This is a genomic window from Thermovirga sp. (assembly GCF_017656375.1).
GTDB lineage: Bacteria > Synergistota > Synergistia > Synergistales > Thermovirgaceae > Thermovirga.
Genome location: NZ_JACDOB010000001.1, coordinates 173,015 through 271,765 on the forward strand (window position 1 = coordinate 173,015; position 98,751 = coordinate 271,765).

The window sequence follows — 98,751 nt, forward strand, 5'->3', positions numbered from 1 at the left end:
GTTTTAGGCATGAACAAAAAAGGCAGGCTGCTTCTACGAAAAATGCGCAACACTGCCAAGCTTCCTATAGTTTTCAGGCCCAGATATTTCGAAGACGATTACTCTAGGTCGATAGCCAACTTTGAGTTTAGTGCCTCAGAATTATGGGAGACTCTTATACCTAATCAAGGCAACCTTAAAGAAAAAAACACTCCTCCGGTCAGGATCCTTGAATAATGTCCTTTGGAGGGAACCTCTCTCTCAATCTCCTAAAGACACCAGGAGGCACCATATCTTTTATAGAGCCGCCAAAATGGAATACTTCTTTAACAACCCGACTGGATAAATAAGAGTACTTAGCATCCGTCACTATAAAAAAGGTTTCTATTTCCGGAGCTAGCTGCCTATTCATCAATGCTAATTGAAATTCATATTCAAAATCCGACAAAGCCCTCAAACCTCTTATAATTACTCTACTTCTCTCTGCCCTCATGAAATCCACAAGCAAACCGTCAAAAGACTTTACCTTAACGTTCGGCAAATGACTCAATGCCTCTCTTGTCATTGATTCTCTTTCTTCAATGCTAAAGGTATACTTCTTGTTTTTATTTATCAAAACTCCAACAACTAACTCATCGAAAATTGATGCAGCCCTTTCTGCAATATAGATATGGCCGTTTGTTATAGGATCAAAAGATCCTGGATACATTGCCTTTATAGCCATTAATCCAACACCTCGTTCTTTTTAAAAAAAGATATGCACGTTTCCCCGTACCGCCTGGTGCTCTCTAAAACCAAGCCACCACTCATTGCAGGGACAAGTTCTCTTGAAGAATGCTCTACAACCAAATACCCATCCTTTCTCAATAATTTATCCAAAGAAGCAGACAAATCAACAAGCAAGACTCTCAACCACCCTTTATTATACGGCGGATCTGCAAAAATGATGTCAAATGCATATCCCTCTCTAGCTAGCCTTGGCAGTGCTCTTCTCACGTCCATGCCTATAATTTCGACTTCGTCTTGGTTGATATCACACAAATCATCTCTTAGTTTTCTAAGGGCTGATTTGTGATTCTCGACCAGAAAAACTTTATTTGCTCCTCGTTTAAGTGCTTCTTTGGATACTTTACCAGTCCCAGCGAATAAATCTAGAAAATCAGCGTCCACGATAAAGGGCCCAAGTATATTAAACATACCCTGCATGACTTTATCAGATGTTGGCCTTACATTCATGTTTTTTCCCATATGCAACTAAAACCCTATTTCGCAATTTTTATATAGCATGTTACAGTACCCACTGCATAATAATTTATTCAAAAGCTCAAAATTTACTTCAAAGTACTATTACTTTTCAAGAAACCACATAAATCCTCCAAAGCTCCTTTAACAGATGGAGTCGCAAAAGCCTTGACAGCCGGGTCGACCTTGACCAGTAAATCATCTTTCCTAGGTATAAGCCTAAAGTAAATTTGCTGATAGAAATCTCCATCACTTACGGCAACCTCCAAAAGCAATATTCTATCACTACTCTCGAAACAATCACCGAAGCGCCATCGTGATGGCCCATTTGCCCCACAAATGCCTTTTATTTTAGATAAAACATCACGAGTAAGCCCATTTATTTTGATTACAGCATGCACCTCGTTGCCCTCCTCTATCATTCTATATGTTGTACTCTTTTGCGTTTTTATAAACCTTAACGTATGTATGGTCTTACCTTCTTTTTTCCACTTTCTCTCGTATTTAGTAGATATCTTTCTTGGTTCGTTCAGATTGTGGCACAAGCAATCAAAAATTTTATGGCTCGAAAAAATTTCTTTTATTTCTATAGCATAATTCTCATCGTCTGTTACAACCTCAAAAATTCCCCCAATCTTTAACACAGAAGCTAAAACGTCAGGGAAATCCCCAGAAGTAACTCTTCTTTTCTCATGCTTCGTCTTGGGCCAAGGACACGGAAAATTCATGTAAATATGATCTATAGTTTCATCTAAAAAACACTCTCTTAACAAAAACTTTGCGTCTCCTAGCATCAAATAAACTTTTTCCCCTTTATTTTTCAACTTCTTTGAAGCTTTTTGGATACACTTCTTGGAAACTTCTATACCAAAACACACAAAATCCATATGCTCATCTGCAAGAAAAGCTAAAAATTCTCCATTGCCAAAACCTATCTCCACCATTATTTTTTTGTCTTCATTTTCCCTTAATACCATAGAAACATCGCTATATGGATCAAGAAGCACATGATCTGCAAGCATCATAAAATACTTCCTCCTCTTATGTACCCTATAAGCTACAGTAAGTATAAATAACTTGACTAATATAGGTTTGTCCATACAATATACAGTGTGACACATCAGAAGTTTCGTACTTATATACATCATTGCATGCACATGGTACGCCATACGTTAAGTAAAAAATTAGAGATTCTCATCACGCTATGTTTTTACCATATTTGTACTATGCTTGGAAGTTTCCTAGAGAAAGAGAAAAATTCTGGGTGTCTACAGAAAAACCCAAGGAGGCGATATGCGGATGTCGAAAGTTATAGAAATAAGATGGCACGGCCGAGGTGGCCAAGGCGCAAAAACTGGTTCAGCCCTCCTGTCAGAAGTTCTATTCGAATCTGGGAAATATACGCAAGCATTCCCTGAATATGGAGCGGAAAGACAAGGAGCACCTATGAAGGCCTACAACCGAATATCTGACAGTAAAATACGCATTAGGTCCGGAGTCCTTAACCCAGATATAGTAGTGGTCATTGATCCTACCTTGCTTGATGTCTCGAATCCAACCGAAGGAGCCAAAGAAGATACGGTTTTCGTTATAAACACCCCCGACAAACCGGAAGAAATGAAGGAAAAGCTTAATCTGCCTGAAACGACAAAGGTTTTAACGGTGGACGCAACAAAAATAACTTTGGAAGAATTTGGCCAAAACAGACCCAATACGCCAATACTTGGAGCTTTGGCTAGACTTTTTGAAGAAGTGCCCATTGAAATGTTCCTGGAACATTTCAAGACTAAAATGGCAAAACTACCTGAAAACGTACTAAGCGCAAACTTAAAAGCCATCAAAAGAGGTTATGAGGAGGTGCAAATAGGATGAAACTCAAAGGATGGAAGGACCTACCTCCGGCAACAGTTGTTCCAGCTTCTACAGCTGAAGAAGTAGAAACGGGACAGTGGAGAAGCATGCGTCCTGTATGGGATGAAAGCAAGTGCATCCACTGTCTTCAGTGCTGGATCCAGTGCCCAGACAGATCAATAAAAACAGACGAAGAAGGTAAAGTCACGGGAATAGATTATTTCTATTGTAAGGGCTGTGGAATTTGTGCAAAAGTTTGCCCAAAAGACGCTATCGAAATGCGTCCTGAAGCCGATTTTATCTAACTGCGGCGCAGAAAAGGAGTGAGTATAAGATGGCACGAAGAGATATAACTAGCGGCAATTGGGCTGCAGCAGAGGCAATGAGGCAAATAAACCCCGATGTGGTTGCTGCTTATCCCATTACCCCATCTACAGATATCCCTATGAAATTCTCCGAATTTGTCGCTGATGGTTTAGTGGACACCAATTTAGTAACCGTCGAAAGTGAGCATTCCGCCATAAGTGCATGTTTGGCTGCTTCAATCTCGGGAGCAAGAGTTATGACAGCATCAAGTGCTAATGGCGTAGCTTTGATGCATGAAATATTTCCCATTGCAGCGGCTTATAGGGCCCCTATAGTTTTTGCTTTGGTAAACCGAAGCATTGGAGCCCCTATCAACATCCACTGTGATCATAGCGACAGCATGGCCGAAAGAGATATGGGCTGGATACATTTGTATTGTGAGGACGCACAAGAAGTCTACGATTCCATGATAATGAGTGTAAGGATAGCTGAGCATAAAGACGTACTTCTCCCCGTCTTCGTATGCCAAGATGGATTCATAACCAGTCACTGTTTTGAGCCAATAGAATTTTTGGAAGACGAGGAAGTCAAAAACTTTATTGGGGAAAGAGACCCAATGTTCCCATTGCTAGATGTGGACAACCCTGTAGCATATGGTTCATTGGCTTTGACCGATTACTACTTTGAGATTAAACGTCAGCAAATTGAGGCAATGAAAAACGTAAGAAAAGTGTACGAAGAAATTTCAGAAGAATTCTACAAGTTGACAGGACGCAAATATCCTATTGTCGAAGCCTACAAGACAGAAGATGCAGAATACGTGGCAGTAATAATGTCTTCCGCTACGGGTGCTGTAAAAGAAGCCGTAGACAAATTGAGAGCTGAAGGACACAAGGTCGGGTGTTTGAGAGTTAGAATGTTTAGGCCTTTCCCCTGGAAAGATATCGCGGAAATTCTAACGGGCAAGAAAGGCATTGCCGTTTTGGACAGGGCCGCCAGTATCGGAGCTGGAGCTCCTCTATTTACCGAAGTGAAGGGAGCACTTTACGACAGTGGAACTATAGTCCCCACAAACAGCTATGTTTATGGCCTAGGTGGAAGGGACTTCTTCCTTCACGATGCTGAGAAGGCATTCACAGATCTAATAAACGGCGATTTTAGCCCCGAGGAACGTTACCTCGGTTTGAGGGAATAATCAGGAGGTGCCGTAGCTATGGCTGTCAGATTAAAAGATTTAACCACCAAAGATACACCAATGACCAGAGGACATAGAATGTGTCCTGGATGTGGAGCGCCTACAGCAGTTCGTCAGGGCCTCCTGGCAGTGGACAAACCAGTTGTAATCACTTGTGCTACTGGTTGCTTAGAAGTTTCCACCACTATTTACCCCTACAACGCTTGGAATGTTCCTTTCTTGCATTGTGCTTTTGAAAACGCCGGAGCCAATATCTCAGGCATCGAAGCAGCATATGTAGCCTTAAAAAAGAAAGGCAAAATAAACAAAGACATTAAATTTGTTGCCTTCGGTGGAGATGGAGGCACTTATGATATTGGCCTACAGGCATTATCTGGAGCCGCTGAGCGCGGACACGATTTCACTTATATCTGTTACAACAACCAAGCATATATGAACACCGGGGCCCAAAGAAGTAGCGCTACTCCTACAGGTGCAAGTGCCACAACTGCCCCGGCTGGAAAGAAAATTCCGGGTAAAGTACAGCGCGCAAAGGATTTAACAGACATAATGGCTGCACATCATATTCCCTACGTGGCACAAACAACATTGCACAACCCTCAAGATGTCATAGAAAAGGTTAAAAAGGCTATAGAGACACCTGGACCATCTTTCGTGAATATATTGGTTCCTTGTGTTCTTTTCTGGCGTATAGATCCAGCTATACAAAGAGATATATGTAAATTAGCTGCGGATACAAGAATTTGGCCTATCTACGAGGTAATAGATGGACAATGGAAGTTGTCATACAAACCCAAAAGCTTTGTGCCAGTTGAAGAGTTTTTGAAACCTCAGGGGAGATTTAGGCACTTATTTAAGGGAGATGCGTGGAAACATGTGGTAGAACAGCTCCAGCAAGAAGTAGAAGAAAAGTGGGCCTATGTGCTGGAACGCTGCAAAGAAACCTGGGAGCCTAAATAAAACCTAGAAATTTAAAGATTGAGTCTTGACCAACACTCAAAACAAAGATACAATGTTCGTCGCTGACGGGACGTAGCGCAGTCTGGTAAGCGCACTTGACTGGGGGTCAAGGGGTCGGAGGTTCAAATCCTCTCGTCCCGACCAGAAATCAAAGCGGGAGATATTTCTCCCGCTTTTTGTTTATGAACCAGCAAAACTAAAATATAAAGAAGGACGCAGGTGCAACAAACAAGCATGTGGGAACATAAAGCAAACACTAATATAGGTCAAAATTTTCTGATTGATAAAAATATCGTTCAAGCCATATGCGAGGCCTCTGATATAGAATCAAAAGATACTATATTGGAGATAGGCCCTGGGAAGGGCATTTTGACTTTAGCTCTCGCAAGCTCTACGGCTAAACAAATATACGCTATAGAAATTGACGAAAGGCTAAAAGACTTTCTTATACCATTGGAGCAACAATATAACCACCTAAGAATCTTCTGGCAAGACGCGCTGAAATTCGATTATAATGATACTAAGCGAATGTGCCCATACCCTAACAAACTTATAGCCAATATCCCCTATCATATAACGACTCCTCTAATCTGGAAATTACTGGAGGAAGCGGCACCAAACGGATTGAATTTTATGATTCTAATGATTCAGAAAGAAGTAGCAGAACGATTGACAGCTAACATTAGCAGCAAGGAACGTTGCCCTCTAGGTATAACTTTAGAAAAGATGGGACAAGTTAAAATCCTACGAAAAGTATCTCCAAACGTATTTAGGCCTAAACCCAAAGTAGATTCTGTGATAATAAAAATAGAGCTTGTAGAACAGGATTTTCTTCCTAAAAACCCGTCATGGAAAAATCTACTAAAAGCTGCTTTCCACAAAAGACGAAAAACACTCCTAAATAACCTTATTTCTTCTAATTTATTGAAAAAAGAGGAAGTCTTAGCATTGATAAAAGAACTTAATATGAAACCCACCATTAGAGCTGAGGAACTTTCACTTTCTCAATGGTTATCTCTATACGAAAAGGCACGAAGATAGCACCCCTCTGCTTTCCTCGTGCCTTCATTCGACTGCTAACCAATTACAAGCTAGTTATTATAAATGCTATTGAACCTTATCTTTCAGTGCTTTGCCAGGCCTAAAAGCAGGTACCTTCTTGCTCGGTATTTCTATAACCTTCGAAGGATCCTGAGGATTGCGTCCCGTCCTGGCAGCCCTAGTCCTAACCTCAAAAGTTCCAAATCCTACGAGTTGAACTTTGTCACCTTTGGCAAGAGCATCTCCTATTGTTTCAAAAATGGCGTTTACCGCTTCTGCAGCCTGTTTCTTGCTTATTCCAGCGCCTTTAGCCACCGCACTAACCAGTTCCATTTTTGTCACTCTTAGCCACTCCCCTCGAATTTTGTATAAAACCATTTAACTACCATTTATTATTAACACTACAGCCCAATAACGTCAAGTTATCAGCCATTTTATCCCTTCTTCCAAACAACTCTCAAAGGGCTCCCTTCAAAATCGTCCATTTTTCTTAAAATATTAATGATATGTCTAGCGAAGGATTGATTAACTATGCCGGGGTCGTTAACAAAAAAACAAAACTTTGGCGGCTTCACGCCCACTTGCTTGCATTTACGAATCTCAAGTTTCCTCCCCTTTGAATTGCTGGGCAGTCGCTCGAAAGCCAACAAATCATGAACCAAAGTAAACAACTTTTCTTCGCTTAGGACTCTTTCTCTGTTTTTCTTAACCTTTAATACTAATTCTGGCAACTTAGATATACCCCTACCGGTCCTTGCTGAGGTAAACAGAATAGGAGCGAAATTACAAAAAGCCATTTCTTCCCGGATTTTTCTTTTTACTATATCCCCTATTTTTTCATCCTTTGGTATTTTATCCCACTTGTTAACGACTAAAATGAGCCCCTTACCTCTTTCTATAACATGATTGGCTATTTTTTTGTCCTGGTCAGTACATATAGCCGAATCTTCCATTATCAACACAGCTACATCACATCTATCAACAGCTTGCAACGTGCGAACCATAGAATAAAATTCAATGCTACCATCCATTCGCGATTTCCGTCGTAACCCAGCAGTATCTATGACCCTAAAATTAATACCATTAATCTCAACTAAAGTATCCACAGAATCCCTGGTAGTACCAGGAATGTCACTAACTAGAGATCTTTTTTCCTTCGACAAATAGTTTAAAAGGCTTGATTTTCCAACGTTGGGTCTTCCTACTAATGCCAGATTGATTACACTATCATCCTCCTCTTCCCTCCCTTGTTGTACTTCAGTGGGAAGAAATTCCCACACTCTATCCATCAGTTCATCTATATTTCTCCCATGCTCAGCACTAACACCTATAACATTGTCAAATCCCAAGGTGTAAAGCTCATGTATTCTATCTTCATGAACCACATCGTCTACCTTATTGCCTACAACGATGATCGGTTTTTTCGTTTTTCGCATTTCCAAGGCTATTTCTTCATCCAAAGGAGTAACTCCTACCTTCGTGTCTATTACCAATAGCAACACATCACTCTCATCTATAGCGTATTTAACTTGCTCGTGAATAGAATTATCAAAATCTTTCCCAGTTTTCGACAAGCCACCTGTATCTACAATATAAAACGACCGTCCCTTCCACTCCACTTCAGTATAAATCCTGTCTCTAGTTACACCAGGTTGGTCATCAACTATTGCATGTCTACGTCCCACCATCCGGTTAAATAATGAAGATTTGCCCACATTGGGCCTCCCCACTATAGTTACTATAGCCACTTCCATCACCCGCTTTCCATTAATCCATCCATATTCTTATTTGAGGATATCCCTTTCTAGATCTGGAAACGTGAAAAAAAGGTCCCAGTACTTGCCTAAGTTTTTCCAAAGCAGATTCTTTATCTATCTTAATCCAAAACATCCTTGATTCAGGCTCTGGATCCATACACTCAAATCTTTGCCTCCTAACCACATCAAGTAGCTCCTTTTTAAGAGAAATCTTTCCACTTGCCTCCACCAGATATATCCAAGGAGGCAACTCCAGATCCATCCGTTCTTCTAACTCACTCTTCCAGAAAACATCCCAGCCCGCTTTTAAACCCTTTTGCCAACCAACACCTGGCCTTTTGCTTTGTAGAATTACCGTTCTTTCATCAACATTCCTTCCGCACCATAAAGAATCCCACACCATTTTTATTGCTCTAAAGCGAGCGTCATACACGGGTCTTGCTGTTTCTGTATCTGCATCTAGCCAACATATTAACGAGACAGTAATTTCATCGCAAATAGCCAAGACCTTTCTTGACCCCGCTACTATTCCTCCACTCTTCTTTAGATTAGATATAATTTTCTTTAATGAAGATTTTTCTTTCTCTACTCCTCCGTGCCACAAATGAATTTTCTCTGGAAACCCTATAAGAGATTTAGCAATTTCCACAGACGCCTCTACTCCTGGTCTCTCGCCCATCATCATTGGTGCTCCACACCTAGGGCAATAAATGGGTTTCTCTTCCTTTTCTTTACAAAAGGGGCATACTAGGGCTGATTTTGACTCTTCCCATCTTAAAGGTGTGTTACACCTTTTACATAAAGGTTTATAGTCACATTCGCTACATAAAATGGCATTAGCATATCCCAATCTATCAAGAATCCATAAGGTTACACCCATTCCATTAACTACTTCTTGTGTTTTTCGCAATATAACATCACTAATGGCCAATGGAGATGTAACTCCTTGTATAGTGAACATTCTGGCTCTTTTTTTATCCACCATAATAAGTCTATCGGAGGGATTTTGTGAACAAACAGGCTTTGCGAATTTATATACTCTGGAAGATGGGAAAGTGCCACCTAAAATCAGCTCAGCTCCTGATGTTTGTGATCTTATGCCTGCAAAAGTTCTAATATGAACATAAGGGTACCTTGCACTCATATAAACTGGGTTGCTTTCGTCATCAACTATTATCCTTTTAATATCCGGAAAAGGTAAGAATACGGCGGGCCCTGTACCTACGGCAAATTTAATCTTACCTTGCCTTATTTGTTCCCATTTCTCCCATTTTTTCTTACTGGTGCTTGTAAGCCATAAAATTCCTTTTTCTTTAAGTTCCTCCGGAAGGCCCTCCCAAAAAAGCTCTGCTTTCCGCCTTTCTGGGAAAATCACAATAGAATGTAAGTTCTCGCACTGCAGTTTTTCATAATACAGTCGTTTCCTTTTCTCCTCTGGAAGTTCATAACAAAAATTCACATTTCCACTTCTTGGTCTTGCCTTTTCGAAACAGGTTTCCTTAACGCCTTCTCCTTTTAAATACTGGGGAGGAAAAGCAACCTTCAATAACTCTCCTGGACCACAACAAAAAAACTTCCCTGCCCGGATTATAGAATCTAAAAGTTCTTCTGGGACAGAAGGACTTTTATCAATGGTGTTATATATTTCTTTGATCTCAATTTTTTCTAAGCATAGATTCGAATCGTTCTTTCCTAAAACGATACCTATTCGTTGGCCGTTCCCCACAGGGATTGATACTCTCTGACCTTTTTTTAGCCCAGGTAATCCTTTATATGTAAGGGGATGCCACCATGGAGAAGGTAAAATAACATCATAAAGAACTTCCATTACTTTACACTGAGGAATTTGTCCCGTATTACGTCCCATATCTTCTCTGCCACAATATCTTTGGAACCTGAAATTTCCGATAAAACGCCCTCTTTTGATAATAAAGTAACCGTATTGCTGTCAGAGCGGAATCCAGCGTTCGGCGCAGTAACATCATTAATAACAATCATGTCCAAGTTCTTGTTTTGTAGCTTTTTCTTGGCATTCTCAACAGGTTCATTGGTTTCAGCTGCAAATCCTATAATCAACTGCCCTGATTTTTTCCTCTTTCCTAGTTCAGCAGCTATATCTTTATTTGATATTAACTCAATAGTAAGCTTGTCTTTACCTTCTCTCTTCATTTTTTGATGCTGCTTTTCTTTTACTCTATAATCCCCAACCGCAGCAGCCTTTACAATTATGTCAACATTCTTAGCATTATTCATTACTACTTCATACATCTCTTCTGCAGATATGATAGGAACAACATTGACCCCATAGGGGTAAGGCTCCGATACGGGTCCAGATACCACAGTTACATCCGCTCCTCTATACCAAGCCTCTTTGGCAATAGCAAATCCCATTTTGCCTGAACTCGGATTTCCTATATATCGTACGGGATCAATGTATTCATAAGTCGGCCCTGCAGTTACCAATACTTTTTTACCCAACAAGTCCTTTACAGGGCATACTGCTCGCAATATTTCGTCCACCACGATATTTAACGAAGGTAATCTTCCCTTCCCTTCATATCCACATGCCAATTTGCCTTTTTCGGGTTCTACTACAATATAGCCTAGATCTCTGCACAACTGAACGTTCCTCTGAGTAGCCTTATTTTCCCACATGTTCGAGTTCATCGAGGGAAAAATTACTACAGGACACTTGGAAGCAAGCACTGTAGCAGAAACAAGGGTTGACCCATCACCATGAGCGAGCTTATGCAGCGTTGAAGCAGAACATGGTGCAATGACAATTACATCTGCAATATCGGAAAGGGATATGTGAGGGATTTTCCAGCCTCTTTCGTCAGAAAGAAAATCCTTTTCCAAGAATACCTTGTTCCCAGAAATTACAGAAAACGTTAGAGGCGCCACAAATCTTTCTGCGCCCTCTGTCATCATAACATTTACTTTCCATTCTCTCTTTACAAACTCTCTAATTATATCCGCTGTCTTATAGGCTGCAATGGCTCCTGTAATTCCCAAGACTAAGGTCTTTTTCCCTTTCCAAGTAGATGTATTCATTAAACACCCTCCGCTTCCAGTCAAACGCTCCAACCTAGTTCATTTTTGCTATTCTTTTTCTTCCTTTTTAGAAACTGAGATTTTATAATCCAGCTTTCCCTCAAGAAATTCATCCAAAGCCAATAAAACAGGGTTTGCCCATCCCGCTTCAAAAAGCCTTGCACCCTTATCCTCGCTTATTCGTCTTGCCCTTTTAGCTACAATCATGGCTGCTAAGTATTTATTTATTTCTTTGCCTTCGCTGTCTTTTTGAAAAAGCATAATCTGTATTTCCCCCCAATCAACATCTATTATTTTCTGGCTTTTTTGTTTTTACATCTTTAAAAATTTGCTCCAATTCTTTTACAGCACTTTCTAAGTCGTCGTTAACGACTATAAAATCATATCTCTTTGATTCTAAAATTTCCCTCTTCGCGTTTCTTATTCTCTCTTCCAGCTCCCTATCACTTTCAGTTCCCCTTCGGTCTAAGCGTCTAACAAGCTCTTCCTCACTTGGAGGCATTATAAAAACAAGGATCGCTTCTGGCATTTTATTTTTTACCTGAAGGGCTCCCTGAACATCTATTTCAAGTACCACATCATGCCCTTCATCCAGCAGTTTACGCACATCTGATTCTAAAGTTCCATAATAGTTACCATGAACCTTAGCCCACTCTAAAAATTTATTTTCTTCCACATAACTCATGAAAGTTTCCAAGTTTATGAATTTGTAATCTACTCCGTCTTGTTCACCCGCTCGCGGTTGTCTTGTAGTACAAGAAACGGAATATGTCAATCCCTCAATACGTTTAAAAAGCTCTTTCCGAAGGGTTCCCTTTCCTACTCCGCTAGGACCTGAAATAACGAAAAGAATTCCTTTTTCATTCGGCATCGTCTTTCCCTTCTCCTTCAAAACGCATGGTTATAGTCTCAGGTTGAAGAGCCGACAACACAACATGGTTGCTATCAGTTATTATGATTGCTCTCGTCTTCCGGCCCTCAGTAGCATCTATTAATCTTCCCTGGGATCTAGCCTCATCCTTCAGCCTTCTTATGGGAGCCGAATTAGGATGAATTATTGAAACAATCCTCTCAGCAACTACCATATTTCCAAAGCCGATATGTAATAATTTATTCTTCAAAACCCATCACTCCACATTTTGTATTTGCTCTCGCATGCTCTCAATGGAAGCCTTGGCTTCAACTATTTCCCACCTTATATTTGAATCGCACACCTTAGATCCAATCGTATTAATTTCCCTATTTATTTCCTGCAATAGAAAATCTATTTTTTTGCCTGAGACATAACTCTCTCCACGTAATAATTCTTTAAACTTTTTCATGTGGCTGTCTAACCGGGCTAATTCTTCTGAAATATCCCATTTATCGCTAATGATAACTATCTCCTGAATTATTCTAGACTCTTCAAGTTCCACTCCTTGTTGAGACAGAATGGTTTCTATCCTATCTTTGAAATTAGCAATGGCATTATCCCTTACGGCATTCCACGTTGCTGCAATGCTAGTCAGTCTTTCTTCTAGCTTCCCTAAATGATTTAATATATCTTCTAAAAGATGGGTCCCTTCCGTTTCCCTCATCTCATTCCAGTTTACTAAAGCCAGCTCTACTTGCTCTACCAACGCCAGGGCTACTTCATCAAGTATTGTTTCTTTGTTCTCTATTGGTTGTTCCAAAACACCAGGAAGCGTCAAAAGATGCTCCAATTTTATTTCATGCCCTAAAGATAGATCTTCCGCTATTTGAACAAGATTTCTCACGTATTCTTCCAATACTATTCTATTAACCTTTGGGACCTTGTATTGTTCAGACCAACGAACATCTAACCTTACCAGTATTTTCCCTCTACTAGATTTAGATTTAATTATTGAGTTAAGTTGAGGTTCTAATCTAGCCAACTCTTTAGGTAAACGAATGGAAATTTCGCTATATCTATGATTCACGCTTGAAATCTCAACTACAACCGTGCCCCATTCATAATCTTTCTCGGATCTTCCAAAACCTGTCATACTTCGAAACAAGAATATCTCCCCTTCCAGCTAAAAGCCACACACTCACGTTTCCCCTAATATTTGCTATTTACATACATTACACTCAGTAGTTTTCTACTTCTTCTCTCAGCGCTGAAAGCCTTTTTGCAACTTCTTCTGTAATCAGCCTTCTTAATTCCTTAGAAGAAGATGATTTTCCCTTGAAATCTTTGGGGTCCAAGGCTTCCCCAAAATCAACTATAATTTTATAAGGCTTGAAAACCTTTGCATACTTAGGTAAAGCTTTAAAGGTTCCCTCGACCCATACCGGAACAATCGCTGCTCCAGTTTTGGCCGACAGCATAGCTACACCTTCTTCCAAAGGTTGCAGCTTCCCATCTGAGGATCTGCTCCCTTCTGGAAAAACTAACACACTCTCCCCAGCCTCAAGAATAGATATTAATTGTTTTAATGCAGAAGCTGCCCCCTGAACGTCTTCTCTTTTGGCTGGGATAGCACCTAGCCATTTAATCAAAGTCCCCAATAAGGGAATTTTAAACAAACTAGATTTTGCTAGATATCTAAGCCTTCTGGGATAAGCACATCCTATAATTATTGGATCCAAGTTACTACAATGATTAGCAGCTATTATAACTGGCCCATCATTCTTAAGAGCCCGCTTTAACCCCATCACAGCCATCCTGTTATAAAAGGTAAAAATTATTCTACATAAAATCCATGCTGACCAATATAAAAACTTATCGCTAAGACTCATTTGTTCTTTCCTCTGTGCGTAATAATTTTTCTGCTAGCCCTACCACTTTCTCCGCTATTTGATCTGCCGAAAAGCCAGTGCTATCTATCACAAATGCTCCATCAGGCACCCTGAGAGGGCAATTTTCCCTCTTAGTATCTTCTTCGTCCCTTTTTTTAAGCTGAGCTTCCACTTCCGCCAATGAAAGATCCCTTCCATTGGCCCTCAAATCTTTCCAGCGCCTTTTGGCCCTTTCTTTAAGCTCCGCCACAAGGTATATTTTCAAAACCGCATTCGGGAAAACTACCGTTCCCATGTCTCTACCATCAGCAACAATGTTGCCTAATGTGCCAATTTTCCTTTGAATTTCCAGGAGTTTCCTTCTCACTGCGCCCAACTTTGCATATGCTGAAACTGTTGTTTCAATCTCAACTGTCCTTATTTCTGCTGAGACATCTCGGTCACCCAAGTATATTCTTTCATTATCAAAGAAGATTTCTACGTTTGATAATGCTTCTCTCATCTCTTCTGATTCAACAGGGGGAATTTTTCTTCCAATCAAGTATAGGGCTATTGCACGGTACAAGGCCCCTGTATCCAAATATTCATATCCTAAAATATTGGCAACTTTCTTTGCTACCGTACTTTTACCTGCTCCAGCAGGCCCATCAATAGTTATAATCGTAAATGCTCCATTTTTTTCATTACACATATTTCCCTTTCTATCCTCCTATACGTATCCCCCTGATTTTATAAGCAGTAAGAGGCTTCTTAATGAAACTTCTTTAAATGCTCCACATGGAAGGTCCTTTAGAACCATTTCCCCTATGGATCTCCTAACCAATCTTACCACCCTAAGATCAGCATGTTGGGCTATAACTCTAATTTCTCTTTTTCTGCCTTCTCCTAAAACGATTTTAACCCACTGCCCATTAGGAGGTCTTCTCATTATAGCAACTTCTTTAGGATACACATGAACACCATCCACAACAGTACCTTTTTTTAATCTCGTAAGTTCCGAATTACTCAGCGGCTTATTCATTAAAACTTCGTATGTTTTAGTTATTCCGCTACTGGGATGAGTTATATTGAAAGCAAAATCTCCGTCATTTGTTAAAATAATTAACCCCTCGGACATCTTATCGAGCCTTCCAACAGGGAAAAGCCCTAGTCCTTTATATTTCTCAGGCAACAAAGAAAAAATTGTAGTGTTATGTTTATCTTTTACAGCACACACGCATCCTTTTGGCTTATGGAAAACCAGATAGACAAGTTTTAACGGTTTTATTCCCCTACCATCAACTTCAACGTGATCATCTATTCCCACTCTAATATAGAAAGATCCGGCCAACTTCCCGTTAACCTTCACACGGCCAGACTTTATAAGGTCTTCCACACTTCTCCTAGAACCTAATCCGCAAAGGGCAAGATAACGATTCAGACGCAACTTTTCCATTTCTTCATTCATGCCTCTCGATCTCAGCAGCCTTACTTTCATTATCCTCACTGGAATACATCTCCTGAATTTCCTCAAGGGTTGGTAGATCAGATATAGCGTTTAGGCCAAATATTTCTAAAAATTTATCAGTAGTCCTATACAAAAGAGGAGTGCCGGTGCCCTTCTTCCTCCCCGCTACTCTTATCAATCCATTTGTAAGTAGTGTTTCTAAAACTTTGTCACATCTTACCCCTCTTATCTCCTCTATCTCTGATCTCGTAACAGGCTGACTGAAGGCTACCACAGCCAAAGTTTCCAAAGCTGCTTTACTTAACTTTGGGCGATTAGCAACTTCCTTATCAAAAAGGGTTTCTACTACTTCAGATAAATCTGGTGCCGTTACTATCTGCCATCCTCCTGACAAGCGGCGAATCCTCAAACCATGAAATTTTTCATAATGATCCGAAAGCTCTAAAAGGGATTCTCTGATCACTTTAAGAGATACACCTATAACTTCAGACAACCTTTCCTCTGAAAGAGGCTCTTGAGACACAAACAACAAGGCCTCAATTGATTGAGCCACCAGCGAAAGCACTAGGCTCCCTCCATACTATCAAAGTATCAAAGTATCTATTTTGCGCAATTTTTATTAATCCCAACCTACACATCTCTAATAAAGCCAATAACGTAATTATTATTTCCGTTCTGTCTTTAGCCCCAGTTAGCAATTCGCCAAGCTCAGATTTGTGTTTAATCTCGAGAACCTCCTTCAATTGCTCTATCTTTCTTTCTACCTGAACCTCCTCCGGCACCGTTTCAAAAACCGTATTCCCAGATTTATCAGCGTTCCGAACTTTCAGGTATTGCATTTCTTTTTTCTTTAGATAAAGCTTGAGCCACAGCAGAGAAAGGTTATAAAGGTCCCCTACTACATATACAGCAGAACCATCCTCCAAAGGCCTTTCTACGAGCCTACTATAACATTTATCAGCAGCATCCTTAAGGTCCTTCAAGTAATAAGCCGCAAATCTATACGGCTTATATTGTCTCAAAACATCTTCCAATTCAAAATTTTCTATGCTTTCTTGGCATTCTACACACTGGTCTTGGCTTGATTTATCAGGGAATAAGGCCTTTATTTTCATAAGAAGTATCTTGGAAACAAGTGCAAAAATCTCTGCAACCTTCCCCAAAGGCACATCTTTAGTTTCCATAAGGTATCTAGAATAAATATCAACCAAATCGCTCACTCTAATAGAAGAAACCTGTATTTCTTTGTTTTCAACAAGGTTACAAAGAAGATCAAGGGGACCTGCAAAGTCCCCTATTTCCACTTGTAAAATATCCCTATTGAACAAATCAATCCACCTCTGCCATTTTTAGCGATCAACAAAGCCTATTGCTTCTACAACTTCGCTCATCGTCTTAGCTGCCACTTCTCTTGCTAATTTAGCTCCTTCTCGTAATATATCCGTTACCTCGTCGCCGTGCTTTTCGTAATAGGTCCGTCGTTTTTGGATTGGCTCAAGCAAACTCATGACGTGACCGTACAAGGATCTTTTGCACTCTATACACCCTATACCAGCAGTTCTGCAACCTTCAGCCAAGTTTTCCCTCTCCGTATCGTCTTTATTAAAAACTTTATGCAGATCCCATACTGGACATTTCTCAGGATCACCGGGATCTTTACGTCTTTCTCTCGCCGGATCAGTCATCATAGTCCTGAGCTTCTCCCATATGACTTCAGGAGTGTCAGCTATATCTATGGAATTACCATAGGATTTGCTCATTTTCCGCCCATCCGTTCCAGGCACTTTAGGAGTCTCCGTGAATAAACCTTCCGGCTCAGGGAAAATATCTCCGTAAAAATTGTTAAATCTTCTTGCTATTTCTCTCGTAAGTTCCAAATGAGCAGTCTGATCCTCTCCCACAGGTACCGCTTCACCCTTATACAATAAAATGTCTGATGCCATTAACACTGGATAGCCCAAGAAAGCATATGTGCTTAGATCTTTGTTTTTAATGTTAAGGATCTGGTCTTTATAAGTAGGATTTCTTTCTAACCACCCCAAAGGAGTAACCATTGAGAGGGCCAAATGTAATTCTGTGTGATATGGAACATGGGATTGAATGAATATTGTAGCCTTATTCGGGTCCAATCCTGCAGCAAGCCAATCAAGAAAGACTTCCTTGCAATTAGACTTTATTTTAGAGCTATCCGCGTAATCTGACATCAATGCATGCCAATCAACTATACAGTAAAAACATTCATTATCATCTTGTAATCTCACCCAATTGGTTAAAGCTCCCGCCAGATGACCTAGGTGCAACCTGCCTGTAGGTCGCATGCCGCTAAATATTCTTTTCCCCATGGTTTTCACCTCTTATTATTGAGATTGAGCGTTATTATTAGTATATTAGCGCTTATATATTATTTTCTCCTCTTTAAAAGCCCCTGTAACTAGCACAACATCTACACCAACATAGGCTTTTATTTTTTCCGCAAGTGCCTGCATAGTCAAGTCTTCCATTTGGGCATGGCTCAATTCTATTAAGGATAACCCTGCATCTAAAGCTTCCTGTATCTGGTGATGTTTTAATTCAGCCGTGACAAAAGCACTGGCTCCAGCCCTTAAAGCTTCCTGCCACAAGTCGCCCCCCGCACCTTCGCACACTGCTACAGTGCTTATATTAGGGCAATCACCATAATATTTTACCCAAGAAAAGCTGCCTCTTGCTTTTATTTCTTCTGCCAACGCCTCTGTATTTACTGGAAACTTTAATTTGCCTATAACTCCATCCCAGGATGGAGAAGGCAAATTGGGCCTCGGCAAAGAAATAGGTTCTAGCTCTACTAACCCAAGTTGCGAAGCTAGAAATTTATTCCCCCCATTGGGGGAAGTGTCCCAATTGGTATGGGCAGCTATAACATTAATGCCAAACTGTATTGCTTTCTCTATAAGCTTACCTGTGTAAGAAGAAAAATCTATCTTTTTGATCGGGTGGAAAACAGGGGGGTGGTGGGTTACAATACAATTGCATCCTTCTTGCACCGCTTTTTCCACACTTTTTATGCCAAGATCCAAGGACACCGCTATTTTTCTTACTTCCCGATCTCTAGATCCAATAATTAGACCACAATTATCCCATTCATAAGCATAACAAAAAGGCGAAAAGGAATCGATAGCTTTCAATATCTTCTCTATCGTTACTGTACTCATTCTCCGTCTCCTCCTAATAACTAAAGCCACCCTGTGGGTGGCTTTAGTAGTTCTCTATAGTGGTGGGCCCACCTGGACTCGAACCAGGAACCTTCCGGTTATGAGCCGGTGGCTCTGCCAATTGAGCTATGGGCCCTCCTCAGCTATGTTATTCAGTAACCTCTATGCAACTAACCGGACAACTATCAGCCGCTTCCTGCGCGCACTCCGCACCTTCCGGCCTTATAACTCTGGCTTTTCCTGCATCTTCGTTTAGCTCGAAGACTTCGGGGCATATCTGAGCGCAAACCCCGCACCCTATACACTCTTCCTGGTTTAGGTTAACTTTCACGGAGTTGGTCACCTCCTCCCGAGGGGCAATTCTAACGCACGTTAGGCTTTTAGTCAAACCCCTACAGAGATTTTTCTACAGAAATTTTTACGGTTCCGTCTTTTTCCTTATTCATCCTCAAAAGAGCTCTATAATCATCAACAGCTTTTTCCATCGGTTCCGCTGAAACCATAAAAACTCCAACTCCCACAGGAGTAGCTCCAAACTCCTTTGCCACAGCCATCATCCCAGAAACTGTACTACCACCCCGCATGAAATCATCTATTATCAGCACACGACTACCCCTGGGCAGGTTACGGGTTCCCATAAACATAGTTCTTATTTCTCCTCTAGCTGCCTGATAGTGCACGGAAACTGCTGGACCATCACTGGCTCTATTTCTGAATCGGCAAACAGCTAATGGAAGACCAAGATGAAAAGCTGTAAAAATGGCAAGAGGAATGCCTTTTACTTCAGAAGTCATCACTATATCCGCACCAGCTACGGAAAAATCGGAAGCCAAAATATATCCTAACCGAGAGGCATATTGAGGATTAAAAAGAATATCACTATAGTAAACCAAAGATCCAGGAAGCAGCCTGTTTTGATCTTCCAAAAGAACTGCTATTTCCTCTAGCCACATTTTTCTTATGTCTTCCCGCAAGAAAGGCTTCAGAAAAGCTCCGCCACCTCTGCCTTTACTGACATTTATCCTGCCTATGCCTTCCTTTGCTAGAGAACTATCTATAATGCAAATGTCATCGCTTATCACGGTCTTTGAGACCCCAAATTGTTTGGCCATCTCTGTCAACGATACAGATTCGCTCGGAGAAAATAGGAAACCTCTTACCATCCCTATCAATCTCTCTATTCGTTCTGTTTTCATTCGCCTCACTCCATTACTATTATCGATTGAATTTCTTCAACATTATTTAATGCTTCTGCAGATAAATATGCCGCAGAAGGCTCTTCAAATAAAGCAAAACAACTGCTTCCACTCCCGCTTATTCCCCAAGCATTTGCTCCAGTTTTCTTAAAATGCTCGAAGAAAAATTGATAAGATGGGTATTTATTAATCAAAACATAGCTGAAGTCATTTGGCAAAAAACCTACCTTCTCCCCAGAATTCAAAGCTTTTACCAAATCTAACGCCTCCTGACATGCCTTATCCTCCTCGTTCTTCCCAGGTATACCTAGTTTGTCCACAAGCTCAAAAGCTTTTTTTGTGAAGGACATCCACTTAGGGATAAGTATCAATTTGCTAAAATGACTTTGAAGCTTGACATCCCCTACAATTACCCTTTCTCCTATGCCACCGACAATAGCACAATTATATCTACTTGAAAGGAAAGGCACATCTGCTCCAATGGATGCTTTATCTTCGACCTTAACTTTTCTACCGGATATACCCTCAATCCAAGATATAAGAGCTGCAGCATTTCCGCTTCCTGCTCCTAGCCCACCCCCTGGAGGGGCTGTCTTCCAAAGTACTATATCCAATTTAGGTATATTCCACCCCTTACTCCTAAATTCCTGCAAGACTTTTATGAGAATATTTTCTCCTTCAATTCTCCTTGCCCCTAAAACCTTTATTTGATCACAATCGCCACTATCCAGTTTTTGTCTAATAGTCAACTTCTCCCAACATGGCAACTTGAGAAAACAACTACATAAATCATGATAACCATTTGGCTGTTTACCTAAAATCCTAAGGGTCAAATTCAACTTAGCAGGACTGAAGATAGTAACCACACGAGCACCTCCAAAAGAAAACCCCGGCTAGAAGCCGGGGCAGACTGGAAAGCACAAACATTTAAAACTGCATCAACTGTTCTTTCTCTGGTAATATTTCTAATTCCACTTCTTTAGTAAGCAGTTCAGCGTAACTGAAAGATACAGTACTATGCTGTGATTCTACATACAAAGTAAAAACATGAGGATATGTTTCAGTTATTACTCCCAACTTCTCCTCTGTTTTCCGTCTTCCCTTTAGAGCTTTGTAGCGCACCTTGTGCCCTTTGTACAACTTAACCCTATTCCTTATAGCCGAAAGACTGGGGCTCATATTAGTCACTCCACATAACAGCAATTTGTAACATTTTATCATATTATTCGTTAAATTGCAACCATTTGGAGCATTTTTGAATTAACTTATCATAAAGATCTTTTCTTTAATATTCTTTTATCTTGAACCCTCCTTGTTACCCCCAAAGAGTCCAAAAGTTCCAGCAAGGGTAGTATATATTTTCTACTGCTACCAGTAGAATTTCTCACCGATGCTACCGTAATTTCCCCATCCAAACTCCCTAAAAGACCTATTACTTCTTGTAATGTGTTTATATCGATTACGTATCCACCTGAAGCGATAAATATATTTTTGTTATCTTTCAGCATTTTTAAAGCTCTGTCAATTTGATTGTCATTGAAGGATTTCTTAATTTCGTCTATGGTCGCCATATTTACGCCACGCTTTTTGCAAAATTCTAATATTTTAGTTCCCAATTCGTTTATCTCGCCTTCTTTTATAGGTGTAAAATCAACCAGACTTACTTTCCCAGACGCCTCTTTTAAAACTCCTTCTTTTATGAGCCTATCCGTAATCCTTCTTGCAGCCTTCAATGAAATTACTGGAATTACCCTTTGAAAAAGCCGCTCATACGACAAGCCACTGCTTTCCGGTTCTTGCTCATGATAAGCTCCTAGTTCTTCTATTACTTTGCTTTTTAAATTTTCATAAACGTGGATGTCTATAACTTCCACATCCTGGGCATCCAAAAACACCAACTTCCTTTGCTTTTCCAGCTTCTTTATTAAATCTTTAAGATAGTCGTATTTTTGCTGCAACTTTATTGATAAATTTCTTATAGTCTCCCATCTGTCTTTTTTCAAATGAAGTAAAAGCAACTCGGAAGGGGATTTACAGGAGTCCATTTCCCATAGGAACTGTTTATACTCAAATCTCCCCTTTTTACCTCTTGGTTTTTCTCCATAAGGGAACAAAACTCTACCTCCACCTATAGTTCGAAGGGGACTATAAAAACGTATGATGAAAGGTTGACCCGATGTTGCTACAACGTCTTCTTCTGTTAACAACTGTGCATAACATCTTTCGCCAGGCATAAGGTCGGTTCTATCCAAAAAAGAAACCCTCGCAATCACATCGGATGTCCCCGTATGTAATCTAACTCTCTGCCAATGCTTCAATGGGTACTTGTTTGAAGGCAAAAGGTCTAAACTTACGTCCAGACAGCGGGTCGGTTTGAATAATTTCCCCTCACACAATACATCCCCGCGACTCAAATCATCAACAGGCACACCAGAGAGGCCAATGGCCACCCTTTGTCCTGCCATGGCCACAGCAACTGATCTTTCATGAACCTGTATAGACTTTACATAAACTTCCCTACCCAGAGGCAGCACTTCCAATTCTGTCTCTTTATTTACTTTACCTCTGTAAGCAGTACCAGTTACAACGGTTCCAACACCTCTTATCTGAAAAGCCCTATCTATAGGCAAGAAAAATGCTCCTTCTGGATTTTTTTGCTCTACTCTATCAACCAACTCTTGAATTTCCTTTAATAAAACATCAAGGCCTTTTCCTGCAACAGCAGAAACACATAAGATGGTTTTACCATCCAAAAAAGTTCCCTTTATTTCTTCTTTTATCTCTTCCAATGCCAATTCTAGAAGATCTTCATCCACTAGATCTGCTTTAGTTACAACAACTATACCTTCTTTAATACCTAGAAGTTGCAATATCTCCAGGTGCTCTTTAGTTTGAGCCTTAACTCCCTCATCTGCTGCCACCACAAAAATGACAGCGTCAATTCCGGCTGCTCCAGCAACCATTTGCCTTATAAATTTTTCATGGCCAGGAACATCTACTACGCTTACTGTCCTTCCATCAGGTAAAACAAGAGGGGCAAAACCAAGCTCTATGGTTATACCTCGCTTTTTCTCCTCAGTTAACCTATCGCAATCCACACCTGTAAGAGCTTTTATAAGGGTGGTTTTACCATGATCAATGTGCCCTGCTGTACCAAGAATGATAGGATACTCCGAAATTTCTTTTTTTCCATCAGGACAAATCATGGGCTACCTCCTTCAAACAACTGACTAAAGTCACTTCTTCTCCATCCAAAATTGTACGAACATGGAAAAAAATAAAACCTTCTAATGCTGTAGCTATAATGGGCGGCTTGCAGTTGCGCAGCCGTTCAAGAAGATCGCTATCTTTTATTTTGCCACACCTAACCCTAAGAGCATAACCTGACAATTTTTCTGCTGGGTAAGCTCCACCACCTACAACGTCTTCTATTTCCACTACTTGCGGTTCATAAAACTCGCCTGTCGCCCTTCGTAACATCCGCTTCAATTTAAAAGCCTTTTTCTTCAAGGTTTCAGCATCCATTGTCAACATCGAGATTGTAGGGATCTTATAAGATCTTCCCTCTATATACATTCTCAAAGTGGCTTCCAAGGCAGCTAAGGTCATCTTATCTATTCTTAGAGCCCTGTGGAGAGGGTGTTTTTTAATTTTATCTATTAGTGGCCTCCTCCCCACAATACAACCTGCCTGTGGACCTCCCAATAATTTATCACCCGAAAAGGTTACAACATCCACTTGGGACCGAACGCAGTCCGCCACAGTTGGTTCACCCTTTAACCCGGAAATACTGAGATCCAGCAAGACGCCACTGCCCAAATCTTCCATAAAGACAAGGTTCTTTTCTTTCGCAAGCTCAGCAAGCTCCTCTCTAGAGGGGGTACTTTGAAAACCCACTATTCTAAAATTAGAAGGATGGACTTTAAGAAGCATCTTCGTCCTTTCCGTTATGGCTTCTCTATAATCTCTGGTTTTAGTTTTATTCGTAGTGCCCACTTCAATCATCTCTACGCCGGACTGAGCCATAATCTCAGGAATTCTAAATGAACCCCCAATTTCCACCAGCTCTCCTCTTGATATGATAGCTTGCCCGCCTTGGGCTAAAGCTGAAAGACAAAGTAAAACTGCTCCGGCATTATTGTTTACAACCACTGCCCCATCTGCTCCAGTCAACTGGCATAACAACCATTCTACATGCTCCAGTCTTTGTCCTCTTTCTCCTTTTTCCAGGTTATATTCAAGATTACTATAACCACGAGCAATTTCAGAAACAGCTTGTATCGCTTCTTCCGCAAGGCAAGATCTACCCAAATTTGTGTGTACTACAACTCCTGTAGCGTTTATTGCTTTCCTTAAACTTGGATTTTTATACCTATCGAGCCGTTTTATTACCTCTTTCTCAAGTTCCGAAATATCCAAACATTTTTTCATTCCTTTTAAGATATCACTGCGGTATTCACCTACAACATCGGCAAAAACAGACTTCACAGAACTCCTACCCAACTTCTCTTCATACTGGTTAACCCATGGCCTTGCAAGCAACTTGTCCATTGGAGGTATTTCTCTAAGCAGTTTGGCTATCTCTGGTTTCATGCCTTCATCCTCCTAACAAAATCTCGGGCTCTATTTCTTCCATTTTCTCTACTTCGTAGTCTTAGAACCTATAAACCTATAATATAATAACTTACCTAAATATCTGTTTTATTATAAACTTTCTACAAAGGAGGTAATCAAATGCATATAATAGATGCGCGAAATAAACCCTGTCCTAAACCGGTTATGATGGCCCAAAAAGCGATAAAACTTGGCTATGACTCAATTCAAGTAATTCTCAACAGTGAAGTTTCAGCAACAAACGTAAAGCGGTTCATGGAAAAGCAAGGTTACAAGTTTTCAGAGGAAAAGGCAGAAAACGGGGATATAGTGTTGACATGCACCAAACCTGATTCAACAAAACAAAAAGTTACCCCAGAAGGAGTCCCCACCAGAGATTCTTCCATTACTAAAGATATGGCCCTCTTAATAACCACATCCCATCTCGGTAAAAACGACGACGAACTAGGTGAAGTTTTAATGAAGGGATTTTTAAGTACCATTGCAGACATGGAGCAAACACCAAAAGTAGTAGCCCTGATGAACGAAGGAGTTCTGTTGGCCCTTCCGGAATCCAGCACTTCAGAGAGCCTATCACAACTTGAAGAAAAAGGTTGTCATATCCTTGTCTGCGGTACATGCACAAATCATTTCGGGGTTACAGAAAAAATCAAACTTGGCACTATTTCAAACATGTTTGAAATAACGGAGCATATCCTAGAAACACATAAAACCATCACTATATCGTAGATCCATAGCTTTTCGTTTTCTTACCAAGTAACCGATAAGTTACAGAATGAGTTCTTGCCAAATGGCATTTCCCACTCTCATACCTTGCCGCGTAAGCGTCAGTTTACGCGGCATTCTCTTTATTAGATGCTTTGGGATATTTTCAAGTCTAGAAAAGACCTCTTTGGCGTTTTTCTCCCCAAACATCTCTTCTAGCTCCATCACATCGATGCCCCATCTGGTTCTCAATCCCAGCATGGTCACCTCCAAAGCAGCAGAAAGATCTGATAATCTTTCTGACCACTGTTTTACACTTCGTCCTTCTTTAAGTCTTGACACATACATCTTAAGGGAGGACACATTTTTATATCTGCGTCCACTGACAAATCCCCAAGCTCCGGGACCTATACCAATGCAATTTCTCCTATACCAATAGCCTAAATTATGTTTACATTCCAAACCGCTTCGCGCAAAGCTTGCTATTTCATATTGCTCAAAACCTTTTTTCTCCAGGTAATACTGAGCCCACCTATAAAAAGGATAACCCTGAGGGATATTCTTCGGCGGCACATCACCCCAGGGCGTACCTTCTTCCAGAGTGAGTTCGTAACAGGATATATGATGCACCCCACTTTTTACCGCAGTTTGCAAGTTCTTATGCCACTTCCTGAGGGTTTGTCCTGGCAAACCAAACAGAAGATCGCAGCTAACATAAAAGTCCCTCTCAAGAGCAAGCTCTATAGCCCTTGTCGCATCAACCTCGCTATGGGGGCGAGCCAGTATAGTAAGATCTCCTTTATCGAAACTTTGACAACCTATACTAATCCTGGTTATCCTCCACCCCTTCCAAAAATTTAACAGCTCCTTGTTTATAGATCCAGGATTAGCCTCAACTGTAGCCTCCTCCAAAAGAGCTAAATTGAAATTTTGATCCAAAATATCTTTAAGCCTTTCCCATTCATGAACAGACAATATGGAAGGGGTTCCTCCACCAATGTAAAGAGTTCTTATAGGGTATTGGCAGAGTCTGCTTTTAGACCATTTTAAAGCTTCTACTTCAAGAGCATCAAGGTACTCCCTAACAACGTCGCGATTTTTTATCGGGACGCTATAAAAAGCGCAATAAGGACATTTCCTTACACAAAAGGGAACATGCAAATACAAAGAGACTCCTTCAGAGAAAAGCCTCAATTTTGTTTCTCTTCCTCCGTCTTCAAGAACGCAAGGAAGGCTTCTTGCGGAACAGATATCTTCCCAATTTGCTTCATCTTCTTTTTACCTTCCTTCTGTTTCTCTAAAAGTTTTCTCTTTCTCGTAACATCTCCTCCATAACATTTAGCCAATACATCCTTACGGAGAGGCTTTATGTTCATCCTAACTATAACTCTTTTGCCTATTGCTGCCTGTATGGGCACCTCAAAAAGCTGCCTTGGAATGATTTCCTTCAGTTTTCTAACCGCCGCGTGCCCTCTATGATAAGCTTCATCTTTATGGCAAATAAAGGAAAATGCATCAACAACATCCCCACCTATAAGGATGTCCACTTTAACAAGATCTGAAGCTTTGTAACCTACGTGTTCGTAATCTATGGAGGCAAAACCTCTAGTCAGAGACTTTATCTTGTCGTGAAAGTCTATGATAAACTCCGCTAAAGGCAGCTCATATACAAGCCTAACTCTTTCAGGTGTTATATAATCCATACTCACGTAGTTACCCCTCTTATCTTGACATAACTGCATAACTTTCCCCACAAACTCGTTAGGAACAAATATAGTTACTTTGATGTAAGGCTCCCTTATCTCTTCTATGTCTCCCATTTCTGGGAAATCTGAAGGTTTATGAGTGACCACAAGGGTACCATCTTTTTTTAGAACCTGATAAACCACGTTGGGCAACGTCGCAACTAAATCTATACCAAACTCTCTGCTTAGCCGTTCCTTTGCTATATCCATATGGAGAAGCCCCAAAAAGCCACATCTGAACCCAAAACCCAAAGCCACAGAGGTTTCAGGCTCGAAAACAATAGCAGAATCATTCAACTGTAACTTCTCTAAAGCATCTCTTAGATTAGGGTAATCATCTCTTTCCATGGGATAAAAACCACAATATACTACCGACTTAACGTTCTGATATCCAGGAAGAGGTTTTTCCGCAGGCCTTTCAGTAGTAGTAACTGTGTCTCCCACCCTCGCCTCAGATACAGATTTTATATTAGCTATTAGGTATCCAACAGCACCGGGACCAAGTTGATCTACCGGCGACATATCTGGACGAAATATTCCAAGTTCCTCGACTTGGTAATTCCTCCCTGTGGCCATGAAAGTTATGTTCTGCCCCTTTCTTATAACCCCATCAACAACTCGGATAGAACATATTACTCCTCTGTAGTTATTGTAGATAGAATCAAATATAAGAGCTCTAAGAGGTGCTTCCGGATCCCCTTTGGGGCTGGGTATTTTTTCCAGAATAGCACTTAGTACTTCTTTTATTCCTTTACCTTCTTTGGCACTAACCATACATGCATCACTTGCGTCAATGCCTACAATATCTTCTATTTCCTTCTTTACTTCTTCGGGCCTTGCTGATGGTAAATCTATTTTGTTGATCACAGGGATAATTTCAAGCCCTTGCTCTACCGCCATATATGCATTCGCTACAGTCTGAGCTTCAACCCCTTGAGCTGCATCTACTACCAATAAAGCTCCTTCACACGCAGCAAGAGAACGAGACACTTCATAAGTAAAATCCACGTGTCCTGGAGTATCAATTAGATTTAATATGTATTCTTGACTTTCATCAGCCTTGTACTTCATCTGCACCGGAACTAACTTTATAGTTATTCCTCTTTCTCTTTCCAACTCCAGAGTATCCAAGACTTGTTCACGCATATTTCTAGCATCTATAGTCATGGTAGTTTCTAAAAGCCTATCGGCAAGAGTAGATTTACCATGATCCACATGGGCAATTATGCAAAAGTTCCGAATTTTCTCCATTTTCCACTCCATACGCACACCTCTCAATTTCTTTCGCTTAAAAAAGACAAAACGACAACAACAGACATATATTATATACTTCCCCAACACCACAAACAACAAATCTCATCTTTTAAAACTCTTGAGTCCACAAAATTCTACCCAAATACAACTTTCCGCCCAAATAACAACCCATCAAGTTTGCATTTATAATAATTTGATATAAATATTTATAGTTAATGTACGTGGTTGACAATAATACCAATAAGTTGAATAATGTTAGGTAGAGTTTTAGATATGAGGGGGGCTTATCTAATGACACAAAGGGAACCTATTTACGAAGGCAAGGCTAAAAAACTTTTTGAGACGGAAGACCCAGATATCCTTTTGCTGGAATATAAAGACACATTAACGGCCTTTAACGCCCTAAAAAAAGCAACAATGGAGGGAAAGGGTACCTTAAATAACAAAATAAGTTCTTTCATCTTGCAATATCTTTCTTCCAAGGGCGTTCCTAACCATTTTGTAAAAGTAATTGATGATTCAAGTCAACTGGTCAAAAAAGTTGAAATAATCCCTCTTGAGGTTGTGGTGAGAAATATAACCACTGGTTCAATTTGTAAACGCCTAGGAGTTCCTGAAGGCATTAATCTTATTCCTCCTTTGGTGGAATTTTATCTCAAAAACGACGACCTTGGTGACCCAATAGTCACAAAGGAGCAAGCTATAGCCTTCGGCTGGGCCGCAAAAGAAGAAATAGAAAAAATAAAGGACTTGGCTTTGAGGGTCAACACGTTGTTACAAGAACTATTTACGCCTCTAGGAATAACGTTAGTAGACTTCAAGCTTGAATTTGGTAAAACTAAAGATGGAGAAATTATACTGGCTGATGAAATATCACCAGATACATGTAGGTTTTGGGATAGTTCAAGCGGAGATCGCCTTGATAAAGATCGCTTTAGAAAAGACCTAGGCAACGTTCTTGAGGCATATCAAGAAATATGGAAACGGCTTTCTTGTAAGGGGGAGAGATAATGTTATACCATATAAAAGTGCTAGTGTTCTTAAAAGACGGGGTTTTGGACACTCAAGGAAAAGCAGTCCTTGGCTCCTTACACAGAATGAACTACACAGATTTAAAAGACATACGAATAGGCAAATACCTCCAGCTTTGGGTAGAGGCTTCTGACGAAGATACGGCCAGAAATAGAGTCAAGGCAATGTGTTCCGATCTTCTAGTAAACAACTTAATCGAAGACTATACAATAGAGGTAGATGAGTTATCATGAAAGCCTGTGTAGTGGTATTCCCCGGAAGCAACTGCGATAGAGATGTTATTCACTCTTTATCTACGAGAGTAAAAGCTAACGTCTCGGCCTTGTGGTATGAAGAACATAAATTGCCTCAAGATACAGACCTTGTCGTTCTACCAGGAGGATTTTCATACGGAGATTATCTTCGTTGTGGGGCCATGGCTGCTACAGCGCCTATCCTTAACGCAATAAAAGGTTACGCGGAGGGCGGAGGGCTTGTGTTAGGCATATGCAACGGATTCCAAATCCTCACAGAAGCAAGGCTATTGCCAGGAGCCCTGCTTGCCAATAAGAACCTAAAATTTATATGCCGTCAGTGCGCCGTCCGAGCGGAGAGAACAGACACTCCCTTTACATCAAATTTGCAAACTGGGCAGGTATTAAAAATGCCAATAGCCCACCACGAGGGACTGTACTTCCTTCCGCCAAACGATTTAAAACAGATACTTGCCAACAAACAGGTGGTGTTCCGCTATTGCAACAACGATGGCACGATTGATGATAAAAGCAACCCCAATGGATCAGTAGATAATATTGCGGGAGTGATAAACAAAGGTGGAAATGTTCTAGGGTTAATGCCCCATCCGGAGCGCGCCTCTGAAAAAATTTTAGGCTCGGAAGATGGCGGCCTTATATGGGACTCAATAGCCTCATGGCTGAAAAAAGGGGGGCGCTGTTAAATGAATTACAAAGCGGTAGGCTTAAGGGAGGAAGAATACCAAGCAATAAAAGAACTATTGGGAAGAGAACCCAATGAATCAGAGCTTAGAATACTTGGTGTCATGTGGTCAGAACACTGCAGCTATAAATCCACTCGCCCACTCCTAAAGATGTTCAATTCGGAAGGCAAATATGTCATTCAAGGTCCAGGAGAAAATGCAGGGATAGTAGACATAGGTGACGGCTGGGCTGCGGCCTTTAAGGTAGAAAGCCACAATCACCCCTCCGCTGTAGAGCCATATCAAGGTGCTGCCACGGGAGTAGGTGGAATCATAAGAGACATATTGGCAGTAGGCGCTTGGCCTACTGCTTGCCTCGACGGTCTATTTTTTGGAAAAACTCCTAGAAATAGCACCTTATCTCTCATGGACGGAATTGTCTCAGGTATAGGAGGTTACGGCAATGCCGTGGGAGTTCCGACAGTTGGAGGGAAGACCTTCTTCGACGATAGCTACGAAGGGAACCCCCTGGTTAATGCCATGTGTGTGGGAATAGTATCCCAAGAGAAAATTATCACATCTAAAACTGCCAAAGCCGGCCAACTAGCTGTTCTTATAGGCTCTCGTACAGGTCGTGATGGAATTGCAGGGGCAGCATTCGCCTCTGCGGAACTAGCAGAAGACACCAAATCCAGCAAACCTCAGGTTCAAATTGGAGACCCCTTTGTAGAAAAGCTGCTAATAGAGTGTTGCCATGAGCTTTTAAGAGAAAAGCTCATAGCTTCTATGCAGGACATGGGAGCCGCAGGAATAACATCATCAGCCAGCGAAATAGCTGCAAAAAGCGGAACTGGCATATATATATACGCAGATAAAGTACCGACAAGGGACGAAAACATGACTCCATGGGAAATAGCTCTGTCAGAATCCCAAGAAAGAATGTTAGTCATCATTGAGCCCGAAAATTATGAAAGAGTCGAAAAATGTGCTCAGAAGTGGCTATTAGAGTGTGCGCCCATAGGTGAAGTAACCGACGATGGAAGATTCAAAATAATAAATAACGGCAAGACAGTAGTAGATCTACCTGCTGAAATGGTAGGTGGCGGTTGTCCTGAGATACATTGGCCTTCCCAAAAACCCGCATACCTGGAAAGCATCGAAACTGAAAGGGCTTATACATTACCCCAAGATGCTTTTAGGGATATTTGCTTGTCAATAATATCTGACCCAAACGTAAAAGATAAATCCTGGATATATGAACAATACGATCACACGGTGCAAATAAATACAGTAGTAGGCCCAGGAAACCCTGTAAGCGTTATAAGGGTAAAAGAAAATAATAAATTTTTAGCTTTGACCATGGACTGTGCTCCTTGGAGCTGCTGGCTAGACCCTTACAATGGAGGCGCCGAAAGCTTTCTTAAAGCCGCACGGCCGCTCTGGGCTTGTGGGGCGGAAATTTTAGGAATGACCGATTGCCTTAACTATCCTTCTCCTGAATCACCAGAAAACTACTGGATACTTACAGAGACAGTAAGAGGATTGGCACAAACAGCTAAAGATATGGATTGTCCCGTTGTCTCTGGTAACGTAAGCTTATATAACGAGTCGCCAGGAAAGAAAATACTACCTTCTCCATTGGTAGGTTTAGTTGGACTCCTTGAAACCATGGAAGAGTTCTTGCCATCAGGGGAATTAGAAGAAGGTGATGTGCTATTTCTAGTAGGTCCTAAAAAGGGCTTTTTGGCAGGAAGTCTTTTCCAGCGCCTTCTAGACAAATCAATACAAGGCAAACCAGCCCAATATACTCCTACAGCTGAAATATCTTTTAAAGAAAGAGCCCTTCGCACCGCTAAAGATAAGTGTTGTTCTTCTGTAAGAGTTATAGGAAGCGGCGGCTTGGTCACAGCCATTGCCAAGGAATGTGTCTTTGCACAAAAAGGCGCATCTATAAATCTAAAGTCCGAACATCTGGTACCTGAGGTCCTGTTCGGCGAAGGAGGACCAAGGGCAATATATTCTGTTAAACCAGATAAAATAGCTATTTTCGAACATATATGGCAAGATTTCGGCCTGCTGAAGATAGGAACAGTCCAGAAGGAAAAGACGTTGGAATTTTTGGGTCTCTCTAGCTTTTCATTACTGGAAATAACTAGCTGCTGGAGAAGGTGATACAAAGATGTGCGGAGTATTTGGAGCTTTCTCAAAAAACGGACAATCAGTGCTTGAAGATGTGTATTTAGGTCTGTACGCATTGCAACACAGAGGACAAGAATCTGCCGGTATTGCCTGGGTCACCAAAAATGCAGGATTATATGGCCTTAGAGTTTCTAAAGGTATGGGCCTAGTGCATCTAGCTTTGGACCAAAAAGAACTCGCTTCTTCCTACTCAAACTGCGCAATTGGGCACACCAGATATTCTACAGCTGGTGGGTCCTTCCTCTCTAACGCCCAACCAATAACAGCTAATTACTCTAGAGGCTCTGTAGCAATAGCCCATAATGGGAATATCACAAATGCTACAGGCATAAGAAGATATCTAGAAAATAGAGGTGCAATTTTTCAATCTACAAGTGACACTGAAACCATATTACACCTAATGGCCCATCAATCTCACAAACCTCCTCTTGATGCTCTCATTAGCGCCTTAAGAACTCTCAGGGGAGCCTATAGTTTAGCTGTAATAATAAACAACCGTCTAGTCGCCGCAAGAGATCCTTGGGGGTTCAGACCTCTTCTTTTGGGCAAAAGGGGAGAAACTACTTACGTAGCTTCTGAGAGCTGCGCACTCGATATAGTAGGAGCTACACTAATAAGAGATATAAAACCCGGAGAAGTCTTAGTGATAGACTCAGAGGGAGAAAAGAGTTTATTAATACCTAAAGAAACGGATCGTAAATTCATTTGTGCGTTCGAATATGTATATTTTGCAAGGCCAGACAGTTTTCTTGACGGCAAGTCTGTATACGATGTAAGGAAAAAACTTGGACACAAGCTAGCTCAAAAAGCTCCTTGTCCCCAGGCTGACATTGTGACAGGCATGCCCGACAGCGGAACGATATCAGCTATGGGATATGCCGAAGAATCGGGTTTGCTTTACGAAAAAGCCATCGTAAGAAACAGATACGTTGGAAGAACTTTTATAGAACCAACACAAAGGGTAAGGAAACTCGGCGTCAAGATAAAACTCAACCCCATAGGAGAAATCTTGAAAGGGAAAAAAGTTGTAATTGTCGATGACTCCATAGTCAGAGGAACCACTGTCCAACGCGTCATAGCAATGGTAAGAGAAAGTGGGGCAAAGGAAGTCCACATAAGAATAGCCTCTCCTCCAGTAAAGTTCCCCTGCTATTATGGAATAGACACTCCAACTTCTGAAGAACTAGCGGCAGCGAAAATGAATGTAGAAGGATTATGTAAGGACATAGGAGCTGATTCGCTGAGCTATCTATCAATAGAGGACATGTTGGAAGCTATTGGATTACCACCCAACAACGTCTGCACTGCTTGCTTCAGTGGAAATTACTTGAATGGAGGCAAAGAAGATGAATTGGACTTATAAAAAAGCAGGGGTGGACCTTAAAAAAGCCCAAGACTGGGTTAGCGTTATAAAAAAAATCACCACTAAACATAAAAACCTGAACACAGTGGGCGGTGTGGGAGGCTTTGCTGGGCTTTACAAATTAGACGAAGAAAACATAATAGCCGCCTGCACGGACGGGGTAGGAACCAAGGTAGAGATAGCAAGAGCTATGAACAAATATGACACCATAGGTCAAGATTTGGTAGCCATGAACGTAAATGACTTGGTAACATGCGGTGCTAGGCCCCTTTTTTTCCTTGATTACATTGCTTGCTCAAAACTCGATATTTCAGTATTTGAACCCATAGTACAAAGCATAGCAGATGCTTGTTATCAATCTGGCTGCGTACTTCTAGGCGGCGAAACCGCTGAAATGCCAGACGTGTACGATTATGGCAAGTATGACTTGGCAGGCTTTGCAGTAGGCATTGCGAAAGCAAATGAACTCATCACAGGACAAAATATTCAAAAAGGTGACGTAGTGCTTGGGCTTAAAAGCTCAGGCCTCCATAGTAATGGCTATTCACTGGCACGAAAAATCTTGTTGGGAGAAGGCCCTCTGGAGTTAAACAAACCTCTGCCTATTTTAGGGGAAAAACTCGGTGATTGCCTTCTAACTCCAACCAGGTTATATGTCAAGCAAGCTTTAAAGGCTGCACAAACGGGCCTGATTAAGGGCATGGCTCATATAACAGGAGGAGGCTTAATGGAAAATATTGAAAGAGTCATTCCCCCATCCAGAACTCTTTTCCTTGATTTCGATTCCTGGGAGCGTCCCCAAATTTTCAAACTGATATCGTCAAAAGGAGTTTCAGAAGAAGAGATGAGGAAAGTGTTCAATTTAGGAATTGGATTCGTTTTCATCGTATCACCTTCTGATGTCTCAGCTATAAAAGAAATCATGAAAAATGAAAACGAGACCGTTTACGAGATTGGGGAGATACGTTAATGACCTCCGTAGCAGTGCTGATATCCGGAAGGGGAACCAACATGGAGACGATAGTCAAAAACTGTAAATTAGGTAAGCTCCCCGCCAATGTAGCTTTTGTTGGAAGCAGCAAGAAAGATGCAGAAGGCCTTGTGAAAGCAAAAAATTTGGGTATTCCCACTATAGTGCTACCCTACGATGAAGGGAAAGACACGGCGGAAGAGAAATTGCTAGAAGAGCTTAAAAAGAACCAAGTAGAATGGGTTGTACTAGCTGGATTCATGAAAATACTATCTCCTAAGGTAGTGAGAAGCTATATGAATAGAATTGTGAATATACACCCATCCTTGCTCCCTTCCTTCCCGGGAGTTAATGCAATAAAACAGGCATTCGAATATGGCGTAAAGGTAACCGGCGTCACGGTTCACCTAGTGGACGAAAAAGTCGACCATGGACCTATATTAGCCCAGATGCCTGTAAGGATTTCTCCTTACGACACCATCGAGACCTTGGAGAAGAAGGTACATCGGATAGAACATTACCTATATTCCGAGGTCCTCAAGGAGTTATTTACAAGAGAACTTAACAAGACAAGGAGGGGAATATAATGCCCAGAAAACGAGCCCTCATTTCTGTCTATGATAAAGAGGGGATTGTAGAATTTGCTAAGAGGTTGGTGGAGTTTGGATATGAATTGGTATCCAGCTCTGGTACAGCAAAACATTTAACCTCCGCTGGATTAGAAGTGAAAGAAGTTGCAGATCTAACAGGATATCCCCATTTATTAGGCGGAAGAGTAAAAACTCTTCACCCATCGATTATAGGAGGAATACTAGCGAGGAGACATTTTCAAGAGGATATAAGCGATGTAGAAAAATTTAACATACCTCTGATCGACATGGTAGTGTGTAACCTCTACCCCTTTGAAAAAGCATATGAAGGTGGCTCAGACCTTGAAGGCTTGCTTGAAAACATAGATATCGGGGGAGTTACGCTAATAAGATCCGCCGCTAAGAATTATCACCAGATAGTTTGTGTAGTTGATAAAAACGATTACAATAAGATCATTGAAGAGATCAACGACGAGGGAAACGTCACGCTAAAAACTCGAGGCGAATTAGCATTAAAAGCCTTTTCCTACACTTCTTGGTACGATACAGCCATTTATAGAGGTTTAGCCGTTCATATACCTTCAACGGACGAAGAAATTCCAGATAAAATGCCTCTATCCCTTAGAAAATCCATGCCTCTTCGTTATGGAGAAAACCCCCATCAACAGGCAGGACTATATACCGCACCTCTAGCAGAAAAATCTTGGGTCCAGCTGTCAGGAAAACCATTGTCATATAACAATATCCTTGATATGGATTGTGCTTTCAGAGGAATATCCATATTTCAACAAGATTGTGCATGCATAATAATAAAACACACCACCCCATGCGGAATTGCCGTAGGCGAGACGCCACTTCAAGCATACGAGAAGGCGCTAGCCTGTGATCCTGTCTCAGCTTTTGGAGGAATTATAGGTTTTTCAAGAAAATTGGACATAGAGACAGCCAAAAAACTTTCAGAAAAATTTGTTGAAGTGGTCGTAGCTCCCGAGTTTGAAGAAAAAGCTGCTGGATATATAAGGGAAAAAAGAAAAAATACTAGGCTCATACAATGGAAGGGACAGCGTTTTATGCCCCTCCAACTTACAGGAACCTGGAGCGGCATTCTTATACAAGAAGACAAGCTTCCACCCCTTCCTGATCTAAACAACGGCGAATGGGTAGGAAAGCCAAGGCCAGACCTATGGGATGACATAATTACTGCATGGAAATCTGCCTATCTATGTAAAAGCAATGCTATAGCTATAGTAAAAAACCACGCTACCGTAGGATTAGCTTCTGGCTTCACTAGCCGCGTCGACGCAGTCAAGTGGGCTATTGGCCAGGCCCAAGAAAAGGCAAAGGGAGCAGTTTTGGCCTCCGATGCATTTTTCCCATTCCCAGACTCTATAGAATATGCCAAGGAATCTGGCATTGAGGCAATAATACAGCCGGGAGGCTCCGTAAATGACGCAAAAGTCAAAGAAGCTGCAATAGAAGCAGGTATAAGCATGTTTTTATGCGGCTGGAGAACTTTTCGCCATTAATTGTTAGGATAGAAAAAGGGAGGGAAATCAAATGAAAATACTTACTCTCGGCGGAGGTGGAAGGGAACACGCCATTGTGTGGGCTCTTTCCAAATCCCATATGGTAGATGAAATTCATTGCATGCCCGGCAATGGCGGAATTCAAGACCTAGCTATTCTTCATGAAGGAGACCACACAAACCCTGACGAAGTTCTGAGTTTATCTAAACGTATAAACCCAGACTTGGTTGTCATAGGACCTGAAGCTCCCTTGGTAAATGGCGTTGCAGATGTACTAAGACAGGAAGGCTACTCTGTTTTTGGCCCCAATAAAGCAGGGGCACGCCTTGAAGGAAGCAAAGCCTTTGCCAAGACATTCATGAAGAGAAACAACATTCCTACTGCTTCCTTTGACGTTTGTACCCAACTCCCCGAAGCAATGGAAGCCCTGAAAAAAAGGACTGCTCCATATGTAGTAAAAGCCGATGGATTGGCAGCAGGGAAAGGTGCTTTTGTACTTCAAGACCTAAAAGAGGCTCAGGAGATATGCGAAGCCCTCTTAAACAAAAATTATCTCAAAGAAGCTGGCAAAACTATTGTTGTTGAAGATTTCTTGCCTGGTCGGGAACTCACGGTATTAGTCATCACTGATGGTTCAGATTACATAATGCTGCCACCTAGCCAAGACCATAAAAGAGCGTGGGATAACGACAAGGGTCCCAATACTGGAGGTATGGGCGCTTACGCGCCTGTCCCTTGGGTCGATAAAAAAATGACCTCACAAATAGAGAAAACTATAGTAAAACCAACTATAGATGGCCTCAAAAAAGAAAATATCCCATTTAAGGGTGTGTTATATTGCGGCCTCATGATTGATGAAAAACAAGAATGCCGTGTCTTAGAATATAACGTGCGCATGGGAGACCCAGAAACTCAAGTTGTCTTGCCAATTTTTGAAGGAGATCTGGCGGAAACAATGTTAGCTTGCAGCAAGGGAAGCCTTAAAGATATTAAAGTTCCACTAGTTCAAAAAGCTGCCGTTGGCGTGGTAATTGCTTCGGGAGGTTATCCCTCTGCCTATAAAACCGGCTTTGAAATCCACGGAATAGAGAGACTATCAAATGTTGATGATATAATCATCTTCCACGCTGGAACAAAAAAAGTAAGTAATAAATACTATACGACAGGTGGAAGGGTTCTTACCGTGGTAGGTATAGGGGGAAATATAGAAGAAGCAAGAAAAAAAGTTTATAAAAACATAGAAGTTATTTCTTTTGAAGGGCATTTTTACAGAAAAGACATAGCTGCTAGATTGGAGGGACCAAACAATGCATAAGCCATTAGTGGGAATAGTTATGGGCTCTGCTTCCGACATTGAGATAGGTCGTAAAATATACGAAGAACTTAAATTCTTCAATGTCCCTTGCGAGATTACAGTAGCTTCAGCCCACCGAACACCGGAAGACGCTGCCAATTATGCTTCGAAAGCCCATTCAAGAGGCTTGAAGGTAATAATAGCTGTAGCAGGATTATCTGCAGCTTTGCCCGGAGTAATTGCCGCTCATACCAATCTTCCTGTAATTGGAGTACCTGTAGCCGCTGGAACTTTAGGCGGAATAGACGCACTTCTAGCAATTGCACAAATGCCCCCAGGAGTTCCAAGCACCTCCGTAGGAATCAACGGTGCTAAAAATGCGGCCCTCATGGCCATTAGAATTCTGGCTCTGGAAGACGAAAATTTAAGAAAGGCTCTCTCAGAATACAGAAAAAAGAACGAAGAAAAAGTAAGAGACTCAAGAAATAAACTGATCGACGTCCCCACTGCTCCTCCAGAGGCTTTCTTTTAAAGAAGTGAGTAAAATGAAAAAACAGTTATTTAACAGCTGGTCTAAAGTTTTAAAAGAACGTTGGGGCAAACGAGTTCATAAGATATCTCTTGATATAGGGGCTAGCTGCCCCCACAGGGAAAACCTCAGGACTGGAGGTTGTATTTTTTGCGACTTCCTTGGAGGTGGCAGTGGCGCTTCTCTGCGTGGAGAAACGCTGAAAGAACAAATCGAAAAAGGCTTTCAAGTTCTAACAAGAAGGTATAAGACGGATATGGCTATCCTATACTTTCAAAGCTACTCTTCCACCAATTTACCTCTAAATCAGCTGGAAGAAAAAATTTTGTATGCCATTGAAGTAGGAACAAGTTTAGGAAAAGTAAAGGGGCTTTCCGTTGGAGCTAGACCAGATCAGGTTCCTGAAAAATTCCTAGATTTTTTAGCTAGCTTGGCAAGCCCTGATATGGAAATATGGCTTGAGCTGGGGATTCAGACAATTGACCCAGCCGGCCTTAAATGGTTGAACAGAGGCCATGACTTCGATGCTATAGAAAGAGCCCTTGGCCTAATTAAACAATATGAACAAATATCACTGTGTGCCCACCTTATAGCAGGCATACCAGGAGAAGGCTCAAAGCAGCTGGCTATTTCAGGCAAATGGCTTTGCGAAAATGGTGCAAGGGGACTTAAATTCCACCCTCTTCACGTCCTTAAAAACACACCGCTTGAAAGCTTATACCTCAAGAAAGAATACGAACCGTTATCGATGGAAGAATATATAAAGAGAGTGGCAGAAGCTTTAAGGTATATAAGTCCTGACACAATAATCCAACGTCTGACTGCCGACGCATCTTTACCCAGACTCGTAGCACCAGAATGGGTTTCAAAAAAAATGCTGGTAATAGAAAAGCTAAAGGAATATATGGAGCGGCAAAACATTGTGCAGGGGGATTTATGGGGTAAATCCCCCTAGCACAGATATTTTATTTAATTTCTCCTCTTGGTCCCCAAATATCCGAGAAAAAGCAGTATGGGGACGAATACGAATTTGGATGGGCCTTCTATAACGTTCCTTAAGGAGTCCACGGAAAGTAGCATTTTGAAGCCTACCGCTAAAGATACACCTATTAATAGGACCATACTCCAAAAAGATCTGTTATTTAAGTTATTTTTCCGTGGATTTTGTTCTTCCTTCAATATCCTTCCCCCTTATGAAGAACCAAAACAGTTTACGCTGAATGCTTATTTAAAATCTTAACAAGAGTTTTTTCGTCAATGTTGCCCCCCGAAACAAACACGCCAACCTTTTTCCCTTCAGGCTTTATTTTACCAGACATAAGTGCAGCCACACCTGTAGCTCCAGCACCCTCTATTACCTGGTGGTGCTTCCTATGGACTAAAGCAATGGCCTTTTCTAGTTCTTCTTCGGAAACCTGTATGACACCAGCGAGCACTCCTCTTAAATGTTCGTAAAGAATTTGGGAAGCTGCTCCCGACAAAGCATCGGCTAAAGTGTCCTCTTCTTCAACAGGCTCCACTCTTCCTACCTCCCAAGCCCTGGTCCATGATGGATTTGCCTCAGCATGCACACCCCAAATTTCTATCCCAGGGCGCAACGCCTTTGCGGCTAAAGAGATGCCAGTTATAAGTCCCCCTCCACTAATAGGAACCAACAATATATCCAAATCTGGGCAATCTTCTAAAAACTCCATACCAGCGGTGCCCTGGCCACTAATTACATGCCTGTCCTCATAGCCTGATACGTACACTAATCCTTCTTCACTGCTTATTCTTTTAGCTTCAGCTTCAGCTTCATCATAGAGTTTTCCTATCACTCTTAAATCTACCCACTCACCACCACGCCTCTTGATGGCTTCTTTTTTCGTCTCAGGGCAATTGCCAGGGACACAAATTACAGCCCTCACTCCCATCATTTTTGCCGCAGTGGCCACACCTTGGGCGTGGTTGCCTGAAGAAGAAGTTATAACACCCCTTTTTCTTTCTTCAGGAGAAAGGGAAAACATTTTATTCAGGGCTCCTCTTATCTTGAATGAACCACATAATTGCATATTTTCCCACTTGATAATTACTTCACCGCCGGCAATATCACTCAGGTATGGAGAAACTTCTGCAGGAGTCCATCTCACTCTATTTTTTAGGAAATTTTTCGCAAATAATACATCTGTTATCGTAGGAACTATATTATTACCCATCTTCAAATCCTCCTCTATTACATCTGGACCAATATTCCTATACCTTGCTCCTCCGCTCTTTTCAGGGCCAGCTGGGCGGTAATTATGTCCTGCAGAGCCATTCCAGTGGAATCGAAAACTGTTATCTGGTCATCAGAAGTTCTGCCTTGGGCAATCCCCTCAAGGATATCTCCTATTTCTAGAATATCCTCAGGTTTTATGATCCCTTCTCTGCATGCCGTCTGGCATTCTCCCTGTCTTACAACTTGTTCTCTTGAATCCCCGACAACTAAAGCCTTTGACAAAATCTGTGCATCTAATTCCTGTTTACCTGGAAAATCAGCCCCAATGGCATTTATATGGGTACCAGGTTTGACATAATCCTCCTTTATCAATGGCTTGTGAGAAGGGGTACATGTCACAATGATATCCGAATCTAATGCAGCATCTTTCAAGTTTTGTAAAGTTGCGACGTAAAAATCGATATTTGGGTACTTCGCGCCCATTTCTGTAATATACGCCTCCACATTTGATGGCGTCCTGCCAAAGACTCTTATCACCTTAATTGCAGGCATAACACTAAGCAGTCCCTCAACCTGGGCCCGCCCTTGAGCTCCAGTCCCTACGATAAGTACCTTTTCCGAATCTGGCCTTGCAAGGGCCCTAGCGCCTACCGCTCCTGCGGCTCCAGTCCTAACATTTGTTATGGTCATACCATCTACCAAACCCAAGGGTTGTCCTGTCTCTACAGACATCACTATTACCAGGCCGGCTAAAGCAGGTATTCCTCTCACTTGCGGATTATCCGCCGAATATCCCACCACTTTTAACCCATAAATTCCTGCGCCTTCAAGATGACCTGACTTAATATCCATTTCTTTCTTCTCGGGTTCGAATTCGTGGGCTATTATCGGGAAAACTCCTGCTTCTTTTCTCGAAAACAGCCTGTAAGCCTTTTCTACAGCCTCTATAGCGTCACCCATCGTTATAATCCGCGAAAGGTCGCTTCTGTTTACGATCCGCATAGTGTACATCTTTCCCGCTCCTTTCTCCTATGTCAATTCCCCTAATGGGTTCAAGAAAGTTTTAACTAAAAGTAGTGGGTATAAGTGATTCCCACTATATGAGTTTGGCCATTGTGCAAATCACTTTCACGAATTTCATCACCTTCCCTGGCCTCTATATGCCTGTCATCAATAATAAGGTACGTATATGAAAAATCTATGGCCCAGTCATTTTTAGTATACCCAAATCCTAAAGACAACAAATGCCTATCATCTGCCGGCAATTGATAATCTATGGTATCGTCCGGTATAGGAGATTCGTCGTACACGTACCCAAACCTCCACGTCCAGTTCGGTGACGTTATCCACTCTATCCCCATGTTGTACCTCCATGTATCCTTATAATTTTTCATGGAAGTAGTTTTGTTTGAAGTTGGGTCAAAGGGATTGAGAGGGTCATCGTAGTTTATTCCCAACTTGTCATAGGAACTCCAGTTAGTCCTTACCGCTCCTACCTCAACAGTAGTATTTTCCCCAGTTTGTATGCAAATTCCCCCAAAGAACATCTCTGGAAGGACGATTTTTGCATTGGCTCCTGTGTCAGGGAAAAAACCTGCTGGAGTGCCTTGAGGCCTTATAAATGTAGCTTGCCCCTTTATTTTTTGTTCTACCTCACTTCTGTAGGCAAGGCCCCACCGGATCTTCTCCGAAGCTTTCTGCCAGATAGCGACGTTCCATCCGTAGGCAGTGCCATCACCCTTAAGTTTGGCATCTATATCCCCCACCCCAGGAAACAGCTTTTTCTTTTTAGATTCATACTCGAACCACATGGCCTCTATCCCTAAAGCCAGGGAAGTATTTTCTCCTATTTTCCAGACGTAGTTGGGGTTTACGCTAATACTTTTTATTGCTGCGTAGTAACTGTTGTATTTCCCTTCCCAATCAGGTTGAAATTCCGTACCCAAGCCAAACCTGGAGAACACGCCCAAGCCAAACCAGGCTTTATCATTAAGCTGTTTCGTATAGTAAAAATGAGGGGGGATCCACACATTTTCCTCTGAAGCAAATCTTCCATCTGCAAAGTCCATATCCACCTTGGGCAATATAAAAGAAGAGCCTAACTGAATGGCAGAACCTTTGATCTGGACTATACCCGCTGGATTGAAAGCAATGGCTGAAGGGTCATCTGCTCTACCAATTATGGCCCCTCCAAGGGCGTTGCCTCTGGCTCCGAACTCATAAAGGGCAAACCCTGCGGCAAAACTTTTAGTTGAAATGCCCCCTATCAGAATAGCGTACAGAACTAAGCACAACAAAGCTTTTTTCATCATTACCCTCCTACTCTTATTCAAATCCTATCTATCACAACTGCAATCTCAACAGCAACGGAGTCATTATATCCCAAGGCAAGGACCAATAAAAATTGAAAAACAGAAGGGGAACGACTATAGGGTGGTTTTTTAGAAGTTCCCCTTCATATATCTCATATCAATACTTGGATGTGTAAGCATTTAGATAGTTTTTCTATGGATAGTCAACAAATCGTCAATAACTCCGTAAGCAGTATCATAGAGATCGGGGGCCTCCTGGGTTACTATTATGGGTCCCATAAGATCAGTTTTCAGGCGAATGACAGCGCCCTCCCCTTTGACAGAAGCGAAAAAGTGCCCTTCATCAACTTCAACAGGCTCCACAGTGGTTATAACCTGAGTTCCTACCTTTTTTGCACTGCAAATAAGTTTTAAACATTTCTTCTTTTGTCGTACTACCTTTATATATTCGCAAGTTATATCCCTTATCCCTTTTCTTTTGACTTCCTTGGGATTTATTTCGGCATCCATAATGGCATTGGCAAGAACACATATCTTTGCTGCTGCATCCCAGCCATCAATATCGTTAGAAGGGTCTGCTTCTGCAAATCCCATTTTTTGAGCTTCTCTTACGGCTTCCTCAAGGCTTATGCCTTCTTCCATCCGCGTCAAAATGTAATTAGTAGTAGAGTTCAGGATCCCATCTATTTCCTCTACCTGACACCCCTTAAGGCAGTTTCTGGCCATGTTGAAGACTGGCGCTCCATCCATGACAGCACTCTCGAAAAGAAACTTAACTCCTTTTTCGTCAGCAATTTTTTTAAGCTCATGGTACGCAAAAGCTACTGGACCTTTATTGGCAGACACAGCGTGTTTCGATCGTTGCAAGGCAGTCTTTATGTGAGATAGAGCTGGTTCTCCTCCAGTGTCAATGGACAAAGTGGAAAGTTCCACCAAAACATCGTAATCTAACACTTCTGCCGCTTCTTTTGCGCTCATGCCGCAATACCCCTTCATTTCAGGCAAAAATCTACCATGTTGCTCTATGGCATCTAAAGCACAAGCTAAATCAAGACCTCCATCATCCACTATACTCCCTCTTGTCCTGGTAAATATCCCTACTACTTTTAAATCCAGGTCTTGTAACCCCGGGAAGCGCTGTCGCTCTACCGATAATATTCTTGCAATCGTCCTTCCGACATTCCCAAAGCCTATTAAAATAGCTTTCATTTTTTCACTTCGCTTCCTTATTTCACTTTCGATGCAATTTCAGACACGGCCTGTAAAAGCCTTTGAACTTCTTCTTCGGTGTTGTAAAGGGAAACACCTACGCGAGTTACTCCTCCCTTTTCTAAAAGTCCCAGAACCTCTATGGGTCTTATGCCGTAGAAATGCCCGTCCCATGCACATATGCCTTTTTCGTTTAGAAGAGAACAAACCTCAATAGGATCCATTCCTTCCAAAGTAAAGGAAATCGTAGGAGCCCTTCTTGGCACATCAAAACTTGGGCCTACAATCTGCACACCAGGGATTTTAGATAATCCATCATATATCATCTTACCCAGATAGTGTTCGTACTCTGCCAATCTGGTCATAGCTGAGATGATTTGTTCTCGCATACTCTGTCCGCTGCCAAAACTTGCTATGTATTCCACGGCAGCTTTAATTCCAGCTATAGCTGCATGATTGAGAGTACCAGTTTCAATACAGTAGGGGGCACTCTGTTCTTGGGTCCGCAGGGAATAAGTTGGCAGCATTTCCAACAATCCTTCCTTACTGTAAAGAATACCCATATGGGGTCCATAAAATTTATAAGAAGAACAAAGTAGGAAATCTACACCCAAAGCGCTTACATCTATTGGAAAATGAGGTGCATAATGTACTGCATCTACTAAAAGCCACGCGCCTACCTTGTAGGTCATCTTGCGTACTTTTTCCACGTCATTAACTGTTCCTGTCGTGTTGGCAGAAAACCCCATAGCGACTAGGCGGGTTTTCTCGTTTAATTTTTTTTCGAGGTCATCATAATCAAGGGTGGCGTCTTCTTTTATCTTGACTTCTCTGACTACTATTCCCTGTTCCCGAAGGGCCAACCAAGGTCCTCTATTGGCCTCGTGATCCAATTGAGTTATGAGAATTTCATCTCCGGGTTGCAAGAATTTCCCAATAGCCCTGCTGAGCATATAGTTTAACGTCGTCATATTATGCCCAAAGGAAATGTTCTTCCCACTTTTTGCACCCAAAAATACGGCCACAGTCTCCCTTGTTTCCTCTATCATCCTATCAGATTCATTTGTAGTTATGAAAAACCCATGAGTGTTGGAGTTGCAAGTCTTGTAGTACCATGAAACTGCATCAATAACCTGCGTCGGCACTTGCGTTCCCCCAGGCCCATCAAAATATGCCAATGGATATCCATTATGGGTTCGCTCCAATGAAGGAAAATCCTCCCTGTGCTTAACAAAATCCTCATACTTGCTCAAGTCTACCATGTTTCGTCCCTCCTGTTCTTTTGTTATATTTACAATATATCCTAAATAGATTTGGCAACCTGCTATGATATGATACCACAAATTGAATACATCCTTAAGCCAATAAATTTTGTATATTTGGGAGGTTTAGTTAAATATGATAGAGGAGAACATATCCAAACTTTTAGATTTTTTATTTTTAGTTGACAGGGCAAAAACAGTAGAACGGGCAGGCTATCTACATGATTTAAGCAGGAATGAGACTGACGGCGAACATATGTGGCATGCTGCTTTATGGGCCATGATGATTCATAAAGCTACAAAAGCTAATTGGGATCTATGCCGAGTGTTATGCATGCTCTTAATACATGACTTGGTAGAAATATATGCAGGGGACACATATGCCTACGATGAAGAAGGCAAAAACGATCAAGCAGAAAGAGAGCAAGCTGCCGCTTCAAAATTATTCTCTATGTTACCTGATGATTTGCACGAGTGGATATCAGAGCTTTGGATGGAATTTACTGAAGAGAAAACACCAGAAGCCCTCTATGCAAACGCCATTGATAGGCTTCAGGGATTCGCTCAAAACTGCATTTCTGAAGGCCAGGCCTGGAAGGAAAACAAAATAACAAAAGAAAGGACATACCCCAGGACTAGCCTTCCAAGAAACATTGATAGCTACGTGGCAAAGATAACGGAAAAACTATATGAGATGGCCGATACTAAAAACCTATGGTACAGGGACAGCCCTTAAAATTTTTACTGGCTCATTAATTTTTTTAGTACCGTCAAATAATCTTTCTCACTCATTGGTCTTGGGTTACTGGAATTGCTCCCGTTTCTGAAAGAATTTTTAGCTATTTCTTCTAAATCTTCCATTTTCACACCTAGTGAAGCGAAAGAAGGTAACCCTATATCTTTTGCCATCCTTTTGACCTCCGCTGTAGCCATTTGAGCACCCTCCTCTTTCGTAGAAAAACTCAGCCCCATAGACTTGGCTATTTCGCTGTACTTCTCTACACAATAGGGGAGATTGTATTCCATGATTTCAGATAACACGACAGAATTGCACAATCCATGAGGAGCATCGTATTTGCCACCTAACGCCTCAGCTATACAGTGTACAGATGCTACGTCTGAATGACTAAAAGAGATGCCAGCTAATATGCTACCAGCAAGCATATTGGCTCTGGCCCCCAAATCTTCTCCGCACTCTACTGCTCTTCGTATATTTTTTGATATCAAGCTCACCGCATACAAACCACATGCTTCCGCTATAGGCTCAGCGAGCAAAGAAGTGTATCCTTCTATGGCATGAGTAAGAGCATCCATCCCTGTAGCTGCCGTAAGCATAGGAGGCAAAGTCACTGTAAGTTCTGGATCCGCCAAAGCAACCTTTGGAGCTATTCCTTCCGCCCTTATGCTAAATTTAAATTTTTCACTACTATCTGTGATTACAGAGCTAAACGTTACCTCGCTACCTGTTCCTGCGGTAGTAGGAACAGCAATCAGTGGAATCGGCAAAGTGGCAAAATTATTTCGCCCCTCATAGTCCCTTATTTTGCCTCCCAAGGTCATAAGAATTGAGATTGCCTTAGCACAATCAATGGGGCTTCCTCCTCCAACAGCTATAAGAAGATCAGCACCAAAATCTTTCGCTAATTTCGCACCTTCTTCCACATTTTTATCCTTTGGGTTAGCCTCAACTTCAGAAAAAACAATATAATCAGGAATAACCGCTTTCAACAAATCTTCAACTACAGGCAAAATTCCTGCTTTTACTATTCCTGGATCTGTAACTATAAAAGGATGCTTAGCACCAACTTCTTTTAATATGTCTGGAAGTTTTTTTATTTTTCCAGCGCCAAACTCTATTCTAGTTGGCAAAATAAAACTAAAATCATACATCCGACTATTCATTGCAACTTAACTCCTCTCTCCTTGGATAAACTAAGCCTAATTCCATGAATAATCTTCTGGATTTACAATATTTCTGGGTTTCTCCCCCATGAGAAAACGCTTCACATTTTCTGCTGCTCTTTCTGCGGCCAGTGGGTAAATCTCGGGAACCAAATTGGAGTTATGCGGAGAGCCCAAGAAATTGTCAAAGTCAAAGAAAGGATAATCAACCTTGAATTCTCCATGAGTGAAAGGCTCTATCCACCAAGCATCGATACCAACTTTGAAATCCGGGTGTGATTTCATGTGCTCATAAAGAGCCTTTTCTTGAATAATATCCCCTCTGGCAGGATTAATTAATATGGCATTGGGTTTCATCATACTCAACTCTTTTTCGCTTATTAATCCCTTAGTATGTCTTGTAAGCGGCACCGCTATGATCACTACATCTGATTCAGACAACACCTTATTCATATCTTTGAGGGAACCTATAAAATCTATGTCGTCTTCTGTTTTGCCTGAGGTGTTTATAGCCATTATTTTCATCCCTAAAGCCCTCAGCAGCTTGGCTGTAGCCTTAGATATCCCGCCATAACCTATAAAACCAGCGGTTTTACCATAAAACCACGTGTTATATTCATCCCTATAAAAATCCCCTGCGGCCATCTTTTTGTGGCACTTCAGCAAGTTCTTCCCAAGGGCAAGCATCATACCTAAGATATGCTCCGCCATAGGCTCAGCCCACGCTCCAGCATTAGAGCACAAAGTTACAGTTTTAGGAATAATTGAGAAAGGAACTGCATCGACACCAGCAAGCAAGGTCTGTATCAGAACACCTTCTCTAAGATATTTAAATTCTTCCTTTTTAAGCTCATTATGAACCATGAAGGAAACCAGTACATCAGCGTTTTCAATTATTCTTTTCCTATCCGCTTTATCACACTCCTTCAAGTACGTTAATTTCGTAATACCGCCTAAAACCCTTTCAATAACTTCTTTCCATTCCGGTTCCGGGGAAAAGGTCACAAGAACATTCTTTTTTTTCATGCTTTACTCACCTCGTACTTGTATATATTGGATATCTTGGAAATTAAGATAATTGTGCCAACGCATTACTTATATCTTGCCATATTACTTCTAATGGCTCTATTCCCACCGAAAGCCTGATCAATGTGTTTGATATTCCCTTGGACAACCTTACATTTTCTGGAACAGACCTATGGGAAGTCTTAGCAGGAATTGACAAGATAGTTGAAACTGAAGCCAAACTCGGAACAATTTCTATCACTTCCAAACTTTCAACAAATAACCGCAAATCAGATTCCTTTCCTAAAATTTCGAAACTTAGCATCCCCCCAAAACCATTATTAAGTATTTTCCGAGCTATACCATAGGTACTCTGCTTTTCCAGCCCAGGATAGTAAACTTTCGCCACTTTCGGGTGACCATCCAAAAGTCTAGCTAGCGCCATAGCATTCTCCGAATGAATCTTCATTCTTGCATCAAGAGTGCGACATCCCCTCAAAGTTAACCACGCATCGAAGGGGCTCATGCACCCACCCACTATTGTTCTTACCTTCAATAATTTTTCTATAAAGGAACTACTGCCTGCAACCATTCCTCCTGTAACATCACTATGGCCATTAATGTATTTCGTAAGGCTATTTATAACCACATCTGCACCAAGGCAAGCAGGCTTACATAACGCAGGGGAGGCAAAGGTATTATCTACAAATAGGAGAATATCATTTTTTTTTGCTAAATCTGATAAGTATGGTATATCCGCAACTTCCATTAAAGGATTTGCTATGGTCTCACAATATATAATCCTAGTATTAGGTTTTATGGCTTTTTTTACCATCTCAATATTAAAAATATTCACAAAATCAACTTCTACATTCCAAAAACGCAAAATCTCGCTGAAAAATCCATAGCTCCCGCCGTAAATTACATCACTTACAACCACATGATCCCCAGGAGAAAGGACAGAAAACAAAGCATGAGATATAGCCGCCATCCCTGAGGAGAACACTAGGGCCCTTTGTGCTCCTTCCAAGTCGGCTAAAATATCCTCAAGCAGCTTGTTAGTCGGGTTTTCTATCCTTGAATAAATAAATCCGGGGGTTGTACCATCGAAAACATGGTCCATGTCTTCCAATTTCTCAAATGAAAAAACTGAGGTCGCATAAATTGGCGGAACTTCCGGTCTTGAAACTCCACAGCGTTCATGGGGTTTACTCCCACAAAGCTGGCCAAGATTTTTTTTAAACTCCCTCACCTTTATCCCCCCCTTTGCAATCAAAAAATACATAACAAAGTATACCATTTAAAACGACGCACGATAGCTTGCATTTCAAAAACAAAAAACGGTAAAAGTAAAATTTAAAGTTTTCAGAAGTGAAAATAAGATACAAGCCAAGGATAATACTGTTCTAAAGCTGTTGGAACAAGACAATACACCATGTAACTTCCCATAGCTATAGAGGATTGAATCATCACCGTTATATCTTTTCTAGGCTCCTTGTGGGCCAAATACCCCAGAGCGCTTAAACACGCCAAAAAAGCCGCTATATGAACCCCCCATCCTTGAGTTAGCCCTCTCTCATTAATGACCCTCAAAGCACGCAAAACACAGTAGGCACCCCAACCTGCCTGGATGTAGGTTTCACCAAGGAAAAACACTATTTTCAACGGATACCATATAACCTTTTGTGCTTTCTCTGGAAAAACTCCCTCCATCTCTTTACTTTCATCACCGTTAATCTGTTTGGTAAAGACACGAGTCATAAACAATACTGGCATTCGCACAAGATAAGTGTACAGAACCCCAAAGGATATAGCGGCAGCCATCATTGAAATAAAGAAAAGAACCATTAGCTTCCCCCCTGTGAAAAATCTCCTGCCAAAGCTATCTTTTCAGACAATATTCTTTCAAAGAGTCTTTCCATGTCTCAAAAGATAAGCACTTAGTAATCCCCTGCACCCAACTTTCCGCTCCACCACCTTTGGTTTCTAAAACCGGATTGGACTTCAAAAAATCTTTTACATTTATCTTACAGAAATCTCCTCTAGCCATTATAAACCGTGCAACGTTTTTAGATGGATTTTTGAAAATACACAAAACCACAGAATTAGGGTGTTCTAGCACTGTTTTCTTTACGTTAGGCACACATACATCAATCAACACTTCCTCCATAAAAACATAATGAAAGTCAATATCACCAAAAGTTTCTTTCTCCCACGGGATATTAATGTATTTTCTCGCTTTATCTATTACATTCAATAAATCTTTTTTGTCATCCTGCAACGAAAGATAAACTGCCTCTAGCTTGTCGAGAGGGCATCCTATTCTTCTAATCAGTTTTCTGGCAGTTCTCGCATAATTTTGAAGATACCTTTCACTATGCACTGTAAAAGAAACGCTCCAGTTGGGAGGCGAGCCGTTAAAACCTGTGACTAGAATCTTGCCTATCTCCGAGGTGCGCTTAACGTGAGAGCCTGAACAAGCGATAAGATCAAACCCTGGGATAACCACAACTCTGACTGTAGCGTCTTTTATTCTTGAAAGATTGATTTTTAGGTCATCCATTTTTTCTGCTTTTTCTTTGGGAACGCTCTCAATATATACAGGCAAATCTCTTCTTATTATCTCGTTTGCCTTCTCTTCTGCCTCAAAAAGGTTTTCCCAATCTAACTCACCGTTATAGGACAAATAAATAGTGCTTTCTTCCTCTGCTATGTTCACCTTATTTACACTCAATCCGTCAAATCCTGTCTCCAGGATCTTGGATAAGACATGTTCTCCAGTGTGCATTCGAGATAAAATCTTATGCCTTTCCTGGTCCACTTGAATTTTGACCCTCATACCAATGCTGGGAGTCCCCTTGATTAAACGTACATCAAGAAATGTTTTTCCTTCTATCGCTAGACAATCTCTAACTTCGCATATCAAACCTTCACCTTCCAGCATTCCACTATCACCCGGCTGGCCTCCTCCAGATGGGCGAAACGGTGAATAACTCAAGGAAAGAAGACACCTTTTCCCTTTTAGATCCCTTATTTCTACAATCTCCGCCATATTATTATTCATATCTAAAACCCCTTTACAAAACATAAGCTCTTACCGCTACTATTTTAGTTTAGCTCTTTTCTAACCTAACATAAATGGTAAACTTTACAAAAAAACTTTAGGAGGTGTGATATTTTGCCACAAAAGGCTGCTCATGTTCATATTTCAGGACGAGTTCAGGGGATAGGATTTCGGTGGCAAACCAGACTTCGCGCCAAGGAGTTAAAAATTGAAGGATGGATTCGAAATAACCCAGACGGAACCGTAGAGGCGTTCATTCAAGGAAATGAGGAGGCCATCATACACATGATCCAATGGTTTAAAGATGGCCCCCCAGGAGCAAAGGTCGAAGCTCTTGATCTGTCATGGCAAAAGCCGAATCCAAAAATCAAGGGCTTCAATATCTTCTAAGCTAAAACTATTTAATTACTGCCACCTCCTACAACCTTGAGGAAAGCTGCCTTATCCGATTTTTCCTTATGGACACTTTTCCATGTTACAGCCGGCAGCCCCCATATGGTTATAAACCCTTTAGCTGCCTCATGATCAAATGCGTCCTTTTCGGAGTAAGAAGCTAAATCTTCTTGATAAAGGGATTCTTTAGCCTTAGTTCCAACCACTACCGCATTTCCCTTATATAGGCGCACGCGGGCCATACCGTTCACGTATTTCTGGATGCTATCAAAGAAAGCATCAAGTGCCTCCCTTAAAGGCGAAAACCAATAGCCAACATACGCCAATTCAGCATATTTTAGTGACAAATCCATCTTGGACATTATCACTTCTTTGGGCAGTGTCATAGACTCAACAGCCTGGTGTGCTTGCAGCAAAACTACTGTAGCTGGACATTCATAAACCTCCCTGCTCTTAAAGCCTACCAGCCTGTCCTCAATCATGTCGATGCGACCTACGCCATGTTTCCCAGCTATCTCGTTCAATTTCAAAATTAAGCTTACACCATCCATCTCTTGTCCGTTGAGCGCAACAGGAACTCCATTTTTAAAACCAATTTCAACATATTCTGGATCATCAGGGGCATCCCAAGGATCAACAGTCATGGTAAAAGCATCGCTTGGTGGCTCAACCCATGGATCTTCAAGTGGCCCACATTCGATGGACCTCCCCCATAAATTGGAATCTATAGAATAAGGGCTTTCTTTAGTTATAGGTATTGGAATATTATTAGCCTTTGCATAATCTATTTCAGCATCCCTGGAGAAATGCCAGTCCCTTACTGGAGCTATTACTTCTAAATCCGGGTTGAGCGCCTTAGAGCACACCTCTATCCTTACCTGATCCTGACCCTTCCCAGTGCAGCCATGGGCTACTGCTACAGCGCCTTCTATCTCTGCAATCCACGCCAGATATTTAGCGATGAGAGGTCGAGAAAGAGCCGAATTCAACGGATACTTACCTTCGTAAAGTGCATTGGCTTTTAAAGCAGGCCACACCATAGTCTCAACAAATTCTTTCTTTAAATCCATGACATATGCGTTTACCGCTCCAACCTTAAAGGCTTTATCTTTCACCTCTTCTAAATCTATGTTTTGGCCTACATCTGCTGTAAAAGTCACCACATCGTACCCTTGATCCTGAAGCCATTTGATAGCAACCGATGTGTCAAGACCTCCACTATACGCAAGAACTACTTTCCCTTTATACATTCTTATTCCTCCCTTTGATAATTTATATTTGTCCATAAAAAAAAGAGCCCGTCCCCTCAGGGACGAGCTCTTTTGCCCGCGGTACCACCCTTTTTGCCTTCTTGAGGCCCCTCACGGTCTCTTAAACCGTTTTGTCCCTACTTGGCCTAAGCCTTTCTTCGGGACCGGCTCCGGGGCTCTCTTCAGTTGGTTTCGCCAAGGAACGCTCTCAGCTTAAACATCCCCTCTCTGTTGACGAGCACCCAACCTACTCTTCCCCATCATCACCGCATATTCCGGCATAGATGTACGAGAGTACAGGCGTCTTATTCGTCTAGCTCGTCTTATTCGGTTCTGCCACATAACCAGCGCTCCTCTTTGATCTCTAAGATTGCGAACATTATACTGTGGGGTTTTACAAAAGTCAACAAAACACCCCGAAATTTTTATTCAAAAAAATCTTCAAAATTGTATCTTTATTTCCTCTAGCCCTGCTCTTTTTAACTTCTCTATAGAGGGGTAATGAGTTAAATCCATATGAATAGGAGTCATTGACACAAATCCCTCTTTTACTGCCTCTACATCTGCCCCTTCTTCAAGCTTATCCTCAACTCGGCCTGAAATCCAATAATACATATTTCCTTTGGGATCTTTGAGTTTGGTAACCTTCTCCTCATACATTCTTATGCCCTTTTTGGTTACTCTGAACCCCTTTATTGCCTTAATTGGTAAATTGGGAACGTTAACATTAAGTAGTAAGCTATTGTAAAATCCCAAATTACAAAATTTGTTTAATATAGCTATCACCGCTTTGGCAGCAGTCTCATATAAGTGGCCCATCTCAGTCGTTTCACAACACAAAGACACAGCAATAGCTGGCTTTCCCAAGAAATGGGCTTCCATAGCTGCCGACACCGTACCAGAATATGTAAGATCGTCTCCCAAATTAGGGCCTCTATTTATACCTGAAATAACCGCATCGGCTTCAGGTATAATCTCCTCAATGCCTAACACCACACAATCTGAAGGCGTGCCATCACAAGCCCAAACTTTTACTTCACCAGGGTAAACCCCACTTTCAACATTCCAAAGTCTTAAAGGTTTAAATAGCGTAATGGCGTGCCCAATGCTGCTTCGCTCCCTATCGGGAGCCACTACCCACACTTTATGCCCTTCTGATGCAAGATTACTCGCTAGAGTTATTAAGCCAGGGGCAAAAACTCCATCATCGTTTGTCAGTAATAGTTTCATATTCTCATCTCCGCACTTCTCTGCCAATTTTAAAATATAATTCTCAACATTATGCTAACCAAGGGGCTCATTATGGCCTGGATTACCCCACTTACCACCAAAACTATGAGGATCAGAAAACTGTATCGCTCTAGCCAAAAATATTTACTTAACCACCTGGGTGGCAAGACCAAATACAAAAGCTTCGAACCATCAAGAGGGGGTATCGGAATTAAATTAAAAACTCCAAGCCCGAGATTTATTACAGCTAGTAATACAATGAACCTACCTAAAGCTGGATATAAAATCAACATCTTGCCGGGAATAACTCTAGCCAACAAGCCACAAAAAGAAGCAGTCAGGAAATTCCCTGCTACCCCAGCTATGGAGACCAAAGCTATATCTCTTTTAGGGTTTTTAAAATACCTTGTATCTATAGGCACCGGTTTAGCCCAGCCAAATCTAAAAAACAACAGCATCAGCGCTCCAATAGGGTCTAAATGTGCTAATGGATTAAGGGTCAACCTCCCCGCCCTCATAGCGGTAGGGTCACCTAACTTAAACGCCACATAACCGTGGCAAAATTCATGAAAAGTGATGGCCCATAATACTGCGGGAATACTCAAAATAAGATCTCCTAGTGCTGGAAAATGCATGATAACTTTACACCCCTACTTTCTATCTTTCTTAGGAAAATTTTTTAATACCCATTCTATCTCTTCTTCTCTAGTCTCTACCAAACCGTCAAGTCTCGCATTCCGCAAGGCCTTCAAGATATAACCAATCATAGGTCCTTCTTTGTATCCCATATCTAACATATCTCGCCCAATGAGCATGGGCTCTATCTTTCTAAGCCTTGTAAGATACAATAAAATTCGCCGCCTCACTCGCCACCTGTTGGTAGCAGCTGCCCAATATAAAGCCACAGCTGGATGTATTTTAGATAAATATTCGTATATCCTTGAGTTAGGTTTCTCTCCCCTACCACCTAATATGTGCTCCGCAGACCCCATCTCATCTATACTCTCAACAACTATAGATCTTTCTTTATCTGAAACATGGAGCCTATCCAAAACAGAAAGCATTCCTTCTCTATGAGATTCAGAAACTAATGCGCTCAAATAGGGCAACCACTCAGTTTCCGTCATGTCAGGCAAATCCCTGCTAAGCCGTCGCCTGAAAAAGCTTATCCTTCTCATTATCTTTATGGTTTCCTTACCAGGATTTAAGCCGGGAAACAAAGTCCGCCACAAACCTAGTTGTGCGCATCTTTTAACCATTTTGTAGGGAGAGCCTTCTTTAAAAATTAATTCTAGTTCGCTTCGGAGCCTTACCCCTGAAAGGAGCGACACCAAACCACCTTTTATACAATTGATCATTAGCCTATACGTGTTTTCTTCTATGTCAAATTCTAAACGCTGCTCAAGCCTGATCCCCCTAATCACCCTGGTTGGGTCTTCTACAAAACTCAGATTATGTAGCACTCTCAAAACTTTTTTCTTCAAGTCCTGTCTTCCACCAAAATAATCTACTAAGGTGCCCCAAGTAGACCTGTTTATAGAAACAGCCATAGCATTAACAGTATAGTCCCTTCTGTAAAGATCGTGTTTCAACGAGTCACTTGATACCGAAGGCTGAGCTACTGGATATTCATAAAACTCTCTTCTAGCTGTAGCCACATCAACTTTTTTCCCACTGGGGAATACTATCGTGCCTGTTCTAAATTTCTTGTGGGTAGCTACACGGCAACCATCTTTTTCCCAAGATCTAATAAACTCAAGAGCATCTCCCTCTACCACAATATCTAAATCTTCATTTTCCCTCCCCAGCAATAAATCCCTAACAAAGCCCCCAACTATAAATGCCTTAAGCCCCATTTCCTCGGCTCGCCGTCCCAGTTTTGCAAGAAGTCCTAGAACCCATGGTTTTAGCCTTCGGGCCATTATATCGGATACATTTTCAGTCCAAGGCATTTCTTCCGCAAGAGGACGCTTTTCACTAGGCAGCGATCTAGGATAAAGAGCTCTTAAAATGTCTGTCCTTGTCACTATACCCACTAGCACATCATTTTCTAGAACAGGCAGTCGCCCAATATTGCGCATCACCATAATTCTATGGGCTTCAGCTACTGAAACTGCAGGAGATATAGATACTGGCCTTTCTGTCATAAAATCTTTTACTGGTGCTTTCCCAAGTCCATGTATCGTCGCCTTATCTAAATCTTTCCTTGTTATTATCCCCTTCAGTTTGCCATTATCTGCCACCGGTAAGGCAGCATGGCCATAGCGAATCATAACTTTATACGCGTCTTCTATCAAAATCAAGGGATCTACTGCCATGACAGGACTGGTCATTATATCGCCTATGGTAACACTTGGCTCTATTGCCCTTTCCAACATTTTCTCCAAGTCATTGATAATCTTTTCAGGATTGCCTTCCGCCAAGGTTAGCGAAGCCGCTTGAGGATGCCCTCCACCGCCTAGAGGCGCTAGAAATCTAGCAACATCCATAACTTCCTCTCTACTCCTTGCGACTACATAGACGTGTTTTCCCATTTTGACTGCAGCTATAGCAACGTCCGCCTCGAAATAATCTCTAAGTCTATGAACAAAAAGAGATAAGCCTTCAACATATTGCTCAAAAGTCAAAGTAGAAAGGACAACCCTTGCCCCATTTATTAGCTTCTCTCTGGCATTTTCTATTAACTTGTCCTGTATTCGCCGTTCCACAGGGTCTAGTGAAAGCTCTATATAAAACGGTATAGAAGTCAAGTCCGCTCCCATTTCTTTAAGAGCTATAACCGCTTGAATATCCCTACTAGTAGTAGATCCAAAAGTTAGTGCTCCGGTATCCTCATATATACCCATCGCAAACAGGGTAGCTTCGTGTGGCGAAATAGAGATTTTCTCAGAAAGGAGCCTCTCCACCATCAAAGTAGTAGCTGCCCCCAACGGCTCTATCAACGAAAAATCAGATGGTATATCGTCAATAACAGGAGGATGGTGGTCATAAACATGAACTGTAATTCCTGGCTTCTCTAGAAGTTTAGCGAATTGGCCTATACGATTAGGGGATCTGGCGTCTACGACCACCAAAGAGGTAATGGAGTCAAACTCCACTTGCCTAGGTGTGAGAACCTCCCATCGCCCGGCGTTTTTCATCAAGAATTCTCTTACGTTTCTGCCTGCTGAGCCAGAGAAACAAAGGACTCCACCACCATATAACTTACTTGCTGCCACCATACTAGCCAAGGAGTCAAAATCCGCTCCTATATGTGTAGTTATAACCCTCAACTATCACATTCCTCCAATATCCACTTTCTTACTTCAAGTGATGCTTTTTTCATCCTTTGTGCCGTAATAACTGGAAGGTCATAGCTATGAGCTTCTCTTACAACCCTTTCTATTTGAGGGAATAGATTCTCAACACTTTTGAAAATAACCAGATATTCCTGATCGCTTTCAAGGTTGCCAAGCCAAAGATATCGTGAGTCAACGCCAACAATGTTGGTACAGGCGACAAGACGCTTCTCTAGCAAAAATCTGGCTATACGCTCTGCCTCATCGAAAGATCCGCAGGTAAAAAATCCCTCTATACAACATGATATCCTCTTCAAAAAATCTAAAAGCCTACAAACTTCTCCTCTCAACTCATTTAATCCCTTATCATTCATTATTACCCAATCTGCAGCTTTACGTTTAGTTTCTTGGGGAATCAACCATCTCTCACGCCTGAAAAGTTCATATTCATTCCACCCTCTACTTTTGTTTCTGTTTACTCTCTGAGCTAATGGAGAACTTACATAAACAGTAAAATCTACCCACCATGGGACACCGTTCTCAAATAAAAGAGGGATCTCCGCCACAATTAAACCCTCACTAAACAAAACTTTTGCTTCCATCTGTGCTCTGACCCTAGGATGGATTAAACCGCACAACCATCTATATTCCTTCTCATCCTCAAAAACGATATCTGATATCTTCCCAGGAAGAGGGGGCCCTTCATCGGAAAAAATGACATCTCCCCATCTATCTTTAACAGCCTTCAGGATACTCTCATCTTTCCAAATCTCAGAAACTATCTTATCTGCATTTATAATTGAAGCCCCAAATTCGGATAACATAGAGGCTACAGTTGACTTACCAGCCCCAACGTCGCCTGTCAAACCCACCACGAACATCAGGGTAGACCTCCTCTCCCTGGTCCTTCGTCTCCTTCAGATTATCTGGGATCTCCCACAAAAACCTAGAAAATCCATTTCTTGAAACTGTACCAAAAAGAACTCGGCTTCTGGCCGCTGTCAGGTATAGTTTCTCCTCTGCTCTGGTCATTCCTACATAGCAAAGCCTTCTCTCTTCTTCCAACAGATCTCTCACATCAACACACTTATAATGAGGGAATATAGATTCCTCCATGCCTACTAAAAACACCACAGGAAATTCCAACCCCTTACCGGCATGCAAACTCAACATATTCACTTTATCTGGACTCGCTTCTTTTGAAACGTCCATATCCGTCAGGAGAGTTATTCCTGCCAACATAGATTCCAAACCTTCACTGGTATCAGCTACAGATACAAGTTCGTATATGTTCTCTATCCTCTCCTGTCTTTTTTCATGCGTTTCTCCCTCAAATGTTTTTTCGTACCCCATTTCCTTCAAAATATAATTTATAATGCTAGGGATATCATCTTTAATACGCCACAAATGCAACATATCCTTAGCAAACGACTTAACCCCTTGAGAAGCTTTTCCACCAAGATTTGCTCCACTCCTGCTTAAATCTTCCCACAACATCTCTGGCTCCATATACCCTATGCTGTTAACATAAGAGAGCAATTTTTCCATACTTTTGGGACCTAATCCTCTAGTGGGCACATTACCCACTCTTCGTAAGGAAACAGCATCTAGGGGATTAACTATAAGACGCATATAAGCCAAAACATCTTTTACTTCCTTTCGCTCATAAAAAGCAGTCCCTTTCAAAATGTTGTAAGGCACTCCATTCCTCAAAAAATGTTCTTCATAAAGTCGGCTCATGGCATTTACTCTGTAGAGCACAGCCATCTCGTTCCATCTATAGCCTTGAGATCTCAGTCTCAAAATTTCTTCCGTCACAAAGGCAGCCTCTTCGTGCTCGTTACGAGCCAAGAAAACCAAGACAGGATCCCCTTCTTCCCTGTCAGTCCAAAGGGCCTTATCGGGTCTTTGTAAATTATTTCTAATAACCGCATTTGCGGCCTCTAAGATGGTTTTCGTAGATCTATAGTTTCTTTGAAGCATGAACACTTTAGAACCCGGAAAGTCCTTTTCAAAGTTCAATATCATCCTCATATCAGCCCCACGCCAACCGTAAATGGACTGATCTGGATCTCCAACTACCATAATTTTGCTTTCTTTGCCCTTTAGGGCTTTTAGCATTAGGTATTGAAGCTTGTTAACATCTTGATATTCATCGACCAATATCCAAGAATAACGGCTTTGTTCCCTTACCTTGAGGTCTTTATCCTTATATAGCAACTTCAACGGCAATACCAGAAGATCATCAAAATCAATAGCTCCCTGATTGCTTAGGTGCTCTTCATATTTTTCCATAATTACATCTAAAGGGCTTGCTAGCTTCCTATAATCGTAATATGGTGGCACAATATCGGTCTTACTCTTTGATATTTCTTCCATAACCCAACTAGGTTCAAACTTTTTAGGGTCCAAATTAGCTTCTTTTATGATGGACTTGAGTAATGATTTAGAATCTTGCCTGTCAAAGATTGTTTTCGCTTTTCTTCCTAATAATTCCTCAGCTCTTTTGGCGTTTCGCATAAGAAAGCGCAAACCGAAAGAGTGAAATGTAGAAACCTCAAGAGACGATCCCATATCCCCGATAAGAGTTTGCACCCTTTGCCTCATCTCTCTTGCCGCTTTATTGGTGAAAGTGACTGCTAAAATTCTAGATGGATGTATGCCTTTTTCAGCTACCAGATACGCAAATTTGTGGGCTAAAACCCTGGTCTTGCCGCTACCAGCCCCCGCAAGTATTAACATAGAGCCATCTGTGTAACTAACTGCTTCAGCTTGTTCTTTGTTCAAAGATTTGAGGAGATCTGAAACTGCCATTTTCATCTTCTCTTTTCCACCAACCATTTTTCTAAAATTTCAAACCATGCATCCATACCTTTCCCCACCGGAGACGCAACTTCTAGCTGAGCAGCATGAGGATTCAGTTTTTTTACATCCCCCCAAAAAAGCTCCTTATCAAAATTAAAATGTTCTAAAAAGTCTACCTTAGTCAAAAGAACTACTCCAGCTCTGAAAAACAAATGGGGGTACTTAAGAGGCTTATCTGGTCCTTCTGGTACGCTGCACACTGCAACCTTGTAATCCTCTCCAAGATCAAACTCTGCTGGACACACGAGGTTGCCAACATTTTCTACGAAAATAATATCCAATTCTTCCATAGGCAGATCTTGGAGGGCTTTCCACACTAAATGAGCTTCCAAGTGGCAACCCCCTTGGGTATTAATCTGAATAACCGGCGTACCTGTTTTAGATATCCTTTCCGCATCCCTTGAAGTCGCCACATCCCCTTCTATTACAGCAGCCTTGAAAGGTAATGATTTTAAGGTCGCTTCAAGCAAAGTTGTCTTCCCCGCTCCTGGGGAACCTATTATATTCAGCATCAATATACCTTTATCTTTAAACATTTCGCGTATCTTGAATGCATATTGTTCATCTGCAGCAAAAACAGATTTTCTTACGCTAACTTTCCGTGACATCAGTATCCTCCACCTCCAACGATTCTATTTCTAACTCCATACCACTTAAAAGCTCCACATCAATACTTCCACACTTCTCACAAAGACCACCGTTTGTTGCTCTTTCTTCATCCCACTCGTTACCACAAGCCTTACATCTCCATTTTATAGGAACGATATCCAATTCTAACTTCGCCCCATCCAGGAAAGTACCTTCCGTAGACACTTCAAAAGCAAAAGTCATGACTTCTGGAATAACTTGCCTCATGGCTCCCACTTTCAGGTTAACTTTTAAAACCTTTCCCCACTTGTTCAATTCATTTTGCTTTTCAAGCTCCTCAATTAAAGCTTCTATCAGAGATAACTCATGCATTGGCCTATCCCTTCCTATTTAGTTTATAACTTGTTCAAGTCAACGAAGCTTTCGTGAAAAGGAACCCCATAGCCTGGGGACACCTTTGGCTCTGTAAGCTCGTTTACCCAAGGATGCCCTTGAACCATGATACAGTACCCCGAATCCATCGTTTTGTCGATTCTACAAATCCCTTTAAGTGTAATTCCTCTCCCCGAAAGTATAATCAAATCGCCATCATTTATGCTTCTTTTAGCTGCTTCCTTATCTGAAACAAAAACTTCTGGTGTGTCAGGATTTTCAACCCCAAAGGTTTGCCCATTTATAAACTGTGATGAATGCACCGATATAAATCTTAAAGATTCAAAGTTATGGCTATCTCTTAACGTCATGGGGAAATCATCCGGAAGTAGAATTTCTACCCTATTGTTCTCACACCAAGAATCTTGTTCTTTAAGTGCATAAATTCCTTTAGAAACCTGTTTCACTAGCGGAGAATTTTTTAACAATTGGTCCATCTTGTTCCTTGCTTCTTCAAGGTCTATATTTAACCCCAATTCTTGCGCCAAAAGAGTAAAAATGGTCGTCTCTGGAAGAGCTTGTCCTGGAGGATCTAAGGCCTTTTCACTTCTCAACAGATATCCATGCCACCATGATCCCAGCCAATCTGGACCTTCTTCTAAGAAACAAGCAGCTGGCAATACCAGATCGCAAAGTAAAGCTGTTTCAGACATTTCTATGTCCAAACACACTTTGAAAGGTATCTCTGCCATGGCCCTCTTGAATTTTTCTATGCCAGGGGCTTGCTTCGCTGGGTTACAACAAGTAAAAAGCGCCGTTTTTATTTTTGGACGATAACCAGAAATATTGAGAACCCAATCGCCTACAGGCACTCTCCTCTGCATTGCCGGTGAACCTATTAATTCCATTGGGAACATCCAATCCTCATTTTTGCCAAAGACCACTCCAGAGCCCTTTAAATCAAAAGCACCCAGAAGTAAAGATAGTGCTACCAACAGGTGAAAGGTTTCCGCCCCCGATTCATATCTTTGTGGACCATATCCTGCATAAATAGCGATTGGTCTATGTACCATAAGCCACGAGTAAATGGATTCAAACGATGATTCATCTAAACCAGTACGTGCTAACAAGTTTTGTCTATCCAACCTTGCCAATGCATTCTCGAAACTCTCAACGTTTTTCGCTCTTTTGCGCCAATAAGGCCAACCATCACTACGTTCTAACAACGTTTTACATAACAGCAAAGCAAGCACCCCGTCACTTCCAGGCCTTATGCGCCACCATTTATCCGCAAAATCAGTTGTGGGAGTTCGTCTTATCTCCAACGCCCCTATTTCTACACCTTCGCTAGCTTTAAAATTTCTTAAAATTGGCAATATATGAGGATGAGTTTCAACAACATTACGTCCCCACAAGAGAATTCCTTTGGCATATTTTAAATTTTCCGGCTTATACACAGGAGTAAAACCAAAAGCTCTTTTAAGACCCGCACCTCCTGCAGAACCACACAGGGAACCTTTAGGCTCCGTATATCCCCCCAGCTCCACAAACACTTTTTTAAATAATTTTTTTGAATAAAACAAAGAACCAGCGCTTTGATATATGAAGTTTGAAAGAGGCCCTTCACTTGAAAGAGCATCATGAATACGCAAAGCCCAAAGAGAAATAGCCTTTTCCCACGAAATTTCTCTCCAACTGGAGCCATCTTTCATCAGTGGCGAAGTTAACCTCTTAGGGGACCTTACTCGATACTCCCACCTTTTCCCTTTTTTACATATCCATCCTCCACCAATAAGGGAGAATTGGGGGTTGCCTTCCAATCTTATAGTATCATTCTCATACTTCCGGACTAGCATAGGGCAACTATCCGGACAGTCATGGGGACAACACGACACAAACACCTGATCCATCTAACCCACCTCACGCTTAAAGCTCCTCAAACACCCAATATACATGTCAAATCCCAATCATGCAAAAATGCTTTATGGCGGGAAGACTCCCGCCATAATATACAAAACTTAAATATCTCATAAATTCAATAAATAAGACTTCTATTATTCTTCAGGAACTAATAGGCCAAACCCGCCATTTTTCCTCCTATATATTACGTTTACTCCACCATTTTCAGCGTTCTTAAAGACAAAGAAATTATGCCCCAACAAGTCCATTTGCATGGAAGCTTCTTTCACAGTCATGGGACGAAGAGGAAAACGTTTGACTTTTACTACATCTTCTAAGGTTTCCTCTGATTCCGTGGTCATCTCATTGATAAACTCACTAATTTCAAAAGTTAATTCTTCATGAGATTTCATTCTCGCTTTGTCCTTGAGGAATTCTTTGTGCCTTTTTACTTGCCTTTCTATGTTTTTAAGGCCCTTATCAAAGGCTTTTCTCACATCCTGGGCATACTCCTCACCCCTCATGATAACCCCATTCACGTCTGCAGTAATTTCAACCACATACATTCCTCTGGTGAAATTAACCTCAACCTGGACGTCCAAAATCCGGTCGAAAAACCTCTCCAGCTTTGAAAGTTTCTTTTCCATATACTCTTTCATCTCATCTTGCAGTTCAACGTGTCTGGTAACAAAACGGACATCCATGAGATCGCCTCCATTCTCTTCACTATTTATGGTTTTATTTTAGCACGATCCTTTATTATTTTAAAGCGCTCTAGCATTTGGTTTATTTACTATTGTTAACTCCCGTTACTCGCCTTATAATTCAACTTGTTAATTTCGCTTCACATAATATCTTCCTATTTTGACTGGAGGGGTTTTTGTAATGAAACTTTCGCAGAGAGCTCTAAAAATGGAACCTTCTGCCACTCTTGCGGTAGTGGGAAAAGCTAAAAAACTGAAAGCAGAGGGCAAGCCTGTCATTTCCTTTGGTGCCGGCGAACCAGATTTCGATTCACCTCCTTCAGCTTTAGCTTACGCTAAAGAAGCCATGGATAAGGGTGAAACACACTATACAATAGCGACAGGAATACCTAAGCTGAAGGAGTTAGTAGTAAATTATTATAGCAACAGGTTTAACGTAACAGCAAAGCCAGAGCAGGTTATAGTTGGAGCAGGCGCAAAACCCCTCATATATGAGGCTTTAGCCTGCCTAGTAGATCCCCAGGATGAAGTTTTAGTTTTTTCCCCCGCATGGGTAAGCTATGTAGAGCAAATAAAGCTCTGTGGCGGAAAAGAAATCATAGTAGACACCTCAGATACTAATTTTATCCCCTCTATTGAAAAAGTAACAAATAGCATAACGGATAAAACTGTCGGTATGATTTTAAATACCCCCAATAATCCTACAGGTGCAGTTTATGACGAAAAAACTATCAAAGAGTTGGCCAAGTTAGCCAAAGAGAAAGATATATGGATAATTTATGACGAAATTTACGAACGTTTAGTTTACAAGGATGCAAAACATCACTGCATCTTGAGCCTTGTTCCTGAAATTGAGGATAGAACGATATTGATAAATGGTGTCAGCAAAGCTTTTGCCATGACCGGGTGGCGAATAGGTTATGCCATCGCCCCTACTTGGTTAGCCCCTAAAATGGGAGCTTTTCAGGGCCACCTAACCTCCAATCCTTGCTCTATAGCTCAATGGGCAGCAGTAGGCGCTCTAGAAAAAGCAGAGAAAGATGTTGAAAAAATGCATAAAGCCTTCAGTGAAAGAAGAAAACTTATAGTCAACATGCTCAGAGACATGCCTCATATTAGCTTTGACGCTCCAACTGGTGCCTTTTACGTTTTCGCTGATATAAAAAAGACCCTAGGGAAAAAACATGAAGGCAACTTAATAGACAGTGACATCACATTCTGCACTCAATTACTAGAAAAAAAATATGTAGCAGCCGTTCCAGGAACGGCCTTCTTGGCCCCGGGTTACGTGCGTCTTGGATATGCTAATTCTGTTGAGGAAATTACTGAAGGAATGAACAGGCTTAAAAGTTTCCTAGAAGAGATAAACTAGTTCGACTATTCACGTAAGGGGGCGAATATCGCCCCCTTACTACTAGCCTCGTTTTATTCTATCAAATCAGGCCGTTATTTGAGTTCCAGCCTCACCTTTAAGAGCTTGAAGTGCTTCATTTAGGCTTGCTATAATGGCTTTTTTGCCTCCATTTTTCACAAAACGCAAGGCTGCAGCTACCTTAGGCCCCATGCTTCCAGCTTTAAAATGCCCTTCTTCTTGATATTTGCTCAATTCATCTGCAGAAACATGCCCTAACCATGTCTCATCAGGCTTACCATAGTTTAATGCTACTTTAGGCACATCGGTAAGTATCATGAAGACATCTGCATTGACTTCCTGAGCAAGCCTTTCAGAAGCTAAATCTTTATCAATGACGGCTTCCACACCTTTGTAAAGCCCTTCTGAATCTCTTACTACAGGAATACCACCACCACCAGAAGCTATAACAGTGTAGCCTCTTTCAACAAGGTCTTTTATAGGCTCAGCCTCAACTATGTGTAGAGGGTTGGGAGAAGGAACTACTCGCCGCCAGCCTCTTCCAGCATCATTGATCCACGTCTCTCCCTTCTCTTCCATTCTCTGCCGCGCAACTTCCTCCGAATAAAAGGGACCTACTGGTTTGGTAGGTTTCTTGAAAGCCTCATCATTAGGATCCACCTCAACCCTCGTGACGAAACACACAGGGCGATGATCTTCAATATTTCTCAGCTTAAGCAGATTATCTATAGCCTGAGAAAGCATATAGCCTATCAATCCCTGGCTTTCGGCTCCACACACATCCATAGGCATGGGCGGAACTTGCTTAGATCCAAGCTCGTTTTGTATAAGTATTGCCCCTACCTGAGGACCATTGCCATGACTCACTACAACTTCATATCCTTTTTCTAGCATTTCTACTATTTGCCGTGCCGTAACCATAACGTTAGCCATTTGCTCTTCTGCTGTACCCTTTTGCCCTCTTTGAAGTATGGCGTTTCCTCCTAAAGCTACTACAACTCTTTGAACCATTATATTCCCCTCCGTTTAATATCATAAATTTCTTTCAATTTCTCCTAAAATATCATTCGCCACAATTACCATATTTATAGGGAGATTATATATCCTTCAAGAAAAAATTTGCAAGCCCTTCATAAACTTTCTAAACCTAAAAGTTCAAAACCCCGGGGGCAGATTTTCTAGATCTCATCTTCCCTCCGGGGTTTTATAGTTTAATTATTTTATTAGCAACTAATATTACTTTTCTAATATTTCCTCTTCCTTTTCTTCAGCTATTGCATCTATCTTTTTAATAAAATCATCTGTTATTTTTTGTATGCGCTCCAAATAATCATGCATCTGATCTTCGCTTATCTCGCCACTTTTTTCTTTTTTCTTTACAGCATCATTTGTATCTCTACGAAGGTTTCTAACCGCTATCCTGGCATCTTCCGCATATTTCTTGACAAGTTTGGTAAGTTCCTGTCGTCTCTCTCCGGTCAGTTCTGGGATGTTAAGCCTGATTACATCACCATCTACTTGGGGATTTATACCCAAGTGAGAAGCTTGAATGGCTTTCTCTATAGGTTTGACAGCCGTCTTATCCCAAGGAGCTATTAAAATTTGCCTTGGATCTGGTATGGATACTGTCGCCATTTGGGAAATTGGGACCATACTACCATAATATTCCACCTTAATATCCTCTACCAGCGCAGGATGAGCCCTGCCAGTCCTTATACCTTGTAACTCCTTTTTTAGATGTTCTACTGCTTTTTCCATACGTTCCTTCATATCCTTAAATTCTTTTTCAGCCATTTTAGTCACTCCTTTTTAGCATGGACAAGCGTTCCTATCTTTTCCCCCTCTAAGAGTATCTTGGCCAACGTATTTTCTTTTAGTATATTGGCTACAATTATAGGAATATTGTTTTCCATACAAAGAGAAAATGCTGCGGCATCCATTACCTTAAGTTGTCCCTTGAGAGCATCTTCATAAGTCAACTCTTTCAGTAACTTCGCATCGGCATTAAGCGCGGGATCCATATCATATATACCATCCACTTTAGTAACTTTCAATAGGCACTGTGCTCCAATTTCCGCAGCTCTTAAAGCGGCAGCTGTGTCAGTAGAAAAATAAGGGGATCCAGTGCCAGCAGCAAAAATAACAACCCTACCTTTTTCTAAATGCCTTAGAGCCTTTCTCCTGATAAAAGGCTCCGCAACCTCTCTCATTTCAATAGCTGTTTGAACCCGGGTAGGCACTCCTAATTTTTCCAGTGCACTTTGCAATGCCAACGAGTTAATCACCGTTGCAAGCATTCCCATATAATCGCCCTGGGCTCTGTCAAGATCGAGTTTTTCTGCGTTTACCCCTCTAAAGATATTCCCTCCACCAACAACTATTGCTATCTCAATGCCCGCTTTCGCTAATGCAGCTATATCCCTGCATATTCTTAAGACCACATCCATATCAAGGCCAAAACCTTTATTTCCTGCCAGAACCTCTCCAGAAAGTTTTACAAGAACGCGCTTATAGGACAGCATATCTCATTTTCCCCTCCTGAAAAACGATACTAAAAAAGCGGGGATAATTCCCCGCTTTTTATTTAAATTGAATTACTCTCCTATTGAGAAACGGGCAAATCTTCTTACTACTATGTTCTCGCCAAGAATAGCTATTTTTTCAATTATTAGATCCTTGATTTTCTTTTCAGGATCCCTTATATATTTCTGCTCTAGAAGGCATGTTTCCTCATAGAATTTGGCAAGGCGCCCTTCAGCTATTTTCTCCACGATGTGCTCAGGTTTACCCTCTTCCAAAGCTTGAGCTTTGTATATTTCCTTTTCCCTCTTCAAATCCTCAGCAGGGATATCGTCTACAGAAATATACAGGGGAGCAGCTGCTGCTATATGCATGGCAATCTCCTTACCAAGCTCCTTAAACTCATCAGTTCTAGCGACAAAATCTGTCTCGCAGTTCAGCTCAATCAACGTACCTATTTTCCCGTTAGTATGAATATAACTAAAAACAACACCTTCTGAAGCAGTTCTACCAGCCTTCTTCGCTGCCTTAGCAAGCCCTTTTTCCCTAAGGTAATCTACTGCTTTATCGATGTCTCCATCGCATTCTTGTAAAGCCTTTTTGCAATCTAAAACACCCGCTCCAGAGCGATGTCTAAGCTCTTTAACAGCATCCATATCAATAGCCATAAATTAATCCTCCTTCCAACCTTTACGAACTTCTAGCTCTTTATCCAATAGTTTTTCTTCCACAACACCATAGTTCTCCTGCAGTTTTTCTCTTATGGTAATGGTATCTTCTCCAGAAGCGACAGAAACTTCATCTTCATCTTCCGCTTGCTGGTCACTCTCAACAACGTCTTCCACACCATCAACACCCTGCCTACCTTCAATAACTGCATTGGCCAAAGTCCCAACAATCAATCTAATGGCGCGTATAGCATCGTCGTTTCCTGGAATGGGGAAATCAATCAAATCAGGGTCACAGTTAGTATCAACTATGGCTACTATAGGAATATTTAGCTTCCTAGCTTCCATGACAGCTATATTTTCTCTTCTTGGATCAACAATCACCAATGCATCGGGCAGATCCTTCATATCTTTAATACCCAGAAGGAATTTTTCGAGCTTTGCTCTTTCTTTTTTCAAAGCTGCAAGCTCCTTCTTACTCATCCTTTCCAGCGATGTTTTCTCTTCCAGCTCCTGAAGCTCTACCATCCTATTGACTCTACGCCTTATTGTTGAAAAGTTGGTCAAAAGGCCTCCAAGCCATCTATGGTTGATATAAAACTGACCGCACCTCAGGGCTTCATCTCTTATGGTTTCCTGAGCCTGCTTCTTGGTACCTATAAAAAGCACTGAACCTCCGCCTTTAGAAACCTCTCGCAGAAAATCATAAGCTTTCTCCAAACCTTTAACTGTCTTCTGGAGATCCAAAATATAAACCCCGTTTCTTTCCGTAAAGATATAGGGTTTCATTTTTGGATTCCACCTGCGAGTTTGGTGGCCAAAATGGACACCACTCTCAAGCAACTGCTTCATAGAAACTACTGCCACATTAATCCCTCCTATTTTTGGTTTTGCCTCCACACCCATCCTCTGAAGCCACAATCCCGATTTTAGGACACCAATGACCTCATCAAGGCGTGTGAGTATTAAGACCAAAGGGAAGTATAGCATAATTAGGCATTGACCATCAACAATTTTATGTTTAGCATATACCCCGTATAACTATTGAAGATATAGGAGGAAAGCCATGTCGAAAAAATCACTGATAGAAAAACTAGAAAATATGCCTTCTGATCGAAAAGCCATGCTTAACCGTCTTAAAAGGGTTGAAGGTCAATTGCGAGGAATACAGCGAATGATAATAGAAGACAAACCTTGCCATGACATACTTCTACAACTTTCAGCTGCCCGTAAAGCAATGCAGAATGCATGTATCGCCATTTTAAAAAATTACATGAAAAGCTGCATAGAGGAGTCCAACATCCCTAACCTCGAAGAAATGGAAAAGCTAATAGGAACCCTCATAGAAATAGCTCCGCCAGCATCTTGTACAAACGAAGAAGAATATAAAGAACAATAACTTTTTTGCAACTTGAAAGTACTTAAAGGTTCCAGCAACATCCTCGGGATTAGGCTGATTAATTTGCTACAGGCCTATTCCCCGAGGACATAATTATCGACAATAAAACTCCAGGATCTATTCTCTTTGAAGATATAGAATCTACTGCATACATACCATCCAGGTACCACAAACGCCAACGCAATGACACTTTGCTTTCGTCAGCTGATGGCCAAATTGACCGGAAAAAAGATCTCCATCCCTCCCGGCCTTCCATCTCTGCAGCCATTAGAGCCCTATTCAAAGCACTCTTCTTTTCTAGATTAACTGGTAGCTTCATTCCTTCTGGCGGATCCTTTTCCTCAATCTTTAGTTTCCCCATCGGGAAGAACTCCACGCTACCCCCTGAAGCTTCAACAACCGCCAACTTATGAATATATTGAGGACGTGATAGTAAACTCGTCTGGAATATTTCTAAAGGCACCAAGTAAATAGGTTGAAGGATCAGCTTACCTGAGACAATTTCCGTATTGGAAGGTGTTACATATCCTTTAGGAGATTCCTTTTCTTTTGCTTTTTTAGCCAACTACCCTATACCTTCCTTTCGGTTTTTTCGTGGAGACCCAGTTTACTCGCATCACCCAAAAATATCCGCTTACCGTTGCTCCCTCCCGGGCCTGGCGGGGTTCGCGGCTTTTTGCCGTGCGAGGCTGGGTCTCCACGAAAAAACCGAATGTTTGATTTTCAAATTCGAATAAAAAATGGCGGAGAAGGAGGGATTCGAACCCCCGGAGCGTTGCCGCTCAGACGCTCTCCAAGCGCCCGCCTTCGACCACTCGGCCACTTCTCCGCGTTGTCTACGCACTGACACTATCTCCAATTTTTATTATAACATCTTTCACCTTGGCGGAGAGAGTGGGATTTGAACCCACGAGACGGCTCATCACCGCCTAGACGATTTCGAGTCGCCCGCCTTCGACCACTCGGCCACCTCTCCACCCCGTTGTAACCCTCTAGATCTTAACCTATCAAAAAAAACCTGTAGTATTTTAGCACATTCTTGCTCAAGAATTCCACCTGTCACTTCACAGTTATGATTAAGCCTGCCGTCCCTAGGGATATTATAGAGTGTTCCGCATGCCCCTCCCTTAGGATCAAAAGCCCCGAATACGACATGCTTTATTCTGGCCAAGACCAAAGCCCCAGCACACATAGGGCATGGCTCCAAAGTGACAAATATTTTGCATCCTTCCAGCTTCCAAGTTCCAAGCCTCTGGGCTGCATCTCTTATAGCTAAAATCTCAGCATGGGCCGTAGGATCTTGCCTTTGAACAGTTTGATTATATCCTTCACCTATAATTCTATCCTCTTTGACTACTACAGCCCCTACAGGTACTTCACCTTGCGCAGCACCTATCTTTGCTAGCCCAATCGCCCTGTTCATCATTTTTTCTAAAATATCATTCAAGGGGCAGATCTCCTCTCAAAGACGGACCGGGAGGAATTTTACCAGAATTATTTTTAATTGAGAAGGGGTAATTTGCGACGAATTTCAATCTTTATCCATTACGTTAACTCCGTCTCCTGTTTTTAAAACTAAGTACCAAAAACAAAAGAATGAGCCCAAAGCAAATTGCTACAACCACCCATAGAAGTAAAGGCACTTTTCCAAATATGCTTATAGACTTAGCTCCGTTCTCTGCTTTTTCGATAGGATTCTGAGTTTGAAGGCTCTTAGCCACGTATTCCCCATTCTCCTCTGAAACAATGGCAATTGCTCCACTTTTAAAATTCCACTCTCCAAATAAACCTTCTAAAATGCTATTTGGCAATGTTTTTGCTTTTTCCCCAAAGAACAACACCATTAATGAGTCCTCGCCCTTAGCTCTTACCGCAACCAGTATAGGAAATTTATTATGCAAGCTAGCATAAGAAACGCTACCCATAGTCATTTCCCAGAACTTATGCAAATTGATATCTTTTCCCCTTAGTTCATCCATCTTTATCAAAACTATGCCTGAAACTCGTTCTTTTGGCATATCTTTTAATTGATTTTCTGTCAGAAAAAAATCAATTTGGAAATTAACCTTATTTTCTATAGCTTTTAAAATTGGAGTCAGTAAGTTTAAATCCTCAAAGGCAAACAAGGGAATGTCCCATACACCTATTTCTCTCCCCACCCATAGAAACGGCAGATCCTTCAAATACAACCTGCCATTACCCAAACTCCTAAAATCTTCGACACAGAAGGAAAGTTCATCTATTACAACCCACATCACACTGGATGGAGGTCTTACAGCATTCCCAAAATGTGATTTCATATGAAAACTAATAACCACATCCAAAGAATCATCAGATGAAATATCATAGTCCATAACAGGCACAAGAAGCTCAAGAGTATCTCCTATCCTTGATGCTTCCTTCAATTTTCTGCTCGTTCTTCCATGTCCCTTAATCTCTACCTGGACTTCGGTTTGATCCAAAGAAATAAAAGGAGATGTCCTTATTCTTAAGAGCATCTTCCCTTTTGCGATTTTCCCCATTGTATCCGGAAGTGAAGATGTAAAAGTTAATCTCTCATCAAGAGCATCTCTGATTACGACCTCTTTTTTAAGTAAAGGTATTTTTATTAAACAACTTTCTGTTCCTGAGCTTGCACCAAGATAATATTCCCTCAAATCCTTATCTTTTAATGACAAACTGCTAACCGCTGGTAGCTCTGCGGGGACATCCGAAAAAAGCAATTTGACAACTTTTCGCAATAAAAACTTATCCTTTGCGGTAATAAAGAAACGAACTCTACCAGCTTTATTTCTAAAACATGACAGGAAAACATTCTTCTCTTTTTCTTCGTCCAGCATAAAGGCTTTTTTCAAATAATCTGGAAAATCCGATTCAAGCCCGAAAAAGATTATGTCCTCCTTCGAAAAGTCAGCACCATTATTTATTTGCTTAAAAATGGACGAAAGTGATTTGAATTTTATCCTCGTCTTGGAACGAACGGCTATATAAAGAGCAGTTTTGTATACGTCAAGAGGCTGGTTCTCTGGCATCACCAGCAGGATTTCATCTTTGAATTTTTCTTTTTCAGTTAGGAGTTCTCCCAAATCCGAAAGAGTTAAGGGACGTTCTGGATAAGACAAAATAGATAAGTTGCTAGTTTTAGAAATTTTCAACCATCCAGCAGAGCCATTTATAAAGCTTAATATTTCTAATTTATTAATCCCCTTTTTTAACCTCTTTTTCTCAAGAGGGACCTTTAGTACTTTTTTAGGGCTCTTAGAATCATGGAGCATAAAACATTTTTCCGGATATCCATTAAGAAAAACAACAATATGAGAACGACTATCTTCTCTCACGCCTTCACAGCTTATATTAAGCTCCAGTATTGCTTCCTCCCCCCGGGCTAAGCTACTTTCCAGATCAAGGTCTATGATTTGGCGCGTCACTCCCGGTTTTATCAATAATTCTTCCTGAAATAGCAAAAATTTTTTTCCTAGCTTCCCATCGGACAAGATATATGGGCTCCTTCTCAATCCCAAACTTCCAAAAGGACTCCTTTTTCCAAAATAAAATGTTTGTAGAGGGTACGGTGGTTCCTGGCTATTAGGATAAAAATCCACCACTATACGGGGTGGATTATCTAATTCATACACATGTGCTCCCATGTTCTCTTCACCAAGGTCTATAAGTATTTTTGTAGTTGAATCACTAGATTTAACACGATATGATGCCTTGATCCTGCTTCCCGGAAAATAACCAAAGTGAGGTATTGCTTTCTCAGGCGAATCTTCCACAATGAGAGTAAAGAACCTACCATTATTGACATAGTTATAATCTGCTCTTTTGCTTAAATCCACTACTAATCTTAGTCCTTTGGGTTGAACTCCTGCTCTTATAGAAGATATCTTCGCTTCCGCCTTGAAAGGCAACAAACCTACTGATATGACAAACAGAAACACAAAAACCCCCAAACAAGTACACCTAAAGCGCATTTGCGTAACTACCTACTTCCTAAAAGATTACTCAAAAAGTCAAAATCTAAAAAAGCGTAATCCTTCAAAACTTCAGGTTTTACTTCTTCCCACTTCTTTGCATAACCAAAAAGCTTGGTTGATGCATTTTGAAGGAGCAGCAAATCTGACCCTTTCACTTCTTCGCTTTTCTTACTCTCAAGGACTAAAGTCCTGTAAGGGTTCTTGAATAAAGAAGCATTTGGTGGAAGCGGTGAACAAAAAAGAACATAACCGTTCATGACATACTCCATCGCTTTTTGAAGCACATTCAAAGGTGTTCCGTCCACTTTCAATGCTCTATCAGGATATCTTTCTATTACCATAGGGTTATTGGTAATCAATATCTTTTTTCTCATTGTCTATACTCCATTCTGCTAGGAAAAGTAAATATCAACACCAATTATACATCTATAACACTAGGGAAGGGATAGCCAACAATATAAAAGGCCTACCCTCCCCTATATCAGCTACATATTGCTAGGTTAATAAATCTATTTATCCTATTTATTGAAAATAGTTTGTTCTTTTATCTCAGTCTGTATAGCTTTAAGAGCCCTTTCTAAAACTTCCCTTCTTATTGCCTTGTCAACTTCATCCCCTTTGTCGGGAGCTCCTACAGGGTGAGGAATTGCAATACCTGGGACTATTCTGTTGGCTCCAACTGTCAGCATTATAGGAACAATTGTGGCTATCTGTACTACCGGAATATCAGCTGAGGCTTCAATTTCTCTTGTCATCGATGCTCCGCACCGAGTACAAGTTCCTCAGGTAGAAGTTAGAATTACAGCGTCAACTCCTGCTTTCTTAAGATCCTCTCCTATCTCCTTACCAAATCTCTCAGCATTGGCAACAGAAGTCCCTGTACCCGTCGTCGTGTATACATAATCGTACAACTTACCAAAAACTCCCTCTTTTTCCAGTTGACGCATAACGTCCACCGGTAACACAACATCAGGATCCTTGTTTGCCCAAACCCTGTCATAACCTCCATGGATAGATTCGAATATTTCTGGGCTAAGGTCGTCTATGCCCGAAATATCGTACTTCCCATAACTCTCCGCCGAAGATACTCTTATACGATCTGGATTTCCTTTCGGCACTACTCCACCAGATGAAACAAGTGCTATGGTTGCATTTTTGATATCCTTCACTGGCTTTGCAGGAGTTATCTTCTTAAAGGTAGGCATCTCATATTCTGTTTTAAACAGCTCTCCTTTTAGCTTTTTCAAGAGCATGTCTACAGCACGTTTTGCCCCATTTTCTTCGTAGAAAAAGTTTTTTCTTATTCCTCTGTGGAAATATCCCTCTTCTTCGGCTGGCCTTAGCTTTTGGCCCTTTAACAATTTTAAGCTCAACGTTGTGATATTTTGCAGAGCATCCTTCATGCCTCTTGCACTATCTGCAGTTTTCACTATAAAGGTTTTGTTTGAGTACAATTCAACCCCTGGATTCTCATAATACATCCCTGTAACGGTAGGAATCCCTAATATTTCACCAGCTGTAACACATATATCTCCACACGCTACCCCATACCGCCCTGCATTAAAGGCTGGGCCTGCTATCAATAAATCTGGAGAAAACCCCTTTATAAGCTCCAAACACCTTTCCCTTGCTATTTCTATATTTTCTCCATAATAGCTATCTCCACAAACAACTGTACCCACAACTTCGGCTTCATCTCCTAGCAAGAAGTTTATTTGCATTGCTGGCCCCAGGGGCTCTCTTTTGGCGAAGGGTTCCTGATGCGCTGCCTCTTCTCCACCCATACCAGCAAAAAATTGATTTATATAACACACTACTTTGTAGGCCACTACATCCACCTCCCCTTATACCCAACGGGCCCCTATGCGGCCAAACCCCAATTCACTAGTTGAGCCTATAATTGCCTGCAGCTCCACAAACATCGATCCATCTTCTCTGAGACTTTCTTCAGCACCACCAGAAAGGTTTGCTATCGCCTCTGGATAACCTATAACCTTATTCATCGGTGGAAGCTCCACCATTTCATTCACATTGCCAGTGGATACAAAAGCATCCATTTCAGGGGTCGCATCTGCCAAGCCTTGACTCTTTCCATCAACCCCTGCTGCCTCATCAGAGATAATCACTGTTTTTATGCCCGACTTCTCACATATTTTCGCATTCATGCACAAATCTGTATCAGGGTTACCGTAGCCTTCTTCAGATATAACGGCCCCATCTGCACCTAGCAATTTTGCCAGCTTAGCATTAAACCACGCCGCACGTTCTTTTCCAGACAATCTGGTATCTTCAAGAGTAGGAATCACGCCAAGGAAGTTTAGTTCCTTACCGTGCCTTCTATAAAGCTCTTCCACTATTGGATCATTCTGGTGATGATATGTAGTGTTCTTATCACATGCGGACACACAATTTCCAGAGACCATGGCTCCATCGAATTTCTCATTTGGGTGTATCAAAGTAGGTACAATATGTTTCATATCCGCACCGTAAAGATACGTGTCATGCAGCAAGCCCTGTGTTATGGACATACAAAAATAAACTATCTTCGGAAGGTGTGGATACTTGGCGTTCTCTTCGTCTAGGCTGCCCTTTTCGTAAACTTTCGTTCTATCAGGCTTAGCATCTCTACATTTATCGGCCAGATAGTAAGCTAACTTCAATCCTGCAATCCTTAAAGCTTCCTCATATTCATGTTTCTCCAGCCCATCTTTAGGTTTTACAACCAAAACTACATTGCTTGTACGAGAAAAGGGGTTGTATTCAGCTCCTGGCCCTGACATGTCTATCAAGCCTTCCTGGAAAGCAACTATTGGGCCACATGTCACTACCGCAGCTCCCTTAAGGACCAGTGTAGCTCCTTCACCTACTGTCTCCATACCTCCTATAAATCCAGGAAAAACTTCCCCTCTACCCTCCAATTTACAACGAGGCTCTACTACATCTTTAACTGGAATTATCCTGACACTTTCCCCAGGCCGAGCCAAATCTAAATCTACATATTCGAAACGAGGATCATCGGAGACATAACTGATGGCTTCATTCCTGTTTACAAACAAAACCCCATCACAGACCTCTGTCCTTTCACCCCACTTCACATTTGCAATCAAAACCTCTCTCAACTCCAGCCTCACATTGATATCCCCCTTCTAAACTTTGTAGGCTTTTTACAAAGTATATAATCAAAGAGATTGTTTGTTGTTGTAATCCTGAACTAAAAATAGGCTTATTATATTTTATTTTTGTGCAATTGAACATATAATAAAATCACCCAAAAATGAAAGAAGGAGATTCAGGTGCTAGAGAGGTTCGCACAGGTCATATGCGACACCACATGGGAAATCATAGGTTACGAAGTAATAATTACTGACCAAAAGGCGGTAATTATAGGATCAAGCAATCCCAGCAGAATAGGGACAATTCATCAACCTTCGATAGATTCAATGAATCTTAAGAAAGAAATTTTCACAGACGAAAAGCAAGCTATGAAATGGATTGGGGTCAAGCCTGGAGTTACATTGCCCATATCATTGGGAGGCGAGGTCGTAGGCTCTATAGCTATAGCTGGCAATCACAAAGAAGTAGCTAAATATGGTCATCTAGTCCAAAAACATGCTGAAATTTTTCTTCATGAACAGGTTATTACAGAATCTAGCCTTGCAAGAGAAAGAGCTTTAAGTGATTTAGTATCTATCTTGGCCTCCTTTAGACCTACGGAAGATGATTCCTCGGTAATTCTAGTTAGGGGAAAAGAACTTGGTTACAATCTTAATAAACTCAGAATATGCTTGGCGATAGAGTTAATCAATACGGAAAAGCAAGGGGAAATAATCGCCTTCAATACCATCAGGAACACAATACTGCCGATCTTGAGAAATGTTTTCAGCGACCCTCAGGACATAGTGGCACACATAGGAGAAATGCGATTTGCAGTAATAAAAGCTCTTTCTCCTGAAATAGCTGAAAATCCTGAAAAACTAAAGAAAAAATTCTTTACCGCCTATAAAACCCTCCAAAACAATTTCGAAAGGTACTCATATGAAATTTATATGGGAATAGGTAACCCTGCAAAAGGAATAGAATCCCTTCATGAATCCTATAGAAGCTCTTGGAAAGCAATAGATATAGCTTCTGGGAAAGCCCTTGGAATATATTCCATTGGAAGCTATAGAGTGGAGGAGCTTTTGACAACTGTAAATAAGAACGAAGCAAAGACATTCGCCACTCAGACTTTAAGCAAACTGGAGCAGTTGAACGATTGGGATGAAATCAAAAGAACTTTTCTGGCCTGGTTAGAAAACCCGTTCAACCCTAGCGAAGTTTCCAAAAATCTCAATATTCATAGAAACACTCTAAACTACAGATTGGACAAAATAAAAAGGGCATCCCAATTGGATCCCCGAAATTTCAAAGATGCTTTCTGCTTGTTTTTGGCCTTAACTATTCGATCTAAAGAGAACAAATAGTGAAGCTTGCATAAATGCAAATCTATACTCTTCACGAAAAGACAAGTTTTGCGGTTTATGTTATATTTCCCCTATGCCAAATTACTCAGATTTTCTCTTCAACTTAAAGGGTAAAAACATTCTAGGGATCAATCCTCCTGTAAGGGATTTTGCTTTCTTCGACCTGTGGGCAAAACCATTGGGTCTTTTATACCTTTTAGACGAACTAAGGGCACTAGGAAATAATGTTGAACTCATAGACTGTATCTTTGAAGCCCCAGATAAACCTAAAGGATTCGGAAGACAAATTCCTAAGAGAACTCAAATAACAAAACCCGCACCCTACGCTTCTATACCCAGGAAGTATTATCACTTTGGGTTAGATGAAGATAGCTTTGTAAAAAGGCTTGTGGGAATACAAAAGCCAGATATCATTCTGGTCACCTCAATAATGACCTATTGGTACCCTGGAGTAACATGGGCTATAAATCTAATAAAGAAAGTTTTTCCCAAAACGCCAGTAATGCTTGGAGGCATATATCCTCGCTTGTGTCCTGATCATGCAGAACTTTCAGGCGCAGATATGGTTCAAACTACTCCCTTACCCCTGAAGTTCGAAAAACCAGCAATGGATCTGTATAAAAACCCAGGTTATGCTGTTACCCTTACTTCTTTAGGGTGTCCATTAAGGTGTAAATATTGTGCCTCGTCAATACTTTGGCCAAAACATTCAAAAAGGAACATAGAGAATATAATATCAGAGATTCAATGGCAACAAAGCCTAGGGAACATAGAAGATGTGGCATTCTACGATGATGCCCTATTGGTGGGTAAGGAAAAACACTTCTACCCTTTATGCAACAGATTAAAGGAAACATTACCTTCTTTGAGATATCACACACCCAATGGACTTCATGTACGACTTATAGATAAAACTTGTGCCCAGCACTTAAAAAGAACCGGGTTCAAAACCATAAGGCTCAGCTTGGAAGGTATAGATGAAGCTTTACGACAAGCAGATTCTGCTAAAGCAGATGAGATATCTTTTGCACATGCGATAGAAAACCTTTTATCAGCCGGCTTTAAAAACGAAGACCTAGAAACTTATATACTTATTGGTATTCCCGGGCAAACGATAAAAGACATAGAAAAGACGATAGCTTTTGCCCATTCTCTAGGGGTAAAAGTCAAAACAGCCCAGTTTTCACCTATACCCTATACTCCTTTGTTCGAAAAAGCAGCACAAATAGCACCAGGAATAAAAGAAGAGCCTCTCTTACACAATAACACCGTATTTTGCACTTACATATCGAAGATCATGACTCCTGAACAACTACAGTACATAAAAGCCCTAGCCCGCAACAATTCATAAAAAGCAAGGGGATAAAACCTAAGCTTTATCCCCTTTACTTATCAAAATGGCGCGCCGGACAGGATTCGAACCCGTAACCTTCGGATCCGTAGTCCGATGCTCTATCCAGTTGAGCTACCGGCGCGTTTGCTTGCTTAAAATGGCGGTGGGACAGGGATTCGAACCCTGGAGGGAGGTTTCAGCCCCCCTACTCGCTTAGCAGGCGAGTGCCTTCAGCCTCTCGGCCACCCCACCGAGACCGAATATCATGCGCGCTCTATTCTATGCATCGTAGGCTACTATGTCAAGAATCAGTCGAAGTTTTTTCCTCTGTGTTTCCTTCGATGTTATCACCAGAAGGTTGAGCATCATCTGAAGAAACCTCTGCTGGAGGCGTAAAATATTGTTCATCCACTATCTGTATATCAGCTCTGCTCAAAAGATTAGCAAGATACTCTTGTTCCGCTTGCTGCCTCTTTTCATTCTTCAAAATACCTACAACATCATCTTTTACTTCATCATACGAAAGCACTCTGGCGGGTTCCTTCTTTTTCTTTATGAGCACAAGGTAATCATTCTCTCCAATCTTCTGAGGACCGCCAATCTCACCCAACTCCAAATCCGCAAAGGCTTTAAGGCTTCCAGCAAAATCACTGGAAGATACAAACACAGGTTTTTCTGCTTCAGTGGAATTTGTCAGACTGTTTTTAACTTCAGATAGTGCGTTATCCCAACTAATCTTATCCGACAACAACTCTCTAAATTTTCTAGCCGCATCCTCATCTTTAAACCTTGCATATATAACCTCGTATCCTTCTGGCTTTTTGAAAAAGTAATCCTTGGTCTTTTCATAGAAATCTTTGACTTCTTCTTCAGATATTTCCACATTAGAAGTTGACTCTGTAATCAATTTTTGTTGAGCTAATCTTTCGCGAAGCTCCTTCTTTAAGTCTTCCATTTTGATGTTGTTATTTTGCATGTAAGCCATAAATGCTTCTTTAGTCGTGAAACCTTTCTCTATACGTTTCACAGCCTCATTAATTTCTTGTTCGTCAACTGTAATGTTTTTCGCCTTAACTTCCTTTTGCAATTCTTGATATATGGCTATATTGTTAAGCACGCTCTTTCTCATTCCAGCTATATGTTTTGGATCAAGCTCCTCTACATTCATACTCTCTGCCATATTCCTTATTGCCTTATCTATTTGGGAGCGCATAACCTTCTCGCCATTGACTTTTGCCACTACATAATCTCCTTCTGCAGAGGGCCTGCCTCCTCTAGTTCCTCTCGCAATGTACATAGTCACCAAAGATAAAACAAACACTATCACAACAACCAACATTATGCTTTTAGTTTTCGTTCTCAGTGAGCGCATTACCACTATCAATCGTCCTCCTTCTTCTCTATCGCGCCGGCCTTTTTGGGCAGCGAATCTAATGATAAGTAGATAATCCTTAGCTGTCAAAGAGTTTATTCTTTTCTAACTCGTTTTCCGCAAGCTCACATAGCTTAAGTGCACATTTTGTATTATATTTCGGCAAAAGACCTCCCCGTCTTTGTCTCTACCTTGAGGGGCACATCAAGAGTCACAACCCCCTCCATACACTCTTTAAGGATTTCTATAACATCGACCAGTGAGTCTTCCTTGCATTCACACACAAGGGAATCGTGTATTTGAAGAACCAAAAATACATCTTTTCCATAGTCCCTAAGAGCCTTATCAAGCCTAATCATGGCCAATTTTGCAATATCAGCAGCAGTACCTTGGATAGGAGTATTTATGGCAACTCTCTCCAGAGCGTTACCCCCTCTTCCGCCAATTGTTCCCACTTCTTTCAAAGGCCTTATCCTTCCGAAAAGAGTTCTCGTCATTCCCTCATCTTTTGCCTTAGCAGCACTTTCTTCTAAATATCCCTTTACGTTGGGGAAAGAATCAAAGTACCTTTTTATAAGTTCAGATGCTTCCTTTCTGCTAACCCCTAATCTCTTTGCAAGCCCATACTCCCCCATGCCATACAACAAGCCAAAATTTACCATCTTCGCCAAACGCCTCTGCTCATCGGAAGGAACGTTACTGTTCTCTCCAAATATCCACCGAGCTGTTTCGCTATGTATGTCCTTTCCTTTTTCAAAAGCCTCAATCAACTTCTCTTCCTTTGACAAATGGGCTAAAACCCTTAACTCTATTTGGGAATAATCCCCGGCAACGAAAACTCCTCTAGTTAAATGAGGAACCAGTGATTTCCTAAAAGCCTCAGCCCATTTGCCATACATGGGTAAATTTTGCAAATTAGGATCTCGGCTACTCAACCGTCCAGTACCAGTTGATGTCTGCTCCAAAGTTGTATGCACGCTGCCTGTCTCATTATCAATACTTCTGATTAAAGGTTGGATAAATCCGCTAAGCAGTTTAGTCAACTCTCTATACTCTAGAGCCAAAAGAGGAACCCTATTATCCAGAGGCTTTATAGATGCAAGAGTTTCCAAAACTTCGCTATCTGTAGAATACCCTGTCTTAGTCTTTTTGACAGGTGGATACTTCAAATGTTCGAAAAGCAACCAGCTCATCTGTTTCGGTGAATTGAGATTCACTGGGGTATGGGCTATTCCCTCAATCTCATCATTTATTTTCCTTAATCTATGAGCCAGCTCGTTTTGCAGTTTCTCCAGTATGGATAGCTCAACTTTTATGCCTCTTTTTTCCATATGCGCTAAGACAGGAGCTAAAGGAATCTCTATGTTTCTAAAAACCTTCTTCAGTCCAAGAGATTCAATAAATGGTGATGCCTCTTTATAAAAATCCAAAAGCCGCATAGCGTTTTCTTCAGGCTGCAATTTATCGTCAACAATTACCGGAAACTTATCAGGATGCAAAAGATATGAGGCTATTTTTGCGTCCCAAACATTATCATCTATCTCCCTCATTCTGCTTAAAGCGCAACAAAGTTCCTTGTATCCCCACAAAACTATAGTCTTATCCTGCCCTTCTTTTTGAAGAAGCTCAACAACCTCAGCAAAATCCTCACTACCGCCTTGCCAAACCTCTCCCAATTCAGAACACATATAGGCTTTTTTTACTTTGAATTTCTGAGGGTAGATTCCTTCTCCTTCCCAATAAAGGCCAAGAACCTTCCCTTTCAATACATCCTTCAAAGAGGCACTAACTAAAGCATGCCTAGTCTTTTGGCTTTCAGATTCTTTAATTGGAGGCTCCATACTTTCTCCTATGAGCTTACTTCGCACAAGCCTCTCTGCTAATTTTTCCATCTCGAGCTTATCAAGTAATTCAATGAGTTCGGGCTTTGGTTTTTGAACTTCAATTTCCTCTATTTTCAACGGATTATCGAGCCTTAATCTAACCAATTCTCTGGACGCAAAAGCCTGTTCCTTATATTCTAAGAGTTTTTTGCTTATTGAGCTTTTGATCTTATCTATTGAGCCATATATGCCCTCTAAATTTTTATACTCCTTCAAAAGATACCTAGCTGTCTTGTCTCCAACTCCTTTAACACCTGCGATGTTGTCTACCTTATCTCCGACCAGAGCAAGATAATCCGGGAAAGAACTTGGGGGAAAGCCATACTCCTCTAAAAACACACTCTTGTCGTATTCTTTAAAAGTACTCACCCCTTTGTGCGGTCTTATAATTTTTACACCTTCTTCAAGTACCTGAAAAATATCTTTATCTGCTGTAAGGATAATGACATTGTAGCCAGCCCTTGAGGCATGCAAGGCAGTAGCAGCTATAACATCATCAGCTTCTATACCTTCTTGTATTACCACCTTCAATCCCAGATAATCTACAAGGTCCTTTATGTATGGCAACTGCTCTTTAAATGTCTCAGGAGTAGGTCTTCTTCCTTCTTTGTATTCCTTAAAAACCTCATGTCTAAAGGTTGGAGCTGCGGCATCAAACACCACACCAACATACCTTGGCAAAATGTCGCCCATGATCCTGACAAGCATGTTGGCAAAACCCAAAATGGCATTGGTAGGGATACCACTCTTTGTGTTTAGCTCCGGCAAAGCGTAAAAGGCCCTATAGGCAAGGCCATGACCATCAACAAGTAAAACCACATTTCCTTCCAATAAACTCACTCCTTTGCTATATTTACAAGGATATAATACTATCTTTTAAGAGAAAACCGTTAAATTGCCAATCTTAAAAGTCAAATCATCTGAAAGGGTGGGTTTCATGGAAGAGAAAGTACGAGTCAGGTTCGCTCCTAGCCCTACTGGAGCCCTACATATTGGCGGCGCTCATACGGCGCTTTTCAACTGGCTTTGGGCAAGGAAGAATAATGGTGTCTTCGTGTTGAGGATAGAGGACACTGACAGAGAAAGATCTACAAAAGCTTTCGAGGAAACCATTCTTAAGGGAATGGAATGGTTGGGGCTGGATTGGGATGAAGGCCCTGACATAGGAGGCCCTAAAGGACCTTATAGGCAATCAGAGAGAAATGATATTTACCATGAATATGCCGAAAAACTTCTAAAAGAAGGTCTCGCTTATAGGGAAGGACCAGCTGTAATATTTAAAGTCCCCAAAGGGTTGACTCTTGGATTCGATGATATCGTATACGGCAGGATAGAAATGGAAAGTGACACTCTAAAAGATATAGTTCTAATCAAGAGCGATGGTTCTCCCACATATAACTTTGCAGTTGTTGTGGATGATTACACTATGGGGATAAACTACGTCATTCGGGGCGAAGATCATATCTCCAACACACCTAAACAGGTATTGTTGTATCAAAGCTTGAATTGGCCGTTACCGCGTTTCGCTCATCTGCCTATGATATTAGGAAAAGATAAGAAAAAACTGTCCAAAAGGCACGGAGCCACTAGCGTATACGAATACCGAAACATGGGCTACTTACCAGAAGCACTGTTTAACTATTTTGCTCTGCTGGGATGGTCTCCTGGCGACGATAGGGAGATATTTACCAAGGAAGAGGCCATAAAGCTCTTTGACTTGAAACGAGTAACAAAGAGGGCTGCGGTCTTTGATATGGAAAAATTGAATCACATAAATCAGGAGCACATCTACCTTCTTGACCCTTACAAACGAGTGGAGCTAGTAACACCCTTCTGGAAAGAACTAGGTTTAGATGTAGAGCGTCATGATAAGGAGTACCTCGCAAAGGCTCTTGAGCTCCTCGGAGGGAGAGGACAAACCTTGAAAGAGGTTGCAGAATACAGTGATTACCTTTTGGATTTCGAAGTGGTTAAGGAAAGATATGATGGGAAAGACCTTACAGAAAGCCAAAAAGATATACTGAAGGAATTCTGCAGGGAACTTGTCAATACGGACGAATGGGATGCCATGAAGATGGCAAAGTTTGCCAAAAGCTGGGCATCACAAAAAGGAGTAAAAATGAAAGACGTGGCAATGCCACTAAGATGGGCATTAACTGGACGTAAAGTAAGCCCTGGCATATTTGAGGTAATAGCCTTCTTCGGCAGGGAAGAGACTAAATCAAGGCTCTCCTATTACGGCCTGCTTTAAATTACTTAAGAACACATGCAAAAACAATAAAATGAGGGGCCCTTTGCTAAGCAAGGAGCCCCTCATTTATTAAGCTACATTACTTACTTAGATTTAGGATGAATTGCCTTTACAGGACAAGCCTCAGCACATGCACCGCATCCTACACAGACATTTTCATCAATAACGTGCGGCTCCTTCAAATTGCCGCTTATAGCCTTAACGGGGCAAACGCGAGCGCACTTCGTACAACCTATGCATTTATCTTTGTCTATTTCATAGACGGTCTTCTGAGGTTGTTGTTCTTCTCCTCCACCGGCATCGCCTTCGTCCTTTTCTGAAGGTTTCTTCTTCGGTCCAGAATCTACGACAACTTGCTCTTTCCTATTGTATGAAGCAAACGCGAACTCTTCAGTCATCCATATGCATTTTACAGGGCATATCTCAGTACATTGGGCGCAGAAGCAACATCTGTCCATATGGAACTCAACTTTCTTTTCTTCCTGATTATAAGAAATAGCATGAGCAGGACATACCCTAATGCACATCTTACACCCTATACATGCATTCCTATCGTACCCGATCTTCCCCCTGAAGTTTTCGGGCACAGGCACCGGAGGATTAAGCTCTACTTCTCCTGCTGCCGCAGCTTCCAGTGCCTCCGTTAAACTATCCGGCAAGTGAGCAGCGGGGAACGGATTAGTTGCCGGTTTTTCTGTCCATTGTCTAAGTATCTGAATTAACATTCTGTTCAGCATGGTGACACCACCTTAAAGAATAACATCTAGGGAAAGTAAGACCATTCCCGCCAGGGCCAAACCTGCAACCTGATACCAATATAAGCGAGAAGCCTGCCATATTTTAAGACGCCCGAAAGTCGTACGAATTACAGTAACACCCACCACCTGGACCAAGAATACTTTCACCCAGAAGAACAGAAAATCCACCACAAAGAACGCCATTCCTGAAAGATTAAGGATCCTTCCTAACGACCATGGGAAGAATAAGGAAACAACTACAGCACACATCGCCAGGGTCCTCAGAGAAAATGCCATCTTGAACATGGCCAGGTTTCTTCCTGAATACTCGCAGATCAAACCATCAAGTATCTCCGTTTTAGCTTCCGCTATATCCATAGGTACTTTGCCAGTTTCAGCTGGAACAACAAAGAGCAAGGTTACCAAAAGAGCAAGTATGCCAAATATTCCAGTCCATCCTGCCACACTCCAAATGGGCATAGCTACATACGTTTCCAAGCTGAAGGGGGCCCCAGGCATCCCCGTCCTATAGGCAAACCAAGCCATGGATACCACAACCGTAGCTAAAGGAAGTTCATAGCTCATCATTAAAACCATCTCACGCTGGGCCCCAATATTGGCGTAAACAGAACCGCTAGCAAATCCGCCCACTGCCATCGCTACAGCTGAAAATCCCAGAAGGTACATTATTAAGATAAGATCTCCTTCTCCTCCAAGTATGGGAGGCAGTGATCCAATAGGCACGTAAAGAAAGACCATAAGAGCTGTAGCTGCCGCCACCCAAGGAGCCCCGTTAAAAGCCCAAGCCACGGCCCTCCTTGGAACTATATTTTCCTTCCCTAGAAGTTTCAGCACATCATAGAAAGGCTGAAATAAAGGGGGCCCAATTCTAAGCTGCATACGCGCATGAAAAATCCTATCTACCCCTTCAAACAACAGGGACAGGAGCGACGCAAAAACAAGAAGAGCCAACCCCGCCAAAATTTTAAATAGCAACATCATGCTCCCATCAACCTCCTAGTCTTTTCCCTGCAGCTCTGCAAGAGTTCAGCACGAGTTACAACCTGCTTGCTTCCCTTACGAACATCAGTCACAAGCATCCTCTCCATGCAAGAGATACATGGGTCAATGCTATTTATAATCAATGGCGCATCAGCAACATCATTGCCCTTGAACATAATTGGCCATGACACCGCGTTAGAATAGGTAGGGGCTCTTACCTTCCACCAAGTAACGTTTTCTTCCCCACCTGTGAGTTTAATGGCATGAGTATCATCACCTCTAGGTGCCTCAATGGAACACATACCAATACCATCAGCTTGTTTGAGGTAATTAAGAAGTTTAGGTAATTTAGGTTCCCACATAAGGTCACCTTCTGGCAACCCATCTAGACATTTTTCAATTATGTCCAAAGATTGGTAAACCTCCAGAACTCTGACCAAAAATCTGTCGTAAACATCCCCATAAGCTTCGCCAGTATAATCCTGCGGAACCACCGGTTTAACGTCTAAGTCGGCATAAGCTTCATAAGGGGCAGACCACCGAAGATCGACTCTTAAGCCGCTACCTCTGGCTGTTGGTCCTAATGCACAATGAGAAATAGCATCCTCTTTGGACAAAACCCCTACGTTTCTCATCCTAGCCAAAGCAACGGGATCATCAACTGCCACATTATAAAAGAAGGAAAATTCGCTCTTATAAAAAGCAATCATTTCTCTTAAAGCCTTTTCGACCTTTGGTGTTATATCCCTACGCACACCACCTACAGTGCCAGTTCCATAGTTAACTCTGTTACCTGTAAGAGCTTCAAGTACGTCCATTACTTTCTCTCTAAGGATCATCCCAAGATGGAAGGCCGAATCATACCCAAAGGTATAGCAAGCCACCCCGGCCCACAAAATGTGAGAGTGTATACGCTCCAGTTCCAAAACGATAGTTCTGATGTATTGAGCTCTTGCCGGTACAGGAATTTTAGCGGCATCCTCCACGGCCCGCACAAATGCAACTATATGAGAAAAGGAACATATCCCACATATCCTTTCAGCCAGATATATAACCTGTATAGGGTTTCTCTCTCTGGCCATAAATTCAATACCTCTATGTATAGCACCAGGCCTGATGGTTGCATTCACAATCCGCTCACCATCAACATCCAGCCAAGCTGTGATAGGTTCCTTCAAACCTACGTGAACAGGCCCTATAGGCACCTTGTATGTTTTTCCTGCTCCTATAGCCATATGGGCACCCCCTATGATAATTCCCTGACGTCTTCAGGAGATGGCCCGGTTTCATCTCTTCGCCAGGGTTTAATATCTTCATTCCAATCTTCAGGCAAAAATACCAGACCCTTGTTTGGAAGCCCCTCAAAGTCTATACCTAGCATCTCCCGCATCTCCCGCTCGCTGTACTCTACCCCAGGTATTCTGCTCCAAAGGGAAGGCATCCTAAGGTCTGCTTTCGGAACAGCTACGGAAATACACAGGCTTATCTTTTTTCCTCTTCCACTACTTCGGAACAAAATACAGTGATAGTTAAGGGTAACGACATCCCCATCATCATTACCTGACATAATCTGGAAATGCAAAAAATCAAAAGTCCTAAGAGTGTCTATAAGCTCCAAGAATTTTTCTCTTTTTATCTTTAAAAACATATCCCTGTACTGAACTTCGTCATTTACTCCACCTTTGTATTCTCTTATTTCTAAGCTTTCCAATGCATCATTGAAACCCTCTTTCAGGCAGTTTGCTATATCTTCAGGGCTCTTGCTTTCTTTGGCGTATTCCGGCTTACACTTACTCATTTAGGCGCACCTGCCTTCTTTAGCTCTTCTTTCATCTTTTCAAGCTTCAATATTGCCTTAACGGCACCCTCAATTATGGCTTCTGGCCTTGGAGGGCACCCATGAACATATACATCTACAGGAATAACATTATCCACGGGACCTTCCAAGTTGTAAGATTTGTAGAAAACGTCTCCAGATGCAGCACAGTTTCCTACCGCTATAACTACCTTAGGGTCAGGCATCTGTGCATAAATTCTTTTTAACTTACTGGCCATAAATTTAGTAACAGGACCTGTAACCAACAAGACATCAGCATGCCTTGGAGTCCCGACAAGTTTCATTCCGAACCTTTCTATATCGTACCTTGGTGTCAATGAAGCTACTATCTCAATGTCACAGCCGTTGCACGATCCGCTGTTACATAGAAAAACCCAAATCGACTTGGAGAGAATGTCCAGATATCGTTCAAGTTTCATAACGCACCCTCCTTAAAGCAGCACCAAAACTACAAGTACTGCAGCAACTACGACCATATAACCCACGTAGTCATTTGTTAAACCGCTATGCATTTCAGCCAACTTTTCATAATATCCCTTTAGCGCCTCCACAAATCCCCAATACGCGGAACTTGCGGGTACTTGTATTTCGCTTCCATCTTCTGGTACTGCGTTAGCACCATAAAAAATCTCATCCTGCTCTGTTCCTTTTTTATAATCGCTTCTGCCCATACTCCTGATCCAGAGGACCAGTCCTGAGGCAATAAAGAAGAAAATTATCCAACTATATACATCCCAATAACCAAATCCACTAAAAACTTTTGTCCACATCACAGGCCACCTCCTATTACGGCCGAGATGTAACCTGCCTGGTTTACAAGCGCCTTGGCCGCAGGTTCAACCAGGTTAGACAACGACCAGGTTGGGAAAAGGGTTAAACCTATTATCACTATAGTCAGTACAGACATACCAAGGAGCATGCCAGGGGGAACTTCTTTGACTTGGGCTAATTTGGCCTTTGCAGGTCCTAAAAACGCCGTCTGGAAAACCTTGACGAAAGAAGCCAAGGTTAAGACCGAAGTGACAAGAGCCATTATTGAAAGAATAGGATACACGGCAAAGGTTGATTCATATATTAAGAGTTTAGACACAAACCCATTAAACGGCGGTAATCCTGCTATGGCAGCTGCTGCAATTACAAACATGAAAGTAGTATAAGGCATAGTCCTTGCCAAACCACCTAGATCGTTGAGATTCCTAGAACCAGCGGCATAATATAGAGCTCCCGCCGTCAAAAACAGCAACCCCTTGTACATCGTGTAGTTTATTAGATGGTATATACCACCTTTCATCGCAGTGAAACCATAATCGGCCATGGCTTGAGGGTCTGAAAGTGCCAACAGGCCAACACCCAAACCAAGCAACATATATCCAATCTGAGAAACCGAGTGATATGCCATAAGGCGCTTTATTTCTTTCTGAACCACTGCCATGCTTACCCCAATAAACATAGAGAGGACCCCAAGAATAATTATCGTCCAAGGCACCACTGCGCTCCCAAGGCTCGCCCCATAAATGGAGAAACACACCCTGAAAAGCCCATAGAGGGAAGCCTGGCTCACTGCTATCAACAAGCACGTCACTCCCGCTGGAGCTTCCGTATAAGCATCTGGAGTCCACATGTGCATTGGAACAGTTCCGCATTTCATCGCAAGAGCTATTATAAGGAAAACTAGCGCAATTTTCTCTGCATAACCAAGTCGTAGGGCATTGGCAACAGCAGCCATACTCACAGCATTGTATCTTCCATATAGGAATGCAATAGCTATCAAGATCATCATAGCACCGATAGTTGAGACAACCATGTATTTAAAGCTTGCTTCTATCGCCTCTGGCCTATCTCTCCAAAAAGCAACCAAACCAAAGGAAGCTACCGAAGCTATCTCTAGGAAAACGAAAAAGTTAAACAGGTCTCCTGTTAGCACCATGCCCAACATACCAGTAGTAAGCAGGAAATAAAGGGCTGCAAACTTGTCTAAACCAGAGAAGCGCTCCATATAGTTGGTGGAAAAAAGCGCTCCTGCAAAAGCGGCTATACTTCCGACCACAGCCATAAATGCACTAAAAGCATCAACTTCAAGGATTATTCTTATTGGCAAGCTCATCCCTGAAGGCAATGAGAGGTTAAAAGCTTCAGCGCCCATTACGTAGATGGCGGTCCCAGAAGTCAGTACTTGCTGCCACAGAAGCACACTCAAAAGGGCAGTCAAAGCTGAAACTCCTACAAGCCAAAAATTCCTTGCCACTTTGCCCAACATAGAGGCTACTGGCGCAATAAAAGCACCCAAAAGCGGCACCGCTATCACTAAAGCCGGGAGATGCACATGCCAACTCATCCTCGCAACCTCCTAATCTCCCGGACGTCAAGCGTCCCATAGTGTTTGTACAGCATCATTATCAGCGACAGCATAAGCGCAGAAGTTGCCAACCCTATAACTATCGCTGTAAGAGTCAACGCTTGTGGCACTGGTAAGACCATTTTCCCCACTTTACCTGCTAAAGTAAACACAGGTATGCTTCCGCCAGTCCTATATCCAAGAACAATAAGCAGCAAATTTGCGGAAGCTTCTATAAGGGAAACACCTATTGCTATCTTTATGAGGTTCTTTTCGAATAGAACCGCATATAGCCCCAACAAGAAAATTATTCCAACAACAAGATAAGGTAGATTACCTATCATGGCCAGTCTCCTCACTTCCGCTTTCTTCGTATAACCTTATTCCCTTAAACATATAGTAGAGGATTAAGGATAGCCCACCTATAACTTCCACACCAACAGCCATATTCATCAACGCTATAGTTCCTGAACTGTTAAGCACTCCACTGTTTGGTCCTATTGGGACAGTAGAGCCAAATAATCCACCTTGGCCTGCAAGGAAGTTGTAGAAAAACGTTGTCCCCAATCCTACCAATCCTGTTCCTATAAAAAGCAAAAGCCCCACTGTCTCAAACCATGAGAAAAGGCTTGACTTATAAAAGGGAATAAATTTTTTACCTCCATAGGCAACTAGCAGGAAAGCGAACAAAGTTGCTACGACTGCTCCTCCCTGAAACCCGCCTCCTGGAGTCAAATGCCCATGAATTATAACGTAAACCCCAAAAACAGCTAAAAACCAAGCGAAAACGTCACAAATCGTCCTAACTATAACCGACAAGGAGTACATTAATTATGCCCTCCTTTCCTGAAAACAACCAAAACTGAGCAGACAGCAGTGAACAGCACAGCAGCCTCTCCAAGGGTATCAAATCCCCTGTAATCGAATACTATCGACGTTACTATGTTGTTAGCTGACCTTTCTGCCTGAGCATTATGGAGATAGTAATCATCCATGGGGGCTGCACCAGGATCTCCAAACTGGTGTATTCTACTTAGGCCCCCCCACAAGGTACCAACTACTATTATGAGGGCAACTAAGAATAACACCTGTCTTTTCATCGTCGCTCACCCCCACTCTTTTTTAGGGCCTTGCAACCTCTTAATGCTATTACATATATGGCTGTAGTTAGCCCAGCTCCTATGCCTGCTTCTGCTATAGCAACATCGGGAGCCTGCAAAACATAAAACTCTAGAGAGAGAAGCAAACTAAAAACTGCTAAAGAGACCACAGACGAAAGTAAATCTTTGAACCATATGGCAAAAAACGCGGAAACCGTTATAAGAGCCAATATAAAGAAATGAAACACCCCGTTCATGCCGAAACACCACCTTTTTTCTTTTGGTCTTCGGCTAGCCTATCCACCACGGCAAACTTCGGCATTATCCCACTTCTGTGCGCAGCTCTAGCTATAGCATGTGCCCCAGTAGGGTTGGTAATAAGCAAAGCAGCCACAGCTATAACTGCATGCACCGCCAAAGTCCCAAATCTACCTTCACCGCTACTGGCCAACTTTTGTAAGGCAAAAAGCACCACTGCCGCCGAAGTAAAAATAGAACCGAAAGTAGTACACTTTGTGGTTCCATGGAGCCTAGTGTACACGTCCGGGAACCTATAAAGAGCCACAGTACCCAAAAAGTTGAACAACGTTCCTACAATGAGGAAAAGTATTATTAGCGCATTCATTATCATACGCCTCCTTCAATGTACCGGGCCAAGAACAAAGTTCCCACAAAGGAAAGGCCAGCATAAACTATCGCAACATCAACCATAACCACTGAGTCATATATAACGGCCAACAAGATCATAAGGGCCACAACCAAGGTGTTTATAGAGTCCAGAGCTACTACCCTGTCCGCTACTGTCGGCCCAGCTATTAGCCTTCCGGACATCAAAAAAGCACATAAGGCTATTATTCCTGCGGCCCATGCAAAGACCGTCAAAGTCATTCAGCAACCCTCCTCGCCCATTTCCCAAAAGTACCATAAACTAGTCCTTCTTCTGGGTTCTCGTCTGTCACATTGATCCAGTGAATGTAGAAAAGGTTCCCACCCTCTGGATCTTCGCTAATATCCACTGTCAAGGTTCCAGGAGTTAAGGTTATAGAGTTAGCCAGCATAGTTGTAGCCAAAGTGCCCTTCAACCCTGAATTAATTCGGACTATGCCGGGCCTTATCTTCCCAGTTATAACTCTCATAGCAACATCCAAGTTAGCTTTTATCATACCCAAAAGAAAAGGCCCAAAAAGATAAATTATAAACATACCCCACCTTGCTGGATTCAGACCGTAAAAACTGAAAAATTTTCTTGGGTTCCACACCTTAGCAGCAAAAGCCAAGATAGCCCCCAACACAATTCCTATAATTACCTCAGCCATGTCTATACCGTTACCACTCCAAGCCAAAAGCAAATACACAATGACAGAGAACACAAATATGACCACATTTTTCACCTCCTCAATCAAAAGTTCAAATCTCTAATCAAAACTAACATACAGACCGGGAAGCTATACTATGCTCATACTACTCTCTCCCTATGGCTCCTCTATTACAACCCTATCCCCTACTTTGACTTTCCCCCCGGAAATCACCCTTAAGAAATATCCTACATCTGGCAAAAGGCACCAACCCATGTAGTTGTATGTGTGGGGCTCATCTGGTCTCTTGCCACGCTCAACAACCTTTAATACGACATCTTCTCCTAGCATCAACTTGGATCCTATCTTCAAGAAGGGGCGATCTACTTTTATCCTTAAATTCTCTGCCAAAGATCCTGGAGGGAACCTCATTTTCGCTTTGCCCTCAGCAGCCAATACGTCAGCAGTCAATAAAAGACTAATTTCTCTGGTCTCTGTACCAAAGTGGCAATCACCTTTTATTCCACCTGGCGCAAAAAAAGCTTCGTGCACTGACTTTTTTGGTTTATTCTTAGAAGTGCCTACACATATAGCATCAACTATTCCCAAAATTATGCCCCCCTCGCCCCAAGGATACATTATACAACACAAATAATCACGCTGCCTTATTTTTTTTAAACCTTATATCTAAAAATTTCATATCCATGTGTTTTTTTGAAATTTTTTGTAGCATTACTTCAATTTGAGGGACACTAATCCAATATATAATTATGGGGACATAAACTCAAAAAAGGATGAAGTAAATGCGAAAAATAATGATATTTACGGTTCTAATAACATTAATCCTTGGAGTAATAGGTCTTTACAAATATAATGCTTCGCCCACAAGCGTAAAAGTTATGGGAAGCAGTAGTATCTTTGACTTTCTTACTACAAAAGGGATAAAGATCGCTGGAGAAGTCAGAAACCTGAAAATAGAAGACAAACAAATTATAAAAACTAACAGCAATACCATCATCAAAGCCACAAGGACAAAAAACTTTCCTCCTAATATAGAAGAAGTAATTTTACAAACTTTGAATACTCATTATATACAGTCCATAGAAGTTAAATTGAAAGCCACAAAAGAAGGAGAGATACAAAAGATTCTAGGCGATATAAAAAAATACGACCCTTCTTCCCAAGAAATCCTATCGCAAAACGGCCTTTGGTTATTTCTGGGAAAAGAGCCAAATTATAAGGAACTCATTTATTATGCTCTTTTATTCCAAAAAGACGGTACTTGCTCACTTGCTATATTTACTGAAAGGGCAAATCAATATTTTAAACAAAAGGAAGGGCTAAAGCGTTAGTAGCTTGCCCTTCCTCTAATCCCCTAAACGAACACTTTACATCTGTTTGTTAAGGAAACTCCATGCAATAGAGGCCAATAGAGCGCTACCGAAAGGCAACACATCATCGTCTACATCATACTCTGGATGGTGTTGAGGGTTAACTGTACCTTTAGATTCATTGTATGTTCCCAAGAACATGAAGGTTCCTGGGACTCTTTCCAGATATAAACTCATGTCCTCTGCTCCCATCGTTGGAACCACTTCTTTAACCTTATCAGCTCCTAATAGGGCTCTAGCGACATCTGCAGCCTTTTCCGTAAACTCTTTATCGTTTACAGTTGGAGGTAGAACATGTTTGTACGTAAATTCCGATTTGCACCGCATAGCTTCGCTTATACCCTTTATTATCCTTTCCATTCTTTCCGGAATAGTTGCCCTGACCTCTTGGTTGAATGTGCGCACCGTTCCCTGCATAAACGCCTTATCTGGAATAATATTAAAGGTCGTTCCAGATTCAATGTGAGCGCAGGTAATAACGACAGCCTCAAGAGGATCTATCTCTCTACTGACTATAGTTTGAAGTGCACCGACCATAGCAGATGCCGCCACTATTGGATCAAACGCCAGGTGTGGAACAGCACCATGACCACCTTTACCCCAAACTGTACATTCCCACTCGTCAGCTGAAGCCATAAATGGCCCTGCCTTATATCCTACAACTCCAGCAGGAAGGGAACTCCATATGTGCAAACCTGAAATAGCATCCACTCCATCAAGCACTCCATCTTGAATCATGGCCCTGGCACCGCTTTTGTGAGGAGATTCTTCTGAAGGCTGGAATATGAACCTAACTTTCCCTGGCAGCTCAGATTCCATTGTTTTCAGCACATAAGCAGCTCCAAGGAGCATGGCGATGTGAGAATCGTGGCCACAGGCATGCATTACTCCATCGTTCCTCGAACGGTATGGTGGGGTACCTACCTCCTGCATAGGAAGAGCATCAATATCAGCTCGTAGGGCTATACATGGTCCATCTTTTTGTGTATCAAGATCTGCGACAACGCCCGTCTCTATTCCTCCAGTACCCACCCTTACATTAGTAAAACCCATTTGTTCGAGATACTTCTTGATGCGCTTAGTGGTTTCAAACTCCTGGAACGAAAGTTCCGGGTTCGCATGGAATTCATGTCGCCACTCTGCTATTTGATGTTTATGGCCTTCAGCGAGTTTTTTAATTTTATCGAGCATTCTATCAGTTCGCCTCCTCCATGGAAAGAGCTTTCTCAAAGCGCTCTAGTCTGGAAGGATCGACGCTCTTGGTAAAGGAACTCACGACAATCACCACTATAAAGTTCAAAATTAACCCCACAAAGCCAGGCTGCAAGTTCAAAGGCGTTTTAACCCCACCAAACTGGAAGAAGAACAATGCTGCCAATCCCACAATTATTCCAGAAATGACTCCAGCCTTTGTGGGTTTTTTGGTGAAAATACCCAATATAATCCCAGGGAAAAATTGAGTGATTCCAGAATACCCTACTATAAGCAGGCTTACCAACATAGAAGGAGCCAAGAAAGCAAATGCAACTGCGATCGCCGTAAAAACAGGAACAAGCAACCGGCCAGTTTTGGCAACTTGTATATCCTCCATGTGAGGCATAAATCCTTTTTGAAGAATGTTCCTAGCTGTCAAATTAGCTGCTGTTAGTATAAGGGCAGAAGATGTGGATATAGACGCTGCAAGCCCGCCGGCACCCAATAATCCCACTACCCATCCTGGCATGCTATCCAATAGGGCGACAAACATAGCCTGATCTGGTTTAGCTATCTTTGCACCAAAAGCCGGATCCAGTCCAGCCTTAGCTGCTACTGCGAAGCCCGTAATAATAACGGGGACCATTGCCAATTGGTATAAAGGAAGGATAGTTGCATTTCTTCTTACAACTTTTTCGCTTTTTGCACTGTAAGTTGCCATAAAAATGTGGGGCCACATCCAGAAGCCCAACCCAGATAATAACGCAGTTGAAGTGTACCAGAAAATACCATTGCCAGCCGTATCGGGGAGAGTTAAATGGGTAGGTTTAAGTTGATGCAATGTCTCAAACATGCTCTGTACGCCACCAAAATAGTGTTTGGAAACAAGAAATCCTACGCTTATCATACCAAAGAGCATTATTATTGCCTGAAGGAAATTAGTCCATCCAATACCTCTAAGGCCTGAAATATATACAAAAATAACGGCGGCTACGAAGCTTATTACAACAGCGGTTTGCCAAGAAATGGCTCCGCCTGATGCAAGTTGTACTATCATGCCCGATCCCATGATCTGCAGCTGAAGATAAGGTATGATAAAAATAACCCCTACCATAGCCACGAGAACACCCAAAAATTTACTATCATATCTATCTTCGAGGAAGTCGGGCTGACTTACATAATTCATGGTTTTGCCCAGCCTGTTTATTCTAGGACCAAGGAAGAAATAAATGCTGTAAGCTATAGAGCCATAAGCAAGAGCGTAAACTATGCTTATCCCACGACTATAAGCCCAACCGGCAAGGCCTAAAAAGGCAAAAGAACTATAAATTTCAGCAGCTGCCGTCGTATAGAAAAGGATCAATCCAAAAGAACGGCCTGCTACAAAGTATTCTTCCATGCTAAAGACCCTATTCCGCCCTGCCATTATGCCAACAATTGTAGTGACTATAAGCCAACCAAAAATAATAGTAAGTGTGATTGTCATTTCTTATCAGTCCCTTCTTTCGTCTTGTAGGCAAGGGTCATCAGAATGAAAGTCACAAAAACCATAAATGATTGCCAGAACAGCAAAAATGGCATGCCTAACACATAAGGTTCAACCCGATTTGCCCATACAGTAACAGGCGGCATAAATCCTAATATTGCAAGAAACAGAAAAATCAACGCTTTCTTTTCGCCTTTTGTAAGGCCCATTTACACACACCTCCCACGTAATTAGAATAAGAATAAAGATTCATTAGCAACGTAGTATACATTGCTACGCCGCAATAGTCAACAAAACTTCTAATGCATGTTACCGGACAGTAATATTGTCTTCCTGTAAGGGAACAGAGAAGATGCCTCAATGCCTCACAGGCACACCCATAAGGCATCAAGATCAAGAAGGAAGCGTTCCAGAAAAGCCGCATGCCCAAGGAGAGCATGCTTATACAGTGTGAGGTCAGTCCCCATGACTGGCTGGAGGGCAGATGCTCTAAATTATGCCTTCATGGAGCCATTAAGGCCTAGAAGTACCGTTTACGTAATAAAACACTTGAATGGTTCCCTTGGTGCCATGTATGGTGATGATTACTTCGGGTTAAAGGCCCTTCCAGATACCAATAGTCAAAAAGGTTTCTCAAGGGAAAAAAGCCCAGAAAACGAAACAAAGCCAAGAAAGGGGCATAAGCCGCCTATGGATCATCCCTGGCGCAGGAGCCTGAATAACAACAAAGGCAACGTCATCAGAGATTACGAGGACTATGAGGGATATTTCATAGGAGATGAATGGAGAAAAATACATGCTGCATATTAACTGTCAAATACACTTTAAAAAAGACTAGCCCCGCTCAGAACCCTGAAACCATACCCTGAACAGGGCTAGGCAATATACTCAAACATCTTCTAAAAGGG

Annotated in this window: 103 protein-coding genes, 6 tRNA genes, 1 other RNA gene and 1 pseudogene (1 of these 111 running past the window's edge); 28 read left to right on the forward strand and 83 right to left on the reverse strand. The window is 41.6% G+C overall.

What is annotated here, in order from left to right:
* Nucleotides 1-216: the 3' end of a nucleotidyltransferase family protein gene (locus H0Z23_RS00910; RefSeq protein WP_296866880.1), read on the forward strand. It extends 996 nt beyond the left edge of the window; the window shows 216 of its 1,212 coding nt (coding positions 997-1,212); the start codon falls outside the window, past its left edge; it ends in the stop codon at nt 214-216.
* On the opposite strand, the gene coaD is transcribed toward H0Z23_RS00910, so the two are convergent.
* The 3 genes from coaD to trmB all read right to left on the reverse strand — a co-directional run bounded on the left by coaD (nt 200) and on the right by trmB (nt 2,246).
* Entirely contained in the window at nt 200-703 is a 504-nt protein-coding gene (gene coaD / locus H0Z23_RS00915; RefSeq protein ID WP_296866881.1) for a pantetheine-phosphate adenylyltransferase, read from the reverse strand. The two genes, H0Z23_RS00910 and coaD, sit on opposite strands and share 17 nt — an antisense overlap.
* Nucleotides 703-1,227 (reverse strand): RsmD family RNA methyltransferase, encoded by a 525-nt coding sequence (locus H0Z23_RS00920; RefSeq protein WP_296866883.1) that lies wholly within the window; start codon nt 1,225-1,227, stop codon nt 703-705. The genes coaD and H0Z23_RS00920 overlap by 1 nt, the downstream gene beginning before the upstream one ends.
* 83 nt (nt 1,228-1,310) lie before the next feature.
* The gene (gene trmB, locus H0Z23_RS00925; protein WP_296866885.1) at nt 1,311-2,246 is read right to left on the reverse strand and encodes a tRNA (guanosine(46)-N7)-methyltransferase TrmB; all 936 of its coding nucleotides are present in this window, start codon (nt 2,244-2,246) and stop codon (nt 1,311-1,313) included.
* A 274-nt stretch (nt 2,247-2,520) separates the two neighbouring features.
* On the opposite strand from trmB, the gene H0Z23_RS00930 reads away from it, so the two are divergent.
* The 6 genes from H0Z23_RS00930 to rsmA all read left to right on the forward strand — a co-directional run bounded on the left by H0Z23_RS00930 (nt 2,521) and on the right by rsmA (nt 6,574).
* Nucleotides 2,521-3,093: a 2-oxoacid:acceptor oxidoreductase family protein gene (locus H0Z23_RS00930; RefSeq protein WP_296866886.1), complete on the forward strand. Its 573-nt coding sequence runs from the start codon at nt 2,521-2,523 to the stop codon at nt 3,091-3,093.
* On the forward strand, nt 3,090-3,377 hold the full coding sequence (locus H0Z23_RS00935) for a 4Fe-4S binding protein (RefSeq protein WP_296866887.1): 288 nt from the start codon (nt 3,090-3,092) through the stop codon (nt 3,375-3,377). Before H0Z23_RS00930 ends, H0Z23_RS00935 begins: the two co-directional genes overlap by 4 nt.
* A 29-nt stretch (nt 3,378-3,406) precedes the next feature.
* Nucleotides 3,407-4,573: a pyruvate ferredoxin oxidoreductase gene (porA, locus tag H0Z23_RS00940; RefSeq protein ID WP_296866888.1), complete on the forward strand. Its 1,167-nt coding sequence runs from the start codon at nt 3,407-3,409 to the stop codon at nt 4,571-4,573.
* A gap of 18 nt (nt 4,574-4,591) precedes the next feature.
* Nucleotides 4,592-5,533 carry a thiamine pyrophosphate-dependent enzyme gene (locus tag H0Z23_RS00945; protein ID WP_296866889.1) on the forward strand — a complete coding sequence of 314 codons (942 nt, stop codon included), beginning with the start codon at nt 4,592-4,594 and terminating at the stop codon, nt 5,531-5,533.
* Between the two features lie 66 nt (nt 5,534-5,599).
* A tRNA-Pro gene (locus tag H0Z23_RS00950) sits at nt 5,600-5,677 on the forward strand.
* A gap of 90 nt (nt 5,678-5,767) precedes the next feature.
* Nucleotides 5,768-6,574 (forward strand): 16S rRNA (adenine(1518)-N(6)/adenine(1519)-N(6))-dimethyltransferase RsmA, encoded by an 807-nt coding sequence (gene rsmA, locus H0Z23_RS00955; RefSeq protein WP_296866891.1) that lies wholly within the window; start codon nt 5,768-5,770, stop codon nt 6,572-6,574.
* 66 nt (nt 6,575-6,640) lie between these two features.
* Here rsmA and H0Z23_RS00960 read toward each other — a convergent pair whose 3' ends face one another.
* The 22 genes from H0Z23_RS00960 to selA form a co-directional block, all read right to left on the reverse strand.
* Complete coding sequence (locus H0Z23_RS00960) at nt 6,641-6,916, reverse strand: HU family DNA-binding protein (RefSeq protein ID WP_296866893.1); 276 nt, start codon at nt 6,914-6,916, stop codon at nt 6,641-6,643.
* A gap of 92 nt (nt 6,917-7,008) precedes the next feature.
* Nucleotides 7,009-8,322, reverse strand: coding sequence for a ribosome biogenesis GTPase Der (gene der, locus H0Z23_RS00965; RefSeq protein WP_296866896.1), 1,314 nt, complete (start codon nt 8,320-8,322; stop codon nt 7,009-7,011).
* Between the two features lie 19 nt (nt 8,323-8,341).
* Nucleotides 8,342-10,198, reverse strand: a complete 1,857-nt coding sequence (locus H0Z23_RS00970; protein ID WP_296866898.1) for a hypothetical protein — start codon at nt 10,196-10,198, stop codon at nt 8,342-8,344.
* The gene (gene coaBC, locus H0Z23_RS00975; RefSeq protein ID WP_296866899.1) at nt 10,159-11,385 is read right to left on the reverse strand and encodes a bifunctional phosphopantothenoylcysteine decarboxylase/phosphopantothenate--cysteine ligase CoaBC; all 1,227 of its coding nucleotides are present in this window, start codon (nt 11,383-11,385) and stop codon (nt 10,159-10,161) included. Before coaBC ends, H0Z23_RS00970 begins: the two co-directional genes overlap by 40 nt.
* A 48-nt stretch (nt 11,386-11,433) precedes the next feature.
* Nucleotides 11,434-11,646 (reverse strand): DNA-directed RNA polymerase subunit omega, encoded by a 213-nt coding sequence (locus tag H0Z23_RS00980; RefSeq protein ID WP_296866902.1) that lies wholly within the window; start codon nt 11,644-11,646, stop codon nt 11,434-11,436.
* 19 nt (nt 11,647-11,665) lie between these two features.
* On the reverse strand, nt 11,666-12,256 hold the full coding sequence (gene gmk / locus H0Z23_RS00985) for a guanylate kinase (protein WP_296866904.1): 591 nt from the start codon (nt 12,254-12,256) through the stop codon (nt 11,666-11,668).
* On the reverse strand, nt 12,246-12,506 hold the full coding sequence (locus H0Z23_RS00990; protein ID WP_296866907.1) for a DUF370 domain-containing protein: 261 nt from the start codon (nt 12,504-12,506) through the stop codon (nt 12,246-12,248). Before H0Z23_RS00990 ends, gmk begins: the two co-directional genes overlap by 11 nt.
* A 6-nt stretch (nt 12,507-12,512) precedes the next feature.
* Nucleotides 12,513-13,403 carry a YicC/YloC family endoribonuclease gene (locus H0Z23_RS00995; RefSeq protein ID WP_296866909.1) on the reverse strand — a complete coding sequence of 297 codons (891 nt, stop codon included), beginning with the start codon at nt 13,401-13,403 and terminating at the stop codon, nt 12,513-12,515.
* A gap of 73 nt (nt 13,404-13,476) precedes the next feature.
* On the reverse strand, nt 13,477-14,127 hold the full coding sequence (locus tag H0Z23_RS01000; protein ID WP_296866910.1) for a 1-acyl-sn-glycerol-3-phosphate acyltransferase: 651 nt from the start codon (nt 14,125-14,127) through the stop codon (nt 13,477-13,479).
* Complete coding sequence (gene cmk, locus H0Z23_RS01005) at nt 14,117-14,818, reverse strand: (d)CMP kinase (RefSeq protein WP_296866912.1); 702 nt, start codon at nt 14,816-14,818, stop codon at nt 14,117-14,119. Before cmk ends, H0Z23_RS01000 begins: the two co-directional genes overlap by 11 nt.
* 18 nt (nt 14,819-14,836) lie before the next feature.
* On the reverse strand, nt 14,837-15,604 hold the full coding sequence (locus H0Z23_RS01010; protein ID WP_296867073.1) for a pseudouridine synthase: 768 nt from the start codon (nt 15,602-15,604) through the stop codon (nt 14,837-14,839).
* Nucleotides 15,567-16,139 (reverse strand): SMC-Scp complex subunit ScpB, encoded by a 573-nt coding sequence (scpB, locus tag H0Z23_RS01015; RefSeq protein WP_296866914.1) that lies wholly within the window; start codon nt 16,137-16,139, stop codon nt 15,567-15,569. Before scpB ends, H0Z23_RS01010 begins: the two co-directional genes overlap by 38 nt.
* Complete coding sequence (locus H0Z23_RS01020; RefSeq protein ID WP_296866916.1) at nt 16,111-16,878, reverse strand: segregation/condensation protein A; 768 nt, start codon at nt 16,876-16,878, stop codon at nt 16,111-16,113. Before H0Z23_RS01020 ends, scpB begins: the two co-directional genes overlap by 29 nt.
* Before the next feature lie 45 nt (nt 16,879-16,923).
* Nucleotides 16,924-17,916: a tryptophan--tRNA ligase gene (trpS, locus tag H0Z23_RS01025; RefSeq protein ID WP_296866918.1), complete on the reverse strand. Its 993-nt coding sequence runs from the start codon at nt 17,914-17,916 to the stop codon at nt 16,924-16,926.
* A gap of 45 nt (nt 17,917-17,961) precedes the next feature.
* Nucleotides 17,962-18,765, reverse strand: a complete 804-nt coding sequence (locus H0Z23_RS01030; RefSeq protein WP_296866920.1) for a Nif3-like dinuclear metal center hexameric protein — start codon at nt 18,763-18,765, stop codon at nt 17,962-17,964.
* A 60-nt stretch (nt 18,766-18,825) separates the two neighbouring features.
* Nucleotides 18,826-18,901, reverse strand: a tRNA-Ile gene (locus H0Z23_RS01035).
* Between the two features lie 12 nt (nt 18,902-18,913).
* Nucleotides 18,914-19,096, reverse strand: coding sequence for a ferredoxin (locus H0Z23_RS01040; protein WP_296866922.1), 183 nt, complete (start codon nt 19,094-19,096; stop codon nt 18,914-18,916).
* A gap of 61 nt (nt 19,097-19,157) precedes the next feature.
* Nucleotides 19,158-19,961, reverse strand: a complete 804-nt coding sequence (locus H0Z23_RS01045) for a phosphoribosyltransferase family protein (protein WP_296866924.1) — start codon at nt 19,959-19,961, stop codon at nt 19,158-19,160.
* Nucleotides 19,962-19,966: 5 nt separating this feature from the next.
* A complete protein-coding gene (locus H0Z23_RS01050; protein WP_296866927.1) occupies nt 19,967-20,827 on the reverse strand; it encodes a hypothetical protein in 861 nt (286 codons plus the stop codon).
* 61 nt (nt 20,828-20,888) lie between these two features.
* On the reverse strand, nt 20,889-21,140 hold the full coding sequence (locus H0Z23_RS01055; RefSeq protein WP_296866928.1) for a Veg family protein: 252 nt from the start codon (nt 21,138-21,140) through the stop codon (nt 20,889-20,891).
* Between the two features lie 89 nt (nt 21,141-21,229).
* Nucleotides 21,230-23,167, reverse strand: coding sequence for a selenocysteine-specific translation elongation factor (selB, locus tag H0Z23_RS01060; protein WP_296866930.1), 1,938 nt, complete (start codon nt 23,165-23,167; stop codon nt 21,230-21,232).
* A complete protein-coding gene (gene selA, locus H0Z23_RS01065; protein WP_296866932.1) occupies nt 23,154-24,554 on the reverse strand; it encodes an L-seryl-tRNA(Sec) selenium transferase in 1,401 nt (466 codons plus the stop codon). The genes selB and selA overlap by 14 nt, the downstream gene beginning before the upstream one ends.
* Before the next feature lie 141 nt (nt 24,555-24,695).
* On the opposite strand from selA, the gene yedF reads away from it, so the two are divergent.
* Nucleotides 24,696-25,304 carry a sulfurtransferase-like selenium metabolism protein YedF gene (yedF, locus tag H0Z23_RS01070; RefSeq protein WP_296866934.1) on the forward strand — a complete coding sequence of 203 codons (609 nt, stop codon included), beginning with the start codon at nt 24,696-24,698 and terminating at the stop codon, nt 25,302-25,304.
* A 39-nt stretch (nt 25,305-25,343) separates the two neighbouring features.
* Here yedF and hemW read toward each other — a convergent pair whose 3' ends face one another.
* Both hemW and lepA read right to left on the reverse strand, forming a co-directional pair.
* Nucleotides 25,344-26,474 carry a radical SAM family heme chaperone HemW gene (gene hemW / locus H0Z23_RS01075; RefSeq protein WP_296866935.1) on the reverse strand — a complete coding sequence of 377 codons (1,131 nt, stop codon included), beginning with the start codon at nt 26,472-26,474 and terminating at the stop codon, nt 25,344-25,346.
* Entirely contained in the window at nt 26,471-28,288 is a 1,818-nt protein-coding gene (gene lepA / locus H0Z23_RS01080) for a translation elongation factor 4 (protein WP_296866937.1), read from the reverse strand. Before lepA ends, hemW begins: the two co-directional genes overlap by 4 nt.
* Before the next feature lie 282 nt (nt 28,289-28,570).
* On the opposite strand from lepA, the gene purC reads away from it, so the two are divergent.
* Genes purC through H0Z23_RS01135 form a run of 11 tightly spaced genes read left to right on the forward strand, consistent with a single transcriptional unit; the run spans nt 28,571 to nt 39,653 of the window.
* Nucleotides 28,571-29,290, forward strand: a complete 720-nt coding sequence (gene purC / locus H0Z23_RS01085) for a phosphoribosylaminoimidazolesuccinocarboxamide synthase (RefSeq protein ID WP_296866938.1) — start codon at nt 28,571-28,573, stop codon at nt 29,288-29,290.
* On the forward strand, nt 29,290-29,544 hold the full coding sequence (purS, locus tag H0Z23_RS01090) for a phosphoribosylformylglycinamidine synthase subunit PurS (protein ID WP_296866939.1): 255 nt from the start codon (nt 29,290-29,292) through the stop codon (nt 29,542-29,544). The genes purC and purS overlap by 1 nt, the downstream gene beginning before the upstream one ends.
* Nucleotides 29,541-30,248 carry a phosphoribosylformylglycinamidine synthase subunit PurQ gene (gene purQ, locus H0Z23_RS01095; protein ID WP_296866940.1) on the forward strand — a complete coding sequence of 236 codons (708 nt, stop codon included), beginning with the start codon at nt 29,541-29,543 and terminating at the stop codon, nt 30,246-30,248. The genes purS and purQ overlap by 4 nt, the downstream gene beginning before the upstream one ends.
* Nucleotides 30,249-32,399 carry a phosphoribosylformylglycinamidine synthase subunit PurL gene (gene purL / locus H0Z23_RS01100; RefSeq protein WP_296866942.1) on the forward strand — a complete coding sequence of 717 codons (2,151 nt, stop codon included), beginning with the start codon at nt 30,249-30,251 and terminating at the stop codon, nt 32,397-32,399.
* A 7-nt stretch (nt 32,400-32,406) separates the two neighbouring features.
* The gene (purF, locus tag H0Z23_RS01105; RefSeq protein ID WP_296866944.1) at nt 32,407-33,789 is read left to right on the forward strand and encodes an amidophosphoribosyltransferase; all 1,383 of its coding nucleotides are present in this window, start codon (nt 32,407-32,409) and stop codon (nt 33,787-33,789) included.
* Nucleotides 33,773-34,759 (forward strand): phosphoribosylformylglycinamidine cyclo-ligase, encoded by a 987-nt coding sequence (gene purM / locus H0Z23_RS01110; RefSeq protein WP_296866946.1) that lies wholly within the window; start codon nt 33,773-33,775, stop codon nt 34,757-34,759. The genes purF and purM overlap by 17 nt, the downstream gene beginning before the upstream one ends.
* The gene (gene purN / locus H0Z23_RS01115) at nt 34,759-35,346 is read left to right on the forward strand and encodes a phosphoribosylglycinamide formyltransferase (protein ID WP_296866948.1); all 588 of its coding nucleotides are present in this window, start codon (nt 34,759-34,761) and stop codon (nt 35,344-35,346) included. The genes purM and purN overlap by 1 nt, the downstream gene beginning before the upstream one ends.
* Entirely contained in the window at nt 35,346-36,875 is a 1,530-nt protein-coding gene (purH, locus tag H0Z23_RS01120; RefSeq protein ID WP_296866950.1) for a bifunctional phosphoribosylaminoimidazolecarboxamide formyltransferase/IMP cyclohydrolase, read from the forward strand. Before purN ends, purH begins: the two co-directional genes overlap by 1 nt.
* A 31-nt stretch (nt 36,876-36,906) precedes the next feature.
* Nucleotides 36,907-38,190 (forward strand): phosphoribosylamine--glycine ligase, encoded by a 1,284-nt coding sequence (purD, locus tag H0Z23_RS01125; RefSeq protein ID WP_296866952.1) that lies wholly within the window; start codon nt 36,907-36,909, stop codon nt 38,188-38,190.
* Entirely contained in the window at nt 38,183-38,701 is a 519-nt protein-coding gene (gene purE / locus H0Z23_RS01130; RefSeq protein WP_296866954.1) for a 5-(carboxyamino)imidazole ribonucleotide mutase, read from the forward strand. Before purD ends, purE begins: the two co-directional genes overlap by 8 nt.
* 13 nt (nt 38,702-38,714) lie before the next feature.
* Nucleotides 38,715-39,653, forward strand: coding sequence for a TIGR01212 family radical SAM protein (locus H0Z23_RS01135; protein ID WP_296866956.1), 939 nt, complete (start codon nt 38,715-38,717; stop codon nt 39,651-39,653).
* 256 nt (nt 39,654-39,909) lie between these two features.
* Here H0Z23_RS01135 and H0Z23_RS01140 read toward each other — a convergent pair whose 3' ends face one another.
* The 5 genes from H0Z23_RS01140 to H0Z23_RS01160 form a co-directional block, all read right to left on the reverse strand.
* Nucleotides 39,910-40,893 (reverse strand): threonine/serine dehydratase, encoded by a 984-nt coding sequence (locus H0Z23_RS01140; protein WP_296866958.1) that lies wholly within the window; start codon nt 40,891-40,893, stop codon nt 39,910-39,912.
* A gap of 17 nt (nt 40,894-40,910) precedes the next feature.
* The gene (locus tag H0Z23_RS01145; RefSeq protein WP_296866961.1) at nt 40,911-41,906 is read right to left on the reverse strand and encodes an ornithine cyclodeaminase family protein; all 996 of its coding nucleotides are present in this window, start codon (nt 41,904-41,906) and stop codon (nt 40,911-40,913) included.
* A gap of 56 nt (nt 41,907-41,962) precedes the next feature.
* Complete coding sequence (locus H0Z23_RS01150; RefSeq protein ID WP_296866963.1) at nt 41,963-43,204, reverse strand: OmpP1/FadL family transporter; 1,242 nt, start codon at nt 43,202-43,204, stop codon at nt 41,963-41,965.
* A gap of 183 nt (nt 43,205-43,387) precedes the next feature.
* A complete protein-coding gene (locus H0Z23_RS01155) occupies nt 43,388-44,416 on the reverse strand; it encodes a homoserine dehydrogenase (RefSeq protein WP_296866965.1) in 1,029 nt (342 codons plus the stop codon).
* Between the two features lie 17 nt (nt 44,417-44,433).
* Complete coding sequence (locus H0Z23_RS01160) at nt 44,434-45,678, reverse strand: cysteine desulfurase-like protein (protein WP_296866966.1); 1,245 nt, start codon at nt 45,676-45,678, stop codon at nt 44,434-44,436.
* Nucleotides 45,679-45,814: 136 nt separating this feature from the next.
* Between H0Z23_RS01160 and H0Z23_RS01165 the strand changes: the two genes are divergently transcribed.
* A complete protein-coding gene (locus H0Z23_RS01165) occupies nt 45,815-46,414 on the forward strand; it encodes an HD family hydrolase (protein WP_296866968.1) in 600 nt (199 codons plus the stop codon).
* 5 nt (nt 46,415-46,419) lie between these two features.
* Here the strand turns inward: H0Z23_RS01165 and H0Z23_RS01170 are convergent, their stop codons facing one another.
* The 5 genes from H0Z23_RS01170 to H0Z23_RS01190 form a co-directional block, all read right to left on the reverse strand.
* Nucleotides 46,420-47,580, reverse strand: a complete 1,161-nt coding sequence (locus H0Z23_RS01170; RefSeq protein ID WP_296866969.1) for an iron-containing alcohol dehydrogenase — start codon at nt 47,578-47,580, stop codon at nt 46,420-46,422.
* Between the two features lie 36 nt (nt 47,581-47,616).
* The gene (locus H0Z23_RS01175) at nt 47,617-48,606 is read right to left on the reverse strand and encodes a 2-hydroxyacid dehydrogenase (RefSeq protein WP_296866970.1); all 990 of its coding nucleotides are present in this window, start codon (nt 48,604-48,606) and stop codon (nt 47,617-47,619) included.
* A gap of 43 nt (nt 48,607-48,649) precedes the next feature.
* Nucleotides 48,650-49,837, reverse strand: coding sequence for an aminotransferase class I/II-fold pyridoxal phosphate-dependent enzyme (locus H0Z23_RS01180; protein ID WP_296866972.1), 1,188 nt, complete (start codon nt 49,835-49,837; stop codon nt 48,650-48,652).
* A 113-nt stretch (nt 49,838-49,950) separates the two neighbouring features.
* On the reverse strand, nt 49,951-50,433 hold the full coding sequence (locus H0Z23_RS01185; RefSeq protein ID WP_296866974.1) for a hypothetical protein: 483 nt from the start codon (nt 50,431-50,433) through the stop codon (nt 49,951-49,953).
* A 34-nt stretch (nt 50,434-50,467) separates the two neighbouring features.
* On the reverse strand, nt 50,468-51,649 hold the full coding sequence (locus tag H0Z23_RS01190; RefSeq protein ID WP_296866975.1) for an alanyl-tRNA editing protein: 1,182 nt from the start codon (nt 51,647-51,649) through the stop codon (nt 50,468-50,470).
* A 114-nt stretch (nt 51,650-51,763) separates the two neighbouring features.
* Here H0Z23_RS01190 and H0Z23_RS01195 point away from each other — a divergent pair, with 114 nt between their 5' ends.
* A complete protein-coding gene (locus H0Z23_RS01195) occupies nt 51,764-52,039 on the forward strand; it encodes an acylphosphatase (protein ID WP_296866976.1) in 276 nt (91 codons plus the stop codon).
* 11 nt (nt 52,040-52,050) lie between these two features.
* Here H0Z23_RS01195 and H0Z23_RS01200 read toward each other — a convergent pair whose 3' ends face one another.
* The 10 genes from H0Z23_RS01200 to raiA form a co-directional block, all read right to left on the reverse strand.
* A complete protein-coding gene (locus H0Z23_RS01200; RefSeq protein WP_296866978.1) occupies nt 52,051-53,292 on the reverse strand; it encodes an argininosuccinate synthase in 1,242 nt (413 codons plus the stop codon).
* A gap of 441 nt (nt 53,293-53,733) precedes the next feature.
* On the reverse strand, nt 53,734-54,522 hold the full coding sequence (gene surE, locus H0Z23_RS01205; protein WP_296866980.1) for a 5'/3'-nucleotidase SurE: 789 nt from the start codon (nt 54,520-54,522) through the stop codon (nt 53,734-53,736).
* A 29-nt stretch (nt 54,523-54,551) separates the two neighbouring features.
* The gene (locus H0Z23_RS01210) at nt 54,552-55,157 is read right to left on the reverse strand and encodes a site-2 protease family protein (RefSeq protein WP_296866983.1); all 606 of its coding nucleotides are present in this window, start codon (nt 55,155-55,157) and stop codon (nt 54,552-54,554) included.
* 15 nt (nt 55,158-55,172) lie between these two features.
* Complete coding sequence (locus H0Z23_RS01215) at nt 55,173-57,794, reverse strand: CBS domain-containing protein (protein WP_296866985.1); 2,622 nt, start codon at nt 57,792-57,794, stop codon at nt 55,173-55,175.
* A complete protein-coding gene (coaE, locus tag H0Z23_RS01220) occupies nt 57,791-58,681 on the reverse strand; it encodes a dephospho-CoA kinase (RefSeq protein WP_296866986.1) in 891 nt (296 codons plus the stop codon). Before coaE ends, H0Z23_RS01215 begins: the two co-directional genes overlap by 4 nt.
* Nucleotides 58,641-60,641, reverse strand: a complete 2,001-nt coding sequence (locus tag H0Z23_RS01225; protein WP_296866988.1) for an ATP-dependent helicase — start codon at nt 60,639-60,641, stop codon at nt 58,641-58,643. The genes coaE and H0Z23_RS01225 overlap by 41 nt, the downstream gene beginning before the upstream one ends.
* A complete protein-coding gene (gene hypB, locus H0Z23_RS01230) occupies nt 60,617-61,273 on the reverse strand; it encodes a hydrogenase nickel incorporation protein HypB (RefSeq protein ID WP_296866990.1) in 657 nt (218 codons plus the stop codon). Before hypB ends, H0Z23_RS01225 begins: the two co-directional genes overlap by 25 nt.
* The gene (hypA, locus tag H0Z23_RS01235) at nt 61,257-61,625 is read right to left on the reverse strand and encodes a hydrogenase maturation nickel metallochaperone HypA (RefSeq protein WP_296866993.1); all 369 of its coding nucleotides are present in this window, start codon (nt 61,623-61,625) and stop codon (nt 61,257-61,259) included. The genes hypB and hypA overlap by 17 nt, the downstream gene beginning before the upstream one ends.
* A 23-nt stretch (nt 61,626-61,648) precedes the next feature.
* On the reverse strand, nt 61,649-63,535 hold the full coding sequence (locus H0Z23_RS01240) for a molybdopterin-dependent oxidoreductase (protein WP_296866994.1): 1,887 nt from the start codon (nt 63,533-63,535) through the stop codon (nt 61,649-61,651).
* 144 nt (nt 63,536-63,679) lie between these two features.
* A complete protein-coding gene (raiA, locus tag H0Z23_RS01245) occupies nt 63,680-64,228 on the reverse strand; it encodes a ribosome-associated translation inhibitor RaiA (protein WP_296866995.1) in 549 nt (182 codons plus the stop codon).
* 181 nt (nt 64,229-64,409) lie between these two features.
* On the opposite strand from raiA, the gene H0Z23_RS01250 reads away from it, so the two are divergent.
* Entirely contained in the window at nt 64,410-65,600 is a 1,191-nt protein-coding gene (locus H0Z23_RS01250; protein ID WP_296866998.1) for a pyridoxal phosphate-dependent aminotransferase, read from the forward strand.
* Nucleotides 65,601-65,666: 66 nt separating this feature from the next.
* Here the strand turns inward: H0Z23_RS01250 and arcC are convergent, their stop codons facing one another.
* The 5 genes from arcC to rpsB all read right to left on the reverse strand — a co-directional run bounded on the left by arcC (nt 65,667) and on the right by rpsB (nt 69,655).
* The gene (gene arcC / locus H0Z23_RS01255) at nt 65,667-66,611 is read right to left on the reverse strand and encodes a carbamate kinase (protein ID WP_296866999.1); all 945 of its coding nucleotides are present in this window, start codon (nt 66,609-66,611) and stop codon (nt 65,667-65,669) included.
* Between the two features lie 225 nt (nt 66,612-66,836).
* Nucleotides 66,837-67,394, reverse strand: a complete 558-nt coding sequence (gene frr / locus H0Z23_RS01260; protein WP_296867001.1) for a ribosome recycling factor — start codon at nt 67,392-67,394, stop codon at nt 66,837-66,839.
* A 5-nt stretch (nt 67,395-67,399) separates the two neighbouring features.
* Nucleotides 67,400-68,122 carry a UMP kinase gene (gene pyrH / locus H0Z23_RS01265; protein ID WP_296867003.1) on the reverse strand — a complete coding sequence of 241 codons (723 nt, stop codon included), beginning with the start codon at nt 68,120-68,122 and terminating at the stop codon, nt 67,400-67,402.
* A 72-nt stretch (nt 68,123-68,194) separates the two neighbouring features.
* On the reverse strand, nt 68,195-68,788 hold the full coding sequence (gene tsf / locus H0Z23_RS01270; protein ID WP_296867004.1) for a translation elongation factor Ts: 594 nt from the start codon (nt 68,786-68,788) through the stop codon (nt 68,195-68,197).
* 3 nt (nt 68,789-68,791) lie between these two features.
* The gene (gene rpsB, locus H0Z23_RS01275; protein WP_296867006.1) at nt 68,792-69,655 is read right to left on the reverse strand and encodes a 30S ribosomal protein S2; all 864 of its coding nucleotides are present in this window, start codon (nt 69,653-69,655) and stop codon (nt 68,792-68,794) included.
* A gap of 199 nt (nt 69,656-69,854) precedes the next feature.
* Here rpsB and H0Z23_RS01280 point away from each other — a divergent pair, with 199 nt between their 5' ends.
* Nucleotides 69,855-70,187 carry a metal-sensitive transcriptional regulator gene (locus H0Z23_RS01280; RefSeq protein WP_296867009.1) on the forward strand — a complete coding sequence of 111 codons (333 nt, stop codon included), beginning with the start codon at nt 69,855-69,857 and terminating at the stop codon, nt 70,185-70,187.
* A 58-nt stretch (nt 70,188-70,245) separates the two neighbouring features.
* Here the strand turns inward: H0Z23_RS01280 and H0Z23_RS01285 are convergent, their stop codons facing one another.
* The 9 genes and pseudogenes from H0Z23_RS01285 to H0Z23_RS01325 all read right to left on the reverse strand — a co-directional run bounded on the left by H0Z23_RS01285 (nt 70,246) and on the right by H0Z23_RS01325 (nt 77,295).
* The gene (locus H0Z23_RS01285) at nt 70,246-70,752 is read right to left on the reverse strand and encodes a hypothetical protein (protein ID WP_296867011.1); all 507 of its coding nucleotides are present in this window, start codon (nt 70,750-70,752) and stop codon (nt 70,246-70,248) included.
* Nucleotides 70,753-70,783: 31 nt separating this feature from the next.
* Nucleotides 70,784-70,883, reverse strand: an RNA gene (gene ffs / locus H0Z23_RS01290) — signal recognition particle sRNA small type.
* A 45-nt stretch (nt 70,884-70,928) separates the two neighbouring features.
* Nucleotides 70,929-71,016, reverse strand: a tRNA-Ser gene (locus H0Z23_RS01295).
* A 54-nt stretch (nt 71,017-71,070) separates the two neighbouring features.
* Nucleotides 71,071-71,163 (reverse strand) — tRNA-Ser (locus tag H0Z23_RS01300).
* Nucleotides 71,164-71,193: 30 nt separating this feature from the next.
* A pseudogene (gene tadA / locus H0Z23_RS01305) lies at nt 71,194-71,613 on the reverse strand (tRNA adenosine(34) deaminase TadA); the annotation flags it as partial.
* A 124-nt stretch (nt 71,614-71,737) separates the two neighbouring features.
* On the reverse strand, nt 71,738-74,128 hold the full coding sequence (locus H0Z23_RS01310) for a hypothetical protein (RefSeq protein WP_296867012.1): 2,391 nt from the start codon (nt 74,126-74,128) through the stop codon (nt 71,738-71,740).
* 41 nt (nt 74,129-74,169) lie between these two features.
* Complete coding sequence (locus H0Z23_RS01315) at nt 74,170-74,538, reverse strand: GrdX family protein (protein ID WP_296867013.1); 369 nt, start codon at nt 74,536-74,538, stop codon at nt 74,170-74,172.
* Between the two features lie 144 nt (nt 74,539-74,682).
* The gene (grdB, locus tag H0Z23_RS01320; protein ID WP_296867015.1) at nt 74,683-75,993 is read right to left on the reverse strand and encodes a glycine reductase complex selenoprotein B; all 1,311 of its coding nucleotides are present in this window, start codon (nt 75,991-75,993) and stop codon (nt 74,683-74,685) included.
* Nucleotides 75,994-76,008: 15 nt separating this feature from the next.
* Nucleotides 76,009-77,295 carry a glycine/sarcosine/betaine reductase component B subunit gene (locus tag H0Z23_RS01325; protein ID WP_296867016.1) on the reverse strand — a complete coding sequence of 429 codons (1,287 nt, stop codon included), beginning with the start codon at nt 77,293-77,295 and terminating at the stop codon, nt 76,009-76,011.
* A gap of 162 nt (nt 77,296-77,457) precedes the next feature.
* On the opposite strand from H0Z23_RS01325, the gene H0Z23_RS01330 reads away from it, so the two are divergent.
* Together H0Z23_RS01330 and H0Z23_RS01335 are read left to right on the forward strand one after the other, a co-directional pair.
* Nucleotides 77,458-78,627, forward strand: coding sequence for a sugar diacid recognition domain-containing protein (locus tag H0Z23_RS01330; protein WP_296867017.1), 1,170 nt, complete (start codon nt 77,458-77,460; stop codon nt 78,625-78,627).
* Nucleotides 78,628-78,700: 73 nt separating this feature from the next.
* Nucleotides 78,701-79,978 carry a radical SAM protein gene (locus H0Z23_RS01335; RefSeq protein WP_296867019.1) on the forward strand — a complete coding sequence of 426 codons (1,278 nt, stop codon included), beginning with the start codon at nt 78,701-78,703 and terminating at the stop codon, nt 79,976-79,978.
* A gap of 47 nt (nt 79,979-80,025) precedes the next feature.
* Here the strand turns inward: H0Z23_RS01335 and H0Z23_RS01340 are convergent.
* The 4 genes from H0Z23_RS01340 to H0Z23_RS01355 form a co-directional block, all read right to left on the reverse strand.
* Nucleotides 80,026-80,102 (reverse strand) — tRNA-Arg (locus tag H0Z23_RS01340).
* A gap of 16 nt (nt 80,103-80,118) precedes the next feature.
* A tRNA-Ser gene (locus H0Z23_RS01345) sits at nt 80,119-80,212 on the reverse strand.
* Nucleotides 80,213-80,261: 49 nt separating this feature from the next.
* Nucleotides 80,262-81,338: a peptidylprolyl isomerase gene (locus H0Z23_RS01350; RefSeq protein WP_296867075.1), complete on the reverse strand. Its 1,077-nt coding sequence runs from the start codon at nt 81,336-81,338 to the stop codon at nt 80,262-80,264.
* 146 nt (nt 81,339-81,484) lie between these two features.
* Nucleotides 81,485-84,046, reverse strand: coding sequence for a DNA polymerase (locus tag H0Z23_RS01355; protein WP_296867021.1), 2,562 nt, complete (start codon nt 84,044-84,046; stop codon nt 81,485-81,487).
* A gap of 106 nt (nt 84,047-84,152) precedes the next feature.
* Here H0Z23_RS01355 and gltX point away from each other — a divergent pair, with 106 nt between their 5' ends.
* Nucleotides 84,153-85,466 carry a glutamate--tRNA ligase gene (gene gltX, locus H0Z23_RS01360; RefSeq protein WP_296867022.1) on the forward strand — a complete coding sequence of 438 codons (1,314 nt, stop codon included), beginning with the start codon at nt 84,153-84,155 and terminating at the stop codon, nt 85,464-85,466.
* Between the two features lie 83 nt (nt 85,467-85,549).
* Here the strand turns inward: gltX and H0Z23_RS01365 are convergent, their stop codons facing one another.
* From H0Z23_RS01365 to H0Z23_RS01435, 15 genes are all read right to left on the reverse strand, one after another.
* Nucleotides 85,550-86,203: a 4Fe-4S binding protein gene (locus tag H0Z23_RS01365; protein WP_296867024.1), complete on the reverse strand. Its 654-nt coding sequence runs from the start codon at nt 86,201-86,203 to the stop codon at nt 85,550-85,552.
* A 12-nt stretch (nt 86,204-86,215) separates the two neighbouring features.
* Nucleotides 86,216-87,205, reverse strand: a complete 990-nt coding sequence (locus tag H0Z23_RS01370) for a respiratory chain complex I subunit 1 family protein (RefSeq protein ID WP_296867026.1) — start codon at nt 87,203-87,205, stop codon at nt 86,216-86,218.
* Nucleotides 87,202-88,440, reverse strand: a complete 1,239-nt coding sequence (locus tag H0Z23_RS01375) for a nickel-dependent hydrogenase large subunit (protein ID WP_296867028.1) — start codon at nt 88,438-88,440, stop codon at nt 87,202-87,204. Before H0Z23_RS01375 ends, H0Z23_RS01370 begins: the two co-directional genes overlap by 4 nt.
* Before the next feature lie 11 nt (nt 88,441-88,451).
* Nucleotides 88,452-89,003, reverse strand: coding sequence for an NADH-quinone oxidoreductase subunit C (locus H0Z23_RS01380; protein ID WP_296867030.1), 552 nt, complete (start codon nt 89,001-89,003; stop codon nt 88,452-88,454).
* Nucleotides 89,000-89,461 (reverse strand): NADH-quinone oxidoreductase subunit B family protein, encoded by a 462-nt coding sequence (locus H0Z23_RS01385; RefSeq protein WP_296867032.1) that lies wholly within the window; start codon nt 89,459-89,461, stop codon nt 89,000-89,002. The genes H0Z23_RS01380 and H0Z23_RS01385 overlap by 4 nt, the downstream gene beginning before the upstream one ends.
* Nucleotides 89,462-89,473: 12 nt before the next feature.
* Nucleotides 89,474-89,812, reverse strand: a complete 339-nt coding sequence (locus H0Z23_RS01390; protein ID WP_296867034.1) for a hydrogenase — start codon at nt 89,810-89,812, stop codon at nt 89,474-89,476.
* Nucleotides 89,812-91,377, reverse strand: coding sequence for a proton-conducting transporter membrane subunit (locus H0Z23_RS01395; protein WP_296867036.1), 1,566 nt, complete (start codon nt 91,375-91,377; stop codon nt 89,812-89,814). The genes H0Z23_RS01390 and H0Z23_RS01395 overlap by 1 nt, the downstream gene beginning before the upstream one ends.
* Nucleotides 91,374-91,721 carry an NADH-quinone oxidoreductase subunit K gene (locus tag H0Z23_RS01400; RefSeq protein ID WP_296867038.1) on the reverse strand — a complete coding sequence of 116 codons (348 nt, stop codon included), beginning with the start codon at nt 91,719-91,721 and terminating at the stop codon, nt 91,374-91,376. Before H0Z23_RS01400 ends, H0Z23_RS01395 begins: the two co-directional genes overlap by 4 nt.
* A complete protein-coding gene (locus H0Z23_RS01405; protein ID WP_296867040.1) occupies nt 91,711-92,205 on the reverse strand; it encodes an MnhB domain-containing protein in 495 nt (164 codons plus the stop codon). The genes H0Z23_RS01400 and H0Z23_RS01405 overlap by 11 nt, the downstream gene beginning before the upstream one ends.
* Entirely contained in the window at nt 92,205-92,477 is a 273-nt protein-coding gene (mbhE, locus tag H0Z23_RS01410) for a hydrogen gas-evolving membrane-bound hydrogenase subunit E (protein ID WP_296867042.1), read from the reverse strand. Before mbhE ends, H0Z23_RS01405 begins: the two co-directional genes overlap by 1 nt.
* Nucleotides 92,474-92,734, reverse strand: a complete 261-nt coding sequence (locus H0Z23_RS01415) for a DUF4040 domain-containing protein (protein ID WP_296867044.1) — start codon at nt 92,732-92,734, stop codon at nt 92,474-92,476. The genes mbhE and H0Z23_RS01415 overlap by 4 nt, the downstream gene beginning before the upstream one ends.
* The gene (gene mnhG / locus H0Z23_RS01420) at nt 92,731-93,102 is read right to left on the reverse strand and encodes a monovalent cation/H(+) antiporter subunit G (protein ID WP_296867046.1); all 372 of its coding nucleotides are present in this window, start codon (nt 93,100-93,102) and stop codon (nt 92,731-92,733) included. Before mnhG ends, H0Z23_RS01415 begins: the two co-directional genes overlap by 4 nt.
* A 2-nt stretch (nt 93,103-93,104) precedes the next feature.
* Complete coding sequence (locus tag H0Z23_RS01425; protein WP_296867049.1) at nt 93,105-93,365, reverse strand: monovalent cation/H+ antiporter complex subunit F; 261 nt, start codon at nt 93,363-93,365, stop codon at nt 93,105-93,107.
* Nucleotides 93,362-93,859 carry a Na+/H+ antiporter subunit E gene (locus H0Z23_RS01430; RefSeq protein ID WP_296867051.1) on the reverse strand — a complete coding sequence of 166 codons (498 nt, stop codon included), beginning with the start codon at nt 93,857-93,859 and terminating at the stop codon, nt 93,362-93,364. The genes H0Z23_RS01425 and H0Z23_RS01430 overlap by 4 nt, the downstream gene beginning before the upstream one ends.
* 90 nt (nt 93,860-93,949) lie before the next feature.
* Nucleotides 93,950-94,381, reverse strand: coding sequence for an MOSC domain-containing protein (locus H0Z23_RS01435; protein ID WP_296867052.1), 432 nt, complete (start codon nt 94,379-94,381; stop codon nt 93,950-93,952).
* Between the two features lie 194 nt (nt 94,382-94,575).
* Between H0Z23_RS01435 and H0Z23_RS01440 the strand changes: the two genes are divergently transcribed.
* Complete coding sequence (locus H0Z23_RS01440) at nt 94,576-95,124, forward strand: hypothetical protein (protein WP_296867054.1); 549 nt, start codon at nt 94,576-94,578, stop codon at nt 95,122-95,124.
* A 36-nt stretch (nt 95,125-95,160) separates the two neighbouring features.
* Here the strand turns inward: H0Z23_RS01440 and H0Z23_RS01445 are convergent, their stop codons facing one another.
* The 3 genes from H0Z23_RS01445 to H0Z23_RS01455 are packed head-to-tail and all read right to left on the reverse strand — an operon-like array spanning nt 95,161 to nt 98,052.
* On the reverse strand, nt 95,161-96,354 hold the full coding sequence (locus tag H0Z23_RS01445; protein ID WP_296867055.1) for a M20 family metallopeptidase: 1,194 nt from the start codon (nt 96,352-96,354) through the stop codon (nt 95,161-95,163).
* A 4-nt stretch (nt 96,355-96,358) separates the two neighbouring features.
* The gene (locus H0Z23_RS01450) at nt 96,359-97,843 is read right to left on the reverse strand and encodes a sodium:solute symporter (RefSeq protein ID WP_296867058.1); all 1,485 of its coding nucleotides are present in this window, start codon (nt 97,841-97,843) and stop codon (nt 96,359-96,361) included.
* Entirely contained in the window at nt 97,840-98,052 is a 213-nt protein-coding gene (locus tag H0Z23_RS01455) for a DUF3311 domain-containing protein (protein WP_296867059.1), read from the reverse strand. Before H0Z23_RS01455 ends, H0Z23_RS01450 begins: the two co-directional genes overlap by 4 nt.
* 256 nt (nt 98,053-98,308) lie before the next feature.
* Between H0Z23_RS01455 and H0Z23_RS01460 the strand changes: the two genes are divergently transcribed.
* Complete coding sequence (locus tag H0Z23_RS01460; protein ID WP_296867061.1) at nt 98,309-98,653, forward strand: hypothetical protein; 345 nt, start codon at nt 98,309-98,311, stop codon at nt 98,651-98,653.
* The last annotated feature ends 98 nt before the right edge of the window (nt 98,654-98,751 follow it).

Coding starts and splice junctions, on each gene's coding strand:
- coaD (WP_296866881.1), bottom strand. CDS start 703: ATGGCTATAAAGGCAATGTATCCAGGATCTTTTGATCCTATAACAAAC.
- H0Z23_RS00920 (WP_296866883.1), bottom strand. CDS start 1,227: ATGGGAAAAAACATGAATGTAAGGCCAACATCTGATAAAGTCATGCAG.
- trmB (WP_296866885.1), bottom strand. CDS start 2,246: ATGATGCTTGCAGATCATGTGCTTCTTGATCCATATAGCGATGTTTCT.
- H0Z23_RS00930 (WP_296866886.1), top strand. CDS start 2,521: ATGTCGAAAGTTATAGAAATAAGATGGCACGGCCGAGGTGGCCAAGGC.
- H0Z23_RS00935 (WP_296866887.1), top strand. CDS start 3,090: ATGAAACTCAAAGGATGGAAGGACCTACCTCCGGCAACAGTTGTTCCA.
- porA (WP_296866888.1), top strand. CDS start 3,407: ATGGCACGAAGAGATATAACTAGCGGCAATTGGGCTGCAGCAGAGGCA.
- H0Z23_RS00945 (WP_296866889.1), top strand. CDS start 4,592: ATGGCTGTCAGATTAAAAGATTTAACCACCAAAGATACACCAATGACC.
- rsmA (WP_296866891.1), top strand. CDS start 5,768: ATGTGGGAACATAAAGCAAACACTAATATAGGTCAAAATTTTCTGATT.
- H0Z23_RS00970 (WP_296866898.1), bottom strand. CDS start 10,198: ATGGGACGTAATACGGGACAAATTCCTCAGTGTAAAGTAATGGAAGTT.
- coaBC (WP_296866899.1), bottom strand. CDS start 11,385: ATGAATACATCTACTTGGAAAGGGAAAAAGACCTTAGTCTTGGGAATT.
- H0Z23_RS00980 (WP_296866902.1), bottom strand. CDS start 11,646: ATGCTTTTTCAAAAAGACAGCGAAGGCAAAGAAATAAATAAATACTTA.
- gmk (WP_296866904.1), bottom strand. CDS start 12,256: ATGCCGAATGAAAAAGGAATTCTTTTCGTTATTTCAGGTCCTAGCGGA.
- H0Z23_RS01000 (WP_296866910.1), bottom strand. CDS start 14,127: ATGAGTCTTAGCGATAAGTTTTTATATTGGTCAGCATGGATTTTATGT.
- cmk (WP_296866912.1), bottom strand. CDS start 14,818: ATGTGTAATGAAAAAAATGGAGCATTTACGATTATAACTATTGATGGG.
- H0Z23_RS01010 (WP_296867073.1), bottom strand. CDS start 15,604: ATGAAAGTAAGGCTGCTGAGATCGAGAGGCATGAATGAAGAAATGGAA.
- trpS (WP_296866918.1), bottom strand. CDS start 17,916: ATGGGGAAAAGAATATTTAGCGGCATGCGACCTACAGGCAGGTTGCAC.
- H0Z23_RS01030 (WP_296866920.1), bottom strand. CDS start 18,765: ATGAGTACAGTAACGATAGAGAAGATATTGAAAGCTATCGATTCCTTT.
- H0Z23_RS01045 (WP_296866924.1), bottom strand. CDS start 19,961: ATGAAAACAGAACGAATAGAGAGATTGATAGGGATGGTAAGAGGTTTC.
- H0Z23_RS01055 (WP_296866928.1), bottom strand. CDS start 21,140: ATGAGCCCCAGTCTTTCGGCTATAAGGAATAGGGTTAAGTTGTACAAA.
- selB (WP_296866930.1), bottom strand. CDS start 23,167: ATGATTTGTCCTGATGGAAAAAAAGAAATTTCGGAGTATCCTATCATT.
- selA (WP_296866932.1), bottom strand. CDS start 24,554: ATGAAACCAGAGATAGCCAAACTGCTTAGAGAAATACCTCCAATGGAC.
- yedF (WP_296866934.1), top strand. CDS start 24,696: ATGCATATAATAGATGCGCGAAATAAACCCTGTCCTAAACCGGTTATG.
- lepA (WP_296866937.1), bottom strand. CDS start 28,288: ATGGAGTGGAAAATGGAGAAAATTCGGAACTTTTGCATAATTGCCCAT.
- purC (WP_296866938.1), top strand. CDS start 28,571: ATGACACAAAGGGAACCTATTTACGAAGGCAAGGCTAAAAAACTTTTT.
- purS (WP_296866939.1), top strand. CDS start 29,290: ATGTTATACCATATAAAAGTGCTAGTGTTCTTAAAAGACGGGGTTTTG.
- purQ (WP_296866940.1), top strand. CDS start 29,541: ATGAAAGCCTGTGTAGTGGTATTCCCCGGAAGCAACTGCGATAGAGAT.
- purL (WP_296866942.1), top strand. CDS start 30,249: ATGAATTACAAAGCGGTAGGCTTAAGGGAGGAAGAATACCAAGCAATA.
- purF (WP_296866944.1), top strand. CDS start 32,407: ATGTGCGGAGTATTTGGAGCTTTCTCAAAAAACGGACAATCAGTGCTT.
- purM (WP_296866946.1), top strand. CDS start 33,773: ATGAATTGGACTTATAAAAAAGCAGGGGTGGACCTTAAAAAAGCCCAA.
- purN (WP_296866948.1), top strand. CDS start 34,759: ATGACCTCCGTAGCAGTGCTGATATCCGGAAGGGGAACCAACATGGAG.
- purH (WP_296866950.1), top strand. CDS start 35,346: ATGCCCAGAAAACGAGCCCTCATTTCTGTCTATGATAAAGAGGGGATT.
- purD (WP_296866952.1), top strand. CDS start 36,907: ATGAAAATACTTACTCTCGGCGGAGGTGGAAGGGAACACGCCATTGTG.
- purE (WP_296866954.1), top strand. CDS start 38,183: ATGCATAAGCCATTAGTGGGAATAGTTATGGGCTCTGCTTCCGACATT.
- H0Z23_RS01135 (WP_296866956.1), top strand. CDS start 38,715: ATGAAAAAACAGTTATTTAACAGCTGGTCTAAAGTTTTAAAAGAACGT.
- H0Z23_RS01140 (WP_296866958.1), bottom strand. CDS start 40,893: ATGGGTAATAATATAGTTCCTACGATAACAGATGTATTATTTGCGAAA.
- H0Z23_RS01145 (WP_296866961.1), bottom strand. CDS start 41,906: ATGTACACTATGCGGATCGTAAACAGAAGCGACCTTTCGCGGATTATA.
- H0Z23_RS01150 (WP_296866963.1), bottom strand. CDS start 43,204: ATGAAAAAAGCTTTGTTGTGCTTAGTTCTGTACGCTATTCTGATAGGG.
- H0Z23_RS01155 (WP_296866965.1), bottom strand. CDS start 44,416: ATGAAAGCTATTTTAATAGGCTTTGGGAATGTCGGAAGGACGATTGCA.
- H0Z23_RS01160 (WP_296866966.1), bottom strand. CDS start 45,678: ATGGTAGACTTGAGCAAGTATGAGGATTTTGTTAAGCACAGGGAGGAT.
- H0Z23_RS01165 (WP_296866968.1), top strand. CDS start 45,815: ATGATAGAGGAGAACATATCCAAACTTTTAGATTTTTTATTTTTAGTT.
- H0Z23_RS01170 (WP_296866969.1), bottom strand. CDS start 47,580: ATGAATAGTCGGATGTATGATTTTAGTTTTATTTTGCCAACTAGAATA.
- H0Z23_RS01175 (WP_296866970.1), bottom strand. CDS start 48,606: ATGAAAAAAAAGAATGTTCTTGTGACCTTTTCCCCGGAACCGGAATGG.
- H0Z23_RS01185 (WP_296866974.1), bottom strand. CDS start 50,433: ATGGTTCTTTTCTTTATTTCAATGATGGCTGCCGCTATATCCTTTGGG.
- H0Z23_RS01190 (WP_296866975.1), bottom strand. CDS start 51,649: ATGAATAATAATATGGCGGAGATTGTAGAAATAAGGGATCTAAAAGGG.
- H0Z23_RS01200 (WP_296866978.1), bottom strand. CDS start 53,292: ATGTATAAAGGGAAAGTAGTTCTTGCGTATAGTGGAGGTCTTGACACA.
- surE (WP_296866980.1), bottom strand. CDS start 54,522: ATGAAACTATTACTGACAAACGATGATGGAGTTTTTGCCCCTGGCTTA.
- H0Z23_RS01210 (WP_296866983.1), bottom strand. CDS start 55,157: ATGCATTTTCCAGCACTAGGAGATCTTATTTTGAGTATTCCCGCAGTA.
- coaE (WP_296866986.1), bottom strand. CDS start 58,681: ATGTTCGTGGTGGGTTTGACAGGCGACGTTGGGGCTGGTAAGTCAACT.
- H0Z23_RS01225 (WP_296866988.1), bottom strand. CDS start 60,641: ATGGTTGGTGGAAAAGAGAAGATGAAAATGGCAGTTTCAGATCTCCTC.
- hypB (WP_296866990.1), bottom strand. CDS start 61,273: ATGTCACGGAAAGTTAGCGTAAGAAAATCTGTTTTTGCTGCAGATGAA.
- hypA (WP_296866993.1), bottom strand. CDS start 61,625: ATGCATGAGTTATCTCTGATAGAAGCTTTAATTGAGGAGCTTGAAAAG.
- H0Z23_RS01240 (WP_296866994.1), bottom strand. CDS start 63,535: ATGGATCAGGTGTTTGTGTCGTGTTGTCCCCATGACTGTCCGGATAGT.
- raiA (WP_296866995.1), bottom strand. CDS start 64,228: ATGGATGTCCGTTTTGTTACCAGACACGTTGAACTGCAAGATGAGATG.
- H0Z23_RS01250 (WP_296866998.1), top strand. CDS start 64,410: ATGAAACTTTCGCAGAGAGCTCTAAAAATGGAACCTTCTGCCACTCTT.
- arcC (WP_296866999.1), bottom strand. CDS start 66,611: ATGGTTCAAAGAGTTGTAGTAGCTTTAGGAGGAAACGCCATACTTCAA.
- frr (WP_296867001.1), bottom strand. CDS start 67,394: ATGGCTGAAAAAGAATTTAAGGATATGAAGGAACGTATGGAAAAAGCA.
- pyrH (WP_296867003.1), bottom strand. CDS start 68,122: ATGCTGTCCTATAAGCGCGTTCTTGTAAAACTTTCTGGAGAGGTTCTG.
- tsf (WP_296867004.1), bottom strand. CDS start 68,788: ATGGCTATTGATATGGATGCTGTTAAAGAGCTTAGACATCGCTCTGGA.
- H0Z23_RS01280 (WP_296867009.1), top strand. CDS start 69,855: ATGTCGAAAAAATCACTGATAGAAAAACTAGAAAATATGCCTTCTGAT.
- H0Z23_RS01315 (WP_296867013.1), bottom strand. CDS start 74,538: ATGAGAAAAAAGATATTGATTACCAATAACCCTATGGTAATAGAAAGA.
- H0Z23_RS01335 (WP_296867019.1), top strand. CDS start 78,701: ATGCCAAATTACTCAGATTTTCTCTTCAACTTAAAGGGTAAAAACATT.
- gltX (WP_296867022.1), top strand. CDS start 84,153: ATGGAAGAGAAAGTACGAGTCAGGTTCGCTCCTAGCCCTACTGGAGCC.
- H0Z23_RS01365 (WP_296867024.1), bottom strand. CDS start 86,203: ATGCTGAACAGAATGTTAATTCAGATACTTAGACAATGGACAGAAAAA.
- H0Z23_RS01370 (WP_296867026.1), bottom strand. CDS start 87,205: ATGATGTTGCTATTTAAAATTTTGGCGGGGTTGGCTCTTCTTGTTTTT.
- H0Z23_RS01375 (WP_296867028.1), bottom strand. CDS start 88,440: ATGGCTATAGGAGCAGGAAAAACATACAAGGTGCCTATAGGGCCTGTT.
- H0Z23_RS01380 (WP_296867030.1), bottom strand. CDS start 89,003: ATGAGTAAGTGTAAGCCGGAATACGCCAAAGAAAGCAAGAGCCCTGAA.
- H0Z23_RS01385 (WP_296867032.1), bottom strand. CDS start 89,461: ATGAAACTTGAACGATATCTGGACATTCTCTCCAAGTCGATTTGGGTT.
- H0Z23_RS01390 (WP_296867034.1), bottom strand. CDS start 89,812: ATGTGGACAAAAGTTTTTAGTGGATTTGGTTATTGGGATGTATATAGT.
- H0Z23_RS01395 (WP_296867036.1), bottom strand. CDS start 91,377: ATGAGTTGGCATGTGCATCTCCCGGCTTTAGTGATAGCGGTGCCGCTT.
- H0Z23_RS01400 (WP_296867038.1), bottom strand. CDS start 91,721: ATGATAGGTAATCTACCTTATCTTGTTGTTGGAATAATTTTCTTGTTG.
- H0Z23_RS01405 (WP_296867040.1), bottom strand. CDS start 92,205: ATGTACTCCTTGTCGGTTATAGTTAGGACGATTTGTGACGTTTTCGCT.
- mbhE (WP_296867042.1), bottom strand. CDS start 92,477: ATGAAAAGACAGGTGTTATTCTTAGTTGCCCTCATAATAGTAGTTGGT.
- H0Z23_RS01415 (WP_296867044.1), bottom strand. CDS start 92,734: ATGAACGGGGTGTTTCATTTCTTTATATTGGCTCTTATAACGGTTTCC.
- mnhG (WP_296867046.1), bottom strand. CDS start 93,102: ATGAATGCGCTAATAATACTTTTCCTCATTGTAGGAACGTTGTTCAAC.
- H0Z23_RS01425 (WP_296867049.1), bottom strand. CDS start 93,365: ATGACTTTGACGGTCTTTGCATGGGCCGCAGGAATAATAGCCTTATGT.
- H0Z23_RS01440 (WP_296867054.1), top strand. CDS start 94,576: ATGCGAAAAATAATGATATTTACGGTTCTAATAACATTAATCCTTGGA.
- H0Z23_RS01445 (WP_296867055.1), bottom strand. CDS start 96,354: ATGCTCGATAAAATTAAAAAACTCGCTGAAGGCCATAAACATCAAATA.
- H0Z23_RS01450 (WP_296867058.1), bottom strand. CDS start 97,843: ATGACAATCACACTTACTATTATTTTTGGTTGGCTTATAGTCACTACA.
- H0Z23_RS01455 (WP_296867059.1), bottom strand. CDS start 98,052: ATGGGCCTTACAAAAGGCGAAAAGAAAGCGTTGATTTTTCTGTTTCTT.
- H0Z23_RS01460 (WP_296867061.1), top strand. CDS start 98,309: ATGACTGGCTGGAGGGCAGATGCTCTAAATTATGCCTTCATGGAGCCA.